The organism is Dolomitihabitans soli, assembly GCF_022213955.1.
GTDB lineage: Bacteria > Actinomycetota > Actinomycetes > Streptosporangiales > Streptosporangiaceae > Streptosporangium_A > Streptosporangium_A soli.
The window spans coordinates 229,186-344,528 of record NZ_JAKNTW010000007.1 but is presented as its reverse complement, the minus strand read 5'-3'; the positions used below and the strand labels follow the sequence as shown (position 1 = coordinate 344,528).

The following is a 115,343-nucleotide window of genomic DNA, read 5'->3' as shown; positions in this document are numbered from 1 at the left end:
GCGGGCCGGCCGACCTGGCGCGCTGGGAGTCCGTGCTCGACGAGCTGCCGGGCCTGACGAAGGTCATCATGCTCGACGGGACGCCCACCGGCGACCGCTTCATGAGCTGGGACGACTTCCTCACCCTCGGCAGCGACACGCTCGCCGCCGATCCCGCCGCGATCGACGCCCGCTGGCAGGCCGTCACCCCCGGCGACGTGCTGACCGTGCTCTACACCTCGGGCACCACCGGCAACCCCAAGGGCGTGCCGCTCACCCACGCCAACGTGCTCTACGAGGTGGCCGCCACCGACCGGATGATCACGCTGCCGATCCGGGGCACCCAGATCTCCTACCTCACCTACGCCCACATCGCCGAGCGGGTGCTCAGCCTCTACCTGCCGGTGTTCAAGGTGTCCCACGTCCACTTCTGCACCGATCTCACCCAGCTCGGCGCCACGCTGGGCCAGGTCAAGCCGGTGCTCTTCTTCGGCGTCCCCCGGGTGTGGGAGAAGATGATGGCCCGCCTGCAGGCGTTGCTGGCCACCCAGCCGGAGGAGCAGCAGCAGAACGTCCGCGCCGCCATGGCCGCCGGACTCGCCTACATCGAGGGGTTACAGTACGGCCGGACCGTGTCTCCCGAGGTCAAGGCCGCCTACGACCAGGCCGACGCGGCCCTGCTGTCGATCATCCGCTCGATGATCGGCTTCGACAACGCGGAATGGCTGGCCACCGCCGCCGCACCCATGCCGCTGGAGGTCCAGCGCTTCTTCGCGGGCCTCGGCCTCAAGGTCATCGACGTGTACGGCATGACCGAGACGACCGGGGCGTTCACCGCGAACAGCCCCGCGAAGTTCAAGCTCGGCACCGTCGGCCCCGCCGAGCCGGGCGTCGAGGTCCGGGTCGCCGACGACGGCGAGATCCTCACCCGCAGCCCCCTCAACACCCGCGGCTACCTCAACCGCCCCGAGGCCGCCGCCGAACTCCTCGACGACGACGGCTGGCTGCACACGGGCGACGTGGGCGCCATCGACGAGGACGGATTCGTCAGCGTCGTCGACCGCAAGAAGGAGCTCATCATCACCGCGGGCGGCGAGAACATCTCACCCGCCAACCTGGAGAACCACCTCAAGGAGCACCCGCTCGTCGGCCAGGCCCTCGCCTACGGGGACAGGAGACCCTACGCCGTGGCGATCCTCACCCTCGACGGCGAGGTCGCGCCCGGCTGGGCCGAGGCGCGGGGGATCGGCTACACCACCCTCGCCGAGTTGGCCGAGCACCCCGAGGTGCTCAAGGAGATCGAGGCGGCGGTCGGTCTCGCCAACGACAAGCTCGCCAGGGTGCAGCAGATCAAACGCTGGCGGCTGCTCCCGGCGGAGTGGACCGCCGAGACCACGGAGCTCACCCCCAGCCTCAAGCTCAAGCGCCGGATCATCCACGCGAAGTACGCCGACGTCATCGACTCCATGTACCGGGCCTGAGGGTCGCGACTCTCCCTCGCTGCAGTCTCGGGGGGATTCTGGTCGGATTTCGTCGAGCTCGATCCCGACGACGATCAAACGTCGCGGGTGGTTGGGACCGAGCTCGGCGGGTGCGGCGGCGCGTGGCAGGTTACGGCGCTGTAGGCGGCGGGCGGTTCGGTGGCCACGTGCGCCTCGCGCGGGCGGCTTCGGATCAAACGTCGAGAACGGCCCCGCCGTTGAGGTAGCGCCCGGGTGAGGTGCCGACGGTTCGGCGGAACGCCGCGAGGAAAGCGCTCGGTGTCGCGTATCCCACGGCGTGCGCGGCCTGCGACACCGGCCGGCCTTCGGCGAGGAGGGGCAGGGCGGCCCGCAACCGCATGTGGGTGCGCCAGCGGTCGAAGCTCAACCCCGTGTCGTGGACGAACAGCCGGGTCAGGGTGCGTCGGCTCACTCCGATGGAGCGTGCGTGGGCGTCAAGACTGCGGGAGTCCGCGGGGTCCGCGAGCAGGGCGTCGGCCACCGCGCGTACGCGTTCGTCCACAGGGAGCGGAACATCGATGGGCAGGGCCGGCAAGGGGTGCAACAGGTCCAGCACCACCGCCTCGGCCCGCAGCCGCGCGTCATCGGCGAGGTCCTCACGGGCGAGGTAGGCGATCAGCTGGGCCAGCAGTCCGTCGACGCCGACCGCGGTGGGCTCCGCCCAGTCCAGGGCGCACCGCTCTGGATTGAGGTAGAGGCTGCACAGCACCGCGTCGCGGGTCGCGCCGGTCCGGTGGACGACTCCGGCCGGCAACCACAGGGCCCGCGTGGGCGGCAGGACCCAGTACGAGTCCGCGACGGCGACGCTGAGCACCCCGCTCCGCGTCCAGGCCAACTGGTGGTGCGTGTGGCTGTGCGGGGAGATCCACTGCCCGGATGCCAGCGGGAAGTGCCCGACGACGATCACCCCTACCGCGGTGGGGACGGTGGTGTCGACGGCCTCGATCATGCATCCCAGGGTATGTCCTCGAGGCGATACGGTCTGGCCTCATCGCGGATTGTGGCCATCTCGGCCGGCGCATAGCGACGACCCGGCCGTGATCGCGAACGCGGTCGAGGAACTGCTGCGCTATCTCACGATCGTGCAGAGCCTGGCCGTGCGTGTCGCCGTCGAGGACGTCACCATCGGCGGGCAGTTCGTCCGCGCCGGCGAAGGCCTGATCATGAGTCTGCCCGCGGGCAACCGGGACGCGGCTTTCATCAGCGATCCGGACATCCTCGACCTCGATCGCAACGCGCGCGGGCATCTGGCCTTCGGTTACGGCGTCCACCAGTGTCTCGGCCAGGCTCTGGCGCGCGCGGAACTGGAGATCGCGCTGCCCACTCTGCTGCGCCGGCTCCCCGAGCTGCGGCTGGCGGTGCCGATCGAGCAGGTGAGGTTCCGGCACGACATGGGTACCTACGGCGTCCACGAACTGCCCGTCAGCTGGTGACCCGCTGCATGATGTCGGCGACCCTGAGCGGGGCCCGGCGGGGCGGGTTTTGCCTTGTCGGGCGTGTGTCGGGGGCGTAGGCATTGCCTGGTGATTCCTACCCTCCTGACCATGACTCACGGATTTCTTCTCACCTCGGTGGCGGCCGGCGTGCTCGCCGCGCCGATCCTGGTCCAGGCTCTGCCCGCCGCGGCGTCGAACCTGGAGATCCGGTCCATCACCGTACGGCCGGCGGCTCCAGTGGTACGGCCGGACGGGGAGGTACGGCTGGTGATCGACGTGGAGGCAAGGGGAGTGTTGGGACGCGAGGGCGTGTCCGTCAAGGTCGAGCCCGGCCCGCCCTCCGCGCCGGGTCCCCGCCCGCAGGCGCCCTCCCCCGGGCCCATGCCGCCCGCCCAACTGCCGGAGGCCATACCGGCGGCGCCCGCACCCGAGCGCCCCGCCCTCCAGGCTCCCGGTCCTGAGGCACCCGGCCCGGTGGCACCTGGTCCTGAGGCACCCGGTCCTGAGGCACCTGGTCCTGAGGCACCTGGTCCTCAGGCACCCGGCCCGGTGGTGCCTGGTCCGCAGGCGCCAGGCCCCGATGCGCCGGCGTTTCAGGCGCCCGGCCCCGTGGCGCCCGCCCCCTCGGCTCTCCCCGTCGGACCCATGGGGCCGTCGATGGTCATCGCGCCCGCGGCCCCGGCGGGGCAGCCGCCCGCGCAGGTGCAGCACGCACGCGCGATCCCCACGCCCTTCGTACGGCCCGCGGAGCCGGGCGGGGAGTGGCAGGTGTGGCGTTTCCTGCCGAAGAAGCCGCTCGACCGGCGCTACCCGGCCGGCCGCTGGACGGTGACGGCCACCGCGAAGGACGCGTCGGGGGCGCGGGTGACGCGGTACGCCTCGTTCTGGCTGAAGCGGGAGACCCGGTTCGCGAGCTTCAGTGTGGAGCGGGTGGGACGCGGGGACGCGGTGCGGGTACGCGGGATCCTCAACCGCGTCGACCCGAAGGGGGTCATCGACTTCGCGCCCTTCCCCGGGAAAGAGGTGGAGATCCTGCACCGGGGGTCCGACGGGGTCCAGTGGACCCGGATGGCCACCACGACCACCGACAAGTACGGGCAGTTCACGCGGAAAATCAAGGGCATGCCCGCCGGTGACTGGCGTGCGCGGTTCGCCGGTACCACCCACCACGCCCCCGAGTTGGGCCCGGTCAGCAGCATGACCCGCTAGCACGATCCGCCGCGGGGTCACCTCTCGCCGGCCCGGTTCGGCACCGGGGCCGCGCTCGATGATCGGAACCCGATCGCGCCACCGGAATTCATCGTGATCCAAACGTGACGATCAATGACTCAACATTTCACGCCTTTTCCTCGTCTATGCGAATAGGCGCGCCATGTCTGGAGCGCGCCTCCTACGGGGAAGGACAATCTGAAATGTTGCGACGCACCGCGACCGCTCTGCTGACGGCGGCGGCCGTGGCCGGTATGGGACTGGTCACCGCCGCGCCCGCGATGGCGAGTCCCGATTACGACCGCGGCGACACCCAGTTGCGTTTCGACGCGGGCCCGGAGCCGATCCGCAAGGGTCACAAGCTGAGCCTCTCGGGCAAGCTCGACGTCGAGTGCAGTGAGGACTACATCGACGGGTTCGTCTCGGTGCACCACGCCGACTCGTGCGACGACCGGGAGCGGCGGCACGTCCTCGGCTGGAAGGAGATCGACATCTTCTTCCAGCCGAGCGGCCAGTACGGCTGGCGGCACGTCGAATCGGTGCGGACCGGGCGCGACGGGTCCTTCTACACCAGGGTTTCCGCCTACCGGTCGGGAACCTGGCGGGCCGTGTTCGACGGTGCTCGCGGCCTGGCCTCGGCCGAGGCCAGCGACTACGTGAGGGTCATCCGCGATCATCACCACTGGCGCTGACGTCGCTCCGGCGGGACGCCCGATTCCGGGCGTCCCGCCGTTTCAACTCCCGCCGTCGCCTCAGCCGCAGGCCGTGCCGTTCAGGGTGAAGCCGATGGGGGTCGGGTTACTCCCGCTGAACGAGCCGTTGTAGCCGAGGGTGAGCGTGCCGCCGGCCGGCAGGTTGCCGTTCCACGCGGCGTTGCGGACCGTGATGGTCGAGCCGTTCTGGCTCCATTCGCCGTTCCAGCCGTTGACGAGCTTCACATTCGCGCCGACGGTGAAGGACACCGTCCACGACGACATCGCCGCGCCGTTGTTCTTCACCGAGATCTCCGCGGTGAAGCCGTTGCTCCATTCGTTCTGCTTGCGATAGGTCGCCGCGCACCCGGATCCCGGCCCGCTCGTCGGCGTGACCGTCGGCGTGACCGTCGGGGAGGGCGGTGGGGTGGTGACGGGGGGAGCCGCCTGCGCCAGCTCGTAGGCCCGCTGGGGCACGAACTGGCCCGCCCCCGCGATGCAGCCGTCGGCCTCACCGGGCAGCTTGATCCAGAGGAAGGCGTCGATCATCGAGTCGCCGGTCGAGGTGGTGCTCGTCGTGCCGATCGCGCGGCCGGGCGGGTCGCACCACTCCGAACCCTGCGGCCCGTTTCCGTTCCTGCTGGTGTCCACCACCCCGCGCAGCCGGGAGACGCCGGTCGCCGCGATGACGGCTTTGGCGTAGTTCACCTCGTCGGAGGTCGACCGGTAGTTCGAGACGTTGGTGGAGATGCCGTCGGCGCTGTTGGCGATGTCGGCCCCGACCAGGCGGGAGGCCATCTCCGCGGGTGACAGCCAGGCCGAGTGCGCGGCGTCGAAGTAGACCTTGACCTGCGAGGAGGCGGCCCTGAGCTTCTTGCCGGCATAGGCCATCGAGGACTTGACCTCGGTCTGCTGGGACTGGCTCATGCAGTTCGTCATGAGCGCGAGCACGTCCGGCTCCAGCACGATCGTCGCCGGACGCCCCGCGAGCCCGGCGGCGACCTGGTCGATCCACTGCCGGTAGGCGGTGTGGCTGGGCGCGCCGCCGCCGCTGGCGCCGCTGCAGTCGCGGTTCGGGATGTTGTAGACGACCATGATCGGGATCTTCCCCGCCGAGGCGGCCGCTCCGGTGAACGACTCCACCTGGGCGCGTACCGTGCTGGTGTTGTTGGCGGTGAACCAGCGGGCCTGTGGCACGCTCGCGATCCGATCACGGATCACCGCCATGCGGGAGTCGCCCGGGTTCTGCGCCACCCACTTGGCGGCCCCGGTTTCCGGATCGACGTAGAACGGGGAGTCGGCCGCCAATGCGGTCGTCTGCAGGACGGCGGCGACGGCCAGCGTGACCGCCCCCGCCGCGGCTACGGCGGCGATGGATCGCAACGACATCTGGGGTCCTCTCTCACATGTGGGAGCGCTCCCACCCGGCGACGCGGACTCTATGCCGCCGCCGCGTAACGCGGAAGCCGTACGGCCGCGCCCGCGCCGGGCGATGGGGGTGGCGTCCCAGGCCGGAGGGGCAAACCCGGGCGCCGGACCACTCCGGCGCAGGTGAAAGTTTCAGCCGGTCATACCTGACGCGGGCTGTCAGGCATGGCGGGCAGGATGGCCGTCGTCAAGGCAACGAGCAGGGAGTATGTGATGATCCGAGTGAACGGCACCTTCGACATCGACGGCTGGGACGACGAGCCGCCCTACGACGAGCGCGAGGGTGCGAAGCTGGCGAAGGTACGCGTGACGAAGAGCTTCCATGGCGGCCTTGAGGGGACGAGCCGGACCGACATCATCACGGTCGTGTCCCACGGCGACGAGCCGATGGCCTACTCCGGTTTCGAGCGTTTCTCGGGTCGGGCCGACGGGCGGCAGGGCACCTTCGTCCTGATGCACGTGGCCACCTCGGTGGCGGGGGAGCCGAAGCTGAGCTGGCGGATCGTTCCCGGGTCCGGGACGGGTGAGCTCGCCGGAATCGCCGGCGAGGGACAGATCGCCATCGGCCCCGATGGGTCGCACTCCTATGCTATCGATTATGAACTGGCATGAGATTGCCGATTTGTTAGAGTTTATGCGGATAAAAGCCGAAATATCCGTCAGAATGAGCCGGTCATGCTTGTTCTGTAACGCACGGGCGGACACCGGGCAGCGATGCTAATGTCTTTCTCGCTTGAGAACTGCTTTTCGACCCTCAGTGAGACAAGGCCCGTGGGATGCCTGCAAGATCTGTCTCCGGCCACACCCGGACAGAGCCCCCTACCTCGCGTGCCGACCTCTTCGCCGGATCCGGCGAGACGGTCCGGCACCTGCGGGAATTCGACTGGTCAGGCACCCGGCTCGGCGAGCCGGAGACCTGGCCCGGCACGCTGAGGACCACCCTGCGGACCGTGCTGGAATCCCCGTCGCCGATGCTCTTCGTCTGGGGAACGGAGCTTTATCCGTTCAGTAACGACGCCTGTCGTGCGATCTTAGGAGAAGATCGCGAAACGGGGTCGTCGCCGCAATTCCTGGCGACGGTCTGGAATGTCATCGGCCCCGTCTGTGAGCGCGTCCTGGCCACCGGCGAGGCCGAGCGGATCGAGAACCAGATCGTTTGGCTGGAGCGCGGCGGAATCGTCGAAGAGACGTTCTTCACCTTCTCCTGCGGTCCCGTGACCGGTGACGACGGCGCCACCGCCGGGGTGCTCTGCGCCTTCTCGGAGACCACCGGGGAGGTGCGCGCCAGGCGCAGGATGGCCCTGGTGCGCGCCGCCGCGGAGAACCCGGCGGTCGCCGGGCCCGACCTGCCCTTCGCGCTGTGGTGGCTGGTGCCCGGCGACCGCGCCGCCGAGCCCGAGTTCCTCGTCGGCTCCGAGGTGCCGCCCGCGCTGCGCGATCCCCTGGTGTGGCCGCTGCGCGAGGTCGCCGCCGACGGGCGCGCCCGGCAGGTCGGCGGGCTGGCCGTACGGGCCGCGGGCTGGGTGGCGCCGGGCACCGCGGGCCCCGCCGACCGGGCGCACGTCCTGCCGGTGCCGGCGAGCCACGGGGACACGCTCGTGCTCACCGCCGGCCTGAGCCCGAACACCGCCTTCGACGAGGATCACCTCGGCTTCCTCGAAATGCTCGCCACGGCGGCGTTCAAGGCGGTGCTCAGGGCGGCGCTCAAGGCGGTGCCGAAGGAGAGCGCGGTGGCCCACGGTTCCGAGACCCCCTCGACGGACACGATCCTTTCACCCGGCCTCACCGGCACCCAGGACGAGCGGATCCTCGTCGTCGACGACAACGCCGACATCCGCGCCTACCTTCAGCGGCTGCTCGGGGAGCACTGGGAGACCAGCGCCGTCGCGAGCGGCAGGGAGGCGCTCGACCTGGCCAGGTCCGGAGGCTTCGGGCTGATGCTCGCGGACGCGATGATGCCGGAGGCGGAGGGGCTGGAGCTCGTCAGGGAGATGCGGGCCGACCCCGGCGCCGAGTCGCTGCCCGTGGTGCTGCTGTCGGCCGGCGCCGGGGGAGCGGTGGTGCAGGGGCTGACCACCGGCGTAGACGACTACCTGGTCAAGCCGTTCTCCAGCCGCGACCTGCTCGCCAGGGTCGGCGCTCACCTGGTCATGGCTCGGCTGCGGCGCACCACGGAGATCCGCCTCGACGCGAGCGAGCAACGCTTCCGCCTGCTGTGCGACGAGGCTCCCGCGCTCATCTGGTCGGCCGGGCCGGCTGGCGGCTGGGACTTCGTCAACCGCGCCTGGCTCGCCCACACCGGCCGCACCCCGTCGCAGGAACTCGGCGAGGGCTGGGCCGAGGGCGTGCACCCCGACGACGGCCACCTCATGCCCGCCGCCTACCACGACGCGCTCGCCAGGCGCAGGGCGTTCGAGGTGGAATATCGCCACCGCCGCGCCGACGGCTCCTACGGCTGGCTGATCGCCAGAGGGGTTCCCCGGCTCGACTCCGAGGGTGCCTTCGCCGGTTTCATCGGCGCCTGCACCGACGTGACCGGGCGCAAACGACACGAGGAACGGCACCGCATCCTCGCCGCGGTGACCGCGGGCCTCGACGCGGGAGGAGCGCTCGCCGAGCGGCTGGGCCGGATAGGCGCGATCCTGGTGCCCGCGTTCGCCGCCCGGTGCACACTTGACGTGAGCGCCGCCGACGGCGGCCTCTCCCGGTTGCTGCACGCCTGCACCGGCGAGGGGGAGACCGAGGTCAGAGTGCCCACCGAGGTGCTTGACCGCTGGCTGGAGGCCGGCATCCAGACGAAGTCCGGTACGGCCGGGCCGCCGGGCGCGGGCGAACTGCCCGGCGCTATGGTCAGCCCGATCACCGTTCAAGGGCGGGTGCTCGGCGCCCTCACCCTGATCGGCGACGGCGGCCGCCCCGACTACGAGGGCGAAGACCGAGCCGTCGCCGCCGAGCTGGCCAGGCGCCTGGCCCTGCACCTCGACTACGCCAGGCTGCTGCACGTCGAGCGGACGGCACGCAAGGCGGTCGAGCGGGCCGCGGCGAGGAGCGCGCGGCTGCAGGAGATCACCGCGAGCCTGTCGCGGGCGCTGACCGTCGAACAGGTCGCCGACATCGTCGCCGCGCACGCCCGGACCGTGATGGACGCGGCCGCCGTGGTCGTCATGCCGGGCGCGGGTCACGTCCTCACGGCGGTGGCCACGGCCGGCGCGGGGCCGGGCGGCGAGGAGACGTGGGTGCGGCAGCTCACCGGGACGGCCGACCATCCGCTGGCCTCGGTCATGCGCGACCGCACGCCGCGCTGGCAGACGAGTTCCCCGCGGGCCCTGGCGCTGCTGCCGCTGGCCGTCGGGGTCGACGTCGTCGGCGGGCTGGCCGTGCGCCTGCCGGAGGATCGCAGGTTCACGCCCGGCGAGCAGGACGAGCTGGTGGCGATCGCCGGCCTCGGCGCGTGCGCGCTCCAGCGGGCCGGCCGTTTCGACGTCGAGCATCAGATGGCGGCCACGCTTCAGCGCAGTCTCCTGCCCGACCGGCTGCCCGCCGTCCCCGGGATCAGCACCTGGGCGAAATACCTCACCGCGACCTCGGAGGTGACGATCGGTGGCGACTGGTACGACGTGGTTCCCCTCGACGACGACCGGGTCGCCGTCGTGATCGGTGACGTGTCGGGGCACGGTATCGGCGCGGCGGCGGTGATGGGCCAGATCCGCAGCAGCCTGTCCGCCTATCTGCTCGAAGGGCACGACCCCGATCAGGCACTGGCCAGGACCGCCAGGATGGCCGAGACCCTCGAACCCGACCTGATGGTGACGACCTGCTGCGGAGTGCTGCACCTGGAGACCGGCCTGTTCGAGTACGCCAACGCCGGCCATCCGCCGCCGCTCGTGCGCTATCCCGACGGCAGCGTCGGCCACCTGCGCAGCGCGGTCTCACCGCCGCTCGGCATCGGCGGGCCGAAGGACTACCGCGCGTTCGAGGAACGGCTGCCGCCGGGCTCCACGATCGTGCTCTACACCGACGGGCTCGTCGAGCGCAGAGGAGAGCCGATCGACGCGGGGCTGCGACGGCTCGCCCGCCGCCTGCGCCAGGAGCCCGACCCGCCGGGCCAGCCCCTCGACCAGCTCGGCGAGCGGCTCCTCACGCTCATCGGGTCCGAGGGCAACGACGACACCGCGCTGCTGCTCGTGCGCACCAGCGGCTCGCCGCTCACCCTGGAGACCGACTTCCCCGCCGGTCCCGACAGCCTGGCGGAGCTGCGGCGGCGGCTGTCCGACTGGCTGCGGATCGCGCACCTGTCCAAGCTGGAGGAGTTCGAGTTCCTGCTGGCCTGCGGCGAGGCCGTGTCCAACGCGGCGGAACACGCCTACGCCTTCACCGAGGGCATCATCCGGGTCAGAGGGCGGATCACCGCCAGCCAGATCACCCTGCGCGTCAGCGACGAAGGCTCCTGGCGCGAGCCGTACGAGGCCGATCGGGGGCGGGGCATCCCGCTGATGCGCGCCGTGATGGACTCGGTCACCATCGACGCCACCCCCACGGGGACCACGGTCGAGATGAGCCGCAGGCTGCGCCGTATGGAGCTGTCGTGACGACGTCGGCGAGATTCCACACCCGCGACGTGTCCGGTCGCGCCGAGCTGATCGTCGACGGCGAGATCGACGCCTCGAACACCGAGCAGCTGTACGAGGCCGTCAGCCGGGCGGGCTCGGGCCACAGCACCTGCGTAGTCGACCTCACCAAGGCCGACTACCTGGACAGCGCCGGGATCAACACGCTCTTCCGGGTCCATCGTGACCTCGCCCGGCTCGGCATCCGCCTCCACCTGGTCGCCCCCCTGGGCTCCTGCCCCCGCTATGCGCTGAACCTGGTCTGCGCGCACGACGTCATCCCGGTGCACGACGCCATCGCCGGCGCGCGCGCCGCCATCGCCGCCGAAGGCCTCTGAGACGCCGGCGGTCCCCGCGGTCAGGCAGGCAGGTTGACCACGCCTCCGAGGACGTGGGCAGGTCGGGTCTGTGGTCGGTCGGCAAGGTTGACCATGGCTTCGAGGACGTGGGCAGGTCGGGTTGGCGGCGGCCGGTCGGCAGGTTGACCACGCCTCCGAAGACGTGGGCAGGCGGGCTCTGCCGTCAGGCCAGCAGGTTGACCACGCCGCCGAAGACCGCGGGCAGGCGGTTCGCGGCGGGCACGATCAGCCGCGCCGTGCCCCGGTGGCGGCGGGCGGTCAGCAGCGCGTCGGTGAGCAACCGGTGGCGTACCGACAACCTGTGCCACGCCGCCTCGTACGCCTGCGGCCGTCCCGCCCGCAGGCAGCGCACCAGCACCCGGGCCGACTGCAACGCCAGCGAGATCCCCTCGCCGGTGAGCGCGTCGACATACCCCGCGGCGTCGCCGACCAGCAGCACCCTGCCCGCCACCCGGGCCCGGACCCGCTGGCGCAGTGGCCCAGCGCCGCGGACCCGGCTCGCCACCGGGCCGTCCCGCAGCCGCTCCAGCAGGGCGGGGAAACGTCCAAGGTGCTCGTGATAGCCGTGCCGCTCGGAACTCAGCACGGCCACGCCGACCAGGTTCGCGCCCACGGGAGTCACATACGCCTCGCCGCCCGCCGCCCAGTGGACCTCGACGAAATCGGTCCACGGCGCCAGCCCGTAGTGCCGCCGCAGGCCGTACCTCCGCGGCAGATGGTCGGGCAACTCCAGTCCGAGGGCGGCCCGCAGCGGGGAGTGCAGTCCGTCGGCGGCGACCAGCCAGCGCGCCCGCAGCCCCGCGGCGCTGACCCCCATGGAGTCCTGCCGCACCTCGCCGACACGGCCCTGGAGGACCCGCACGCCGGCCTCCCGGGCCCGCAGCGACAGCCCGGCGTGCAGCGTGGTGCGCCGCACCCCCAGCCCGTCGCCGTCCCGGAACCCCGCCTGTACGGCATGCCGCCCGTCGAGGTAGCGGATGCCGCGCAACGGGCTGCCGTCCACCTCGACCCCGAGCGCGCGCAGGGCGGCCACCCCGGTCGGCATCAGACCCTCGCCGCACGCCTTGTCCACCGGGCCCGGCCGCGGCTCGACCACGACGGCCTCCATGCCCGCCTGCGCCGCGTGGATGGCGGTGGCCAGCCCGGCGGGACCACCGCCCGCGACCAGGACGTCGATCACGCCGGGACGGGGGGAAGCGTGGCGAGGGCCCTGTTCTCGCAGCGGATGCGCACCACCATCAGCGCCGCGTTCAGCACGGTGAAGGCCAGGGCGGTGATCCACGCGCTGTGCACCAGCGGCAGCGCGGCGCCCTCGACGGCCACCGCGACGTAGTTGGGATGGCGCAGCCAGGCGAACCGGTACGGCCCGCGGGTGACGGGCGGCAGGCCGGGCACCACGATCACCTCGGTGTTCCACCGGGAGCCGAGGGCGGTGATGCACCACCAGCGCAGCCCTTGGGAGGCGATCACCAGGGCGAGCATCGGCCAGCCGAGGGCGGGCACGAACGGCCGGTCGGTAAGGCCCACCTCCACCAGGCAGCTCACCAGCAGGCCCGTGTGCAGGACGACCATCCACGGATAGTGGCCGCGCCCGGAGATCACTCCGCCGCGTTCCATGCTCCAGCGCATGTTGCGGCGGGCCACGACGAGCTCGGCGAGGCGTTCCGCCCCGACGAGGAGGACGAGAAGGAGATACCCGATCGGCATGTGCCCGACCCTATGCCCGTGATCGCCTGGGTAGGGGCCGACTCGGCGTGCCGGTCGCCGGTGGCGCAGGACGAGGGGTGACGCCCGTCGGCAGGTGGCGTTCTCGTGGTCTGCGGTGGGGTGGGGCCGGCGCGCCGGTCATCGGCAGACGCCGTCTTCGTCCGGCCGGGGTGGGGCGGTACGTGCGGGTCGTCTGCCGTGCCGGATGTCGCTTGGGTGCGTGCGGTCGGTGGGGTGTGGCGTGCCGGATGGCGTTGAGGTGCGTGCGATCGGTAGGGCGCGGCGTGCGGGGGTGGCGTTCGGGTGCCTGCGGTCGGTGGGGTGCGGCGTGCGGGGTGGTGTTGGGGTGCGTGCGGTCGGCGGCGTGCGGGATGTCGTTGTGGCGTGCCGGATGGCGTTGGGATGCCTGCGGTCGGTGGGGTGCGGCATGGGGGTGGCGTTCGGGTGCCTGTGGTCGGTGGGGTGGGGGGTGACCGGCGTGCCGGTCACCAGCGGAGCAGGACGAGTTCGGCGCAGAAGCCGGGCCCCATGGCGATGAGCAGCCCCGGCGTGCCCGGCGGCGGACGGCGCTGGGTCAGCGTGTCACGCAGCACGTGCAGGACCGAGGAGGACGACAGGTTGCCGTGGGCGGCCAGGGATCGCCACGTCAGCTCCAGGGCGTCGTCGGCCAGGTCCATGGCCTCGGCGACGGATTCGAGGACCTTCGGCCCGCCGGGATGGCACACCCAAGCCGTGACCTCGGACGGGGTCAGGCCGTGCTCGGCGAGGAACCCCGCGACGTCGTCGGCGAGGTAGGTGCGGACCACCTCGGGGACACGCTGGTCGAGCACGACGCGGAAACCGCGGTCGCCCACGGCCCAGCCCATCACGTTCTCGGTGTCGGGGTAGAGGCGGCTGCGGGTGGCGACCACGGTGGGCCCCGGACCCGTGCGGTCCGCGCCGCAGACCACCACGGCGGCGGCCCCGTCGCCGAACAGCGCGCTCGCCACCAGATTGGCGGTGGAGGTGTCGGCCGGCTGCAGGGTGAGGGAGCACAACTCGACCGAGAGCAGCACCGCCACGTGTTCCGGCCAGCCGCGCAGGTAGTCGTACACCCGGGCGATGCCCGCCGCGCCGGCCACGCAGCCCAGGCCGAACACCGGTATCCGCTTGACGTCGGGCCGCAGTCCGAGCCGCGCGACGAGTCTGGCGTCCACCGACGGCGCGGCGATCCCGGTCACCGACGTGAACATGATCATGTCCACGTCACGCGGTTCGAGCCCCGCCTCCGCCAGTGCTCCGCCGACCGCCTCGGCGCCCAGGTCGGCGGACGCCTGGATGAACACATCGTTGGCCGCGCCGAAGCCGTCGAGCTTGGCGTAGTCGTCGAGCGGCAGGACCAGGTTGCGGTGATCGACGCGCGCGCCGGCGTGGAACCGGTCGAGCAGTCGCCGGCTGGCGCCCTCGGGCAGGCACAACCGGGCGAACGCATCGGTTATCTCCGCTTGCGGGTATCGATGGGGAGGAAGGACACCTCGGACAGCGGCAATTCGGGCCATCTGGTAACTTCCGGCTCGCGGACATTAGCGTCAGCCTACGTCGCGGATCTCCCGTCCACGAGCCTTGTGGACCTTCCCGGCGTGCCGCCCCGGTGCCCCCCGGTGTCCCGGCTTTCCGGCGCGAGGCCGAACCGGAGAAGTACGCCGGCGGCCGGGGTGTCACGGCGGCCGGCCACCCGCGCCTGAGCACCATGGGCCCGCGGACCTTGCCGCCTACGGCGCGTGGCGCCGGCCTGGCATGCCGTACGGACGCTCGGTCGTCCCCCGTGCCGCACTAGCATCGGCTGCGTGATGTCCAGCCCTTCGCCGGTCGGCGGCCGCTCGCTTCCGAAGACGCGTGGGTGGACCGTGGTGCGGGGGCTGGCGGGTGCCTGTCACCCGGGGCCCACCGTGGCGGTCTCCGTGCTGGTGAGTGTGCTCGCCGTGGCGAGCGGGCGGGATCCGCTGGGATGCGTGGCGGTCGGCGCGGCGGTGCTGGCGGGGCAGTTGTCGATCGGGTGGAGCAACGACGCGGTGGACGCGGGGCGGGACGCCGCGGCGGGGCGTGCCGGGAAGCCCGTGGTCGGCGGGCTGGTCGGCGCGCGGGTGCCGGCCGTGGCGGCGGTGATCGCCCTGGTGCTGTGCGTGCCGCTGTCGCTGGCGTCCGGGGTCGCTGCGGGGGTCGTGCACCTGGTGGGGGTCGCGGCGGCCTGGGCGTACAACCTGGGGCTGAAGGCGACGGTGATCTCGTGGGCGCCGTACGCGATCGGGTTCGGCTCGCTGCCCGCGTTCGTCACGCTCGGATTGCCGGGGGAGCCGTGGCCCGCCTGGTGGGCGGTCGTCGCGGCGGCGTCCCTGGGCATCGGCGCGCACCTGGCCAACGTGCTGCCCGACATCGACGGCGACCTGGCCACCGGGGTGCGCGGGTGGCCGCAGCGGCTCGGTGCCGAGCGGGTCCGCCTGCTGGTCCCGGTGCCGCTGCTGGCGGCCTCCGCGTTGCTCGTCTTCGGGCCGGAGGGGCCGGTCGCCCCGGCGCGCTGGGCGGCGCTGGCCGCCGCGGTGCTGTTGTCGGGAGCGGGCCTGCTGCTGGGCCGCCGTCGGCCGCGGGCGCCGTTCGCGGCGGCGGTCGCGGTGGCGGCGGTCGACGTGGTCCTGCTCGTCGCCGGTGGCACCCGGATCGGCGGCGGTTGACGGCGCGTCGCCACGTGTACGACGCCTGGATCCTCGGCCGGTTGATGGCGGGTTCCCGACATGTCGTGACCTGGACAGATTCACCTCATGGACACCCGAAGATCGCCTCACCCAGAATTCGGTAGCTTGCCTTACCGAATTCTGGAGGTTTGTCCATGCCTGAGGCTGGGCGACGAAGAAGGCGCTGGACGGTGGCGGCACTCGCGGCCACCCTGGCCACCACGACGGTCACCGCCCTCGGGCCGGTCCCGGGCGCCGCGGCACAGGGCTCCGGGTTCGAACCTGAGCCGACCGGCCACGACATCACCTTGATCACCGGTGACCAGGTCCACCTCACCGAACTGGGCGGCGGCAGGACGACGGCCACGGTCACTCCCGCGCCCCGGGCGGACGGCTCGGTGCCGTCCTTCCAGTTGCTGGAGGGCGACGGCAGGCTGACCGTCATCCCCGACGACGTGGCGGCCCTGGTCCCCGAACGGCTCGACACCGCGCTGTTCGACGTGCAGGCGCTTGCCGAGCAGGGCGAGACGGGTTCGATCCCGCTCATCCTGACGTACGAGGGGCCGGTGGCGAAGGCCGCGATCCCCGCGGTGAGGCAGCTCCGCTCGCTGGAGAGCATCGGCGGCGCGGGCGTCTCGGTGGACACCGCCCAGGCGGCCACGTTCGGCGCCGAGCTGGTCAGGCTCGCCGGCCCGGCCGGCCGTACGGCGGGGCCGCTCGCCGGGGTCCGGAAGATCTGGCTGGACCGCAAGGTCGAGCCGGTGCTGGAGCACAGCGTCCCGCAGATCAACGCGCCGGCGGCGTGGGCGGCCGGCCATGACGGCACCGGCAGTACGGTGGCCGTGCTGGACACCGGTGTCGACACCGCGCACCCCGACCTCGCCGGGAAGGTCGCCGACGAGCGCGACTTCACCGGCGAGAACAGCCCGCGCGACCCGCACGGGCACGGCACCCACGTCGCGAGCACCATCGCGGGCAGCGGCGCCGCCGAAGCCGGCAAGGGCAAGGGCGTGGCCCCCGGGGCGAAGCTGCTCAACGGCCGGGTCCTCGGCGGCGACGGCTCGGGCAACCTGTCGTGGATCATCGACGGCATGGAGTGGGCGGCGGGCGAGAAGCACGCCGAGATCGTCAACATGAGCCTGGGCAGCCCCGAGGCGGGCGGCCCGCTCACCGAGGCCGTGTCCGAGCTGACGAAGGAGTACGGCACGCTGTTCGTGGTCGCGGCCGGCAACGACGGCTGCGACGCCTGCGTCGGCAGCCCCGGTGACTCGCCCGCGGCGCTGACCGTCGGCGCCGTGGACGCGGACGACAAGCTCGCCCCGTTCTCCAGTCGCGGCCCGATCGCGGCCGACTCCGCGGTCAAGCCCGACGTCACCGCGCCCGGCGTGGCGATCGAGGCGGCCAAGACGGGCGGCGGCCACATCGCGATGTCCGGCACCTCGATGGCCACCCCGCACGTCGCGGGCGCCGCCGCGCTGCTGCGCCAGGCCAGGAAGGGCATCACCGGCGCGGAGCTCAAGGGCCTGCTGATGGGCACGGCCGAGCACCAGGAGGGCGACCCCGTCGACGGGCAGGGCGCCGGCCGGATCGACGTCGCCGCGGCGCTCGCGGGCCCGGTCCTCGCCTCCCACGGCTCGGTCAACTTCGGCGTCCTCACCGAGGACGACCCCGACGCCGCGACGACCCGGACCGTCACCTACCGCAACCCGGGCGCCTCGCCGGTCGAGCTGGAGCTGACGACCGGTGACCACTTCACCGTCTCACCCACCAGGCTGACCGTGCCCGCCGGCGGTCAGGCCGGAGCCGAGGTCACCATCGCCCCGGCGAAGCCCGGCCGGGTCCGCGCGGAGCTGACGGCCAAGGCGACCGGCGGCCCGGCCGTGCGGACCCTGCTCACCGCGGACGTCGCGGCCCAACGCGTCGAGCTGCGCGTGAGCGGCGTCGCCAGGGACGGCCGCACCGCCCGCGGCGGATTCACCGTGCTCAACCTGGACGAGGGGACCCTCGTCGGACGGGTGCTGCCCGGTGACCCCGCCGTGCCGTGCACCGACCAGAAGTACGGCAAGGGCACCTGCCTGATGGTGGTCCCCGGCACCTACTCCGTGGTCGGCCACATCTTCACCATGCCCGCCTCGCAGAGCAGCACCGAGAGCGGCAAGGTGCTCAACGAGAGCCTCGTCGGCGACCCCGAGATGGAGATCACCGAGAACACCGAGCTCGTGCTCGACGCCCGCAAGGCCGTAGAGGTGAAGGTCGAGACCCCCGACCACAAGACCAAGCGGAACGTCGGGGCCGCGTCGCAGCTCATGTGGCACCGCGCGCCGATCAAGGGCACCTCCCTGCGCGGCGGCACCACCATCTCCCTCGGTGCCCAGCTGGAGGAGCGGCTGTTCGTCCAGCCGACCGAGCGGGTCACCAAGGGCACCTTCACCGTCGCCACCCGCTGGCGGCTCGAAGCGCCCGCGATCACCATGAAGACGCCGGGCGTCGAGCTGAACCCCGACTACTACGACCCGGTGTGGTTCAGCGACCTGTCGACCGAGCACCCCAAGCTGGACGGCTCCGCGCTGCTGCCGGCCGTGGACGCCGGGCGCGGCACCCCTGAGGAGATCAAGAGCAGGAACCTGCGCGGCAGACTGGCCCTCATCCGCAGGACCGAGGGCGTCTCGGTGGCGACCCAGTCGAACGCCGCCGCGGCCGCCGGAGCCAAGATGGTCGCCGTCTACAGCGACCGGCCAGGTGTCGACGCCATGCCCGCCGGCCGGGGCACCAGGCTGTCGGTGCCCACCGTACGGCTGACGCACGAGGAGGGGCTGAAGCTGGCCGACCGGCTGCGCCGCCTCCCGGTGCCCATCGTGGCCCACGGGATCGTCGCCAGCCCCTACGTCTACGAGCTGTACCTGCGCGAGCAGGGCAAGGTCAGGGACGAGCTGAAGTACGTGGTGCGGGCCAAGTCGCTGGCCAAGGTGACCGCCGGCTACCACACCCAGGTCGCCGACGACGTCGCGGTGAACGAGGCGAGGTTCGCCTTCGAGCCGTGGGACACCGCCTCGATCACCACGAACCGGCCGATGGCACGCGCCCCCCGCGAGCGGGTGGAGTACGTCACGCCCGATCCCGAGGTGATGTGGACCACCTCGTCCGGCACACCGGAACGGCCCTACAACAACGTGTGGCCGCACCCCGAAACGCCGCGCATCGCGCTCTCCCAGCCCGAGACGCGCTCCTACAAGGCGGGTGAGCGGGTCGAACGCGGCTGGTTCAAGCAGCCGCTGCTGCCCGGTGCCAACCCGCGCAACCCGCTGCGCAGGGAAGGCGACCTGCTGCGCGTCGACATGAAGGGATTCGTCGACGGTGACGGCAACTTCGGCGACGCCTACACCAGCATGTTCGAGAACGGCCTGAAGACCGACTTCCGTCTCTTCAGGAACGACACCCTGATCAGCCAGACCAACTACCGGCCGGCCGGTAGCGTCGACCTGCCCGCGGAGAAGTCGTCCTACCGGCTGGAGTACGACGTCGAGAACCACGCGTCCTGGGCTGAGTTGAGCACCGCCGCCAAGGCGGTGTGGACGTTCGGCTCCGAGCACGCCGGTGGCACGGAGGCCGCGGTGATCCCGCTGCTGCTCGCCCGCTTCGACGCGCCGGTCGATCTGAGGAACAGGGCACGCTCGGCCAAGCTCGGGCTTTCCCTGCACAGCCAGCCGGGCGCCGCCGACCCGGAGGTGAAGGAGGTCACGCTGGAGGTGTCGTACGACGACGGCGCCACCTGGCGTGCCACCCGCCTGAAGCACAGGGGAGACGCGTACGAGGCGACGATCGGACGCTCCGGCGCCTTCGTCTCGCTCCGGCTCCGGGCCTCCGACACCCGGGGGAACACCCTTTCCCAGGAGGTGATCCGGGCCTACGCTCTCCGCTGACCTGGTGATTCCCCGCCTCGCGCCGTGCGGGGCGGGGAATCGGAGTGATCGGGACCATCGCGGCCAAAGATACGACTTTGCCTGTCTAGTCCGATTTGGTAGGCGTGGCCTCGGAGCGGTCAAGGGCGAGCCCAAGGCGAGCTACCCAGCCCGGCCGTACCCTTTGCTTTCTCAGGGTGACCGTTCGGGTGCTCTCCGGTTAGCTTCAGATCACGCGCCGTCCGGCGCCGACTTCGGGAGCCCGATACGTCGCCCCTCCGGTCATCGGTCACCCGATCACACGGACAGGGAGTGATCTCTGATGCTCAAACAACTCGTGGCAGCCGGTTCGCTGGCGGCCCTCGTGCTCGCGGCACCGGGCGGGATGCCCGCGAACGCCGCGACCGCCGCCGGCACGGCCGCGACGGTGGCCGTGAGCACGGCCGGCGACACCATGAAGACAAGCAGCAGCGCGCGATGCCGGTGGCGTCACTGGCACGGCAGGCGATGCAAGTTCTGCAAGAGGCACGGGCACTGGCGCAGGGTCTCCTGCAAGCGCATGAGGGGTCATGACCGCCACGACCGTCACCGCGACCGTCACCTTAAGGGGTCGCCGGCGCCCCCGCCCGGCGTGCCACCCCGGGGGGGGGGCGCCACGTCGGTTCAACCCTTGTAATTGAAGATCTGGCGGAGGGTGTGCTGGACCTCGACCAGGTCCTGCTGGTCCCGCATGACACGATCGATGGACTTGTAGGCCTTCGGGTGCTCGTCCACCAGCGCCGCGGCCCGGTCCGCGTTCCAGGTACGGCCCTCCATCGCGGTGGTCAGCGACTCGGCGGTCAGCGCCCGCCGTGCCTGGCCGCGCGACATGCGGCGGCCCGCCCCGTGTGAGCAGGACGCGTACGACGACGGGTTCCCCAGGCCGCGGACGATGTAGGACCGGGTCCCCATCGAGCCGGGGATCACGCCCTCGTCGCCGGTGTCGGCCTTGATGGCCCCCTTCCGGGTGATCCACAGATCTTTCCCGTGGTGGGTCTCCTGCTGGGTGAAGTTGTGATGGCAATTGATGGTCCGCAGCCGGGAGCCCTTGCCCACGACGCCGAACAGCGCGGTGCTGAGGGCCTGGTCCATCCGCGCGCGAGAGGCCATGGCGTAGCGCTGCGACCAGAGCATGTCGCGGATGTACGCGGTGAACTCCGGCGTCCCCTGCACCAGGTAGGCCAGGTCGGGGTCCTCCAGCTCGATGAAGTAGCGGCGCATCAGCGTCTTCGCCTCGGCGATGTGCTTGGTGGCGAGCTGGTTGCCGATGCCGCGCGAACCCGAGTGCAGCACGGTCCACACCTGGTCGCGCTCGTCGAGGCAGACCTCGACGAAGTGGTTCCCGGAGCCGAGGGTGCCGAACTGGCGCGCGACCGTCGTCACCTGCTTGGCGGACAGGCCGGTGTGCGGACGCCCGAGATCGCCGAGTGCCTCATCCGCCGCGTCGTCGTCGTGGCCCTGGCCGACGCCGGCCGGGATCCGGGCCTCCACCAGCGGCATCAGCGCGGCGAGGGTGTCGGGTAGGTCGGCGGCGGTGAGCGTCGTCTCGGTCGCGATCATGCCGCAGCCGATGTCGACGCCCACGGCGGCCGGGATGATCGCGCCCTTGGTGGGGATCACCGATCCGACGGTGGCCCCGATCCCGACGTGGGCGTCCGGCATGAGGGCGACGTGACCGGAAACGAACGGCAGCCGGGCGGCTCGGGCGGCCTGCGCGATCGCGTCCGCCTCGACGTCGCTCGCCCATGACAGAAGGTTGGGTGCGGCCTGGTTCGGCATCGGTGTGTCTCCTTCGATTCGAGATCCAGTCTGCCGCTATCGGGCGTGAAGGCCCACCCATTATTCGGGGGCCCCTCGGCCCGGGGCCCCGGACAGAGGCCATCAGATGGCGAAATATGCGGATTTAGTGATGTTTGTCGACTGAATACTAGAATCACATTCTAGTGGTCGCCGCTAATCGCTCCTCGTGGCATTTGAATTTCGTCCGAATCGCTTCCAGGCGGCGAAATTGACTTATGCCGATAGCGGGTCGGATGGAAATGGTGATGGGTTCGGATGTCGTACATGGTCGCTGATCACAAAGCACATGCGGGCTCTCTGCCGTCTCGACCTGCGCGTGGGTGGAATGACGGGAGATGGGAATGCGGATTCATCACTCCGGTGTCGCGCCGTGGAAACCGCAGGGGCCGGCCCTCTCCTCGAATCAAAGGCCGGACTCGTTCACGGCGACGGCGGCGCAAACCGGACGAAGGAGCGGATCCACGCCGTTCGCGGACTTCCCCGAAACCGGTCGAATCCGCATCCGGAGGCCGCCCACGCGTGGCACCGCGAATCCCGCACCCCTCCCCGGCCGCGGTACGACGGCCGCGGCCGATGCCCGGTTAAGCCGTCGCCCCCGCCTCCTCGCCGGTGGAACACCCCCGGCCGTTACGGCACGCCTCGCCCTTGGACCCTCTCTGACCTGGTCACTAGACTGCGCACCCCTGGGGTGGCCAGGAGAGGGAGGGACGTCGTGACCGAGACGGAGAACCAGCCGCGCACGGCCGGGGAGAGCGTGGCGGCGAGCAGCGTCCGGGCGAGCGGCGAGCGGGAGTTCGGCGAGTTCGCGGAGCGCCACCGGCACGAGCTCCAGGTGCACTGCTATCGGATGCTCGGCTCGTTCACCGACGCCGAGGACATGGTTCAGGAGACGATGCTGCGGGCGTGGCGCAAGCGGGCGACCTTCGAGGGCCGCTCGACGTTCCGCGCCTGGTTGTACCGCATCGCGACGAACGTGTGCCTGGACGCTCTCGCGGGCCCGGCCCGGGCCCGCGAGGTCGCGCTGCCGGCGGCCGGCGACGGGCCGCGGTCGCCGCTGGCGGAGGTGTCCTGGCTCCAGCCCTACCCTGACGACCTGCTGGATCTGACCGCGCCGAGGGACGGCGAGCCGGACGCCGTGGCGGTCGCGAGGGAGACGATCGAGCTGGCGTTCCTGGCGGCCATCCAGCACCTGCCGCCCAGACAGCGCGCGGTGCTGATCCTGCGTGACGTGCTGGGCTGGCCGGCGCCCGCCACCGCGGAGGCGCTGGAGTTGAGCGTCGCCGCCGTCAAGAGCGCGTTGCAGCGGGCCCGCGCGACGATCCGCGCCGAGCTGCCCGAGCAGCGTTCGGACTGGGGTTCCTCCATACGGCCGACCGACGAGGAGCGCGCGGTCCTCCAGCGCTACATGCAGGCGTCGCAGGATGCCGATCTCCCGGCGCTGACCGCGATGCTGCGTGCGGACGCGCGGCAGACGATGCCGCCGGTGTCGCTCGTCTTCGACGGGCGCAAGGCGATCATCGACATGTGGCGGCCGGTCACCGTCGGCGCCGAGGCGTGGGGCGACTGGCGGTCGTTGCCCACGGCCGCGAACCGGCAGCCGGCGGTCGCCAACTACGTCCGCCGGCCGGGCGAGCAGAGCCACACCGCGGTCAACCTCGACGTCCTGCGGATCGAGGGCGGCAGGATCGCCGAGATCACCACGTTCGGCCCTGAGCTGTTCCCGGCGTTCGGGCTGCCCCTCGCCCTGTGACCGGCGCGCCGATTCCTTTTCGCCCGCCCGCCCGTCATACGGACGAGAGCCACGAGCGAGAGGAACGATCATGACGCAGGACATCGGCATGAAGGCCCTGGACCGCCTCACCGGCACCTGGCGGGTGACGGGCGGCACGGAGGGCACGGTCACCTACCGGTGGCTGGAGGGTGGTTTCTTCCTCGTCCAGGACGTCGACATGGAGCAGGCCGGCGAGCGGATCAAGGGCGTCGAGATGATCGGCCGCCTGCGCCCCTTCGGTGGCGAGCCGGGCGCGGACATCATGTCCCGCTTCTACGACAGCCTCGGCAACACGTTCGACTACGTGTACGAGCTCGCTGACGACACGCTGACCATCTGGGGTGGCGAGAAGGGGTCCCCCGCCTACTACAGGGGCACCTTCAGCCAGGACGGGAACACCGTCACCGGCGCCTGGGTCTACCCCGGCGGCGGCGGTTACGACTCGTCCATGACCAGGATCGTCTGAGGCCCCCTCACCCCTACGTGGACGGCCCGCCGTACACGTAGGGGTGGTCAGTGGGAATCTTGGTGTCGGAAGTGACGTTCGACAATGGAAGGCTGGGGTCACGTGATGGACTGCGACGTCGTAGGCTGCACGTAATCTGGCAGTATGTCTGGAGGTGGGGCCCGGTGCTGAAGGACTCGTTCGGCCGGGTGGCGACCGATCTGCGGGTGTCGCTGACCGACAGGTGCAACCTTCGATGCACGTACTGCATGCCCCCGGAGGGGCTCGACTGGCTGCCCAAGCCGGAGCTGCTGACGGCCGAGGAGATCGCGCGCCTGGTCGGGATCGGTGTCGAGCGCCTGGGCATCACCGAAGTCCGTTACACCGGGGGCGAGCCGCTGCTCCGCCGTGAGCTGATCGAGATCGTCGGCCACACCGCCGCGCTGAGCCCTCGTCCACAGGTGTCCCTGACGACCAACGGCATCGGCCTGGCCAGACTCGCCGAGCCCCTCGCCGCGGCGGGGCTCGACCGGGTCAACGTCTCCCTCGACACCATCGACCGCGAGATCTTCAAACGGCTGGCGCACCGCGACCGGCTGCCCGACGTGCTGAAAGGCCTGGAGGGGGCGGCCGCGGCCGGCATGCTGCCGGTCAAGGTCAACGCGGTGCTGATGCGCGGCGTCAACGAGCACGAGGCCATCCCCCTCCTGGAGTTCTGCCTGGAACGGGGCTACGAACTGCGCTTCATCGAGCAGATGCCGCTCGACGCCCAGCACGGCTGGCGCAGGGAGAACATGGTCACGGCCGACGAGATCCTCGCGATGCTCAACGCCCACGTCGAGCTGACCCCCGACGACCCGGTCGAGCGCGGCAGCGCGCCCGCCGAACTGTTCCTCATCGACGGCGGGCCCGCGCGGGTCGGCGTCATCGGCTCGGTGACCCGGCCGTTCTGCGGGGCGTGTGACCGCGTCCGGCTCACCGCCGACGGGCAGATCCGCAACTGCCTGTTCGCGACCGAGGAGTCCGACCTGCGCGCCGCGATGCGCTCGGGCGCGTCCGACGAGGAACTGGCCGAGCGCTGGCTGGCGGCGGTCCGGGGCAAGCGCCCCGGGCACGGCATCGACGATCCCACGTTCCTGCAGCCGGCCCGTCCGATGTCGGCCATCGGCGGCTGACCGGGAGGCCGCGGTGTACGACGCGGTGATCTTGGCCGGCGGCCGTGCGGAACGGCTCGGCGGCCAGGACAAGCCGGGTATGACGGTCGGCGACCGGGCGCTGGTGGAGCACGTCGCGGCAGCCGTACCCGATGCGGGCAGGCTCGTCGTCGTCGGCCCGTCACGTCCCGGCCTGCCACGGGCCGAGTTCACCAGGGAGGAGCCGCCCGGCGGCGGCCCCGTGCCCGCTCTCCGCGCCGGGCTGGCACTCGTGCGGGCACCCTGGTTCGCGCTGCTCGCCGGAGATCTGCCGTTCCTGCGCCCCGCTCACGTCGCCGCGCTCGGCGAGGCCGCCGCCGCGGGCGCCGGCGCGGTGCTGGCCGACGACGACGGCCGGGCGCAGTGGCTGGTGGGGGTCTGGCACACCGCGCGCCTCTCCGCGGCCCTGGAGGCGTACGGCGGGCGCTCCCTGCACGGCCTGCTCGCCCCGCTGCGACCGGTGCTGCTGCGCGCGGAGCCCGGCGACGCCGCCCCGTGGTTTGATTGCGACACCATTGACGATCTACGCCGCGCGAGAGGCGTGGCGGCGAGGAGACGCGATGAACGTGCTGGCTGAGTGGACCGCGCTGGCCTGCGAGGAGCTCGGGATCGACCCGGCGAGAGTGGACAGGGACGCGCTGCTCGACCTGACCAAGGAGGTCGCGCACGGGGTGACCCGCCCCGCCGCGCCGCTCACCGCGTACCTGCTGGGGCTGGCCGAGGGCTCGGGGACGGCGTCGCCCGACGCGATCGAGCGGCTCACCCGCCTGGCGCAGAACTGGGAGCGACCGACCGGCGAATGAACCCTGTGAAGGGCGACGCCGGGTGGTTACGGGGGCAAACCACCCGGCGTCGCTTCATCGGCGTTCCGACGGGGGCCCGGAACGCCGGCACCAGCGCCCTGACGGGGGACCAGAGCGCTTGGCTAAAGCGTACACCTACTACCCATAGGATGCGTCAAGAGTTAGTCACGACCCGATCTCGCGTCGGTGCCTTGGTATCTCGTTTTGGTTAGCTTCGGCGGTCTCGAAGCTCGATGGCGAGTCTTTTTCCCGCTCGTTGGCCCCGATCACGGCAACGTACGGCAAAAAGATCGCTCCGGCGATGAACAGCCCGCGGATCGGCCAAGGGGCGGGCAACACGACGGCCAGGACGAGGCAGAGCGTCCTGATACCCATCTGAATGAGGTAGCGCTTCTCCCGGCGGCCGATGTCCTCGCTCAGCGAGGGGCGCGCATCGGTCACCGCGTGCACGATCGACTGTCGGTGCCATGCCTTCACACCCTCCACGGTAGTCCTCGTGCCCGCCGGGTGTCATCGCGCCCCTGACCGGGCGTGAGGAGGGCGGAAACAGCATCGGCCGGCGGGGTGGCCGAAAGCCACGCCCCGCCGGCCGGTCCGCCGCCGTCAGCTCGCCTGGCTGACCGTGGACATGTTGAAATCGGGCACCCTGACGGCCGGCATGATCGTGCGGGTGAAGTAGTCGTTCCACTCGCGGGGGAGCGTCTGCCTGGCCGCGCCGATCTCGGTGATGCGGCCCAGCAGGTCGACCGGGCTCTCGTTGAAGCGGAAGTTGTTCACCTCGCCGATCACCTCGCCATGCTCGACCAGGTAGACCCCGTCGCGGGTCAGGCCGGTGAGCAGCAGGCTCTGCGGATCGACCTCACGGATGTACCACAGGCAGGTGAGGAGCAGGCCGCGCTCGGTCGAGGCGATCATCTCCTCCAGCGTGCGGCCGCCCGCGGGGCCCTGCATGACCAGGTTGTCGATGGCCGGGGTGATGGGCAGGCCGGTCGCCTCGGCGGAGTGGCGGGTCTGCAACAGACCGGCCAGCCGCCCGTCGGCGATCCAGTCGGTCGCGCCCAGCGGCAGCCCGTTGTCGAAGACGGAGCTCTGCCGGCTGGAGGCGTGCGCCACCACGAACGGCGCGCACTGGATGCCCTCCGCCGCCGGATCGCTGTACAGGCGCAGCGGAGAGCCGGAGAGCGTCTCGCCCACCCTGGTGCCGCCACCGGGCTTGGAGAACACCGTGCGGCCGTCGGCGGCGTCGTGCGCGCCCGCCGACCAGTACAGGTAGATCATCAGGTCGGCGACGGCGGTGGGCGGGATCAGCGTCTCGTAGCGGCCCGCGGGAAGGTCGATGCGGACCTTGGCCCAGTCGAGCCGCTGGGCGAGCGAGGAGTCGAGCGCCGCCACGTCGACGTCCGTGAAGTCGCGGGTGGCGACCCCCGTCCACGCCGAGCGCTTCATGTCGGCCGACTTCGCGTTCAGCTCCAGTCGCCCGGTGGGCTGGTCGTGGCGGAGCCGCAGCCCGCTGGAGGAGCCGACGAAGGTGCTGGTGACGGTGTGCTCCGCGAAGCCGTACAGGCGTCTGCCGCCGGCCTCCGCGGCGGCGAACGCCTCGCCGAGTGCGGGCGCGAACTCGCCGAACACGCCGATCGAGGTGCCGGCGGCGGGGTCGCCCCAGCCGGCCGACTCGGCGGGGCCGGTCAGCGGCCGGGCGTCCTCCGAGGGCTGGGCGTCCCTGGCCGCGCGGTCGGCGGCGGCCACCACGTCGGCGAGCTGCTCGGGCCTGACCGCCGCCCGGGACACCACGCCGACGCCCTGCCCGGTCACCGAGATCACGGTGAGCTGGGCGGACCTGGCCACGCCGTTGGTGGTCAGCGTGTTGCCGGCGAAGCGCAGGTTGGCGGTGGACCCCTCGTCCACGATCACTATCCGGTCGTCGGCGCCGGTCATCTCCAGCGCGCGCTCGACCATCTCCTGCGGGGTCATCACTTCCCACCCTCCTGCACGGTGTTGAGGACGCGCACGCCGCGGAACAGCGCCGACGGGCACCCGTGGCTGACCGGCGCGACCTGCCCCGGCTGCCCCTTGCCGCAGTTGAACGCCCCGCCGAGCACGTAGGTCTGCGGCCCGCCGACGGCCTCCATCGACCGCCAGAAGTCGGTCGTGGTCGCCTGGTAGGCGACGTCGCGGAGCTGCCCGTCGAGCCTGCCGTTCGTGATCCGGTAGAAACGCTGGCCGGTGAACTGGAAGTTGTACCGCTGCATGTCGATGGACCAGCTCTTGTCGCCCTGCACGTAGACGCCGCGCTCGACGCGCGAGATCAGCTCCTCGGTGGCGGGGCCGCTGGGCTCGGGCTGCAGCGAGACGTTGGCCATGCGCTGGATCGGCATGTGGCCGGGGGAGTCGCCGAAGGCGCAGCCGTTGGACCGGCCGAGGCCCTTCATCAGGGCCATCCGCCGGTCGAGCTGGTAGCCGACCAGGGTGCCGCCGGAGACGATGTCGAACCGCCTGGTCGCCACCCCCTCGTCGTCGTAGCCGATGGTGGCCAGCCCGTGCTCCGCCGTGCGGTCGCCCGTGACGTTCATCACCGGCGAGCCGTACACCAGCTCGTTCAGCTTGTCGAAGGTGGCGAAGCTGGTGCCCGCGTACGCCGCCTCGTAGCCGAGGGCCCGGTCCAGCTCGGTGGCGTGCCCGATCGACTCGTGGATGGTCAGCCACAGGTTGGAGGGGTCGATCACCAGGTCGTACTCGCCCGCCTCGACGGAGGGGGCGCGGAGCTTCTCGTCCAGGTGGCCGGGGAGGAGCGCCAGCTCGGCGGGGAAGTCCCATCCGGTGCCCGTGAGGTACTCGTAGCCGCGGCCGACGGGCGGCGCCAGCGTGCGCATCTCCTCGAAGCGCCCGTCGGCGGCCTTCATCGCGGTGAGCACCGGGTGCAGACGGACCCGCTGCTGCGTGGTGGAGGTGCCCGCGGTGTCGGCGTAGAACTTCTGCTCCTTCACCTGCATCAGCGACGCCTGCACGTGGTCGCTGTGCCGCAGCAGCGCACCCGACCAGTCGGCCAGCAGCCCCGTCTTGTCCTTCAACGGCACCTCGAACGGGTCGACCTCGTACTCGGAGACCCACGTCACGTCGGAGTGGACAGGCTCGGGAGCGAGCTCGATCGGCTCGCGGTTGACGGCGGCGGCGACCACGGCGACCTCCACCGCCTGCTCGGCCACCTTCTCGGCCGCGTCCGGGGTCAGTTCGATGCCCGCGGCGAAGCCCCACGTGCCGTTCTTGACCACGCGTACGGCGTAGCCCAGGTCGTCGGCGTCCATGGAGCCCTCAAGACGGGCGTCGTACAGCCGCAGCGTCTCGGAGCGCACGCGTTCCAGCCGGAAGTCGGCGTGCTCGACGCCGAGGTCGCGGGCCCGCTGTAGCGCGGCGTCCGCCAGCTGCCGTAGCGGCAGCGCGAGGAAATCGGAGTCGATCTGGCGCATGTCGACGATCCTAACCCTGTGATCTTGTCCCACCCGGACAACTGGCCTACCAACGGGTAGGCGATAGCGTCACTGGCATGAGTCGTTCTGTTCTCGTCACCGGCGGCAATCGCGGCATCGGCCTGGCGATCGCCAGGGAGCTCGCGGCGGCGGGCGACGCCGTCGCCGTGACCTATCGCTCTGGGGAGCCCCCAGAAGGCCTGTTCGGCGTCCGCTGCGACGTGACGAGCATGACCGACGTCGACGCGGCGTTCGGCAAGGCCGAGGCCGAGCACGGGCCGGTCGAGGTGGTCGTCGCCAACGCGGGGATCACCAAGGACACGCTGCTGCCGATGATGAAGGAGGAGACCTTCACCGACGTCATCGACACCAACCTGACCGGCGCCTACCGGGTCGCCAAACGAGCCTCGCGCGGCATGCTGAAGCTCAGGCGCGGCCGGGTGATCCTCGTCTCCTCGGTGGTGGCGATGCTCGGCTCGGCGGGGCAGACCAACTACGCCGCCTCCAAGGCGGGTCTGATCGGCTTCGGCCGCTCGCTGGCCCGCGAGCTCGGCTCACGCGGGATCACGGTCAACGTGGTGGCCCCCGGGTTCGTGGCGACGGAGATGACGGCCGCCCTGGCGGAGGAATACCAGGAGAAGATCAAGAAGAACATCCCGCTGGGGCGTTACGCGAGCGCCGAAGAGGTCGCGCGGGTGGTCAGGTTTCTCGCGAGCGACGACGCCGCCTACGTCACCGGGGCGGTCATCCCGGTCGACGGCGGCCTGGGAATGGGGCACTGAACGTGGGAATCCTCGAAGGAAAGCGCATCCTGGTCACCGGTGTCCTCACCGACGCCTCGATCGCCTTCTCCGTGGCCAAGCTGGCCCAGCTGGAGGGCGCCGAGGTCGTGCTGACCGGGTTCGGCCGGCTCAGCCTGGTGGAGCGCATCGCCAAGCGGCTGCCCGAGACTCCTCCGGTGGTCGAGCTGGACGTCCAGAACACCGAGCACCTCGGCTCGCTGGCCGACCGGGTGGGCGAGCACGTCGACGGGCTCGACGGGGTGGTCCACTCCATCGGGTTCGCCCCCCAGTCGGCCCTGGGCGGAAACTTCCTGAACACCTCGTGGGAGGACGTGGCGACGGCGATGCACGTCTCCACCTTCTCCTTCAAGTCGCTCGCCGTCGCGTGCCTGCCCCTGATGAAGGACGGCGGCGCGGTCGTCGGGCTCGACTTCGACGCGAGCAAGGCGTGGCCGGTCTACGACTGGATGGGCGTGGCCAAGGCCGGCCTGGAGTCGTGCTCCCGCTATCTGGCCCGTGATCTGGCCAAACACGGCATCCGGGTCAACCTCGTCGCGGCCGGCCCGTTGCGGACCATGGCGGCCAAGAGCATCCCGGGCTTCGCGGAGTTCGAGGAGAGCTGGCCGGCCAGGGCGCCGCTCGGCTGGGACCTGGCCGACACCATGCCCACCGCGAAGGCGTGCGTGGCGCTGATGTCCGACTGGTTCCCCGCCACGACCGGCGAGATCGTGCACGTCGACGGCGGCGCCCACGCGATAGGCGGCTGAGGGCGCGCGCCCGGGGGCGGTCAGGGCTCGGCGAGCCGCTGCCGGCCGCGCACCCGCAGCGGCTCGAAGGGAATCGTCTCGTCGTGCTCGTCCCCCGCTCGCCGCGCGTAGACCACGCGCGCGGCGAGGATCGCCGAGAGCAGCAGCGCGGCGGTCAGCGCGGTCCCCAGCGCGTCGGAGGGCCTCGCCGGCTTGACGACCGCCTTCCGGCCCTGCATCGGGCGCGGCATCCTGTCCAGGTACGGCCAGAGCAGATCGACGCGCGGCGACTCCGGGTCCACCGGCTCCGACTTCACCCGCTGGACGTTCTCGGTCGTCTCCGGGCGATGGTCGGTCGGACGGGGCGTCGGCGAGGGCCGGGGCGGCCCGACCGGGAGCCGTTCCGTCTCGTCTCGCTCGGACGCCTTGCGCCTGGTCTGGTCGGGCTTCGGCTGCCGCGAGGGCACGGTCTCGCAGTTGGCCGCCGTCGGCGGGCAGGTCGGGCCGAGCGTCTCCGGCAGCAGGTCGTGGACCTCCGGGGTGGTGGTCGGTGTGGCCGGCGTGGGGCTCGGCACCAGCACGGCCGGCGTGGAGGGCTCACCGGTGGGCTTGCGAAGGATCTTCTCACCCGTGCGGTCGACGAGGTCGGTCATCGGCGAGAGTTTGCCGCCGGTGAGCCCGTCGACGAGGTCGGTCACGCCGTCGGTCAGGCCGCACAGGCTCCCGGCCAGCCCTGAGATCAGCCCGCCGCCGATCTTGTCGCAGCCGGGCGACGACGACGAGGCCGCCGCCGCCGGCGCCGCGGGTATCCCCAGCGCGAGCGCCAGCGCTCCCGCGGAAAGAGCGGCTCTTCCTCGGCCCTTCCGCATGGAACGTCCCCTCCGCGTCATGCCATGACGAGCAGCGACCGCGCTCGCATCCCTTTGAGTGCGCCGCCTTCTTCTCACCACGACCGTCATCTGTGGGTTACCCCTCAGCCACCCAGTTGACAGTTTTGTGAAGTCGCCCGGGTTTTCCACGGAAAGTTGCGATTCGGTATCGATTAGTGATACGCGAGGAGGACTCTCATTTCTTTCTGGGGATCCGCCGCGATCATCTTAATGCCTGGCAGCAGCCGTATGTCGTCTTGGGTCCTGCTGTGTTGTCGGGTGGAACAGCGGAGTCAAGTGGCGAATTCGGGGGTGGCGTCCCAATGGGCCGCGGTGGACGCGTGAGGTATGGGCTGTGCGGTGCGGAAAGGACGCCGTCACCGGGTGCGCCGGGGTGCCGACGGCCTGCGGCTGGTTCGCGATCGAGAGGACCGGCCGCCGACATGTCCCGGCCCATGCCCGCCGGCGGAGACCCGGCCTCAGTCCGCCGACACGTCGTCGAGCGCCTCGCGGATCTCGCGTGGCAGCATCAGCTCCTCGGCCTGGAGGATCCCCGCGAGCTGTGCGTTCGTCCGGGCGCCGACGATCGCCGAGGAGACGCCCGGCTGGTCGCGCACCCACGACAGGGCGACCGACAGGGGCGAGACCGCCAGCCCTTCCGCCGCGGTGGTCACCGACTCCACCACCCGCCGTGACCGCTCGTCGAGGTAGGGGCGGACGAACTCCGCGAAGTGCGGCGTGGCGGCCCGCGAGTCGGCGGGGATGCCCGTGCGGTACTTCCCCGTCAGCACCCCCCGACCCAGCGGTGACCAGGCGAGCAGCCCGGCGCCGACGAACTCGGCGGCGGGCAGCAGCTCCCGCTCGGCGTCCCGGGCCAGCAGGGAGTACTCGGTCTGGACGGCGACCACCGGCGCGTGTCCCGGCGTCGCCCGCTGGGCCACGGCGGCGGCCGTGAGCTGCCAGCCCGCGTAGTTGCAGACCCCCGCGTAGGCGGCGCGCCCCGACGTCACGATCGTGTCGACGGCCGCCAGCGTCTCGTCCAGCGGCACCTCCGGGTCGAACGCGTGCAACTGCCACAGCTCGACGTCGTTCACCCCCAGACGGGCGAGCGAGGCGTCGGCCGCGGCGACGAGATGGCGGCGGGAGGCGTCGCAGGGCCGCCGCCCGTCCGGCGTGAGGACCGCCTTGGTGGCTATCACCAGCTCCGAGCGGGGGACGACGTCCCGGATCAGCCGGCCGAGCAGCCGCTCCGCGTCGCCGCCGGTGTAGACGTCCGCGGTGTCGATCAGCGTGCCCCCGGCCTCGGCGAACGTGCGGAGTTGCGCCGCCGCCTCGTCCGCGCCGGTGTCACGCCCCCACGTCATCGTGCCGAGCCCGAGGCGCGAGACCGACAGCCCGCTCCGCCCGACATAGCGCTGCTCCATGATCCGGCCAGATTACCGCTCCGAGCTGGCGAGCGCGGGAAAGGCTCATGTCACGGCTGTGTCGCCAGGGGTGTCGCCCGGGGGACTTACCCTTGGCGTGTGACGACGCTGCTGCTGGCCCGGCATGGGCTGACCGACCTGACGGGACCGGTCCTGGCCGGGTGGACTCCCGGCGTCCATCTGAGCGAGCCGGGGATCGCCCAGGCCAAGGCGCTCGCCGTACGGCTGGCGCCGCTGGAGCTGGACGCGATCGTCTCGAGCCCGCTGGACCGTTGCCAGGAGACCGCCCAGGCCGTGGCGGCGGGACGGGCGGGGGCCGAGGTGCGCACGGACGAGCGGTTCGGCGAGTGCCGTTACGGCGAGTGGACCGGCAGGCCGCTCAAGGAGCTGGCCAAGGACCCGCTGTGGCCCGTGGTGCAGGCCCATCCGAGCGCGGTGGTCTTCCCCGGGGGAGAAGCCCTCACCGCGGTTCAGCACCGCGCGCTGACGGCCGTGCGGGAGTGGAACGCGAAGCTCGGGCCCGACGCCGTCTACCTCGTGTGCAGCCACGGCGACGTGATCAAGGCGATCGTCGCCGACGCCCTCGGCCTGCACCTGGACCAGTTCCAGCGGATCACCGCCGATCCCGCCTCGCTCACCGCGATTCGCTACACCCCCTTGCGTCCCTTCGTGCTCAGGCTCAACGACCTGGGCGGAGATACGGCCTCTCTTCGGCCTCCAGAGGATTCAGAGCAAAAAGACGGGGGAGAAAACTCCACCGGGAGCGACGCCGCCGTCGGCGGCGGAGCCGGAAGCACGTAAGGTCGGGCTATGCCGGTCTTCGACTACGACCCACCTGACAGGTTCGTGGCGGGTGCCGTGGGGCAACCGGGCGCACGCGCCTTCTTCCTGCAGGCCCGCAGCGAAAGCAGGCTCACCACGGTATCGCTGGAGAAGTTCCAGGTGGCCGCGCTCGCCGATCGACTCGATGAGTTGCTCGACGAGGTGCTGCGCCGCAGCGGCGGCGAAACGCAGGTGCCCGCGATGGCGCCGGCCGATCTCGCCGACAACGCGCCGCTCGACATGCCCATCGACGAGGACTTCAAGGTGGGCACCATGGCGCTCGCCTGGGATCCCGACTCCGCCCAGGTGGTGATCGAGGCCCAGGAGATCACCGACGAGGAGGAGACCGAGCCTCCCGAGCCCGCGCTGTTGCGGGTCCGGGTCAGCCCGGGGGTCGCGCGGGCCTTCACCCAGCGCGCCCTGGCGCTCGTCTCGGCCGGTCGGCCGCCCTGCCCGCTCTGCGCGCAGCCGCTCGACGCCGACGGCCACATCTGCGTCCGCTTGAACGGATATCGAACCAGTAGCCAGGGGGGTGCGTGAGCGAGCGAGCCGGCACGTTCCGCGTGTGCACGACGCGATGCGAGGTGGGGGCATGACCGCCGAGGGTGAGCCCACGCTGAGCACGGATCCAGGGTCGGGGACCACGAACGGGATGGACGACGCGACCGCGCTCCGGCTGCTGCGCGAGGGGAGGCTGGAGGTGGCCGGGAGGTTGGTCGAGGCCAGCAACATGACTCTCTACTGCACCGTCGTCCTGGGGCCGCTCAACGCCGCCTGCGTCTACAAACCGGTGCGCGGCGAGCGCCCGCTCTGGGACTTCCCCGACGGCACCCTCGCCGCCAGGGAGGTGGCGGCCTTCGAGGTGTCGGCCGTGACCGGGTGGCGCATCGTGCCGCCGACCGTCTACCGCGACGGCCCCTTCGGCCCCGGCATGTGCCAGCTGTGGATCGACACCGACGACGAGGTCGACCTGATGGGCCTGATCCGCAGCCGTCACCCCGCGCTGCGCCGGATGGCCGTCTACGACGCCGTCGTCAACAACGCCGACCGCAAGGGCGGGCACCTCCTGCCACTGCCCGACGGGCACGTGTTCGGCGTCGACCACGGCGTGTGCTTCTCGGCGGAGGACAAACTTCGCACCGTGCTGTGGCAGTGGCGGGGCAAGCGGCTGGCCCGCGAGGCGGTCAACGTACTGGCCAGGCTCGACCGCGAGCTGGAGAACGGCAGGCTCGGCCGCCGGCTGCGCGAGCTGCTCACCCTCGCCGAGGTGGCCGCCACCCAGACCAGGGTCCGCCGGCTCGTCGACAGCGGGCTGCACCCCTATCCCTCGGAAGACTGGCCCGCGATCCCCTGGCCCCCCATCTGATCGATGGCCCCGGCGGCGCGTGGCATGCTGAGAGGCACGCGTGAGGAAGGCGGGCCGCCGCAGATGTGCACGGTGATCGTGAGTTTCGACCCTGACGCCGACGTACCGCTGGTGCTGGCCGGCGTGCGCGACGAGTTCACCGACCGGCCGTGGGAGCCGCCCGCGGCGTACTGGCCCGGTCTGCTCGGCGGGCGTGACCTGCGAGCGGGAGGCACCTGGCTGGCGGTCGACCCGGCGAACCGGCGGGTGGCGGCGCTGCTGAACGGGCGTGGCGTGCTCGCGCACGAGAACACCCGCCGCTCGCGTGGCGACCTTCCACTGCGCGCCGTCGCCGCCGACGATCTGCCGGCCGTGGAACTCGACCGCTACGACCCCTTCCATCTGGTGCTCGCCGGCCTGGGCGGGGTCCGCCTGTGGCATTGGGACGGCACCCGGCTCACCACCGACAAGCCCGCGCCGGGCACCCACATGATCGTCAACAGCGGCTGGGCCCAGGGCGGCGAGAACGCGCGCGTCGCCCACTTCCGCCCGCGTTTCGACAGTGCCGTACGGCCGGCGGGCCGGCTCGGCGAGGAGCCGTACTGGGGGGAGTGGGCGACGCTGGCCGCCGGCTGCGGGCTCGGGTTCGACGACCCGCGCGCCCTCGTCGTACGGCAGGCGCTGCCCGACGGCCGGACCTGGGGGACCTCCTCGGTGACCCTGCTCGCCCTGTCGGCGGAGGGCGTCCGCTACGACTTCTCCGCAGTGCCCGCCGATCCCGGGGCGTTCACCAGAATCCTCCCGAATGGTTAGGTATGACCCGGGTTGATCGGAGCAGTCCGGCGCCTGGATAGGCTCTGACCATGCGATCGTGGTCTGCTCCCAAGGTCCCCAGGCTGCCCGGTAAGGCGCGTGCGCCGCGGCTCTACGACACCGGCGCCCGGGAGCTCCGCCAGACGGAGCCCGGCTCCACCGCCCGGATGTACGTGTGCGGTATCACCCCCTACGACGCGACCCATCTGGGCCACGCGAACACCTACCTCGCCTTCGACCTGCTCAACCGGGCCTGGCGGGACGCCGGTCACGACGTCCACTACACCCAGAACGCCACCGACGTGGACGACCCGCTGCTGGAGCGGGCGGAGCAGACCGGTGTCGACTGGCAGGGGCTGGCGGCGGAGCAGATCGAGCTGTTCCGCACCGACATGGAGGCGCTCCGCATCCTGCCGCCACGCGAGTACGTCGGGGTCACCGAGGTGGTCGGCGACGTCGCCGCGCTGATCGAACGGCTGCGGGAGAAGGGCGCCACCTACGAGCTCGACGGCGACGTCTACTTCAACGTCGCGGCCGCGCCCAAGTTCGGCGCCGTGTCGGGCTACTCCGAGGAGGAGATGCTGGCCCTGTTCGGAGAGCGCGGCGGCGACCCCGAGCGGCCGGGCAAGCAGCATCCGCTCGACTGGCTGCTGTGGCGGGCCGAACGGCCGGGCGAGCCCGCGTGGGACTCGGCGTTCGGCCGCGGCCGCCCCGGCTGGCACGTCGAGTGCACCGCCATCGCCCTGGCCAACCTGGGCAGCGGCTTCGACGTCGCGGGCGGCGGCTCCGACCTGATCTTCCCGCACCACGAGATGGGCGCCTGCGAGGGCCACGTCGCGACCGGTGAATGGCCGTTCGCCAAGGCGTACGTGCACGCGGGCATGGTCGCCCTCGACGGCGAGAAGATGTCGAAGTCGAAGGGCAACCTGATCTTCGTCTCCAAGCTCCGGCAGGAGATCGACCCGATGGCCGTCCGCCTGGCGCTGCTCGCCCACCACTACCGTGACGACTGGGAATGGACGCCCGGCCAGCGGGACGCCGCCGAGGCGCGCCTGGCCCGCTGGCGCCAGGCCACCGCCCTGCCCGGCGGCCCCGACGGTGTGGCGCTGCTGGCCCTGGTCCGCGACCGGGTGTCGGATGACCTGGACACCCCCTGGGCGCTGGCCGCGGTCGACGCCTGGGCCGAGGCGGCCCTCGCCGGCGACACCTCCGACCCCGATGCGCCCGCCCTGGTCCGGGCCACCGTCGACGCGCTGCTCGGCGTGGAACTCTAGCTCCGGGGCCGTTCAGGCGCTGGTGGTCAGGAACCGCTTTCGGTCCTCGGCGGGAAGATGGTCGATGAACAGGACGCCGTCGAGATGGTCGGCCTCGTGCTGGAGGACCCGGGCCAGGGTGCCGAGGGCACGGACGGTGACGGGTTTGCCGAACATGTCACGGCCCCGGGCGGTGACGGCGTAGGAGCGCTCCAGCGGCCACCACTGACCGGGGGCCGACAGGCACGCCTCGTCGGCGACGATCTTGCGCTCGGCGAGTTCGAGGCGCGGGTTCACCAGGTGGCCGGACTTGCCTTCGAAGTCGAAGGCGAGCACGCGGAGCGGCACGCCGATCTGCGGGGCGGCGATCCCGGCCCGGCCGGTGCCCGCCCGCATGGTGGCCTGGAGGTCCTTCACCAGGCTCCGGAGCTCACGGTCGAAGGCGGTGACGGGCTCGGCCACGCTGCGTAGCACCGGTTCGCCGAAGAGGCGGATTTGCTGGACGGTCAACTCGTACTCCCCGCGGCGACGACTGACGCGTGTACCGATTCCCATTCTCGCCCGGCTTCAATCGGCAGGCACGTCACCGCACCGCCGTACCAGTGTGACCTTCGCCGCTCTCGTGTTAACCGCGGGTTGCCGCGGTGAAACGTGTGCATTGCGTGTTACGCCGGTGAGTCACATGTAACCGCGCACCGTCACCGACCGTCAATGTGCGTAACGCGTCCCCCCTAGTTTCGGGACGTCACCACCCCCCGGAACACTGCAGGAGGAATGATGAGGGGACGCTGGATCGCCGATTGGCGGCCGGACGACCAGGGCTTCTGGAACGGCGGCGGGAAGCGGGTCGCCAGGCGGAACTTGATCTGGTCCATCTTCGCCGAGCATCTCGGATTCACCCTCTGGACCGTGTGGAGCATCGTCGCGGTCAATCTCGGGTCCTTCGAGTTCTCCACGGACCAGCTCTTCTGGATCGTCTCCCTGCCCAACCTGGTCGGCTCGACGCTGCGCATCCCCTACACCTTCGCCCCGGGACGGTTCGGCGGGCGGAACTGGACGGTGGTCAGCGCGTTGCTGCTGCTGGTGCCGGCCGTCCTGTTGGCGTACGCGGTGAACGACCCGGCCACGCCGTACTGGGTCTTCCTGGTGATCGCGGCGACGGCCGGCCTGGGCGGGGGAAACTTCGCCTCCAGCATGGCCAACATCACCTACTTCTACCCGCAGGCCAAGCAGGGGTCGGCGCTCGGGCTGAACGCGGCGGGCGGCAACATCGGGGTCAGCTCGGTTCAGCTCGTCATGCCGCTGGTGATCGCCGGGTTCGGGCTGGCCGCGGCGGGGCTGTTCTGGGTGCCGTTCATCCTGGCGGCGGCGATCGGCTCCTACTTCTTCATGGACAACCTGACCTCCGCGAAGGCCAAGCCGAGAGAACAGCTCAAGATCGCGGGCCGGGCGCAGACGTGGATCATGTCCCTGCTCTACATCGGGACCTTCGGCTCCTTCATCGGCTACTCCACGGCGTTCCCGCTGCTGATCAAGAGCCAGTTCCCGGAGAACTCCTCGCTGGTGGCGCTGGCGTTCCTCGGGCCGCTGGTCGGCTCGCTGGTCCGCCCGGTGGGCGGCTGGCTGGCGGACCGGGTGGGCGGCGCGCGGGTGACCCTGTGGAACTTCGTGGCGATGGCCGGCGCCGTGCTCCTGGTCGGGGTGGGGCTGAACGGGCACAGCTTCCCGTTGTTCTTCGCCGCGTACATGCTGCTGGTCGCCACGACGGGCGTCGGCAACGGCTCGACCTACCGCATGATCCCGGCCATCTTCCGGGCGAAGGCCGTCGTGGGACTCACCCCGGGGACCCCGGCCCACGAGGCGGCACTGATCACCGGCCGCCGGGACTCCTCCGCGGCCGTCGGGATCATCTCCGCGATCGGCGCGTACGGCGGTTTCCTGATCAACCGCGGGTTCGGCAGCTCGATCGCGGCGACCGGGGGAGCGGGCGCGGCGCTGGCCGCGTTCGGCGTCTTCTACGCCGTCTGCTTCGCCATCACCTGGGCCTGCTATCTGCGGACCGTCGGCGCCAAGGCGGTGCCCAGCCTCGCCACCGCCCGGATCTGACGGCCGCCTCACAGCGGGGTGACACCTCAAGTGAACGCGGTTAGTGGCTTGTAGCACAGCGGTAACAGAAGGGACCCCGTGGTGAAACCCCTCGAAAGCACCATCGGTTCCATGCCGACGACCTCACCGCCCGTCCTTGAGTCTGTGAAGACGGAAACGGCGACACATTGTCCCTACTGCGCCCTGCAGTGCGGCATGATCGTCGCCGCCGGCGAGGGCCGCGAAGTGACGATCACCCCGCGCACCGACATCCCGGCGAACGCGGGCGGCCTGTGCCAGAAGGGCTGGACCGCCGGGGAACTGCTGACCAACGGCACCCGCCTGACCACCCCCCTCCTGTACGGCGAGCCCGCACGCTGGGACGACGCGCTCGACCACGTCGCCACCCGGATCAGGGAGATCCAGGACGAGCACGGCCCCGACGCCGTGGCCGTGTTCGGCGGCGGCGGGCTCACCAACGAGAAGGCGTACCTCCTCGGCAAGTTCGCCAGGGTCGCGCTGCGGACCAGCCAGATCGACTACAACGGCAGGTTCTGCATGTCCTCGGCCGCCGCGGCGTCGATCCGGGCCTTCGGGATGGACCGCGGCATGCCGTTCCCGATCACCGATCTGGCCGCCGCCGACGCGATCCTGCTCGCGGGCGGGAACATGGCGGAGACCATGCCCCCGTTCGTCCGGCACCTGTCCGGGATGCGCGAGCGCGGCGGCGCGCTGATCGTCGCCGATCCGCGGCTGACCCCGACCGCCAAGATGGCGGACCTGCACCTGCAGCTCACCCCGGGCACCGACCTGGCGCTCGCGCTGGGCCTGCTGCACGTCGCCCTCGCCGAGGGATACGCCGACGACGACTACATCGCGACGCGCACCGCCGGGTTCGACGCGGTCGCGACGTCGATCGCCGCCTGGTGGCCGGAACGGGTCGAGCGCATCACCGGTGTGCCCGTCGCCCAGCTGCGGCAGGCCGTCCACCTGCTCGGCAACGCCCGCCGGGCGATGGTGCTCACCGGGCGCGGCGCCGAGCAGCACGCCAAGGGCACCGACACGGTGACCGCCTTCGTCAACCTCGCCCTCGCCCTCGGGCTGCCCGGCCGCGAGGGCTCCGGCTACGCCTGCGTCACCGGCCAGGGCAACGGCCAGGGCGGGCGCGAGCACGGTCAGAAGGCCGACCAGCTCCCCGGCTACCGGAAGATCGACGACCCCGCCGCCCGGGCGCACGTCGCCTCCGTCTGGGGCGTCGACCCGGCCGACCTGCCCGGCGCCGGCCGGTCCGCCTACGAACTCCTCGACGCGCTCGGCACCCCGGGCGGGCCGCGCGCGCTGCTGTTGTTCGGCTCCAACCCGCTGGTGTCGGCGCCGGAAGCCGGGCGCGTCGCCGACCGCCTGGCCGCGCTGGACCTCCTCGTCGTCTCCGACTTCGTGCTGTCGGAGACGGCCGCCGCCGCCGACGTGGTGCTGCCCACCACCCAGTGGGCCGAGGAGAGCGGCACGATGACCAACCTGGAAGGCCGGGTGCTGCTGCGCCGCGAAGCCGTCGCTCCGCCCTCGGGGGTACGGAGCGACCTGTCCATCCTGTCCGGCCTCGCCGTACGGCTGGGCCACGACGCGGGGTTCCCGGCCGATCCCCGCGCGGTCTTCGAGGAGCTCCGCCTGGCCTCGGCGGGCGGAGCCGCGGACTACGCGGGGATCACCTACGAGCGGATCGCCGCCGAGACCGGCGTCTTCTGGCCCTGCCCCGCGGAGGACCACCCCGGTACCCCGCGGCCCTTTCTCGACCGGTTCGCCACCCCTGACGGGCTGGCCAGGTTCACCGCCGTGGAGCACCGCCCGCCGGAAGAGGACCTCGACGTGGAATACCCCCTGTACCTGACCACCGGGCGAGTGCTCGCCCACTACCAGAGCGGCGCGCAGACCCGGCGGATCGCCGCGCTCACCGCGGCCTCGCCCGAGGTGTTCGTGGAGCTCCACCCCGACCTGGCGGAGTCCGTCGGGGTCACCCACGGGGAGCCGCTGCGCGTGGTGAGCCGGCGCGGCGCCACCGAGGGCATCGCGCGCGTCACCGGCGCGATCCGGCCCGACACGGTGTTCATGCCGTTCCACTGGCCCGGCGTCAACCTGCTCACCAATCCCGCTCTGGATCCCCTGTCGAGGATGCCGGAGTTCAAGGTCTGCGCGGTCAAGCTGGAGAGGGTCGCATGACGAGGCTCGTGGTGGTGGGCAACGGGATGGCCGGCGCCCGGCTGGTCTCCGAGGTGCGAGCCAGGGACAGCCGGATGGACGTCACCGTGCTGGGCGCGGAGACGTGGCAGCCCTACAACCGGGTGCTGCTGTCCAACGTGCTGGCCGGCACCTCCGCCCCCGAGCAGGTCCGCCTGCTCGACCCGGTCTGGTACACCGACCACCGGGTGACGGCGCTGCTGGGCACCGAGGTCACGGCCATCGACCGGGACACCCAGGCCGTGGTCGCCGCGAACGGGCTCCGCGTGCCGTACGACGTGCTCGTGCTCGCGACGGGCAGCGAGCCCGTCGTGCCGCCGATCCCCGGCGCGGAGCACGCCGTCTCCTTCCGCACCATGGACGACTGCCACACGATCAGCGAGGCGGCGGACGCGGCGACCGGGGCGGTGGTGGTCGGCGGCGGGCTGCTCGGCATCGAGGCGGCCCGCGGGCTCGCCGGTCGCGGCCTGCCCGTCACCCTCCTCCACCTCGCCGGCCACCTGATGGAACGCCAGCTCGACCCGGAGGCCGGCCTGGTGCTGGGCGAGACCCTCACCGACCTCGGCGTCCAGATCAGGACCGGCGTCCAGGTGGCCGAGGTTCTCGGCGCCGGGCGTCCGGAGGGCGTACGGCTGGCGGACGGCGAGGTCGTCCCCGGCGACCTGGTCGTGCTCGCCTGCGGGGTACGGCCGGTCACCGGGCTGGCCGCCGACGCCGGGCTGGAGGTCGGGCGGGGCATCGTCGTCGACGACGAACTGCGGACCGACGACCCGTCGATCTTCGCGATCGGCGAGTGCGCGCAGCACGACGGCAACGTCTACGGCCTGGTCGCCCCCGCCTGGGAGCAGGCGGCCGTGGTCGCCGACCTGATCACCGGCGAGGACAAGAACGCGCGCTACCGCGGATCCCGCGTGGTCACCCGGCTGAAGGCGCGAAGCGTCGAGCTGGCCGCGATGGGCGAGACCCACGTCGACGAGACCAGCGACCGGAGCACCGAGGTGGTGCGCTTCAGCCACCGGGCCAAGGGCACCTACCGCAAGCTGGTGATCCGCGACGGGCGGCTCATCGGGGCGATCCTGCTCGGCGAGACCCCGGCGGTCGGCACCCTCACCCAGCTCTTCGACCGCGGCGGGCCGCTCCCCGGAGACCGCGCGGGCCTGCTGTTCCCCGGCCTGCCGGGTGCGGTCGTGGCCGACAGCCCGGTCAGGATGCCGGACGCCGCGAAGATCTGCCAGTGCAACAACGTGACCAAGGGCCAGATCCGGGCGTGCTGGGAATCCGGCGCCCGCGACACCGAGGCCGTGGCAGCCGCCACGCGGGCCACCACGGGCTGCGGCACCTGCCGCGAGGCCGTGGCGGGCATCCTCGGCTGGCTCTGCGAGCAGGAAGGGGTGCCCGCATGACGCGGGTCGTGGTGGTGGGGTACGGGCCGACGGCTCACCGGTTTGTCGAGACGCTGCGCGGCAAGGGGTTCGAGGGATCGATCACGGTATTGGGGGAGGAGCCGCGACCCGCCTACGACAGGGTGGCGCTGACCTCCTATCTGGACGGCAAGAGCCTGGCCGACCTGACCTACCCGGAGCCCGGCGACGTGACGGTGCGGCTGAGCGCGCGGGTCGCCGGGATCGACAGGCAGGCCCGCGTCGTGACCACGGAGGACGGGCACTCGGAGCCGTACGACGTGCTGGTGCTGGCCACCGGCTCCAGCCCGTTCGTGCCGCCGGTGCCCGGCCATGACCTGCCGGGGTGCTTCGTCTACCGGACGATCGACGACCTGGACGCGATCAGGCTGGCCGCGCAGGACGCCACGTCCGGCATCGTGATCGGCGGCGGGCTGCTCGGGCTGGAGGCGGCCGACGCGCTGCGCGGGCTCGGGCTGGCGACCCACGTCGTGGAGATGGGCCCCTGGCTGATGCCGCGCCAGATCGACGAGGGCGGCGGCGTGGTGCTGCGGAACCACGTCGAGGCGCTCGGCCTGACCGTGCACACCAAGGCGGGCGTCGACGCGATCGAGGCCGGTCCTGACGGCTCCGTGGCCCGGCTGGTGAAGCCCGGCGGCGAGGCGGTCGAGGCGCAGATCGTGGTCTTCTCCGCCGGCATCAGGCCGCGCGACGAGCTGGCCCGCCAGGCGGGGCTGGCCGTGGGCGAGCGCGGCGGGATCCTGGTGGACGAGGGCATGCGCACCGACGACCCGGCGATCTACGCGGTGGGGGAGTGCGCCCTGGCGGGCGGCATGGTCTACGGCCTGGCCGGGCCCTGCTTCACCCAGGCCGAGGTCGCCGTGGACCGGATACTCGGCGGGACCGCCGCCTTCACCGGCGCCGACCTGTCCACCAAGCTCAAACTGCTCGGCGTCGACGTCGCCAGCTTCGGCACCCTCGACGGCGCCCTCGACGTCACGTTCATGGACCCGGTGGGGGGCGTCTACAAGAAGCTGTTCGTCAGCGACGACGCCCGGACACTGCTCGGCGGCATCTGCGTCGGCGACGCCGGGCCGTACACCTCGCTGCGTCCCCTCGTCGGGCGCGAGCTGCCGGCGAGCCCCACCGAGCTGCTTTTCGCTGGCACCGGCGGGGTGAACGTGGATCTGCCGGACGACGCGCAGGTCTGCTCGTGCAACAACGTCACCAAGGGCCAGATCTGCGAGGCCATCGCCGAGCACAGTCTGACCGACGTGCCGGGGATCAAGGCGTGCACCCGGGCGGGCGCCACCTGCGGGAGCTGCGTGCCGCTGCTCAAGCAGATCCTGGTCTCCTCGGGCGTCGAGGTGAGCAAGGCCATGTGCGAGCACTTCCCGCACACCCGGGCCGAGCTGTTCGACATCGTGCGGGTGCGCGGCATCACCACCTTCTCCCAGCTCATCGCCGAGCACGGGACCGGCCGGGGCTGCGACGTCTGCAAGCCCACCGTCGCCTCGATCCTCGCCTCGCTGATGGGCGGGCACGTCCTGGAGGGCGAGCGGGCCGCGCTGCAGGACACCAACGACCACTTCCTGGCCAACATCCAGAAGAACGGCACCTACTCCGTGGTGCCCCGGGTCCCCGGCGGTGAGATCACCCCGGAGAAGCTGATCGTGATCGGCGAGGTGGCCCGCGACTTCGGCCTCTACACCAAGATCACCGGCGGCCAGCGGATCGACCTGTTCGGCGCCCGCGTCGAGCAACTGCCGCTGATCTGGCGGCGGCTGGTCGACGCCGGGTTCGAGTCGGGCCACGCCTACGGCAAGGCGCTGCGCACGGTGAAGTCCTGCGTGGGCTCGACCTGGTGCAGGTACGGCGTGCAGGACGCGGTGGGCCTGGCGATCGCGCTCGAACTGCGTTACCGGGGGCTGCGTTCTCCGCACAAGCTCAAGTCGGCCGTGTCCGGATGCGCCCGCGAGTGCGCGGAGGCCCGCTCGAAGGACTTCGGGATCATCGCGACCGAGCAGGGCTGGAACCTCTACGTCGCCGGCAACGGCGGCTTCACCCCCCGCCACGCCGACCTGCTCGCCGGCGACCTGCCGACCGACGAGCTGATCCGGGTCATCGACCGGTTCCTGATGTTCTACGTCCGCACGGCCGACCGGTTGCAGCGGACCTCGGTGTGGCTGGAGAACCTCGACGGCGGCCTCGACTATCTGCGCGAAGTGGTCATCGAGGACTCCCTGGGGATCTGCGGCGACCTGGAGGCGCAGATGGACCGGCACGTCGCCGGTTACTTCGACGAGTGGCGGGCCACCATCGAGGACCCGGACAAGCTGAGCCGGTTCGTCAGCTTCGTCAACGCGCCCGGCACACCCGACCCGTCGATCTCCTTCGCCACCGAACGTGACCAGATCAAGCCCGTGCTCATCCCCCTGGAGGTGGTCCGATCATGACACTCGACCTGCGGCCCGCACCGCTCTCGCTCTCCTGGACCCCGGTCTGCGCCTACACCGCCCTGTTGCCGGAGAGGGGCGCCTGCGTCCTGGTAGCCGACCAGCAGATCGCGATATTTCGTGACTTCGAGGGGCGGTTGTACGCCCTGGGCAACCTCGACCCGTTCAGCGGGGCCTACGTCCTCTCCCGCGGCATCGTGGGCACCAGAGAGGGCGAGCCGATGGTCGCGTCGCCGATGCACAAGCAGGCGTTCTCCCTCGTCACTGGCCGGTGCCTGGACGACCCCGCCGCGGCCGTGCCCACCTACCCGATCCGGGTGGCGGACGGACAGGTGGAGGTCAGCGTCACTTGAGCACGCGACGAAGCCGAACGACTACGCTGGGAGGACCGCGATGAGCATCGCGCTGGAGGACGATTCCGTGCGATCTCCTGAGACGGCGCCAGACGCCCTGGCCGGGTTCACCATCGGCGTCACCGCGACCCGGCGGCGTGAGGAGTTCTGCGCCCTGCTTCAGCGCCGCGGCGCCCGCGTCGTGAGCGCCCCGGCGATCAGGCTCGTCCCGCTCGCCGAGGACTCCGATCTGCTGGCCGCGACCAGGGAGACCCTGGCGAGCCCGGTGGACGACGTGGTGGTGACCACGGGAGTGGGATTCCGCGGCTGGATGGCGGCGGCCGAGGGCTGGGGGCTGTCGGTGCAACTGGCCGAGCGGCTGACCGGCGCCCGGCTGCTCACCAGGGGCCCCAAGGCACGCGGAGCCGTACGGGCCGCGGGCCTGAACGACCACTGGACGCCGCCGACCGAGGGCTGCGAGGAGGTCAAGCAGTACCTCCTCGCCCAGGACCTGCGCGGCCGCCGGATCGCGGTCCAGCTGCACGGCGAGCCGCTGACCGAGTTCGTCGCCGCGTTGCGGGAGGCGGGCGCTCAGGTCATCGAGGTGCCGGTCTACCGGTGGCTGCCCTACCGCGACGCCTCGCCGCTGCGCCGGCTGATCACCCAGGTGGCCTCGGGCAGCGTCGACGCGGTGGCCTTCACCAGTGCGCCCGCCGTGCACGCCATGCTGAACGCGGCGCGTGCCGACGGCCTGGAGGAGGCACTGCTGGCCGCGTTCAGCGGGCCGGTGGTCGCGGCGTGCGTGGGGCCGGTCACCGCCGAGCCGCTGGTCACGCGCGGGGTGCCGGTGATCCAGCCGGAGCGGTCCCGGCTCGGCGGGCTGGCCCGCCTGCTCGCCAGGCACCTGCCCGAGCACAGCGTCACCAGGCTGGTCGCGGGCGGTCACGACATGGAGATCCGGGGTCACGCGGTGGTGGTCGACGGCGACCTCAAGCCGCTGCCGCCCGCCCCCATGGCGGTGCTCAAGCGGCTGGCCGACAAACCCGGTCACGTGGTGGCGCGCTCGGAACTGCGCATGGTCCTCCCCGGCGGACCCACGCGCGACTCCGCCGAGCACGCCGTGGAGATGGCGGTCACCCGCCTGCGCCGCGCACTCGGCCCGGCCGGCATCGTCGAGACCGTGGTCAAGCGCGGCTACCGCCTGGGCTGCGACCGTGGAGCGACGCTGTGACCCCAGCCCGCGTCCTGACCCCAGCCCGCGTCCTGACGTCGGCCCGCGTCCTGACGTCGGCCCGCCCGGTCTCGACCTCGGCCCGCACGGTTTCGGCACGCGTCCTGACCTCGACCCTGGTCTCGGTCCGCCCGGCCCCGGCCCCGGCCCCGGCCCCGGCCTGCTCGGCTTCGGTCCGACCTACTTCGGTCCGACCGGCTTCGGTTCGCCTCCCGGCCACGACCCCGGGCATGCCGGCGCCCGGCGTCCGCGACCTGTGAGCGCCGTGCCCGCCCTGGTGATGGCCGCGCACGGCACGCGGTCCGCGCGGGGCGAGCGGGTGCTGGCCGACCTGCGCGACCTGGTGCGCCGGGCCCGGCCAGGACACCGGGTGGAGCTGGCGTACCTGGAGATCAGCTCGCCCCGGCTCGCCGACGTGCTGCCCGCGATCCGCGGCCCCGTGGTGGTCGTGCCGATGCTGCTGGCCGGGGGCTACCACGTGCACATCGACCTGCCGGCCGTGATCGCCGCGTCCGGGGCGGAGGCGGTGACCGGACGCCCCCTCGGGCCGCACGCCCTGCTGACGGGCCTGCTGGCCAGACGGCTCGCCGCGGCGGGCCTGCGCCCGGCCGACGCCGTCGTCCTCGGTGCGGCCGGCTCGTCCGACCCGGCCGCGCTCGACGACGTGCGCGCGGCCGCCCGCCTGCTCTCGGTACGGCTCTCGCGTCCCGTCACCACGGCCTTCGCGTCGGCGGGCACCCCCACGGTGGGAGACGCGCTGGCACGACTCCGCCGTGGGCCCGCGACCCGCGTGGCGCTGGCGTCCTACCTGCTCGCTCCCGGCTTCTTCCACGACCGGCTGCGCGGGAGCGGGGCCGACGTGGTCGCCGACGCGCTCGGCGCCGACCCGGACCTGGCCGCACTCGTGTGGGAACGTTTCGACGAGGCGGCACGCGTCGGATCGGCCGGCACGACCCCGAGCATCACCAGGCGGCCCGTGCTGGGTCAGGTGTGACCCGGACCTGCCACGGAGCAGGTGCCCGGGTTCGACGTGGCCTGAGCTGAGGCCGCCGGGAGGTTTCGGTGAGCTGATGGGGCGGCAGACCACGGCGGGTCATGCCGGGTGCGGTGGGGCCTCCAGACGGAGCTCCTTGACGATCTCCTCGGCGGCGTCGTCGCGCGAGGGCCCGTAGCCGGTCCCCACGAGCATCTCGTAGTAGGCGTGCTGGAAGCAGCCGGCCAGGAACAGGCGCGCGCTCGCCACCGGATCGACCTCGGCGCTCACCCGCCCGATCTGCCGCTCGGCGGCGATGTACGCGGACAGCGGCTCGATCTCGGGCATCGGTCCCAGCCCGCTCACGCGCACCGCCTCACGGTAGCGGAGCGTGACCCGCGCGGAGGTGAACGCGGGCAGCGCCACCGACTGAACCTCCACGTAGTAGTCGATGCCCGCCAGCGCGATCGGCAGCAGGTTGTCGTTGACGCGGCCCTTGCCGACGAGGTAGTCGAGATCGTTGAGGATCCGCAGCCAGACGGGCAGCCGATCCTGAAGCAGGGCGAGGAAGGCGCCGACCGCTCGCCCGCCTGTGGTGTCACGCAGCAGCCCGTCGTCTCGCTTCATGGAGGCGGCCATGTGCAGGACACGCAGCCTGGTGTCCTGTGATCGCTGGTGCGGGTCTCTCGGGTACGGGTCGAGGGACGGAGTCGCCATGATTGCCCTAAACGTGCGCAGTCACATGTGTGGTGGTGTGCGAAAGTGGTGGCGAAGGCCGGAGAGGGTGTCTGACCTCAACTATCGCTGTCGTGGTCCCGGCGCCGCAAGTAGCGCTCGAACTCGGCCGCGATCGCGTCGCCGCTCGCCTCGGGCAGCTCCGCCGCGTCCTTGCGTTCCTCCAGCTCCCGGACGTATTCCGCGACCTCGCTGTCCTGGGAGGCGAGCTCGTCGACGCCGTGCTCCCACGCCCGCGCCTCCTCGGGCAGGTCGCCGAGCGGCATCGGGATCTCCAGCAGGTCCTCCGCGCGGCGCAGCAGCGCCAGCGTGGCCTTGGGATTGGGGGGCTGAGCGACGTAGTGCGGCACGGACGCCCAGAGCGAGATCGCCTGCATGCCCGCCGTGCCCAGGGCCTGCTGGAGCACGCCGACGATGCCCGTCGGGCCCTCGTAGCGGGTCATCTCCAGGTGGATGGACCTGGCGAGGCCGTCGTCGGTGGTCGCGCCGACGATGGGCACCGGCCGGGTGTGCGGCGAGTCGTTGAGCAGCGCGCCGAGCAGCACGGCCAGCTCCACTCCCAGCTCGCGGCAGACCAGCACGATCTCCTCGCAGAAGGTGCGCCAGCGCATGTTCGGCTCGATGCCGCGCAGCAGCACGACGTCACGCTCGACGCCTGGCGGCCTGGTCACGAACAACCGGGTGGTGGGCCAGATGATGGAACGGGTGAGTCCGTCACCGAGTTCGATGACGGGGCGCGTGACCTGGAAGTCGTAGTAGTCCTCCGGGTCCAGCGCGATGAGCGGCGTGGCCTTCCACTCGGTCTCCAGGTGGCTGAGCGCGCCGCTCGACGCCTCTCCCGCGTCGTTCCACCCTTCGAACGCGGCGATCAGCACCGGGTCGACGAGCTCGGGGAGCCCTTCGAGCTCGATCACGCGCTGCCTCCTCTCCGCTGTTTGGGCTAAGCCTATGCGGTAGGAGGGCCTTTGGCGCCACGGGACGGGTGGTACAGGGCGGCCTGCCGCGGCCATTGTTCGGCCGCCGCCCGCGCCGGGGCGACGGAATGAAGAAGGGACGCGATCCGTTCCGGAAGGACGGAGCGGCAGGAGGAACGGGGACACCTCACTGCGACGGCGGTGACCACATCCGGCGGCTGGTTGCGCAACTCCGAACATTAGCGTCCCCGGAGATCCCGATAGGCTGGTGGGCATGACTAGCGGACCGTCCTTGCGAGAAGTCCTGGCCGAGCGCGTCGTAGTCGCCGACGGGGCGATGGGGACGATGCTGCAGGCCCACGACGTCACGCTCGACGACTTCGAGGGCCAAGAAGGCTGTAACGAGGTGCTCAACGTCTCGCGGCCCGACATCGTCAGGGCCGTGCACGACGCCTACTTCGAGGTCGGCGTCGACTGCGTCGAGACCAACACCTTCGGCGCCAACCTGGCCGCCCTGGCCGAGTACGGCATCGCCGACAAGGTCTACGAATACTCCGAGGCGGGCGCGAGGATCGCCAGGGAACAGGCCGACCGCTGGTCCACTCCCGGCCATCCCCGTTTCGTGCTGGGTTCCATGGGGCCGGGCACCAAGCTCCCCACACTCGGGCATCTGCCGTTCGCGACCCTGCGCGACGCCTACCGCGACAACGCCGCGGGGCTGGTCGCCGGCGGGGCCGACGCGCTGATCATCGAGACCTGCCAGGACCTGCTCCAGGTCAAGGCGGCCATCATCGGCGCCAAGCGGGCGATCGAGGCCGCGGGCCGCGATGTGCCGATCATCACCCAGGTCACCATCGAGACCAACGGCGCGATGCTGCTCGGCTCCGAGATCGGCGCGGCGCTGACCGCGATCGAGCCGCTCGGCGTCGACCTGATCGGCCTCAACTGCGCCACCGGGCCGGCCGAGATGAGCGAGCACCTGCGCTACCTGGCCAGGCACTCCCGGCTGGCGCTGTCCGCGATGCCCAACGCGGGCCTGCCCCAGCTCACCTCCGACGGCGCCTACTACCCGCTGTCCCCGAGCGAGCTCGCCGACGCGCACGAGGGGTTCACCGGCGACTACGGCCTCTCCCTCGTCGGCGGCTGCTGCGGCACCACCCCCGAGCACCTGCGCCAGGTGGTCGAACGGGTCAGAGGCCGCGAGGTCGCCCCTCGCCGGCCGCGCCCCGAGGCGGGTGCGGCCTCTCTCTACCAGCACGTGCCGTTCCGGCAGGACACCTCCTACCTGGCCATCGGCGAGCGCACCAACGCCAACGGCTCCAAGGCGTTCCGCGAGGCCATGCTCGCCGAGGACTGGGAGGAGTGCGTCGACATCGCGCGCAACCAGGCCCGCGACGGCGCGCACATGCTCGATCTGTGCATCGACTACGTCGGCCGTGACGGCGTCGCCGACATGAAGCAGCTGGCGTTCCGCTTCGCGACCGCCTCCACCCTGCCGGTCATGCTCGACTCGACCGAGCCCGCGGTGCTGGAGGCCGGGCTGGAGATGCTCGGCGGTCGCGCGATGATCAACTCGGTCAACTACGAGGACGGCGACGGTCCCGACTCGCGGTTCCAGAAGACCATGCGCCTGGTCCGCGAGCACGGCGCCGCCGTCGTGGCGCTCACCATCGACGAGGAGGGCCAGGCCCGCACCGCCGACTGGAAGGTCAGGGTCGCCACCCGGCTGATCGAGGACCTGACCGCCAACTGGGGCATGCAGGTCTCCGACATCATCATCGACTGCCTCACCTTCCCCATCGCCACCGGTCAGGAGGAGACGAGGAAGGACGGCCTGGCGACCATCGAGGCCATCAAGGAGCTGAAGCGGCGCTACCCCGACGTGCAGACCACGCTCGGCCTGTCGAACATCTCCTTCGGTCTCAACCCGGCCGGCCGCATGGTGCTCAACAGCGTCTTCCTCAACGAGTGCGTCAACGCCGGGCTCGACTCGGCCATCGTGCACGCCTCGAAGATCCTGCCGATGGCCCGCATCCCCGACGAGCAGCGCCAGGTCGCCCTCGACATGGTCTACGACCGCCGCCGCGAGGGGTACGACCCGCTGCAGCGGTACCTGGACCTGTTCGCCGGGGTCGACGCCGCCGCGATGAGGGAGAGCAAGGCCGCCGAGCTGGCCGGCCTGCCGCTGTGGGAGCGGCTCAAGCGGCGCATCGTCGACGGCGAGCGCAAGGGCCTGGAGGTCGACCTGGACGAGGCGCTCGCCCAGCGCCCCGCCCTGGAGATCGTCAACGACGTGCTGCTCGACGGCATGAAGACCGTCGGCGAGCTGTTCGGCTCCGGCCAGATGCAGCTCCCGTTCGTGCTCCAGTCGGCCGAGGTGATGAAGACCTCCGTGGCCTACCTGGAGCCGCACATGGACCGGGTCGAGGGCGAGACCAAGGGCCGCATCGTGCTGGCCACCGTCAAGGGCGACGTCCACGACATCGGCAAGAACCTGGTCGACATCATCCTGTCCAACAACGGCTACGAGGTGGTCAACCTCGGCATCAAGCAGCCGGTGTCGGCGATCCTGGAGACCGCCGAGGACAAGGCCGCCGACGTGATCGGCATGTCCGGGCTGCTGGTGAAGTCGACGGTCATCATGAAGGAGAACCTGGAGGAGATGAACTCCCGGGGCATCTCCAAGAAGTACCCCGTGCTCCTCGGCGGCGCCGCGCTGACCCGCGCGTACGTCGAGCAGGACCTCGCCGAGCTGTTCCAGGGCGACGTGCGCTACGCCCGCGACGCCTTCGAGGGCCTGCGGCTGATGGACGCCTACATGGCCGTCAAGCGCGGAGTCGCGGGCGCCCAGCTGCCGCCGCTGCGCGCGCGCCGGGTCAAGAGCGGCGCCGTGCTGGACCGCACGCCGGTCGCGGAGCTGCCCGCCCGCTCCGACGTCGCGGCCGACAACCCGGTGCCCGTGGCGCCGTTCACCGGCGACCGTGTGGTCAAGGGCATCCCGCTGGCCGACTACGCGGCCTTCCTCGACGAGCGCGCCACCTTCATGGGCCAGTGGGGCCTGAAGGGCACCCGGGGCGGCGGCGGGCCGAGCTACGAGGAACTGGTCGAGACCGAGGGCCGTCCGCGCCTGCGGATGTGGCTGGAGCGCATGCAGACGGAGGGTCTGCTGGAGGCGGCCGTCGCCTACGGCTACTTCCCGTGCGTGAGCTCGGGCGACGACCTGATCATCCTCGACGACGCGGGTAACGAGCGCACCCGGTTCACCTTCCCGCGCCAGCGCCGCGACCGGCACCTGTGCCTGTCCGACTTCTTCCGCTCCCGCGACTCCGGCGAGGTCGACGTGGTCTCCTTCCAGGTGGCCACGATGGGCAACAAGATCTCTGAGGCGACCGCCGAGCTGTTCGCCAAGGACGCCTACCGCGACTACCTGGAGCTGCACGGCCTCTCGGTCCAGCTCACCGAGGCCCTGGCGGAATACTGGCACGCCAGGACCCGCGCGGAGCTCGGCATCGGCGGTGACGAGGCACTGGAGGACATGCTCAAGGTCAACATCCGGGGCTGCCGCTACTCCTTCGGTTACCCGGCCTGCCCCAATCTGGAGGACCAGGTGCAGGTGATGGAGCTGCTCGATCCCTCGCGGATCGGGGTGACCCTCTCGGAGGAGTTCCAGCTCCACCCCGAGCAGGCGACCTCCGCCCTCGTCGTCCATCACCCCGAGGCCAAATACTTCAATGTCTGACCCCGATGCCGTCTTCTTCGACATGGACGGGCTGCTCGTCGACACCGAGAAGGTGTGGTTCGAGGTCGAGGCCGAGGTCATGAAACGCCTCGGCGGAAGCTGGGGCCCGGAGGACCAGGAGCATCTGGTCGGCGGCTCGATGCCGGCCACCGTCGCCTACATGCTCGGCGCTGCCGAGTCCGAGGCCGACCCGGCCGACGTGGCGGCCTGGATGCTCCAGGGCATGACCGACCGGCTGGAGGACGGCGCCGAGCTCATGCCAGGCGCCGCCGACCTCCTCACGGCCGTACGGCAGGCGGGCTGGCCCACCGCCCTGGTCACCTCCTCGGTCAGGCCGATCGCCGACGCGTGCCTGAGGACCATCGGCCGCCACCACTTCGACCACGTGGTGACCGGCGACGACGTCACCAGGACCAAGCCGGACCCTGAGCCCTACCTGACCGCCGCGCGGCTGGTGGGCGCCGACCCGGGGCGCTGCGTCGTGCTGGAGGACTCCCCGAACGGTGTGACGGCGGCCACCGCGGCCGGGTGCCGGGTGGTGGCGGTGCCGAGCGTGCTGCCGATTCCGGTCGCGCCCGGCCGTATGATCGTCGGCTCGCTGCGGCAGGTGGATCTCGCCCTGCTGCGTCGGTTTTTCGAATGACCCCTAGGGGATTTCTCCGCCCCTGGTAGGAGAGGACGGCGCCCTCCCGCGTGACAGGATGGAGTGGGTGAAGCCGAGATGAGGGGCGGCCGTTATGCCGTTTGAACAGATCGCGTGGTTGCCGCTGTGCGCCGGGGTGACCGGTGTGGGGCTGGTGTTGAGCTTCCTGCTGCTGCGGCGCAAGGGCGCGGCGGCGGGCCTGCGGGGGGCGGCGTGGTCGCTGATCCCCATGGCGGCCTATCTGACGGGCGCGTTGTCCACCCTGTGGGCGATGGGCACCGCCGCCGTCCGCTTCGTGACCGGGCTGGTGTTCTCGCCGTCCGTGTGGATCGGCGTGGGGCTGACCGGCCTCGCCGTGGTGCTCTACCTCGTCTCCGGGGTGCTGAGGGGCCGGGCGGGTGCCAAGGCCGAGCCCGCCGCCGCCCCGTCGGCGCCGCGCCGCGCCGGCCTGCCCGCCACGGCGGCCCAGGCGCCTGCCACCGAGCCAGCGCGCGCCAAGCAGGCCGCGCCGAAGAAGGCCGCCGACGATGACTTCGGCGACATCGAGGATCTTCTCAAGCGTCGTGGCATCAGCTGACTCCACTAGCGGTATCCTCACGTTGGGTGACGCCCCCGAAGGAATGTCACGAAACCAAGACAGAACTAGAACGTGTTGCAGACAAACCGCTCAAGATCGATACGAATGAATTTCGCGTGAATCACAGTTGAGCCACATAGGTGGCCAAGGGGCTAGTCAGCGCAGCTCAGGCCATACATTCTGCCTCCGGGGGCCGTACCAAGCGGTTTCCACCTTGAGGGTGCATACCCGCACCTATCGGACGACGTCGTCTGCGACCCAGGGGGCCAAGCATGACCGCACCGCTTGACGTCTCCGGCTCGGCCACGGAGGCTCAGCCGGAGTCAGTGCTCGCCGGGTCGGGCAAGGTGATCGAGGGACGCTCGCTCAGCCGTATCGCCTGGACCCGGTTGAAGCGTGACAAGGTCGCCATGGGCGGCGGGATCACAGTGATCTTCCTGATCCTGGTCGCCGTCTTCTCCTCGGTCATCGTCTCGGCGTTCGGCCATCCGCCGCTGGAGTTCCACCCCGACCAGATCGACTCCGCCACCCTGAGCCCGAAGGGCACCTTCGGCGGCGTCAGCTGGGACTTCCTGTTCGGTGTCGAGCCGGTGAACGGGCGTGACATCTTCAGCCGGATCGTGGCGGGGGCCTGGATCTCGCTCCTGATCGGCTTTCTCGCCACCCTCGTGTCCGTGGTGATCGGCACCGTCATGGGCGTGGTCGCGGGCTACTTCGGCGGCTGGGTCGACAACGTGATCGGCCGGATCATGGACGTCTTCCTCGCCTTCCCGCTCCTGGTCTTCGCGATCGCGCTGGCCGGGGTCATCCCGGACGAGGGATTCGGCCTCTCCGGCAACGGGCTGCGCATCGCCCTCCTCGTCTTCATCATCGGCTTCTTCAGCTGGCCGTACATCGGGCGCATCATCCGCGGTCAGACGCTGTCGCTTCGTGAGCGGGAGTTCGTCGACGCCTCGCGCAGCCTCGGCGCGCGCCACACGTACATCATCTTCCGCGAGATCCTGCCCAACCTGATGGCGCCTATCCTGGTGTACGCGACCCTGCTGATCCCGACGAACATCCTGTTCGAGGCGGCCCTCTCGTTCCTCGGCGTCGGCATCAACCCGCCGACCCCGACGTGGGGCGGCATGCTTTCGGAAGCGGTGCGTTTCTACACGCTTCCGCACTTCGTCCTGTTCCCGGGATTGGCGATCTTCATCACCGTCCTGGCGTTCAACCTGTTCGGCGATGGACTGCGGGACGCCTTCGACCCGCGCGCCCGCTGACCGGCTTCGACATTCCGGCCCCCACCTCCAATTAACCAAGGGGAGCAAAGTAGATGAGAAGGAAAACGGCATCGGCAGCGGCCGCGGGAGCGGTCCTTGCCCTGGTGCTCTCTGCCTGCGGCGGAGGCGGTGGAACCCCCCAAGAGCCCGGTGCGAAGGGGGCAGATGCCGTCAAACAGGAGTTCAACGCCGGGCTGACAAAGGTGTTCAACCCTTCCACGAAGAAGGGCGGGACACTCAAGTACGCCCACTCCGGCAACTGGGACAGCCTGGACCCGGGTGACACCTACTACGGTTACTCCTTCAACTTCGGCCGTTACTACTGGCGGACGCTGACCACGTACAAGCCGGTTCCCGGGCCCGAGGGCAACCAGGTGGTCCCCGACCTCGCCGAGGCCCTCGGCGTGCCGGGTGACGAAGGCAAGACCTGGACCTACAAGCTCAAGTCCGGCCTGAAGTTCGAGGACGGCACGCCGATCACCTCCAAGGACGTCGCCTACGCGGTGGCCAGGTCCTTCGACAAGGAGGTGTTCGCGCACGGCCCCTCGTACCTGAACGAGCTGCTCGACTGGCCCAAGGACTACAAGGGCGCCATCAAGGACAAGGACGCCGACATCAAGTCGGCGATCGAGACCCCTGATGACCAGACGATCGTCTTCAAGCTGAAGAAGCCGTTCGCGTCCTTCGACTACATCGTGCAGATGCCGATGACGGCCCCCGTGCCGCAGGCCAAGGACACCGGTGCGAAGTACCAGGAGCACGTGATCTCCTCTGGTCCGTACATGTTCGAGACCAACGAGATCGACAAGCGCTTCACCCTGGTCCGCAACCCGAACTGGGACCCGGCGACCGACCCGAACCGCCCGGCGCTGCCGGACAAGATCGAGGTCCAGCTCCAGGTCAACGCCGACGACCTGGACAACCGGCTGATCGCCGGCGACATCCACGTGGACATCCCGGGCACCGGCATGCAGCCCGCCGCGCTGGGCAAGGTCCTGCCCGACCCCGCGCTCAAGGGCCGCACCGACAACCCGACGATCCCCAGGCTCTGGTTCATCTCGGTCATCCCGGACGTCGCCCCGCTGAACGACGTGCACTGCCGTCGCGCCGTGCAGTACGCCGCGGACAAGGTCTCCAACCAGACCGCGTACGGAGGCGAGTTCTCCGGCGGCGAGATCGCCACGAACGTGATGCCCCCCGGCATCTCCGGCCAGGAGAAGTTCGACCCCTACCCCTCCGCCGGCTTCAAGGGCGACGTGGCCAAGGCCAAGGAGGAGCTCGCCGCCTGCGGCAAGCCTGACGGGTTCGAGACGATCATGTCCTTCCGGGCCGACAGGCCGCGCGAGAAGGCGCTCGCCGAGGCGATGGAGCAGTCGCTCGCCAAGGTCGGCATCAAGCTGACCCTGAAGGGCTTCCCGGCGTCCGACTACTTCTCCAACTACGCGGGCAACCCGGAGTACGTCAAGAAGAACGGCATCGGCCTCGCCGCCCACGGGTGGGGTTCCGACTGGCCTGACGGATACGGCTTCCTGCAGGCCATCATCGACAGCCGGACCATTCGTGACGCGGGTAACTACAACCTCAGCGTGAAGAACACCGACGTCGACAAGCTGGTCGACCAGGCGTCCGCGGAGCTCGACCAGACCGCGCGCGAGAAGCTCTGGGTCGACGCGGACAAGAAGGTCATGGAGGACGCGTCCATCCTGCCGGTGCTGTGGGCGAAGTCGCTGCTCATGCGCGGCCAGGGTGTGACGAACCAGTTCTACAACGAAGGCCAGTCGATGTACGACTACTCGATGCTCGGCGTCCAGTAGTCACCACGGATCGCCCGAGAACCAGCGAAGGCAGGTGGAGGCAGAAGGTGGCCGGCCGGATACGGTGCTCACATATGTCATCAGACGCCTGATCGGCGCGGTAGCCATGCTCGTGGTCGTCAGCATGGTCACCTTCGCGATCTTCTTCGTCGTCCCCCAGCTCGCGGGGGCGACCCCGGAGGCGTTCGCCTCAAGGTACGTCGGCCGGGCGGCCACTCCGGAGACCGTCCAGCTGATCGCCGAGCGGCTGGGATTCAACGATCCGGTCGTGGTGCAGTACGCCCGCTTCGCGAAGGGCATCGTGGTGGGGGCCGAGTACGACTACGGGACCGGGGTCGAACACTGCCCGGTGCCGTGCCTGGGCTACTCCTTCCTCAACCAGCAACCGGTCTGGCCGGACCTGCTCGACCGGATGCCCGTGACCTTCTCCCTGGCGCTCGGCGCCGCGATCATCTGGTTGATCGCCGGCGTGTCCACGGGAGTGGTGTCCGCGCTGCGCCGCGGCAGCTTCTTCGACCGGCTGGCGATGGGCACGGCACTGGCGGGCGTCTCACTGCCGATCTTCTTCACCGGCATGGTCACCCTGGTGGTCTTCAGTTACGGGCTGAACCTGACGGCGCCCGGCGGTTCGTGGACCGACTTCGGGGAGAATCCCGGCGAGTGGGCCTACAACCTGATCCTGCCGTGGATCACCCTGGCCTTCCTGTTCGCCGCGACGTATGCCCGGCTGACCAGGGCGGGCATGCTGGAGACCATGGGGGAAGACTACATACGCACGGCCCGCGCGAAGGGCCTGCGAGAACGTGAGGTGGTGGTCAAACACGGCCTGCGCGCCGCGCTGACCCCGATCCTGACCCTCTTCGGCCTCGACTTCGGCCTGCTGATCGGCGGCGCGGTGCTGACCGAGAGCACCTACAGCCTCCCCGGGCTGGGCAAGTACGCCATCGACGCCATCGCCAACAACGACCTGCCCAAGGTGATGGGGGTCACGCTGCTGACCGCTTGTTTCGTCGTCCTGGCGAGCCTGATCGTCGACCTCCTCTACGCCGTGGTCGACCCGAGGGTGAGACTGTCATGAGCTTCCTTGAACTGAAGGACCTGCGCGTCCACTTCCCGACCGACGACGGCTTGGTCAGGTCCGTCGACGGGCTGTCGTTCTCGCTGGAGCGCGGCAAGACGCTCGGCATCGTGGGCGAGTCCGGCTCCGGCAAGAGCGTCACCAGCCTCGGCATCCTGGGGCTGCACAAGGGCGGGCCGGCGAAGATCTCCGGTGAGATCTGGCTCGACGGCGAGGAACTGGTCAGCGCCACTCCCGAGCACGTGCGACAGCTGCGCGGCAAGAAGATGGCGATGATCTTCCAGGATCCGCTGTCGGCGATGCATCCCTTCTACACCGTGGGCGCCCAGATCATCGAGGCGTACCGGGTGCACCACGACGTTTCCAAGAGCGTCGCGCGCAAGCACGCGATCAACATGCTCGGCCGGGTGGGCATCCCCGAGCCGAGCAGACGGGTCGACGACTACCCGCACCACTTCTCCGGCGGCATGCGGCAGCGAGCGATGATCGCCATGGCGCTGTCGTGCGACCCGGAGCTGCTCATCGCCGACGAGCCGACCACCGCGCTCGACGTGACGGTACAGGCGCAGATCCTCGACCTCATGCGCGACCTGCAGAGCGAGTTCGACTCCGCGCTGATCATCATCACCCACGACCTGGGCGTCGTGGCGGAGCTCGCCGACGACATCCTGGTGATGTACGGCGGCAAGTGCATCGAGTACGGCAACGCGGAGGACATCTTCTACCGCCCCGAGCACCCCTACACCTGGGGACTCCTCGGCTCCATGCCCAGGCTCGACCGGGAGGCGAGCGAGCGGCTGCTGCCGATCAAGGGCAGCCCGCCGTCGCTGATCAACGTGCCGTCCGGGTGCTCGTTCCATCCCCGCTGCCCGTACGCCGAGCGGACCGAGGGGAAGTCGGTCTCGCAGGTGCCGGAGCTGACGGAGACCGACGGCGGCCACCTGGTGCGCTGCCATCTGCCCCGTGCCGAGCGGCGGAGCCTCTGGGAGAACGACGTCAAGCCGATGATGGAGACCACGTGAGCACGCCACCGAACGAGCCGCTGCTGTCGGTCCAAGGGCTGGAGAAGCACTTCCCGGTGACGAAGGGGCTGCTCAAGCGTCAGGTGGGAGCGGTCAAGGCGGTCGACGGCATCTCCTTCGACGTCTACAAGGGGGAGACCCTCGGCCTGGTCGGGGAGTCCGGCTGCGGCAAGTCGACGACGGGCCGGCTGATCACCCGGCTGCTGGAGCCGACGGGGGGCACGGTCACCTTCGAAGGGCAGGACATCTCGCACATGTCGCAGGGACGGCTCAGGCCGTTGCGGCGCGACATGCAGATGATCTTCCAGGACCCGTACTCGTCGCTGAACCCGCGGCACACCGTGGGATCGATCGTGGGGGCGCCGTTCCGGATCCAGGGCATCAAGACGGAACACGGCACCAAGAAGGCGGTCCAGGAGATCCTGGAGCTCGTCGGTCTCAACCCCGAGCACTACAACCGCTACCCGCACGAGTTCTCCGGCGGCCAGCGGCAGCGCATCGGCATCGCGCGGACCCTCGCGCTGAAACCCAAGCTGATCATCGCCGACGAGCCGGTCTCCGCCCTCGACGTGTCCATCCAGGCCCAGGTCGTCAACCTGCTGGAGGACCTGCAGAACGAGCTGGACCTGACCTATGTGGTGATCGCGCACGACCTGTCGGTGGTCCGGCACATCTCCGACCGGGTCGCGGTGATGTACCTCGGGAAGATCGTCGAGGTGGCGGACCGTAAGAGTCTCTACAGCTCGCCGATGCATCCGTACACCAACGCGCTGATGTCGGCGGTGCCGATTCCGGACCCGAAGCGGCGCACCGACCGCGAGCGGATCAGGCTCACCGGCGACGTGCCCTCGCCGCTGAACCCGCCGCCCGCCTGCCGGTTCCACACGCGGTGCTGGAAGGCTCAGGAGGTGTGCAGGACGGTCGAGCCCCCGCTGGAGGAGCTGGCGAGCGGTCACCGGGTGGCCTGTCACTTCCCGGAGAACAGCCCGGCCGACGCGGAGCCCGCCGCCCCGAGGGACGGCCTGGCCGAGCCGGCGGCCCAGCAGAACGGCCCGGCCGTCGCGTGAGGATCAGGGGATGGCGCCAGGGGTGATCAGCCCGGTCTCGTAGGCGAGCACCACGGCCTGGACCCGGTCGCGCAGCGCCAGTTTGGTCAGCACGTTGCCGACGTGGGTCTTCACCGTGGTCTCGCTCACCACCAGCTTGGCGGCGATCTCCGCGTTCGACATGCCGCGGGCGATCAGCTGGAGGACCTCCAGTTCCCGCTCGGTGAGCCGGTCCAGCCGGGCGGGCGTGGACTGCTGGTACGCCGAGGGCAGGCGGCTGGCGAACCTGTCGAGCAGACGGCGGGTCACACTCGGCGCCACGATCGCGTCCCCCGCGGCGACGACCCGGATGGCCTGCACCAACTCCTCCGGCGGCACGTCCTTCAGCAGGAAACCGCTGGCCCCGGCCCGCAGCGCCTCGACGATGTACTCGTCGAGGTCGAAGGTGGTCAGCACCAGCACCTTGGGCACGTGCGATCCCGAGGCGGCCTCCCGCACGATCCTGCGGGTGGCCTCGATGCCGTCGACCCCCGGCATCCGGACGTCCATCAGCACCACGTCGGGCATCAGCGCCCTCGACTGCTCCTGGGCGGCCTTCCCGTCTCCGGCCTCACCCACCACCGTGACCTCCGGCTCCGCCTCCAGGATCAACCGGAAGCCGGTGCGGAGCAGCGGCTGGTCGTCCACCAGCAAAACCCTGATCGTCATAGTCAGTCCTTGAGCGGGAAACGGGCCTTTACCTCAAAACCGCCCCCGGGGCGCGGGCCGATCCTCAAGATTCCACCATAGAGAGCCACCCGCTCGCGAATCCCCACCAGACCGTGACCCGATCGCCGTGTGTCCGCCCGCTCGGGATGGCCGCCCGTGCCCAGCCCGTCGTCCTCGATGTGCACCGTGAACTCACCCGGCTCCTGCCGTACGGTCACCCAGGCCCGTGCGGCCGGCCCCGCGTGGCGGAGCGTGTTGGTCAGCGCCTCCTGGATCAGCCGATAGGCGGCCAGGTCGATCCCCGGCGGCAGCACCGCCCGGCGGCCCTCCATCCACAGCTGGGTGGACAGCCCGGCCTCGCGCATCTGCTCCACCAGCGACGGCAGTTCCTGCAGGCCGGGCTGGGGCCCCCGCTCGGCGGGCCCGTTGCCGTCCATCCGCAGCACGCCCACGATGTCGCGCATCTCCGACATCGCGGTGCGTCCCATCGCCTCGATCGCCGACAGCGCCTCCGCCGCCCCCTCGGGGTTGGTGGTGAGCACCCGCCTGGCCGCGGCGGCCTGCACGGTCATCACGCTCACGTGGTGGGCCACCACGTCGTGCAGTTCGCGGGCGATCCTCGACCGTTCCTCGGCCCTGGCCGCCCGGGTGTCGGACTCCCTGGCCCGCTCCAGCCGTTCGGCCCGGTCACGCAGTTCGGCCAGGTAGGCGCGGCGCAGCCGTACGCTCCGCCCGATCACCCACACCGTCACGGTGAACACCGCGGTGAGCACCTGGCCCATGCGCGCGTCCTCGGACACGCCCATCGCGACCGACACCAGGTAGACGAACAGGTCGATGGACAGCGCGGCCAGGCTCAGCGCCAGCCCCCGGTGCGCGGCGATCGTGTAGATGAGGATCATCAGCGCGAGCCCGAGCAGGGAACTGTTGTGATCCAGCAGCACCAGCACCGCCCGGACCACCTCCAGCACGCACAACAGCAGAAAAGGGCGCAGCCGGCGCAGGACGAGGCTCAGGCAGCCCAGTGAGATCAGCGTGACGCTGAGCGCGTCGGGAGGCTGCGGCTGCCAGTCGCCGGGGAGGGAGAGATGGGCCACGGGGATCGCACCGGCGGTCAGCAGCACCGCGAGGACCGAGTCGGGGACCAGCGGATGCTCGCGAAGCCAGGTCAGAGTGGTGCGCACGCCTTAAATGTAGAACTTCACTCCGGACGGCCACCCTGCCGTGGGTGGAGAACCGTCTCCTCCTCGGGGAGGAGCACAACGCCTCAAAGTTCGTCTGTGGCGGCCCTGCGGCGTCTGCTGCCGGCCATCGTGTCGCCGGGCCGCCGCTCCGGCAGCGGCGGGGGAGTGCCCCCGAACTCGGGGCACAGGGCCTGGTGGTCGCACCAGTCGCACAGCCGGCTCGGCCTGGCCCGCCACTCGCCGGTGGTCAGCGACCGCTCGATCGCCTGCCACAGGGCGCCGACCTTGCGCTCGGTGGCCCGCAGGTCGGCCTCGTCGGGCTCGTAGCGCACGACCTCGCCGTTGCCCAGGTAGATGAGCTGCAACAGGCGCGGCACGGTGCCGTTCAGCCGCCACAGCACCAGGGCGTAGAACTTCATCTGGAACAACGCCTTGGCCTCGAAGTCACGCCTGGGAGCGGTGCCCGTCTTGTAGTCGACCACGCGGACGTCGCCGGTGGGCGCCACGTCGACCCGGTCGATGTAGCCGCGCAGCAGCAGCCCGCTGTCGAGCACCGCCTCCACGTACAGTTCGCGCTCCGCGGGCTCCAGGCGGCTGGGGTCCTCCAGTGTGAAGTAGCGCTCCAGCATGGTGCGCGCCTCGCCGAGCCACCGGGCCCGCTCCTCGTCGTCGGCGAACATCTCCGCGTAGTCGGGCTCACCCTCCAGCAGGCGCAGCCACTGCGGCTCCAGCAGCCCCAGCGCGGCCTGGACGGTGCGGTCGGCCGCCGGGAGGTCGTAGAGCCGCTCCAGCACCGAGTGCACCACCGTGCCGCGCACGGCCGCCTGGGAGGGCCGCTCCGGCAGCCGGTCGATCACCCGGAACCGGTAGAGCAACGGGCACGTCATGAAATCGCCGGCCCGGGACGGCGACAGCGCCCCTATGATCACTTGCTCGGTCGCCGTGCTCTCCGCCATGCCACGAAACTGTAGGCCACGGCACCGACACTTCGTGCGCCGCTCCGGCCGAACCGGAGCCCGCGGCGCGTAGCATCGAGATCGACGATGCGGACGCGGCAGAAGGCGGAGCGAGGCAAGTGAGCACCGAGAGCCCACAGCAGAAATCCCCGGGGCTGCGGATGGGACGGCCATTCGGCATCCCCGTCTACGTCTCCCCGACCTGGTTCATCGTCGCGGCGTTCATCACGATCACCTACAAGGAGAACGTCCAGATCAGCCTGCCCGGGCTGAACGAGGTGGCGAGTTACGGCGTGGCCTTCGCCTTCGCGGTGCTCCTCTACCTCTCGGTCCTGCTGCACGAGCTCGCCCACTGCGTGATGGCCAAGTGGTACGGCCTGCCGGTCCGCAGGATCACCCTCTACCTCCTCGGCGGGGTGTCGGAGATCGAGCGCGAGCCCGAGACCCCCGGCAAGGAGTTCATGGTCGCCTTCGTCGGGCCGCTGCTCTCGCTCGGGCTGGCCGCGGCCGGGTTCCTGCTCGACGTGTTCGTCGTGCCCGAGGGCGGCATCCTGGGCGTGCTCACCTGGCAGCTCTGGGTGGCCAACCTGATCGTCGGCGTGTTCAACCTGCTGCCCGGCCTGCCGCTCGACGGCGGCCGGATGCTGCGCGCCGGAGTGTGGAAGGCGTCCGGCAGTTCCGGCTCGGGCACCGTGGCCGCCGCGTGGGGCGGCAGAGGGCTGGCCATCGTGCTGGTGGCGGTGCCGTTCGCGCTGGCGCTGATGAGCGGCCAGGCGCCGGCCACCCCGTTCGTGCTGTGGTCGGTGCTGCTGGCCGGGTTCATCTGGTTCGGCGCCACCCAGGCGCTGCGCTCCGCGCGGGTCCGCGCCCGCATCCCCCAGGTGAACGCGCGCTCACTGGCCAGGAGGGCGATCCCGGTGACCCCCGACGTCCCGCTCGCCGAGGCGCTGCGCCGGGCGTCGGAGGCCAAGGCGGGCGCCATGGTGGTCGTCGACCACGACGGCCGCCCCATCGCGCTCGTCAACGAGGCCGCGGTCGAGGCGACGCCCGAGCAGCGCAGGCCGTGGGTCACGGCGGGGTCGCTGGCCCGCAGCCTGGAGCCGTCGCTGGTGCTGCCCGCCGACCTGACGGGCGAGGAGCTGATCGACGCGATGCGCGACACCCCCGCGGGGGAGTATCTCCTCGTCGAACGGGGTGGCGAGGTGTACGGCGTGCTCACCACCGCCGACGTCAACCGGGTCTTCAGCGGGGTGTGAGGCGAACCTATTCACCTTCCCGGGCGTCAGACGGAGTAGCGTACGAAGACCAGGAAGCGGTGCGGGGGGAAGATCGCACCGGTTTGTCCTACTCGTTTTCGGCGCGTGCCGCGACTAATGTCTTGGCCAGCTGATCAGGTTGGCCGAGCTACCTGTAGGGACTCATCAATTGGCAACCCCCCATCGACCGGCTCAGCCCGGTGATCTCACACCGGAGCTGCTCTCCGCTCCCGAGTGGACCGACCAGATGGTCGCCGCGGCGGGCATTCCCATGAACGACATCCCCTTTCTCACGATCGGGGGTGGCATGGGGTCCTTCGTCACCGTCGACTACCTGCGGATCTACGGAGTTCCCACCTCCCAGATGCGGGTGATCTCGAACATCGACCACCCGTGGCAGACGTACGAGTTCCTCACACGGTGCTCGCAGATCCCCCGGCCCGAGCGGATCCGCTCCGACTCGTCGTCACGGCCGGACAACCTGTGGGGCTTTCCCTCCTACGCCCTGGAAGAGGCGTGGAAGGAGAAGAAGGTCGGCTACCTCTGGCACATCCTGACCGAGCCGATCATCAACGACTACTGGACGCCCAGGGCGGGCACCGTGTTCCAGTGCCTGGAGCGCGAGGCCAAGCGCATCAACTACTGGGACATGCTGGTCAAGGGCCAGGTCCGGATGGTCCGCCGGCGCGTCGGCGGCGGCTACTTCACCGTCGTCACCCCGCCCGAGGGCGCCTCGCCGACCAAGCGGGTCGTCTTCCGCTCCAGGTTCGTGCACCTCGCCGTCGGCTACCCCGGCCTGAAGTTCCTGCCCGATCTGCAGGAGTTCCGCCAGCGGCACGGCGACTACCAGCACGTGGTCAACGCCTACGAGCCGCACGAGCAGGTCTACGAGTTCCTCAAGACCCGGCCCGGCACCGTGGTGATCCGCGGCGGCGGCATCGTCGCCTCCCGGGTGCTCCAGCGCCTGTTCGACGACCGCGAGCGGCTCAACCTGCAGACGCAGATCGTGCACATCTTCCGCACCTTCGTCTCCGGCTCACACGGCCCCAACGCCTGGTCACGCCGTAAGGGCGGCGACGGCTGGGCCTACCAGGGCTTCAACTACCCCAAGTCGGTGTGGGGCGGCCAGCTCAAGGCCGAGATGCGCAAGCTCGACGGCGAGGCCCGCGCGAAGAAGTACAAGGCGATGGGCGGCACCAACACGCCCTACCGCCGCCGGTGGCAGGAGCAGATGCAGGCCGGCCGCGAGGGCGGCTACTACCACGCGGTGCAGGGCACGGTCGAGCGGGTCGAGCCCAGCCCCGACGGCCGGATGACCAGCTACGTGCGCAGCAAGGACGGGACCATCCGGCAACCCGTCTCCGACTACATCATCGACTGCACCGGCCTGGAGGCCGACATCGCCGAGCACCGGGTCTTCGCCGACCTCCTGGAGTACGGCGGGGCGTTCCGCAACCCGATCGGCCGGCTGGAGGTCGAGCGGCACTTCGAGGTGAAGGGCACCGCCAGCGGCGACGGCGCGCTCTACGCCTCCGGCTCGGCCACCCTGGGCGGCTACTTCCCCGGCGTCGACACCTTCCTCGGGCTGCAGGTCGCCGCCCAGGAGATCGCCGACGACCTCGCGCGACGGGGCTTCTGCCGCAAGATGGGGCCGCTGCGCTCGACGAGCCAGTGGTTCAAGTGGGCCCGTAACTCGACGGTGTAAAGGAGATCTCCCGTGGTACCCACGCTGTTCGGACGCCTCCAGACGCGGCTGTTCCTCCTGGCCACCGTCGGGCTGATCGTCACCCTGCTCATCGTCCCCATCCTGCCCGGCACCGAAGGCCCGCTCGGCGACCTGTACCTCAGCGCCATCCTGGTGCTGGCCATGGTCGCCGTCCTCGGGCTCGTCTGGGAGCTCCTCTACCACTTCCTCATGCAGTTCCGCTGGGAGAAGGACTGGCCGACGCTGTTCGGTTTGTTAACACTCATCCCCGAAGGACTACTACTGTTCTTTTTGCTACGGTCCGGTGCAGTGGGCTTCATCGATCCGGCTCCGCCCGCCGCCGCGTTCTGGACGCACTTCCTGGTGGTATGGATGTGTGTGTGGCTGGTGGCCAACGGTCCGATGCGGGTGCCGTTCATCAGGTGGCGTTTCCGGGGAGGGAGAGTTCTGTGACCGACCAGGGCTTCGGAGTGGTTCGCCCACTTCCGGGCAACGGGCTGGTCGCCCATGTGGGTGGCCTGCTCCTGGTGTGCGACGCGGCCGACGCCGTCGTCTCCGAGCTGCTGGGGGCGCTCCGCGAGACCGCGGCCTCCGGCGGCGACGGCAGGGCGCTGGCCCGCCGGGCCGCCCAGGTGCTCGCCCGTGACATGTCGGCCGCGCCCACCGCGTGCGCCGTGGCCGGGCCCACCGCGGGCGGCGTCGCCGTGCTCGTCAGCGGCGAGGCCGCGGCGACGGTGGCGGCCGCGACCGGCGAGGTCCGCCTCGCCGGCACCGACTCGCTGACCTGGACCGACCGGCTCGTGCCCGGCCCGGTCAGCCAGGTCGAGCTGCGCCTCCCGGGAGCCGGCACCGCCCATCCCCAGGTACGGCTGGACGACGGTGTCGTCGTCGGCGGCGGCGTGAGCTGCGACTGCGCCGACGGTGGCGCCGCGCCCGCCCGCCCGCTCGCCGCGGCCCCGGCCACGTCGAGTCACGAGTCCTTCCCGGCCATGCCGGCGCCCGTGATGGAGGAGGCGCCTTCTCCGGGCGGCCAGAGCGCCATGCCCGCCCGCTCCGAGACGGCCGCCGAGCACTCCGCACCGGCCGCCGAACCCCCAGGGCCGGGATTCGACCCTCCGGGCTCCACCGGCGACCACCCGGGACCGGGCGCAGGCCGCTCAGGGCAGAGCGGGGATCGTCCGGCGCCGTTCTTCGAGCCGGAGGCGCCGCCACCGCCCCCGATGCCGCCGATGGGGCAGCAGCCCCCGTATCCGCTCGGCGCCGACCCCATGCCGCCGTCCCCCATGCCCCCGCCCCCGATGCCGCCGAACCCCACCGGCCCGATGGGCCCCGGCCTGGGCGGCCCGCCTCACGGCCACGGCCACGGGCCTGGACCCGGTCCTGGGCCCGCGTACGGCCACGGCCAGCCGTCCGACCCCTACCTGATGCCGCCCCCGCCCGCCGATCCGATGTCCCACGGCATGCCGCCGGCCGACGACGGAGATCACGACAGGAACAACGGCGTCCCCGGCGAGCCCTTCGAGGCCGTCCTGCTCGTCCCGGACCACGGTCAGGGTCAGGGGCAGGGGGGTCAGGGGGAGCCCGAGCCCCCCGCCGACTACTCCGAGCCGGAGGCGCGCCCGCTCGTCTACGGCGTCGACTGCAAGAACGACCACTTCAACGACCCCCGGGTCCCCTACTGCGCCGTGTGCGGCATCGCCCTCGTCCAGCGCACCCTCGTCCCCTACAAGGGCCCCCGCCCGCCGCTCGGCGTGCTCCTGCTCGACGACGGCATGACCCTCCGCCTCGACACCGACTACCTGGTCGGCCGCGATCCCGAACGGGCGGCCGAGGTCGCCTCGGGCACCGCCAGGCCCGCCAAGGTCACCAGCCCCGACGGCTCGGTCTCCCGCCGCCACCTGCGGGTGGCCCTCGACGGCTGGGATGTCAACCTGGTCGATCTGGGCTCCGTCAACGGCACCCAGATCCAGCCGCCCGGCGACCCCAACTTCTACGACATCCCCCCTAACGAGGCGGTCTCCATCGCCCCGGGCACCACCGTCCGGATCGGCGTGTCCCGCACCATGCGTTACGAGTCCCACCGCAACCGCTGACCTCCGCTTCGCCGGACCGCGGGCGGCACCGGATCAGCACGCGGAGGCGCCCTGTCGCGTTCAGGGCGTCAGGTCTTCCCGGGCCCGGAGCTCGGTGGATCAGGCGGGGGCGGGGGTCGGACGCAGCTCCGAGACGGCGGCCGGCCAGTCGACCGGGTCGGGGTCCCGCTCAGGGCGGACCAGCAGGTGCACGCCCTCGGGGACGGAATCCCCCTCGTCCAGGGCGATCACCAGGGCGTCCGCAGGCGGTTCGCCCGCCGTCGTCGCCTGGACTCCCAGCTTGGCCAGCCGCCCGGCCAGACCCGCCGCCCGGCTGCCGCCCACGACGACCAGGGGCCGCCCCCCGGTCAGGGCCAGGATCAGCGCCACGTGCGCGGCGGCGTCCGCGGCGGAGGAGTGATGGACCGCGATCGGCGACGCGCCGCCGTAGGGAGGGGAACCGGGCTCGGAGACGGCGGAACCCGCCACGGGCGCGCCCGTCGACGGGGCGTCCGGCAGGGGGACGGAGGACAGGTCGGCGAGGGCGGGGACGCGCAGGACGGTGATCACGCGGCAGCCGGCCGTGGCGTGGATCTCGGCGTGCCCGGGGACGTCCGCGGGGAGCACCACCAGGTCGGGCTGGGCGGAGGAGACGAGGCCGGGGGTCTCGGCCGCGACGTCGGCGGAGAAGCGGCTGACGACGCGGACCTCGGCCCCGCGGGCGCGGGCGTGCGTGGCCAGGTTCTCCAGGTCCTGCATGGTCTGCGCCATGTCGGCGAGCTCGAAGGACAGGCCCGTGCCGACCTCCAGCCGCCCGGGCGGGTAGGGCTGGAGATGGCCGATGATCACCTCGGCGGGTGATTTGGCCCGGGCGAGCGCGGCGGTCAGGTCGACGAGCGGGGCGCCCTCGGTGGCGGTGGCCGGCAGCACCGTCAGCGCGCGGTGGGCGGCGGTGATGCCGAGCGCGGCCCGTTCGGCCTCGGCGATGTCGCGGGCCACCCGCGTCTCGGGGTAGATGCGGCGCAGCATCGGCCCGGTCATCGCGGTCGTCACCAGCGCCATGACCACCATCAAGGAGTACAGCTCGTTGTCGAGCACGCCCTTCTGGAGGCCGACGGTGAGGATGACGATCTCGGTCAGGCCGCGCGTGTTGAGCAGCGTCGCCAGCGCCCACGACTGGCGGTTGGGCAGCCGCCGGCTCCTGGCCGCGGCGTAGGAGCCGAGCAGCTTGCCGCCGATCGCGACGGCCAGGATCGCCGCCAGGGTGCCGATACTGGAGACGTCGAGCTCGCGCAGGTTGACGTTGAGCCCGGCGACCACGAAGAACACGGGCAGCAGCAACAGCACGGCGAGTTGTTCGAGGCGCTCCAGGATCTGGTGGTTGAGCCGCTCGGCCCCCGTACGCGGCATCACCACCCCGAAGAGGAACGCGCCGAAGATGAAGTGCACGTGCATCCACTCGGTGGCCCAGGCGGAGCCGATCAGTCCGATGAGCACCACCGCCAGCAGCCCCGGCGTCAGCCGCCCCGCCCGCTCGAACTCGGGCACCAGCCGCGCCAGCAGCGGCCGCACAACGAAGAACATCACCAGCGCGTACGGCAACGCCAGCAGGACCTTCCACTGCCCCTCGGCCTCGCCCGCCCCCGCGATGCCGACGACGACCGCCAGCACGGTCCAGGCGAGGACGTCGATGACGGCGGCGGAGGCCAGCGACAGGCCGCCGATCGTGGTGCGGTGCATGCCCCGGTCGGTGAGGATGCGGGCCAGCACGGGGAAGGCGGTGGCGGCCATGGCCGCGCCCAGGAACAGCACGAACGGCAGGGTCTTGCCCTCGTCGACGTGATCGCCGGCCAGGCCGTACGCGAGGATGACGCCCAGCACGAAGGGCAGCACGGTCGAGCCGGCGGCCACCGTCACGGCGAGCCGGCCCTTGCCCTTGACCAGCTTCTGGTCCAGTTCCAGGCCCACTACGAACATGAACAGCAGCAGGCCTACGTTGGCGAGCGCCTGCAGCGGCGGGAGCATCTCCGGCCCGAACAGCTCATCGCCGATGAACGGGCCGAGCAGCGTCGGGCCCAGCAGGATGCCGGCGACGATCTCGCCGATCACCGGCGGCTGCCCGAGACGCCTGGCGAGGGCGCCCAGCAGCCGAGCCGCAGCGAGGATGATCATAAGATCCAGCAGCAGCACGTCGACCCGAAGCATCGGCGTCCTTCCCTGAAAGGAAAGAAAAGACCAAGAATGACCACGGCGACGTTACCGTGTGGGGAACGCCCGTAGCGACAGAACGCGGGCAGGGGAGGGAGAGGCGTCAGTGGAAGGCATCGCTGACTACGTGTTCGTCCGTTCGCTGGGCGCGGGCAACCACGGGGAGTTCTACCTGGCGAAACGGCCGGAACGGCTGCCGGTCGACGCGGAGCACGTCGCGGTGAAGGTGGTGGGCGGCACCGGGCAGGACGCGTTCAGGCGCGCCACCAGGGAGCTGAAGGCGTTCGCCGCGGTGCGCTCGCCGTTCCTCGTCACGCTCTACGACGCGGGGCAGCAGGGCGGGGTGTTCTACTACTCGATGGAATACCTCCCCGGCGGCTCGCTGGCCAGGCCGTCCGAGCCGCCCGAGCGCGGAACGACGCTGCGGGCGATCGCGTGCGCGGCCAGGGCGGCCCAGGCGCTGCACGAGGAGGGCATCGTGCACCGTGACATCCGCCCGGGGAACGTCCTGCTGACCGGCGACGGCGGCAAGCTGTCCGACCTCGGTCTGTCACAGGTCCTGATGCCCGGCGCGACCGTCACCGGGATGGGCGGCATCGGCTCCGTGGAGTTCACCGACCCCGCGTTGCTCCAGGGGGACACGCCGACTCCGGCGGGCGACGTGTGGTCGCTGGGCGCCACCCTGCACTGGGCGGCGACCGGCGCGGGACTGTACGGCGAGCTGCCCACCCACGACGCGCTGCTCACCCTGCGCAAGGTCTACAGCAGCCGGCCGGCGGTGAACCCCGGCCTGGAGCCCGAGGTCGCCGACCTGGTCCACGCCTGCATCGGCGACGAGTCCGACCGGCTCACCGCCGCCGGGCTGGCCGACCGGCTCTACGCCCTCGCCATGTGACCGCCGCCGAGCGTGACGGGGCCCGCGGCCCCGTCACCGGCACGCCGTCACGGAACGGCCCGCTCCGCGGCTGAGAAGGCGTGTACGGCCCGCAGCATCCGGGTCGCGGCCTCGAACCCGCACGCCGCCTCCAGGGCCCGTCCGGCCGCCACCGCGAACCTGGTCAGCAGTTCCTCGTCGTGCCCGTCGAACCGGCGGCCCGCCACCCACAGGTACGCCTGCCTGCGCGTGCTCAGCGGGATCGGCGCCGCGAGGAATCCCGGGTCGCCCATCCCGGCGTCACGCGGCAGCCGTACCGGGTCGGAGTTCGTCGCGAGGATCTTCAGCACCCCGCTCTCCTGAACCCAGCGGCTCACCTGGAGCGGGTCGCCGGGCGGGATGCGCGACCGCATCGGGAAGGCGAGCTCGTCGGCGGGTTCCACCTCCACCAGGCCCGAGCAGCGGACCGCGCAGAGCGCCGCGGCGGCCTCCACGAGTCGGTCGATCAGGTCGCCGGGGTCATGACCGGCGAAGGACGCGATCAGCATCCGTAGCGAATCCTCGGCCTCGGAAGCCGGCCACATGCGCTCTGACGTGCCCATCCGGTTCCCTCTCCTCGGTGAGTGGGGGACGCTCGACAGCAACGGCGGTGAAGGGGCGGTGATCGGAGTATCACCGCCGAATCGGGACTTGACCACCCCCTACACCCGACGAACACCGCCGCCGGGTGTATCAAGCGGGCCGCCGGCGGCTCTGTCCGGGTATAGGGGGCCCGGAATGTGGAAGAGCGGGAGCCGATGAGCACGATGCGGGTTGAGCCGTCGACCACCACGGCGCCACCGTCCTGGGAAGTGTGGATGCGGGGGCGGGGCGCTGAGGTGATCGTGATGATGCGGATCGGGCACCAGGTCTCGGAACTGAGCCTCACCGGCGACCGGGACGTACTGGCGGCGCTGGGCGAGATCCTCGGCGCGATCCGGTGAGGGGGTCAGGGACGCAGGCGTGCCCATTCCACGTTGTCGCGGCGGGTGCCGTCGGGGCCGGGCAGCAGGGCGCGCTGCACGGACTCCCGGGTGAAGCCCGCTCGTTCGAGCACCCGTTGGGAGGCCGTGTTGTCCGGGTCGGTGCCCGCCACGATCCGGTGCAGCGCCGTGTGCTCGAAGGCCCAGCCGGCCAGCAGGTTCACCGCTCGCGTGACGAAACCCCTGCCCCGGTGCCCGGCCAGCAGCGAGTAACCGACCATGGCCTGGCCGAGCGGCGGCATGATCTGCATGAGCTGGATGTGACCGGCGAACTCGCCCGTCACCGCGTCCTTGACGGCCAGCTCGGCCCGCTCGCCGGCGAGCCACCACATGCCGGTCTTCCGGCACCGCTCGGCGATCTCCTCGAACGGGGGCGGGTCCGGCGGCACGTGGTACCTCAGCACCAGCGGGTCCGTCATCATCCGGTGGAAGCCGGGCGCGTCCGCCACCGTGATCGGCTCAAGCCGCACCACCCCGTCGGTGAGCGATCCGCCGGGCGGGAACGGCAGGTAGGGGCGCACCGGGTCGCCGGGGTCGCCGGCGAGCCTGGCGAAGGACACCATGTCGTGCCGCAGCCCGTCACGCCGGGGCTCGCACCCTCGCTGGACCCCCTCGGCCAGGAACCCGGCGGCGTACGCCACCCGCTGGCTCGCCACGTTCTCCACGTCGGCCAGCAGTTCCACGCGCGCCACGCCCCGGGCGAACGCCCAGGCCGTCAGGGCCCGCGTCGCGGCGGTCGCGGAGCCCTTGCCGCGCGCCCACGGCGCCATCAGGTAGCCGATCTCGGCGTTGCCGCGCACGTCCGGCGGCTTGAGCCCGATGTTGCCCAGCCACTCGCCGCTCACCGGATCGGCGACGGCGAACTGGGCCGCGCCCGCGACCCAGGCCGCCGCCGCGGCCTGCAGGAAGGAGACGGCGTCGTCACGCGTGTACGGCGTGGGCACCGAGGGGATGAACTCGGCGATCAGGGGATCGGCGCAGGCACGGGCGATCGCGTCGGCGTCGGTCTCCTCGTGTGGCCGCAGCTGCACGCGGCCCGCGGAAATGACCTCAGGGGTGAACACCCCCTCTTGCTACCAGGATCCCCCCATCCCGGGCGAATCATCAGGCGACGGCTCTGCGCCCGTCCGGCGGACACTACGCTTTCCGGCATGGGTTTCCGCAGGCACGGGCCGTTCCAGCCCGGCGATCAGGTTCAGCTCACCGATCCGAAGGACAAGCGGCATACGGTGACGCTGCGTGAGGGCGCGTCCTTCCACACGCACAAGGGAGCGATCCCGCACGACGAGCTGATCGGGCAGCCGGAGGGCTCCGTCGTGCGGTCCTCCGGCGGCACGCCGTACGTGGCCTTCCGGCACCTCCTGCAGGACTACGCGGTCTCGATGCCGCGCGGCGCGGCGGTGGTCTACCCGAAGGACGCGGCGATGATCGTCGGGATGGCCGACGTGTTCCCGGGCGCGCGGGTGGTCGAGGCGGGCGTCGGCTCGGGGGCGCTGAGCTGCTTCCTGCTGCGTGCGGTGGGGGAGAGCGGCCATCTCACCTCCTACGAGCGCCGCGAGGAGTTCGCCGACGTGGCGCGCAAGAACGTGGAGCGGTTCTACGGCGGGCCGGTGGAGCAGTGGCGGCTGGTCGTGGGCGATTTCGTGGCGGCGCTCGACGAGACCGACGTCGACCGGGTGATCCTCGACATGCTCGCTCCGTGGGAGTGCGTGGACGCCGCGGCGAAGGCGCTGACGCCCGGTGGCGTGATCTGCTGCTACGTCGCCACGACGACGCAGATGTCGCGCACCGTCGAAACCATCAGGGAGCACGGGAGTTTCACGGAGCCGCATTCGTGGGAGACCCTCATCCGCGACTGGCATGTCGAAGGGCTCGCTGTCCGTCCCGGCCATCGGATGGTCGGGCACACCGGGTTTCTCGTCTCCGCCCGTCGCATGGCGGACGGGGTCACACCCCCGCCGCGCCGCAGACGCCCGGCGAAGGGGGCCTATGGGGACGACAGTGGTGCTCAGTGAAGGTGACGATTCAGCCACAGCGGTGAAACAGGCATGACACGGGAACAGATTGTCGTGTTCATATGCTGCCAGTAGTAAACGCACCATTGGGGATTAATCACCGAACACCGGTTGTAACTAGACGAACACTGCCCGGCCAGGTTACGGAAAGCCTTGAGATAGGTAGGGTCATTAGTAGTCGCCCTCGACTGGGAAGGAGGTGACGGGGCGTGGCAGCTCGCGACGACGCAGAGGCTCGAGCCGCGCAGCGCGAACGGGAGGTCGCAGATCTCACAACACAGGTCTCCTTCCTCCAGGAGGAGATCACAGCGCTGCGCAGGAAGCTGGCGGAGTCTCCCCGTCAGGCCAGGGTTCTCGAAGAACGGCTCCACGAGGCACAGGCCAATCTGGCGGCGGTCACCAGCCAGAACGAACGCCTGGTGGCCACCCTCAAGGAGGCCAGGGACCAGATAGTCGCGCTCAAGGAGGAGGTCGACCGGCTGGCACAACCGCCGTCCGGCTTCGGCGTCTTCCTTGAGACCCGAGAAGACGGCACGGTGGAGATCTTCACCGGTGGCCGCAAACTACGCGTCAACGTCAGCCCGGCGGTGGACGTCGAAGCCCTCAGGCGTGGCCAGGAGGTCATGCTCAACGAGGCGCTCAACGTCGTCGAAGCGCTCGGCTACGAGTCCGTTGGCGAGATCGTCATGCTCAAGGAACTCCTTGAGGACAACGAGCGGGCACTGGTGATCTCACACGCCGACGAGGAGCGTGTGGTCCGCCTCGCCGAATCGCTGGTCGACCAGCCGATAAGGGCAGGCGACTCGCTGTTGCTGGAGCCCCGCTCCGGCTACGTCTACGAGCGCATCCCCAAGTCCGAGGTCGAAGAGCTCGTGCTGGAGGAGGTCCCCGACATCTCCTACGAGGAGATCGGCGGGCTGTCCCGGCAGATCGAGCAGATCAGGGACGCCATCGAGCTGCCCTACCTGCACGCCGACCTGTTCCGCGAGCACGAGCTGCGCCCGCCCAAGGGCGTGCTTCTCTACGGCCCGCCCGGCTGCGGCAAGACGCTCATCGCCAAGGCCGTCGCCAACTCCCTGGCCAAGCAGGTCGCGGAGAAGACCGGCCAGTCCGGCAAGAGCTTCTTCCTCAACATCAAGGGCCCCGAGCTTCTCAACAAGTACGTCGGCGAGACCGAGCGGCACATCCGCCTGGTCTTCCAGCGTGCCCGGGAGAAGGCGTCGGAAGGCACCCCCGTCATCGTGTTCTTCGACGAGATGGACTCCATCTTCCGCACCCGCGGCTCGGGAGTCTCCTCCGACGTCGAGAACACGATCGTCCCCCAGTTGCTGTCGGAGATCGACGGAGTGGAGGGGCTGGAGAACGTCATCGTCATCGGCGCCTCCAACCGCGAGGACATGATCGACCCGGCGATCCTGCGGCCCGGCCGCCTGGACGTCAAGATCAAGATCGAGCGGCCCGACGCCGAAGCGGCCAAGGACATCTTCTCGAAGTACATCACCACCGGGCTCCCACTCGGTGCCGACGACCTGTCCGAGCACGACGACTCGCGCGCGGCCACGGTTCAGGCGATGATCCAGCGGGTCGTCGAACGGATGTACACCGAGACCGAGGAGAACCGCTTCCTCGAGGTGACCTACGCCAACGGCGACAAGGAAGTCCTCTACTTCAAGGACTTCAACTCCGGCGCCATGATCCAGAACATCGTCGACCGCGGCAAGAAAATGGCGATCAAGGAGTTCCTGGAGACCGGCCGCAAGGGCCTGCGGGTGGCGCACCTGCTGGCGGCCTGCGTGGACGAGTTCTCCGAGAACGAAGACCTGCCCAACACCACCAACCCCGACGACTGGGCCCGCATCTCCGGCAAGAAGGGCGAGCGGATCGTCTACATCCGCACCCTCGTCTCCGGAAAGCAGGGCACCGAGGCCGGCCGGTCCATCGACACGGTGGCCAACACCGGCCAGTACCTCTGATCACAGGCTGAACGGCGCGGCCCGTCCCCGAATGGGGGGCGGGCCGCACTCATGTTTCGGACGTGACGGATGTGACAGATGTGACCAGTGTGAAATCAGGGGGAACCGGGACGAGACCTAGATCGTCAAAGGTCCGTGCGTGAACGATACGGCCGGGACGCGTGACCGGCACAGGTGCTCGGGGCCGACTCGCCGAGCTGGACCTCCTGCGCTTCCTCGCGGCCCTGGCGGTGGTCGCCTTCCACTACCTGGTGGCCTTCGCCTCCATCTGGGGAGAACGGCCCAGCGACCTGTTCCCCGGCGTCGCCCCTCTGGCCGGGCTCGGCATCCTCGGCGTCGAACTCTTCTTCGTCATCAGCGGATTCGTGATCCTGATGACCGTGTGGGGGCGGGGCATCGGCGGGTTCGCCCGATCCAGGCTGGTCCGGCTCTACCCCGCGTACTGGCTCAGCATCCTGGCCGTCGCCGGCGTCTACGGGCTGACCCGGGCCACCGCCCTGGACCCCAAGCTGACCGCCGGCGAGTACGCCGTCAACCTCTCCATGCTCCAGCGCGCCTTCGGCGTCACCGACGCCAACGGCGTCTACTGGTCGCTCTGGGTCGAGCTCAGGTTCTACGTGCTCATCGCCGTGCTGGTCCTCGCCGGAGTCACCATGGGCCGCTGCCTCGCCTTCATGGGCACCTGGCTGGCCGCCACGCTCGCCGCGACCTTCCTCGTTCCCCTCCTGCAGCCGGGCGACCTCCCCGAGTACCTCGTGGACCTCGTGGTGATGCCGAAGTACGCGCCCTACTTCATCGCCGGGATGGCGCTGTTCCTGATCCACCGCTTCGGCTCCACGTTCGTTCTGTGGGGGTTTGTCGCCGCCGGGTACTGCCTGGCCCTCAAATCGGCCGTCGAGCGCGTGGCGGGCCGTGTGGAGGCCGCGGGAGCCAAGGCGATGCCCGTCGAGGAGTGGATGGTCTTCGCCGCGATCACCGTGATGTTCCTCGTGATGGCCGCCGTCGCCCTCGGCGCGTTGTCCCGCCTCACCTGGAGCGGCCTCACCACCCTCGGCGGCATCACCTATCCCCTCTACCTCTTCCACACCCCCGTCGCCGTCCTCCTCATCCCCGCCATGCGCGACACGCTCCCCGCCTGGGCGACGGCCATCACGACCACGCTCGCCGGCATCGCGATCTCCTTCGTCGTGTACCGATTCGCCGAACGTCCGGTCCAGCGGCTGTTCCGTCCCCGGTCACGGCGTGCGGGGACGCGCCGCGCCGTACCGCGGAATCCCGAGCGGGCCGATGAAAAGACATCTGTCCCGTAACCGTCTGGCCGCACCCGATGGTGAAGGGTCTAGGCTCGGGGATATATACGGCGGAAGCACAGCCCTAGACGGATAGAGGGTGCGCATGACGGTACGGCGGGTGATGGGCGTCGAGACCGAGTACGGCATCTCCGTGCCCGGGCAGCCGGGGGCCAACGCGATGGTGACCTCCTCACAGGTCGTCAACGCCTACCTGGCCGCCTCAGCTGCACGGGCACGCCGCGCGCGGTGGGATTTCGAGGAGGAGAACCCGCTGCGCGACGCCCGCGGGTTCGACCTGGCTCGCGAGGTCGCCGACCCCAGCCAGCTCACCGACGAGGACCTCGGGCTCGCCAACGTGATCCTCACGAACGGCGCCCGGCTCTACGTCGACCACGCCCACCCCGAATACTCCACGCCCGAGTGCACCAACCCTCGTGCGGCGGTCATCTGGGACAAGGCGGGCGAACGGGTGATGCACGACGCCGCGGTCCGCGCGTCGGCGATCCCCACCAACGCGCCCATCCAGCTGTACAAGAACAACACCGACAACAAGGGTGCCTCGTACGGCTGTCATGAGAACTACCTCATGCGGCGCGCCACCCCCTTCGCCGACATCGTCCGGCACCTCACCCCGTTCTTCGTCTCCCGCCAGGTCGTCACCGGGGCGGGCCGGATCGGCATCGGGCAGGACTCGCGCGGCGACGGCTTCCAGATCAGCCAGCGCGCCGACTTCTTCGAGGTCGAGGTCGGCCTGGAGACCACGCTCAAGCGGCCCATCATCAACACGCGCGACGAGCCGCACGCGGACCCGGAGAAGTACCGGCGCCTGCACGTCATCATCGGCGACGCCAACATGTCGGAAATATCGACATATCTCAAGCTGGGCTCCACCGCGCTCGTGCTCGCGATGATCGAAGACGGCTTCCTCACCCGTGACTTCGCGGTGGACAACCCGGTCGCCGCCCTCCGCGCCGTCTCCCACGACCCCTCCTGCAAGTACGAGATCCAGCTCCGCGACGGCCGCAAGCTCACCGCCGTCCAGCTCCAGATGGAATACCTGGAGCAGGCGCGCAAGTACGCCGAGGAGCGCAGCGGCCACGGCGTCGACGAGGTCACCAAGGACGTCCTCGACCGCTGGGAGTCCGTGCTCACCCGGCTCGCGGAAGACCCCATGCAGCTCTCCCGCGAGCTCGACTGGGTCGCCAAGCTCGAACTCCTGGAGGGCTACCGCAGCCGCGACGGCCTCGCCTGGTCCCACCCCAGGCTCCAGCTCGTCGACCTGCAGTACTCCGACATCCGCCCCGACCGCGGCCTCTACAACCGCCTCGTAGCCCGCGGGCGCATGCAACGCCTCGTCAGCGAGGAAGAGGTCGACCGCGCCGTGGAGCAGCCGCCCAACGACACCCGCGCCTACTTCCGAGGCCGTTGCCTGCGCCAGTACAGCGAGTCCGTCGCCGCCGCCTCGTGGGACTCCGTCATCTTCGACATCCCGGGCCGCGACTCCCTCCAGCGCGTCCCCACCCTCGAACCCCTTCGGGGCACCAAAGCCCACGTCGGCGAGCTCTTCGACCGCTGCCGCACCGCCGCCGACCTCGTGGCGGCGCTCACCGGGGACAGCTGACGGATCAGCCGCCGGGCGGCCGCAGCGCGGCCGGCCGGTACGGCGCCACCCCGACGCCCTCCAGCCGCAGCGTCTCGGTCAGCAGCCCCGAGGCACGGCTCGCCGTGATCCGGCGGGCCGGATCACGTTCGAGCAGGCCCTCCAGCAGCGCCGGCAACGGTCCCGTCCGGCCCGGTGTCACCACCGCCTCCGCCTCCGGCGACGGCGGCCGTCCCTCCGCGGCGAAGTACAGACACGCGCCGAACGACCAAAGATCCGCCGCCGGTGAGACCGGCTGCCCGCGCAGCCGCTCCGGAGCCGTGTAGGCCGGCGAGTATCTCAGCGGCACCGTCGAGGACATCGCCGCCGCCGGATCCTCCCGCACCGCGGCGATCCCGAAGTCCGAGAGCACCACCCGATCGCCCGTCAGCAGGATGTTCCCCGGATGGATGTCCCGGTGCAGCACGCCCGCCCCGTGCGCGTGCCGGAGCCCTGAGAGCAACTGGAAGCCGATCCACGCCGCCCAGTGCACGGGGAGCGGCCCGACGTGCGCGACCGTCTCCTTCAGCGTCAGGCCCTCCAGCAGCTCCATCACGATCCACAGCCTGCCCTGCTCCTCCAGCAGATCGTGCACCGTGACCACCGCGGGATGGTTCAGCCGCCCGGCCGACCGCGCCTCGCGCAGCGCTCTACGCCGCGCGTCGGGCAGGTCGACGGTGTTCGCCCGATAGCGGGGCTGCACCTCCTTGATCGCCACATCCCGGCGCAGCCGGGCATCGTGGCCACGCCACATGATCCCTGTACGGCCACGCCTGATGGGCGACAGCAGGTGATAACGATCTCCGAGCAGTAGTTGCCCGTCCACGTGCCGTGAACCACCCGTTTCACTGTGCGCTGGAACGAATCATGTCTAACGGGCGACCAGCCGCAAATGTGGGACACTCTCCGTAAGAAGAATAACGATTCGGTAGCGGGTCAGACCAGGCCGACACCCAACAGTAGCGTCCCCAGGCCCAGTCCCACTCCGCCCGCCACCGTCAGCCAGATCAACGCGTTCGGCTTCGTGTCGCCCGGCCGTACCACCGACAGGAAGAAGCCCAGCGGCATCAGGATCGGCGCGGCGACGATCAGGACGCGGACCAGGCTCTTCAGCCCGTCCGACAGGTCGGCCTGATCGATGTAGAGCATCGCCACCAGTGCGAAGAGGACGAGCACCCCGGCATGCGCGTGCCCGGCGCGCCACAGCCCCCGCCTGGTCGGATTGTCCTTGTAGCCGGGGATGTCGCGGGTCAGGTGCGCGAGGAGCGCCATGCCGCCGAAGGAGACGGCGGGGACGGTGATCAGGAGCACGCCGGCGGTGCTCAGCGATGCGGAGGTCATGGTGGACTCCTTGTTGGGTAGCTATGCTATCCAATTATTGGACAGTAGAGCTATCCGGTCAAATCGGGCTTTCGGAAAGATCGCTGGGCTCTGGGCGCGCAATGTCGGTCCGTTCGGGGAAGATAAGGGGGAGAGGTTCCCCCTACCGGGAGGTACGACATGGCGACGAAGGACACCGGCGGCCAGAAGCAGACGGGCCGCCGAGAGAGCGACGTCGAGGAGACCGAGACCCAGGAGGCGACCGACGTCCAGGAGCGTCAGGAGAAGCTCACTGACGATGTCGACTCAATTCTTGACGAAATCGACGAAGTTCTCGAAGAGAACGCAGAGGAATTCGTCCGCAGTTATGTGCAAAAAGGCGGACAATAGGGCAAATCGGACATAATTTTAGGGCAAATCGGGTGGAATCTTCGGCGGAGGTTAAGGAGTGCCCGGACTGCGGTGAGGTTTGGGCCTTTCCGCGTTCGGGTCTAATAAGCGGATGCCTAGGGCTCGCTCCTGTAAGGGGTGCTTTCGGCAGAGGTCCGCTGTCAGCTATCGGACGCGCATGGCTGAGCGGGGCAAGGTGGTGCGGGCTGCCCGGATCTGCCGGACGGGGAGAAGTGGTGCCCGCAGTGTGAAACGGCCAAGCCACTGCCTTCGGACTGAACCGCGCCAAGAAGTCAGGGCTCACCAGCTACCGCAAGTCGTGTCAGACGCTGGTGATGCGGGAGAACAACCAAGAACCACGGTAGCGAGCGGCATTGCCACCTGAAGCATCGTTATGGCATCACCGAGACTGATATCGATCGCATGTTCGCTGAATAGCGTGGCGTGTGCGAGGAGGAACAGGAGTGGGACCGCTACCTCGACTCACTCGCCGGCAGCAGATGAATCGTCGCGATCTCGAAAGGACGCAAGGGGAGGCGTAGCGGGGAGTCGGGGGCCACGCTCAGCGCTTCACCGCGGTTGCCCAGGGTGTCGGCCCGGTGGGCCGCGCCGAATGTGCCTCGCACGACCGCCTCGGTCGGGCGCGGGTGCTCGGCCACGAGCCGCACCTCCAGCGCGCCGTCCCGCTCCCTGAACGCGACCATGACCACCCCTGGTCCCGTCACCTCCACCGCCCCGGCCCCCGCGGCCGCGACTCCGGTCTCCCCGGACACGTCCCGCACGGCTTCCAGACCCGCCCCGGCGGCCTCCGCCGAGCCCGCCGGCAGGCTGTCGCCGGCTGCTTCCGTCGACCGGGAGGCGGCGGAGCCGGGTACGGCGAGCAGGTCGTGGCGGAATTCCTCGGCGAGCCGGGTCAGTCCGGCCTCGGGCCAGGCGTCCTCGTGCAGGTGTACGGCGAAGCGGGTGGTGAGGGTGCCGGGACACTGGGCTTCGGGCGTGGGGAGTTGCGGGCCGGCGGGTTCGTCGCGGTAGGCGTTGCGGTTGCGTGAGAGGTGACCGACCGAGCGGACCAGCGTGATCGCGAGCTCCGCGGGCGCACCGGGGACCTCAGCGGACGAGCCGGGAGGTACGGCGGGTGTGCCGGAGTGCTCGGCGGCGGAGTTGGAAGGTACAGCGAGGAAGTCGGCGTGCTCGGTGGGTGAGCCGGGAGGTACGGCGGGCGGGGGGAGGAGTTCGTACTCGGTGACCTGGTCGAGGAGGATCGCCAGGCCGCCCGCGGTGACGAAGCCCTCGGCGGGGAAGGTCGGGATGGGGTGCTCGCCGCCGCCGCCCTCGGCGGTCAGGCCGCGCCGTACGACGGCGAGCTGGCCCTCGGCGAAGGACTCCGCGGCGGGGTTCGGCAGCGGGGCGTGCCAGCGGACGCGGTGGTCGCGGGCGGGGTTGTCGAAGGTGGTCTCCACACGGAGGAAGGGCTCGCCGGCGCGGAGTTCCACGCGGGTGGCGACGGTGACCGCGGCGGTGGTGGACGAGCGGGCCTCGGCGGTGGAGGTGGCCGGCCAGGCGTAGCCGCGGGTGATCTCGATGGCGGAGACCAGGGGGCCGGTGCAGATCTCCTCCGTCCGCACCCAGGTGGGGGTGTCGAGAAGGCGGTCGGCGGCGGGCGGGGCGTGGTTGTAGGTGTCCCCGGCGTCGCCGCCGTCGACGATCCGGCCCACGCCGTCGGCCTGGAGGCCGGTGGGGGTGCGCAGGGAGAGCGTGCCGTCGGGGGCGACGGTGACGCGCAGCAGGCCGTTGTCCAGCACACCCGGACCAGGTGAGGAGACCGGGGCCGCGGACCCGGGGGCGGCGCTGGAGGATGACGGGTCGCACGCGGCGGCCGACGAGGCCGGGGTGAGGGTGGTGCGGCCGAGCGGCGGGACGGTGACGAGGGCGGCGACGGTGACCACGGGTTCGGCGAGGGTGCGCACGGTCCACGGGCCGGGGCGGCCGGCGGCGTCGAGTACGGCGGCGCGCAGGTCGGCGTGGTCGTATCCGGGGGCGGCGTGCCTGCCGACCGTGATGCTGAAGACGCGGCCGGCTGCCTGACCGTCTGCCTTGTGCCCGCCTGCTTCCTGGTCGTGCTGGGCGTCCCGGGCGTCTGCTTGCTGGTCGCGCTGGTCGCGCTGGTCGCGCTGGTCGCCCTGGTCGCGCTGGTCGCCCTGGTCGCTCTGGTCGCTCTGGGCGTCTGCTGCCTGGTCGCTCACCTCCCAGGAGAGGATCTCGAAGCCGTACAGCTCGCTCTCGTGGACCCGGCCGAGCAGCAGGGTCAGGTCGTCCATGACGGTCTCGTCGAGGAGGGTCGGGGCGAGTTCGAGGCGCTGGACGGGGACGCCGAGGCGGGCGTGGTCCGCGGGGAGGTCGGCGAGGACGAGCCCGGTGCGCGCGTGCGGCGAGGGGTTGACGATGACGAGGTCGCCGCGGGGGGCGGTGGCGGCGAGTTCCGCGGCGACCATGTCGACCACGGCCTGCCCGATCTGCCCGGCCTCGGCGATGCGGGCGGCGACCTGCTGGGCGGTCTCGTCGGCGCCGCAGCCGGTGATGGAGTCGTGGCCGCTGCACGCGATGAGGCGGCGCCAGGCCATGTCGAGGAGGCGGGCGCCCGCGGTGTCGCCGGGGAGCCAGATGGCCGCCAGGGGTTCGGCGTAGCGGGTGACGGTGCGTTCGGCCGCGGCCATGGCGCGTTTGGCGGGGATCCTGGCCGAGATGACGCCGGGCAGGATGTTGGCGCGGGCGTGGGAGCGCAGTTCGCCGTGGACCTCGGGGAGGCCGGTCTCCGCCTGGTCGGCGGTGACGTAGTCGTCGAGGGTGGCGAGGCGGAGTCCGGCGGCGGTGATGTCGGCGGCGGGGGCGCTGTGGTCCGCTCCGTACATGGCCAGCAGGGGGCCGGCGGGGTGCCAGGGGCGCATCGCGTCGTGGAAGGCGGTGAGGCGGTCGTGCCGGGCGTCCGGGGTGCCGCTGAACACGGCGACGGCGTTGCCGTAGCCGGTGGGGAGGTAGCGGGTGTGCACAGCGGTGCCGTCGGCGCCGGTCCAGGTGAAGGCGTCGCGGTCGACGTGGGCGGGGACGCCGCGCCAGAGGCAGGCGCGGGTGAGGCCGGCCTGGGCGAGGATCTGCGGCATCTGGGCGCAGTGGCCGAACTGGTCGGGCAGGTAGCCGACGGGCATGACGCGGCCGAGGGCGCGGGCTCCGCGCATGCCGTACTCGAGGTTGCGGATGAGGGTCTCGCCGGCGCAGAGGAACTCGTCGGCGAGGATCTGCCAGGGGCCGGCGGCGAGGCGGCCCTCGGTGACGAGGGCGGTCAGCAGCGGGCGGCGTTCCGGGCGGATCTCGAGGTAGTCCTCCAGGGCGGCGAGCTGGCCGTCCATGGTGAACCGGTAGGCCGGGTCGGCGGCCATGGTGTCGAGGACCTCGTCGAGCATCCGGACCAGGCCGAGACGGAACCGCTGGAAGGGGAGGTACCACTCGCGGTCCCAGTGGGTGTGCGGGACGACCACGATGTCGTAGGCGGGGTTCACGGGCTGGGCCTCCGATGGGTCAGGTGCACAGTGCCATCACCTCGTTGCGGGCGGTTTCCAGGCGGTGGGGTCCGGGACGTGCGGGCAGGGTGACGTCGTCGCCGGTGACGACGGTGCGGTGGTCGGGCCCCCACAGGATGAGGCCGTCGCCGTCGCGGATGAGGAACTCGTCGCCGTGGCGGAGCAGGAGCGGCCCGTCCGGGGTGGCGGAGACGGAGGTGCGGCGGGCGCGGACGCCGTCGAGGGCGGCGGCGGGTTCGCCGGCGAGGATCCACGTGGTGGGCGCGCCCGGCGGGTGGCCTTCGCCGGGGCGGTGGTAGTCGCTGCCGCCGAGCATGACGACGTCGTCGGCCCAGGCGGCGGCCCAGGCGAGCGGCGCGCCCCAGGTGCGGTCCCACCAGCTCCAGTGCCAGATCTCGGCGGCGGGGATACGGGTGGTGGTGGGCTGCCGCCAGGCGCAGTCGGCGGCGACCGGGTGGTTGACGGACAGTACGCCGCCGCGCCGTCGTACGGTGTCGGCCCAGTGCTGGGCGGGGCGGCGGAAGTCGATCCAGCCGATGTCGCCGAAGGCGTTGGCGTGGCCGAGGTCGGTGGTGACCTCCTGGCCGGGGAGGAGGGCGACGCCGGCGGCGGCGCCCGCGGCGGGGAGTTCGGTGTGGTGGCTGACGGTGTTGTGGTCGGTGACGGCGAGGTAGTCGAGGCCCTGGTCGCGGGCGAGGGCGGCCAGTTCGGGCACGGTGAGGCCGCCGTCGGAGTGGACGGTGTGGGCGTGCAGGTCTCCGGCGACCCAGGTGAGGCCGTCGAGCTGCGGGAGTCCGCGCCGCCGGGCGGCGGGCGGCGGCCGTTCGCCCGGCGGGACGACGGTGGGCGGTGGCGGCGCGGGGGGTGTGCGGTGCGGGGTGACGACGATCTCGTACGGCAGGCCGCCGGGCGGCAGGCGGTGCAGGCCGAGCAGGACGTGCCAGGTGCCGGGTTCGAGGTCGCCCGGCAGGTAGCCGGGGGTGGCCCAGCCGGGGGCGATCGTGTACTGCTCGCGGGCGCCGCCGGACCAGCCCCGGTACCCGGCGGGGCCGTGGCAGCCGAGGTCGAGGACGCCGGCGGCGCGGTCGTAGTCGAGGTGGACGGTGAGGGCGCGGGCCCAGGGTGGCGGCTGGAAGGGGATCTCGTGGACGGTGGCGGCGGCGCGGTCGTCGAGGGTGGGGCGGCCGGTGAGCCGGAGGACGCCGGTCATGCCGGGATGGGGGCGTGGAGGCGGTCGCCGGTGTAGACGAGGGCGCGGGCCTGGCGGGGTACGGCCCAGGCGGCGGTGCCCAGGGCGGGTTCGTCTCCTTCGGGGACGACGGCCTGGATGAGGGTGTCGCCGGCTTCGATGGTGACGAGGTTGGCGGTCCCGAGGTTCTCCATGACGGCGACGGTGCCGGGGAAGGCGTCGTCGCGGGGGGAGGCGGAGAGGTCGGTGTATTCGGGGCGCACGCCGTACGTGATGTGGTCGCCGTCGGTGAGGCCGGGCGGGGCGGGGAGGGCGGCGCCGGCCACGTGCAGGACGTCGCCGCGGACGTCGCCGGGCAGGAGGTTCATGGGGGTGGCGCCGATGAAGGAGGCGACGAAGGGGGTGGCGGGCCGCTGGAAGATCTCGGTGGGGGTGCCGACCTGCATGAGCCGGCCGCCGGACATCACGGCGATGCGGTCGGCGAGTGCGAGGGCCTCTCCCTGGTCGTGGGTGACGAAGACGGTGGTGACGGCGAGTTCGCGCTGGAGGCGTTTGAGGAAGGTGCGGGCTTCGAGACGGAGCCGGGCGTCGAGGTTGGACAGGGGCTCGTCGAAGAGGAAGACCTTGGGGTGGCAGGCGATGGCGCGGGCCAGGGCGACGCGTTGCTGCTGGCCGCCGGAGAGCTGGCCGGGGCGTCTGGTGAGCATGTCGGACAGGCTCAGGCGGGCGGCGGTGGCGGCGGCCTTGGCGTGCCGTTCCGTTTTGGGGGTCTTCTTGACGCGCAGGGGGTAGGCGATGTTGTCGGTGACGTCCATGTGGGGGAACAGGGCGTAGTCCTGGAAGACCATGGCGACGTCGCGGCGTCCGGGCGGGGTGGTGGTGACGTCGGCGCCGCCGATGCCGACGGTGCCGGAGGTGGGGGTCTCCAGGCCGGCGATGGTGCGCAGCAGGGTCGTCTTGCCGCAGCCGGAAGGGCCGAGCAGGGCGAAGAACTCGCCGTCGGCGATCTCCAGGTCGAGTTCGTCCACGGCGCACACCCCACCGGGGTACACCTTGGTCAGGCCGTGCAGGGAGATCACCGTTTGATCCCTCCGTGGAAGCGGAAGCCGTACTTCGTGCTGACGAAGAGGTACATCACGACGACGGGCAGCGAGTAGAGCAGGGAGAAGGCGGCGATGAGTGAGAGGTTGGGCTGGCCGCCCTCGGTGTAGAGGGTGTAGAGGATGACCGAGCCGGGTGCGCGTTCGGGGTCGCGGATGAGGATGAACTGGAGCAGGAAGCCGCCCCACACGCCTGCGACGGCCCAGACGGCGATGGTGGCGAGCCCGGGGCGGACCAGCGGCACGACGATGTGCCACAGGATCTGGAGCGGGCCGGCGCCGAAGACCCTGGCCGACTCCTCGTAGGAGGTCGGGGTGCCGTCCATGAAGTCCTTGAGGATGAAGATGGCGGCGGGGAGCAGGCCGCCCGAGGTGACCAGGATCACGCCGAGGTGGGTGTCGATGAGGTTGAGGCGGTTGGCGAGCTCGAAGATCGGGACCATCGCGGCGGTGCCGGTGACGATCGAGGACATCAGCAGCAGGAGGTAGAGCAGGGCGTCGCGGCCGGGCACCCGGACGCGGGACAGCGCGTACGCGGCCAGTGCGGAGAGCACGACCACCAGGGCCGCGGCGCCGCCGGCCTGGATGACGGAGTTGGCGAGGGAGCCGAGGGCGTAGGGGTTGTCGAGGATGGCGCCGAAGTTGGCGAGGGTGAACTCGGGGAGCGACACGTGGATGCCGGGGGTCGCGTCGAACGGCGCGGTGGCGAGCCACAGCATGGGCAGCGCGAAGAAGGCGAGCACGACGGCGAGGAGGGCGGTCAGGGCCAGGCGGCTGAGCAGGTGGCCGACGTACCGGCGTCCGGTGGGTGCCATCGGGCCGTTCACCCCCCGCCCCGGCCGGAGGGTGCCTGGAGCGGCGCTTCGGCGCGGTTCCTGCCGCGGATCAGGCGCAGGTAGGCGAGGGCGAAGACGAGGTTGATGGCGAGGATGAGGAAGGACACGGCGGCGCCGACGCCCAGTTGGCCGTCGCCGATGGCCACGTTGTAGACGTAGACGGGGAGGATCTCCGAGCGTCCCTCCGGCCCTCCCGCGGTGAGCAGGAACGGGGTGAAGTCGTTGAAGGTCCACAGGCTGATCAGCAGCAGGTTGGTGAGCACGTGGCCCTTGATCCGGGGCAGCACGACGTCTCTGAGCTGCTGGAAGGTGGAGGCGCCGGCGAGGCGTGCGGTCTCCAGGTGGGAGGGTGGCACGTTCTCCAGGGCCGCGGCGTAGAGCATCATCGAGAAGGCTGTACCCCGCCACGTGTTGAACACGATGATCGAGAGCATCGGGTTGTCCAGGAGCCAGGCGTTCTCCGGGGTGCCGAGCAGTGTGTTGAGGGTGCCGCCGTCGCGGTCGAGCAGTGCGATCCAGAGGAACGCGACGACGGAGCCGGGCAGGATCCAGGACAGCAGGACGAGCCCTTCGACGACGCGCCGCACCGGGCCCCGCCGGTCGCGCATCGTCCAGGCGATGGCGAACCCGAGCCCCGCCTGCCCGATGATCGCCGAGCCGATGACGAACTGCACGGTCAGCCACAGCGAGCCTTGGAACCGTTCGTCGCCGATCGCCGTCGTGTAGTTGTCGAGGCCCACGACCTGCGGGTCGGCGGCGGCCAGCCCGGTGAGGCGGTAGTCGGTGAGCCCGAGGTAGATGGTCCACAGTGCGGGGAACACGAGGAACACGCCGATCAGCACCAGTGCGGGCAGCACGAACGCCGCCGCCCTGCCCCGTCCGAGCCCTGCCGCGTCGCCGCTCACGTCATTCCCCCGTACGGCGTGCGCCGCGGGCCTCAGCCGGCGGTGTTGCCGGCGCCACCGACGAGTCCCTCCAGTTTCCGCTGGTAGGTGGCGGCCGCCTCGTCGGGGGAGGTGCCGGAGACGATGGCGGCGGTGGCCTCCTGCAGGGCGGTGGAGACCTGGGGGTAGACGGCGAGCGGGGGACGGTAGGCGGTGAGGGGGAGGACCTTCTCGGAGATGAAGCCGAGCATCGGGTCGTCCGCGAGGACCTTGTCGTTGACGTCGGTCCTGGCGGTGATGCGGGCCTCGTCCGCCATGGCGAGCTCGGCCTCGGTGGCCTCGGCGGAGTGCATGAAGGCGAGCAGTTCCCAGGCGGCCGCGGCGTTCTCGGAGAAGGGGTTGAGGACCCGGGCGGAGCCGCCCGACATGCTGACGAAGTCCTGGCCGCGGATGCCGCCGCCGGGCTGCCTGGCGGGGATCATGGCGTAGCCGACGACGTCGTCGCGGTCGGCCATCGGGGCCACCCCGATGTCGGGGGCGATCACCGAGCGCCAGAAGTAGTCGCCTTCGGCGAGGATGCCGATCTTGTTCTCGGAGAACTCCAGGAAGGACTTGTCGCGGCCCTTGGCCTCCTGCTGCAGCTGGGGATCGCCGAGGCCGGAGCCGTAGATCTGCTGGTAGAAGCCGAGCACGGCCTTGACGGCCTGGCCGCCGCCGGTCCATTTGCCGCCGGTGTGGACCTCGGCTCCGGCTCCGGCGAGCAGCGGCAGCGCGCCCTGCATGGTGGTGGCCTCGCCCATGGCGGTGCCCGCGTTGATCTGGATGGGGGTGACGCCGGGGAGTTTCTTCAGCGCGTTGCCCGCGTCGATGATCTCCTGCCAGCTCTTGGGCTGCCATTCGGCGGGCAGGCCGGCCTTCTTGAACAGGGCCTTGTTGTAGTAGAGGACCCGGCCGTCGGTGCCGACGGGCAGCGCGTACTTCTTGCCCTCGAAGATGCCGAGCCCCTGGACGGCCTGCGGGATCTGGGTCCAGCCCTCCCAGGAGTCGACGGCGGCTCCGGCCGTTTCGCTGAGCGGCTTGATGTAGCCGGCCTGGGCGAATTCGCCGATCCAGATGCCGTCCATGTCTATGATGTCGGCGCCGCGTTTCGACTTGAGGTCGAGCGCCATCTTGGTCTTGTACTGCTCGTCGTCGACGCCGTTGGGCTGGAAGAGCACGTGGACCTGGCGGCCCGCGGCCTTCTGCGCGGCCTCGAAGCGGGGGATCACCCAGGTTTTGATCCAGTCGGCGCCGTTGGCGTTCTTGCCGCCGGAGATCGCGTTGGCGGTGATGGTCAGGGTGACGCTGCCGTCATCCGAGCCGCCGCCGCTCCCGCACGCTGCGAGAACGAGGGTGGAAGCGGCCAGGGCGGCGAGTGTCTTCGCAGGTCGGCGAGTGAGTCTCACAGTGACCTCCTAGGGGAGGTGTAGTGGCATAGACATTCAGGAGGTGCAGACATACCGACAATCGCACGGCCGTAACCCCGCGTAAAGATTCATGTCGGGAGAACGTGGGGTGGGCTGGGCGGTTCGCGCTGAGCTGATCGTGGGAAGTGCAAGCAGGAGACCAAGATGAGTAAGGTCGGCCTATCGGATCGTCTGTTTGGGAGGGAGTCGCGTGGCATCGCACAGGGACCTGCCCGCCGGCTTTGCGGACAACATGTTCTTGAACACGGGTAGCTCGTCGTTCATCGAGTTCGTCGGGTCGTACGCGCCTGATCTGTTGCCTGGGCGCAGGCCGGCCCTGGCCAGGGCGGTCGGTGACGAGGTTCCGCACGCGACCACCATCGTGGCGGCCACCTGCGCCGGCGGCGTGGTGATGGCCGGTGACCGGCGTTCGACCTCGGGCAACATGATCTCTCAGCGGGATATCGAGAAGGTGTTCCGCACCGACGACTACTCCTGCATGGGCATCGCCGGCACCGCGAGCACCGGTCTGGAGATGGCCAAGCTCTATCGGGTGGAGCTTGAGCACTACGAGAAGCGTGAGGGCCGCACGCTCTCCGTGGAGGGCAAGGCCAACCGGCTCGCCACGATGATCCGCGACAACCTGCCGATGGCGATGCAGGGGCTGGCGGTGGTGCCGCTGTTCGCCGCCTACGATCCCGACGCCGCCCACGGCCGCATCTTCGGCTACGACGTCGCGGGCGGACCCTACGAACATCACGGCTACAACGCGATCGGGTCTGGTTCGATCTTCGCGAAGGGCTCGCTGAAGAAGCTCTACCGTCCCGACGCCTCTCCGGAGGACATGGCCCTCACCTGCATCCAGGCGCTCTACGACGCGGCTGACGACGACTCGGCCACCGGTGGCCCCGACGTCGCCAGGCGGATCTGGCCGGTGGTCGCGGTGATCACCGCCGACGGGTTCCACCGCCTGCCCGACGAGGAGGTCGAGGGTCATGTCCGGACGATGCTCGATGCCAGGATGACCGCGCCCGACGGTCCGACCGCCCCGCTGCGCTAGCCGTACCGGCCGTAACAAGGAGAGGAAAGCCACCGGTGTCCATGCCCTTTGGATATGTGCCTGCCGAACAGCAGATGCGGGACAAGGCCGACTACGCGCGGAAGGGCATCGCGCGTGGCCGCAGCTCGGTCGTGCTGCAGTACGAAGACGGCATCGTGTTCGTCGCGCACAACGCCTCGCGGGCCCTGCACAAGATCAGCGAGATCTATGACCGCATCGGATTCGCCGCGGTCGGTCGTTACAACGAGTTCGAGGCGCTGCGGCTGGGCGGCATCCGCTACGCCGACATCAACGGCTACACGTACGGCCGGGGCGATGTGACGGCCCGCGGCCTGGCCAATCTCTACGCGCAGAACCTCGGCATGATCTTCACGGAGTCGATCAAGCCGTACGAGGTGGAGATCGTCGTCGCCGAGGTGGGCGATTCGGCGGAGGAGGACCAGATCTACCGGCTCACCTTCGACGGGTCGGTGCAGGACGAGCACGGCATGGTGGCCATGGGCGGGCAGGCGGACGCGGTCGCCACCCGGCTGAAGGAGGGCTACCGCGAGGGGATGGCCCTCACCGAGGCGCTGCGGGTGGGCGTGACCGCGTTGACCGAGCCGGGCGGGGAGGCGCCGCCGACCTCGCAGCTGGAGGTCGCGGTCCTCGACCGGAACCGGCCGCATCGCAGATTCCTGCGCCTGACCGGGGCCAGGCTCGAAGGTCTGCTCGCCGAAAGCGCCCCGGCGGCCCCGGCGGAGAAGCCGGCCGAGGGCGGTAAGACGCCGCCGCTGGAGTCTCCCGGTCCCGATGCGCCGACCGCCCCCGACGGCGACATCGACACCGGGCAGGGAGACTGACGTCATGAGGTTCCCGCGGTCCGCCCCGCCGTGTCCGGCGGCGGGCGGGCCGCACGACCGAAACAGCGGCGGAGATCCGACCCGCGGCACGTTCGAGGGGAATAGTGTTAGGTGATGGATCGTCGCATCTTCGGGCTGGAGAACGAGTACGGCGTCACCTGCACGTTCAGGGGGCAGCGACGGCTGTCCCCCGACGAGGTGGCCAGATACCTCTTCCGCCGGGTCGTGTCCTGGGGTCGATCGAGCAACGTCTTCCTGCGCAACGGCGCGCGTCTCTACCTTGACGTCGGAAGCCATCCTGAATACGCCACACCCGAGTGTGACAACGTCGTGGAACTCGTCACCCACGACAAGGCGGGTGAGCGAATCCTCGAGGGGCTCCTCGTCGACGCCGAGAAACGGCTGCGGGAGGAGGGGATCGCCGGCGACATCTACCTGTTCAAGAACAACACCGACTCGGCGGGCAACTCCTACGGCTGCCACGAGAACTACCTGGTCGGCCGGCACGGCGAGTTCGGCCGGCTGGCCGACGTGCTGATCCCGTTCCTGGTGACCCGGCAGATCATCTGCGGCGCCGGCAAGGTGCTGCAGACCCCGCGCGGAGCCGTCTACTGCGTCTCGCAGCGGGCCGAGCACATCTGGGAGGGCGTCTCCTCCGCGACGACCCGGTCCAGGCCCATCATCAACACCCGGGACGAGCCGCACGCCGACGCCGAGCGGTTCCGCCGGCTGCACGTGATCGTCGGCGACTCCAACATGAGCGAGACCACGATGCTGCTCAAGGTCGGCGCCACCGACCTGGTGCTGCGCATGATCGAGGCGGGCACGGTGATGCGTGACCTGTCGCTGGAGAACCCGATCAGGGCGATCCGGGAGGTCTCGCACGACATGACGGGCCGCCGCAGGGTGCGCCTGGCCAACGGGCGGGAGGCGTCCTCGCTGGAGATCCAGCAGGAATACCTCTCGAAGGCGAAGGACTTCGTCGACCGGCGAGGCGGCGACGAGATCGCGCACCGGGTGCTGGAGCTGTGGGAGCGCACTCTGCACGCGGTCGACTCGGGCAATCTCGACCTGGTCGCCCGTGAGATCGACTGGGTGACGAAGTACCAGCTCATCGAGCGTTACCGCAACAAGTACGACCTGCCGCTGTCCTCGCCGCGGGTCGCGCAACTCGATCTCGCCTACCACGACGTGCACCGCAGGCGTGGCCTGTTCTACCTGTTGCAGCGTCGCGGCTCGGTGGAGCGGGTCGCCTCCGATCTCAAGATCTTCGAAGCCAAGTCGGTGCCGCCGCAGACCACCAGGGCCCGGCTGCGCGGCGAGTTCATCCGCAAGGCGCAGGAGAAGCGCCGCGATTTCACGGTCGACTGGGTGCATCTGAAACTGAACGACCAGGCTCAGCGCACGGTGCTGTGCAAGGATCCGTTCCGCAGCGTGGACGAGCGGGTGGAAAAGCTGATCGCAGGCATGTAGCCAAGATCGTCTTTTGTTTACTCCCTCTGTATGAGCGCTCGGGTAGGGTTGCGAAACCTGATGTCTGTGCGAGGGATACTTATGCGACGCCGTCTGGCCGTTCTAGCTGCAGTGCCACTGCTTTTCGCCGTTGGCTGCGGCACTGACGTGGAGGAGAAGGGCACCTCGGCCACCACCTCGGCCAGTCTGTCGGTCGATGGCCAGGTGGGCACCAAGCCGACCGTCAAGTTCCCGGCGGGCAAGCCCGCCACCACCTCGACCTCCAAGGTCCTCAAGGAGGGGACGGGCACCCCGGTCAAGGACGGCGACTCCGTCGTGGCCAACCTGACCGTCTACACCTGGGACGGCAAGAAGAACGCGTCCGGCGGGTCCACCTACGACAACGGCGCGCCCGAGCTGGTGCCGGTCAGCGACCAACTGCCCAAGGTCGTCAAGCAGGGCTTCGTCGGCGCCAAGCCCGGCGGCCGTTTCTACGCCGTCGTCGCCGCCGACAGCTACACCAAGGAGCAGCTCGACCAGGCCAAGGCCCAGGGCGCCGACACTACGGCCGCCCAGGTCTTCGTCGTCGACGTGCTCGACAGCCCCACGGTGAAGTCCGCCGTCGGGAAGGCCTCCGACCCCGGGGTCAAGGGCGTCAAGCTGGAGAACCCCGAGGGGAAGGCTCCCAAGCTGACCACCAAGACCGACGAGAAGCCGTCCAAGAAGCTCGTCCAGGAGATGGTGATCAAGGGCACCGGCCCCGAGGTCAAGAAGGGCCAGTCCATCATGGTCCAGTACGTCGGGAAGATCTGGGGCACCGACAGCGAGTTCGACAGCAGCTGGACCAACGGCCAGCCGGTCATGTTCCAGATCGGCACCGGCAAGGTCATCAAGGGCTGGGACGAGGGCCTGGTCGGCGTCCCGATCGGCAGCCGCGTGCTGCTGACCATCCCGCCGGACCTCGGTTACGGCAAGGAGGGCCAGGGCGAAAAGATCAAGGGCACCGACACCCTGGTCTTCGCGGTCGACGTGCTGGCCGCCTACTGACGTTCCACCCCAGGGCCCGATCCGGTTACGCCGGGTCGGGCCCTGCTGTGTGCACCGCGTGGGGAGCCGGGCCGAGCCGCCCCCGCGTGTTCAGCGGAGCCAGGCGAGCGCGGCGGTCACGAGCGCCTCGACGCCGGTGGACAGGGTGGGTTCGACGACGGGCGCGAAGAACGGCGAGTGGTTGCCCGGCACGTCCTCGGCCAGTCGTCCCGCCTGCTCGGCGCGGGCGTACACGTCCGGGTCGGCGCCGCCGACCCCCCAGAACACCGAGGGCGCCCCGGCCCGCGTGCCGAACAGCCCGAAGTCCTCGCTGCCCATCATCGGCTCCATCTCCCGCACCCGGTCCGCGCCGAACCTGGCGGTGAAGGCCGCCGCGACCCGCTCCGTCGCGGCGGGATCGTTGACCGTCAGCGGAAACTCGCTCAGCGTGCGGAACTCCGGGTCACGCGGCGCCCCCGACACCCTGGCCTCGCCCTCCACCACCCGCCTGATCGCGGACAGCACGTCGTCACGCACCTTTGCGGAGAAGGTCCGCACGTTCAGCGTGATCGACGCCTCGTCGGGGATGACGTTCTCCTTGTGCCCGGCGCGCAGCCTGGCCACGGTGAGCACCGCGCGTTCCAGCGGCGACACCTCACGCGAGATGATCGTCTGCAGCCGCATCACCGTCGCCGCGGCCAGCACGACCGGATCGACGCCGCGCTCGGGCTGCGACCCGTGCGAGCCTCTCCCGTGCAGCCGGATCTCGATGCTGTCGGCCGTCGCCATCACCTCGCCCGCGCGGTGCAGCAGCGTGCCCGCGGGGTGCGGGAACAGATGCTGGCCGAGCACGACGCCGGGCACGGGGAACCGCTCCAGCAGCCCGTCGTCCAGCATCGCCAGCGCGCCCGCCCCCAGCTCCTCCGCCGGTTGGAACAGCGCCAGCACCGTGCCGCGCCAGTGTTCCCGCCCCGAAGCCAGCAGGTCCGCCGCGCCGCACAACCACGTCACGTGCATGTCGTGCCCGCAGGCGTGCATCAGCGGGATCCGCTCACCGTCCGCGTCACGGCCGGTCGCGGTGCTCGCGTACGGCAGGCCGGTGCGTTCCCGCACCGGCAGCGCGTCCATGTCGGCGCGCAGCGCGACGGTCGGCCCCTCGCCGTTGCGCAGCACCCCCACCACCCCGGTACGGCCGACGCCGGTGGTGACCTCGAATCCGGCGTCCCGCAGCCGTGCCGCGGCGATGCCCGCCGTACGTTCCTCCTGGAAGGCGGGCTCCGGGTGGCGGTGCAGGTCCTCGTACAGGGCCGTCAAGCCGGCGCGTGCCCGGTCGTCGAAGGCCGCCAGCACGTCGTTCATCGGTTCGTCTCCCGGTCACTCGCCGTGTTCGAGCTTCAGGATCTCATCGGTCAGCGCCTGGCGGGAGATCCGCACCCGGTCGGGTGCGGCGGGGGTCCGGGGGAAGTCGTCCGGCAGGTGCCGCAGGGCCGCCGCGTAGACGGCGGTCCTGCGCGGTGAGCGGTCCGCGTGCGGCAGCGCGAACAGGCCCGCGACGAGCCGGTCGACCGACTCCACGTCGAACACCGACTCCCAGGCCACCCTCTCGGGCCCGAACTCCGATCCCGGCCCGCCACCCTCCGGTGTGACGGGCCGGGCGGGGGCGCCGAGCGTGAGGACGCCGGCCGACTCCTCGATGATCACGCCGTAGTCGGATGCGGCGGCTTTGATGGAGACCACGCCCCGCTCGACGTCGCGCAGCACGGCGGCGGGGTCGCGCAGCAGGGGATCGCCGTACCCGCCCGCGCCCGAGGTGAGGAGGGTCACCACGGAGCCGCGTTCCAGGGGGAGCACGTCGATCTTGAGGTGGCGGCGTTCCCGGGGCGTTCCCGGGTCGACGATCAGCTCGGTCGGCGCGCCCGGCCGTCCGCCCACCGCCCCCCAGGGACGGAAACAGAGCCGTTCCAGGCCGCGGGCCAGCAGCCGGGAGTTGTCGCCGAGCACCCGGAAGGTGAGCTCCAGCCCGCAGCCGCCGCGCCAGCGGCCCGCGCCGCCGGAGTCGCGGCGCAGGCCGTAACGGAGGATCTCGACCCCGATCTCCGTCTCGACGGTCTCCACCGGGTTGTTGGACAGGTTGGAGATGCCGCTGTCCCTGCCGTCCACGCCGTCGGAGCCGAGCCGCGCGCCGGTGCCGCCCACCATGGGTTCCAGGACCTGCACGTTCTGGCCCGCGTGGGTGTGCTCGGCGACCACCACCGGGACCACCAGGCCACTGGAGGCGGCGGGCAGGACGTCCGGCGCGGCCAGGCCGAGGGCGCCTCCCACCGCGTCGTTCACCCGGGACGCGGCGGCGTGCCGGACGCCGACCGCGGCGGGCCGTACCGGATTGACCAGGGAGCCCTCGGGGACCGTCACGGAGATGGGCCGCATCAGGCCGGCGTTGAGCGCGATGTCCGGGTCGAGGGTGCAGATGAGCGCCAGCACCCTGGTGGTGATCCAGGCGTGCGCGGTGCCCAGGGTGGCGATGTTGAAGGCCGCGGCGACCTGCGGGTCGGTGCCGGTGAAGTCGAGGTGCAGGCGTCCGGCGGCGAGCGTCGCGGTGACCGACAGGCGTACGGGGACGCGGGAGACGGCGTCGTCGTCGAGGTAGTCGACGAAGCGGTGGGTGCCCTCGCCGAGCCGGGACAGGGCCGCGCTCGCCTTGCGCGCCGTGTAGTCGATCAGGTCGTCCTGGGCGGTGAGCAGGGTCCGCACGCCGTGTTGCGCGATGACGCCGGCGAGCCGTTCGCGGCCGGTGCGCAGCGCGGCGAGCATCGCCCGGATGTCACCGAGGTTCGCCTCGGGGGTGCGGCTGTTCGCGCTGAGGAGCAGTTCGACGTCGTGGTTGGGGCGACCGGCGCGGACCAGTTTCACCGGCGGGATCTGCAGCCCTTCCTGGTAGATCTCGTCGTTGGTCGGGGACAGGCTGCTCGGCACCCGGCCGCCGATGTCGGAGCAGTGGATGAACGCCCATCCGTAGCCCACGATCTCGCCGTCGTGGAAGTAGGGCTCGATGAGCTGGATGTCGGTCAGGTGGGTGGCGAGCCCGCCCGACCGGTAAGGGTCGTTGGTGATGATCACGTCGCCGGGTTCGAGGGGGCCGGCGGCGCGTACGGCGGTGAGGCAGTTCAGCCCGACGAACCCGGACACGCCGATGCCGCGCGGGTAGGCGGCGAAGCCGCCGTCCACTCCGGCCAGGGCGCAGCAGAAGTCGGCGGTCTCCTTGACGTATAGCGATCTGCTGGTGCGCTGCAGGGTCAGGCACATCTCCTCGGTGAGCGCGCCGAGCCGGTTGCCGACGATCTCCAGGGTGACGGGGTCGAGCCGCACGGTCAGTTCCTCCCACGCAGGTGCAGGTGCAGGTTGCCGGCGGCGTCCACCGACACGGACCAGCCGGGCGGCACCAGCACCGTGGTGTCGTCCTGTTCGACGATCGCGGGCCCGTCGAACGCGTCGCCCGCGCCGAGCAGGACACGGGAGTGCACGTCCGCCGTGTGCCAGGTGTCGCCGAGCAGGATGTCGCGCCGCCTGCCCGGTCGCGGGGCGCCGGCCCCGGGAGGTACGGCGACGGCCGGCATGGGACCCGCCGCGCCGGTGACGGCCAGCCGTGCCGTGCCCAGCTCGATCGGCGCCGTCGCGTCGCGGAAGCCGTACAGCCGCTCGTGCTCGGTGTGGAAGGCCTCGGCGATCACCGCGGCGTCGAGGCCGTCTCCGCCGTCGAGCCATTCCGAGGGGAGCGCGACACGCAACTCGTAGGCCTGGCCGGAGTACCGCATGTCGGCCGAGCAGGAGAGCGTCACCGTCCCCGTCTCCGCCGCTGGTTCCTCGGTCGGGCCGCCGTCGCGGTTCTGGGCGGTCAGCCAGGTCCTGGCCTCGGTGGCGAGGCCGGACAGGACCTCGCGGAGCCGGACGGCGCCCGCGTCGTCGAGGCGGCGGCGGAGGCTGCGCGCGAGGTCCCTGCGCAGGTCGGCGCCCGCCGCGCCGAGCGCGCAGAACGTCGCCGCGTCCGGCGGCACCACGATGTGCCCGATGCCGACCTCGGCGGCCAGCAGCGCGGCGTGCGTCGGCCCCGCGCCGCCGAAGGGGACCAGGGTGAACTCCCTGGGATCCAGCCCGCGCTGTGCCATGATCTTCTGCAGTTCGGTGGCCATGCCCGCGGTGGCCACCCGCAACGCCCCGGCGGCCACCGCGTGCGCACCCTCCAGGGCCCCGTCCGGGGTGTTGTCCAGCGTGCGATGCGCGGGGGGTTCGCTGTCCGTGCGCCGTCCGGCGTGCGCGAGGGTGTCTCGCGTGACGCTCGCGCGGGCGGGGGTGCCGCCTTGTTCGCTGGGTGCGCCGGGGGTGCCGTCGTCGATGCGGTGGGGGACGCTCGCGCGGGTGGGGGAGTCGGCGTGCGCGCGGGCGGGGCCGTCGTCTTGCGTGCGGGGTACGGCGAGCGTGGTGGAGAGGTCGTCGAGGGCCTTGGCGGAGGCGGCGGCGTCGAGGGGCATCCGGCCGCCGAGGAAGGTGGCGGGGTCGATCACGCCGGTCACCAGGTAGCAGTCGGTGACGGTGGGGCGGGTGCCGCCGCGGCCGTAGGCGACGGGGCCGGGGTCGGCCCCCGCGCTGTCGGGCCCGGCCTTCAGCACCCCGTGCTCGTCGGCCCAGATCACCGAGCCGCCGCCCGCGCCGATCGCGTTGACCGCGATCACGGGCACGATCAGCGGCAGACCGCCGACGGTGGTGTGGGTGGCGAACTCGGGGGAGCCGCCGACGGTCACCGCGATGTCGCTGCTGGTGCCGCCCATGTCGAAGGTGACGATGTTGCCGACGCCCGCGGCCGTGGCCAGCCGTACCGCCGCGGTGACGCCCGAGGCGGGGCCGGACAGGACCGTCTCGATCGGCCGTTCGGCGGCCGAGCGCAGGCTCAGCGAGCCGCCGTTGGAGGCGCTGATGAAGATCGGCGCGGTCACGCCCAGCCCGGTCAGCCCGCTCTCCAGACGCGCGAAGTACTCCCGCATCAACGGCTGGATGTAGGCGTTCAGGCAGGCGACGAGGGCACGTTCGTACTCGCGTACCTCGGGCCAGATGGTCGCGGCGGCCATCAGCGGCAACCCGGGGAGCCGGTCGCGGAGACGCTCGGCGATACCTTCCTCGAAGGACGGGTCGGCGTAGCCGTGGAGCACGATGAGCGCCGCCGCGTCGGCTCCCGAGGCGGCGACCCGGGCGGCGACGCGGTCGAGTTCGCCCTCATCGGGCACCGTCGCGGGCGCGCCGCCGGGAGCCAGCCGGGCGGCGATCTCCACGATCCGCTCGCGGGGGACCAGCGGCTCCTCCTTGCCCGCGTACAGGTCGAAGGAGGAGGGCATCCGGCTGCGGCCGATCTCCAGGACGTCGCGGTACCCCTCGGTGACGATCAGCGCGATGCGTGCGCCGCGCCGCTGGATGATGGCGTTCAGGCCGATGGTGGTGCCGTGGGTGACACCGGTGACCTGGTCGGCGCCGAGATCGGCACGGGACAGCAGGGTCGCCATCCCGGTGACGACGGCCAGCGACGGGTCGCCGGGCGTGCTCGGCTCCTTGTGGTGCAGGACCTGGCCGCGATCGGGCAGGGCGGCGACCAGGTCCGTGAAGGTGCCGCCGACATCAATGCCGATCTTGACTGTCACAGGGCCTCCGAGATGCGGGCGAACCGGTCGGCGACCACCATCACCACGACGCTCGCGGTCATGAGCAGGGTCGAGACGACCGCCATCGACGGGTCGAGCTGGAACTGGACGGCGGAGAAGATGCGCAGCGGCACCGTCGTGGTGTTGGCGCCGGCGACGAGCGCGCTGACGGCGACCTCGCCGAGCGAGGTGACCGCCGCGAGGACCGCGCCGGCGATGATGCCGGGCCGCAGCAGCGGCAGGGTGACGGTCAGGAAGACGCGTAGCCGGGACGCGCCCAGGCTGGTGGCGGCCCGCTCCGGGGTGGGATCCAGCCCGGCGGCGCTGACCATGACGGCGCGCACCACGAAGGGCAACGCGACGAGGGAGTGCGCGAGCCACAGGCCGGGAATGGTGTTGATCAGCCCGACGCCGTGGAAGTAGTAGAGGAGCCCGAGCGCCGTGATGATCTCCGGGACCATCAGCGGCGACAGGGCCAGCGCCTGGATGAGCTTGCGGCCGGGGAAGTCGCCCTGGGTGAGCCCGTAGGCGGCCAGGGTGCCGATGACGACCGTGGTGGGCACCACGTAGAGCACGAGCAACCCGCTGAGCTGGAAGGAGACCAGCCAGTCGGGTGAGCTGAGCACTTCGCCGTACCATCTCAGCGACGCGCCCGACGGCGGGAACGCCATCGAGGTGGTCGGGCTGAAGGAGCTGATGACCAGTACGGCCAGCGGCGCGAGCAGGAACAGGAACACGCCGCACGCGAGGAGTCCGCCGAGGAGCCGGATCCCCCGGTCGTACCTGAGGACCTTAGCCATAGAGCCGCCGTTCCCAGATGCGGAAGGCGCCGCCGAGCAGCGTCGTGGACAACAGAGTGATCACCAGCAGGGCGAAGCTCAGCGCGGCGGCCACCGGATAGTCGAACACGGTCGTGACCTGGTCGTAGACGCGGATGCCTGCCAGCGGTTCGGTGACCCCGCCGACCAGCAGCGGCGTGATGTAGATGCCCATGGCCAGCGCGAAGACGATGAGCGCGCCGGTGACCACGCCGGGCAGGCTGAGCGGCACCGTGACCCGCAGGAAGGTGCGGACCGGGCCCGCGCCGAGCGTCTGGGAGGCCCGGTGCAGGTTGTGGTCCAGGCCGCCGAGGGCGGTGGTGAGCGGGATGATCGCGAAGGGCAGCAGCACGTGCGTGACGGACACCACCACGGCCGGGTAGCTGGTGAGCAGCTGGGCGGGCTGGTCGATCAGCCCGCTGCCGACCAGGACCCGGTTGACCACCCCGTTGCCCGACAGCAGCACCACCCAGCCGTAGGTGCGGACCACCACGCTGGTCAGCAGCGGCGAGATCACGATCACGAACAGCACGGTGCGGAGCGTCCCCGGTCGCCGCCCGGCCAGCAGGTAGGCCGCCGGGTAGGCGAGCAGCACGCACAGGACGGCCACCAGCACGGCGGTCAGCAGGGTGTGCAGCAGCGCGCCGTAGAAGTAGGGCTCGGTGAGCACCCTGCCGTAGTGGGACAGGGTGAAACCGGGCAGCGCCGCGTTGTAGGCGTCAACCGGGTTGAAGCTGAGCCGCAGCAGCTGCACGAGCGGCACCAGGAACAACGCCGTCAGGAAGACCACCAGCGGCAGCACGTACCCGGCGCCGCGCCACCGGCGGGTCGCCCGCGTCACGGCCCCCCGCCGTCCGGGTCGCGGTCCGCCGCGCGATGCGCGGCCTGGGCCGGGTCGCCGCCCCGATCGCCGTCCGGGTCGCGGGCGTCGCGGTCGAGGATGATGACGTCCGAGGGGTCCCAGCGCAGGGTCACCGCCGTGCCCGCGCCCGGCGGGTCGGCCACGCCGCCGCCGGTGTCGGCGACCTGGACGGTGATCGTGCGCCCGCTCGCCGTATGGACCTCCACGTGCCAGGCGTCGCCCGCGAAGGCGCGGTAACCGACGGTCCCCCCGGCTCCGGTGCCGTCGGCGGCGGGGGCGGCCGCATCGTCGAGGCGGATGCGTTCCGGGCGGATCGCGACCACGGCGCGGCTGCCCGGACGCAGGGTCCCGGCGCCGACCAGGATGCCGCCGGCGTCCAGCAGGCCCGCGGCGGTGACGGTGCCCTCCAGCACGTTGGCGGCGCCGATGAACTGTGCCACGAAGCGGGTCGCGGGCCGCCGGTAGACCTCGTCGGGGGTGCCGAGCTGCTCGATCCGGCCCGCGTTCATGACCGCGACCCGGTCGGACAGCGACAACGCCTCCTCCTGGTCGTGCGTGACGAAGACCATGGTGGTGCCGATCCGCCGCTGGATGGTGCGCAACTCGACGCGCATCTCCCTGCGCAGCTTGGCGTCCAGGTTGGACAGCGGCTCGTCGAGCAGCAGTACGGCGGGCCTGATCGCGAGGGCGCGGGCGATGGCCACCCGCTGCTGCTGCCCGCCCGACAACTGCCGGGGCCGCCGCCCGGCGAAGTCCTCCAGGTTGACCAGGCGCAGCGCCTCGCCGACCCGCTCGGCGACCTCGGCCTTGCCCAGGCGGCGGACCTTCAGCCCGTAGGCGACGTTGTCGGCGACCGTCATGTGCGGGAACAGGGCGTAGTTCTGGAACACCAGGCCGAGCCCGCGCCGGTAGGGCGGCAGGGCGGTCACGTCGTCGCCGTCGATCACGATCCGGCCGCCCGTCGGCTCGACGAATCCCGCCACGCAGTTGAGCAGGGTCGTCTTCCCGCAGCCGCTGGGCCCCAGGATGGACAGGAACTCGCCCCGGTGGATGGACAGGTGGTCGAGGTCGAGGATCCTGGCGCCGTCGTACCCGGCGGTCAGGTCGTCGATCTCGACGTGTCCGGCGCCGCTCACCCGAAGATCTGGTTCCACCGCTGCTGCCATTCGTTGAGCTTGGGCGTGGCCACGGTGTAGTCGACCCAGTTGAACTTCTCGAAGACCTGGGGGCCGTGCTCGATCCGGTCCTCGAACGCCTTGTCGTAGGAGATGGAGTCGTTGCCCGCGGCGTACCAGGTGCCCTGGGCGAACGGCTTCTGGTTCTGCGCGGCGGTCAGGTAGTCGAGGAACTTGGTCGCCAGCTCGCTGTTCTGGCTGCCCGAGGTGACGAAGTAGGAGGTGAGCGCGCCCACCGGGCCGGACTTGGGGTAGACGAACCCGGCCGGGGTGCCCGCCTGCTCCATGGCGAAGGCGCGGCCATCCCAGAACGGGATGATCCACGCGTCGCCGTTCTCGATGGCGGTGGAGACGTTGCCCGCGTTGGCCGGGAAGGAGGACACGCAGCCCTTGAGCTTCTCCAGCTCCTTGAACGCCCGGTCGACCGCGGCCGGGTCGGACATCTTGCCGCCGTCCTGCGCGACCAGGGCGGAGAAGAACTCCAGGCCCGGGTTGTAGGTCAGCGGGGGCAGCGCGACGTGACCGCAGTACTCCTTGCTGAAGATGTCCCGCCAGTCCGACGGCGCTTTCTTGATCTTGTCCGTGCGGTACAGGAGGCCGAGGGAGCCGGTGGTGAGCGGCACGCCGTACTGCTTGCCCTCATAGCTCGACTTGCTGAGCAGGACCGGGTCGAGCTGCTTGTAGTGCGTCAGCTTGGCGGAGTCCAGCGGTGCCAGCAGGCCGGCGGCGACGGCGGGGCGGGAGGCGTCGGGGGTGAAGGCGATCACGTCGAAGGGCGGGTTCTTGCCGCCTGAGGCGCGCAGCTTGGTGAGCCACTCGGCGTTGGCCCCGTAGACGAGGTTCACCTTGGTGCCGGTGTCGCGCTCGAAGGGCTCGACGAACGACTTCTTGAACAGTTCTCCCCATGGGCCGGCGAAGGCCGTCACGGTGAGTTCACGCGCGTCGCTGGAGGACTGCCCGCCGGTGCCGCCGGTGTCCACGCCGCAGGCCGCGAGCGCGAGCGCCGCAACCGTGCCAGCCGCCGCCAGGCGGATGCCCTTCATGTCTCTCCTCCGACTCTGCCGGGGCCATGGCGGCGCGAGGCAGACCGAAGTCTCCGCGCTTGCCGCCGGAAAGCCCTTCGGCTCGACGACCACGTCTTCACCCGGGGCACCCCGCCGCGGTGGGAGGGTTGCCGTCCAGCAAGCCGGGGCTGTGCGCTGGAACTCGTGACAAATCCGACTATACCAGTCGGGAGACGTGCAAATCCTTAACTGCCATTAATTAGGATTTAGGCTATCAAGATGGGATTCGGAAGCCGCTAGCGGACCTTCCGGCCCCCCTACCGTGGAGGCAACAGGTGGACCGTCCCGCCGTGTGCGTCGTCGGCGCGGGCCCGCGCGGAGTCTCCGTGCTGGAACGACTCGCCGCCGGCGCCCCCGCCCTGCTGTACGGCAGGCCGTTCGACGTCCACCTGGTCGACCCGGCCGAGCCCGGCGGCGGCCACGTGTGGCGGCCGGACCAGCCGGGCCACCTCCTGATGAACACGGTCGCCGCGCACGCGACCCTGTTCACCGACGACACGGTCCGCTGCGAGGGCCCCATCGTGCCGGGCCCGACCCTGCACGAGTGGGCGGCCGCCCAGACCGGGCACCCCGACCCGGAGATCGCCGCCGAGGCCGTCGCGCTGCGCCCCTGGTCGCACCCCAGCCGCCGGTTCCACGGCCACTACCTGCGCTGGGCCTTCCAGCGGGCGATGGACCGGCTGCCCGGCGGGATGCGGGTCCACCTGCACCGCACCCGGGCCGTCTCCCTCACCGAACGCGCGGACGGCCGCCAGCTCGTCGGGCTGGAGAACGGCGCCCCGCCGCTGGTCGCCGACGCCGTCGTGATCGCCAGCGGCCACACCGGGCTGGAACCCACGCCGGAACAGGAACGCCTGGCCCGGCACGCCGCCGCGTACGGCCTGCCGTACGCGGGACCGGCCAATCCGCTCGACCTCGACCTGGACCCGATCACGCCGGGGACCCGCGTCCTGCTGCGCGGGCTCGGCATGAACTTCTTCGACGTCGTCTCGCTGCTGACCACCGGCCGCGGCGGCGTCTTCGCCAGGGACGCGGACGGGCGGCTCCGCTACCGTCCCTCGGGACGCGAGCCGATCCTGTGCCCGGGCTCGCGGCGCGGCGTGCCGTACCTGGCGCGGGGCGACTACGGCGCGATGCCGCCCGTGCTCCGGCCGCGTTTCTTCGGCGACGAGGCCGTGGCGCGGCTGCTCGGCCGGGCCGGCGACCTGGACTTCCGGCGTGACCTGTGGCCGCTGGCCGCCAAGGAGGCCGCCTGGGTCTACTACGACACCCTGATGCGCGAGCGGCCGGAGTCGTTCGCCGCCGGCCAGGAGGAGTTCCGCGCTGAGTTCGCCGCCCTCGAATGGGATTCGGCGGCGATGCGGGAGCTGATCGCGCGGGCCGTTCCCGACCCGGCCGCCCGACTCGACTTCGCCGCGCTCGACGACCCGCTCGGCGGCGAGCGCTTCGGGGGCCGGGACGAGCTGAACCGCCGGTTGCTCGCCCACCTGGCGGCCGACGTGCGGGAGGCGAAGAACGCCGTGCGCAGCCCGTTGAAGCGGGCCATGACCGCCCTGGGGGCGACCAGGGCGCGGGTGCGGGCCGTGGTGGAGCACGGCGGGCTGCGCGGCGGATCCCATCGAGCCGACCTGGACGGCTGGTTCCGCGGCTTCGCCGCGTCGCTGGCCAGCGGCCCGCCGGTCGTCAGGATCGAGGAACTGCTCGCCCTGGCCGAGGCCGGGCTGCTGGAGTTCGCCGGGCCGGGGCTGCGGATCGGCCGTGCGGCGGGACGGTTCACCGGCGGCTCTCCCCAGGTGGACGGCGAGCCGATCCCGGCCGGGGCGCTCGTCGAGGCGTATCTGCCCGAGGCGGATCTGCGCCGGACGGCCGACCCGCTGCTGCGCCAGCTGCGCGAGAGCGGCGCGGCCCGGCCGTACGCGATCCCGGACGGGGGCGAAAGCGTGGAACTGGGCGGTGTGGAGATCACCAGGAGCCCGCACCATGTCGTCACGGCCGACGGCACGCCGCATCCGGCCAGGTTCGCCATCGGCATCCCGGTGGAGTCCGTGCACTGGGGGACCGCGCTCGGCGCGATGGCCCGTGCCGACGCCGACCTGCTGCGCCAGGCCGACGCCGTCGCCCGCGCCGCCCTCACCCTGCTCACGCAGCGCTAGGGCTCACGCAGCGCTAGGGCTCACGCAGCGCCGGGGTTCGCGCAGCGCCGGGGTTCGCGCAGCGCCGCGGACACCCGGAGCAGGACCCGCCGCGGGCGGAGCGTACGGTTCGCCGGCCGGACCCCGGTCAGACCGAGGCCCCGCGGGCCGGTTCATCGGCGGGAGAGCCGGGATCTCACCGGAGACGGCAGCGTGGCCAGGCCGGCGGCCAACGCCGTCAGGGCGGCGGCCAGGCTGGACACGGCGGATGAGGGGTCGACCGGCCACGCCCACCACGAGTCGCCGCCGGCCAGCGCCACCGCGAACAGATAGGCCGAGGGCAGCACCGAGGCGGCGTCGTGCCGCCACACGGCGCCGCCGAGCAACGCCAGCCCGGTGAACCCCGCGAGGTTGCGGGCCGCGGCGAATCCGTGCGACTCCACCCCGGCGACCGTGAGACCCAGCGCCGCCGACGCCGACACGGCACAGGTGGCGATCACCAAGCCGGTGAGGTAGGCGCCGGCGGGCCGTACCGCCGTCGCCTCCACATCCGGGAGGCCGGCCTGGACACCGTGCGTCAGGACGGCCGCCGCCAGCAGCGGCAGCACCAGGGCGATGGGCACGCCAGCGGGGTCGGCGCCCGCCAGGTTCGGGAGCGGCACGGTTCTGTCACCCACCACGACCACCAGCGCCATCGTCACGACGAGCACGACCGACACGCGCGCGGCGCGGTGTGCGCGCAACCAGAGCCTCATGGCGAGGTCACCTCCCGCCACGGCACGTCGCAACGGCTGAGCGCGGCCAGGTTGTCGCGGAGCCAGCGGACCTGGCCGGCAGGAGGCCGGATCAGCACCGCCTCGGCGATCCGGACGTTCTCCTCTCCGGCCCTGCGGGAGACCACCGCACGCGGCGCCCCCGCAGTGAGGGCCAGCCACGCGCTCACCGGCTCGTAGGCGCCGGCGCCCGGCCACCCGCCCGGGCACGCCGGCGGCGCGGCCGGAAGCAGGTTCGTGGCGAGCCCGAAGACGATCTCGCCGCCGTCCGCCCCCGGCGGCGCCGAGAAGCCCCAGGCTCCGCCGCCGGCCGGGCCTTCGGTGACGCGGCCCGGCATCGGCACCTTCGCGCCGGCGGACAACCGGCGAGCCGCCGGTACGGCGACGCGGGCCGCGTCCGCCAGCCGGCTCTCCCGTTCGCGCCACACACAGACCTCGGTTCCCTCCCACGGGGCGCAGACCAGGCCATCGGTCCGGGGAATCTGCGCCTCCGGCCCCATGTCGCGGACGAGTGGGAACGCCACGCCCGCCGCCACCACGGGCACACAGACGACCGCCCACCACGCGGTCCGCCCGCGCGCCCACATCAGGAACGCGGCGACCGCCAGCGCGATGGCCAGCGCCGCCTGGGCGAGGAGGGCGTGCCCCGGGAACACGCTGTCGGTCTCGCAGCAGAAGCCCAGGTTGTTCCCGGTCAGATGGCGGAGCCAGAACGGCTCGATCGCGACCGGGTAGGCCAGCCACAGCCAGGTGCCGACCAGGAGCAGCGGGACTCCGATCACCGGATGCAGGAAGCGCCCGGCGGAGAACCCGGCGAGGGTCCAGGCGACGATCACGATCATGCCTGCCGCGAGCACCAGCGGGTCGGGGAACCCGGGGACGCCGGCCATCACGAAGGCGCCCAGCACGAGAGCGGCGAGCAGGCTCACCGCGGCGCCGCCCAGCACCGGCAGCAGCGACCACCCGAGGATCGCCACCGGCCGCCGTACCTCCGCTCCGGCCCCGACGCCGCCGCGCGCCAGCCGCGCCCCCTCCCAGGCGCCCGCCGCGGCGCAGGCCGGGCCGATCGCCAGGACGCCCGCCGAGGAGATCAGCACCGTGGCCGACAGCCAGTTGTCCTCCAGAACCTCCATCCCGTCGCCCAGCACATAGAACATGAAAACGGTCATGAGGGGAAAGGCGTATCTCCCGGCGGAGCCGCGCAGCCAGCGCTGTATCGGCATCTCCTACACCTCCTGCGCCACATGCCGCCGGTAGGCGTCCTCGACCGACTCGGGCCCGCGGTCGCCGGTGGCCGCGGTGAAGCCCGCCAGCGGTCCCGCGTAGGCGACCCGGCCCTCGTCGAGGAGGACGACCGAGTCGTACGTCTCCGTCACGTTGTCGATCTGATGGGTGGAGACGATCACATGGCGGTCCTCGCCGGCCCGCGTGACGATCTCGTCGAACCGGTGCCGCTGATTGGGGTCCAGCCCGGCGGTGGGCTCGTCCAGCAGGATCACCGCGGCGTCGTGCACCAGGGTCTGCGCGAGCCCGAGCCGCCGGAGCTGGCCGCCGGAGAGCCGGGCGCAGCTCCGGTCCGCGAGCGAGCCGAGCTCCACCGTCTCCAGAGCCGCGAGCGACCCCCGCCAGGCCGCCCGGCGTGACATGCCCTTGAGCCAGCCCGCGTAGCCGACCTGCTCACGCACGGTCAGGCCGGGCAGCGGCCGGACACACTGGGGCATCCACCCCACGAGCGCCCGATAGCGCGCCCGGTCCCGCCGTCGCGCGGGATCGAGGCCCTGACATGACACCCGCCCGCGATCCGGCCTGAACAGCGAGGCGGCCAGGCCGAGCAACGTCGATTTCCCCGCCCCGTTCGGGCCGAGCAGCACCGTGCGCCCCTCGGGAAAGGAGAGGTCGAGATCCGTGAAGACGATGGAGTCGCGGCGATAACCGAATCCGCACCCCTGAAGAGATATCGGCACCTTGTTCTCCGCTGGCTGAGATGAATGGCAGAAGAATGCGGCCGGTCGAGGCGCGGAGCCCCGACCGGCCGGCCCCCGATCAGTAATAGACCTGGACCTTGCGGGCCGAAACCCGGTAGAAGTCCGCCCCCATGTTCTTCACCGTGAAGTGATACTTGCCGGAGCGGACGTCACCCCAGTCGCCGCGGACCTTGCGGGAATTGCATCCCCAGTAGCCCTTGGTCCCGTAGTGGGAGTCGGGGCCGACTCGTTCCCGGTAAAGTCCCAGCCTGGGCGCGGCCTGCGGGGAGTTCGACGAGCACCTGGACAGCTCTACGGCCGTCCTCCAGTGGTCGCTGTTGCGGTCCTTCCAGGTACGCGACTCGAAACCGGCCGCGACGTTGCTCATGCTGGTGCTGAAGGCGCCCTCGGCGTACGCGAACGTGGCGCCGGCCACGCTCAGCGTGCCGATCACGGCCACCATGACGGTGCCTTTGCTGAGAGCGCGTCTCACTGATCCGGCCATCTGGCTTTCCTTCCGGTCGATCCTTTCTCCCCGCGAGCCGGGGAGCGGAATCTCACGACCAGAATGGGCGGGCGGCCGGGTCGCCCACATCTGCCTTGCCGCTGACTCCGCAATCCGCGGATCTACGTAGTCCGGAAAGGGTCAGCCGAGCCGGATGAGGCCGTTCTCGTAGGCGAAGACGACGGCCTGAACCCGATCGCGCAGATCGAGTTTGGCGAGGATCCTGCTGACATGCGTGCGGACGGTGCCCTCGGACACGTACATCCGGGTGGCGATCTCGGCGTTCGACAGACCGGTGGCGATCTCGGTGAGCACCTCGCGTTCGCGGGGGCTGAGCAGCGCGGCCCGCTTGTCGGGCGTCCTCCCGGAGTCGGGCAGGCGGGGGAGGAAGCGTGAGATGAGCCGCCGCGTCGTGGGCGGGGCGATGACGGAGTCGCCGCTGTGCACGATCCGTATCCCCTCGACGAGGAACCTGGGCCCGATGTCCTTCAGCAGGAAGCCGCTGGCTCCCGCCTTGATCGAGCTGAAGACGTACTCGTCCAGGTCGAAGGTGGTCAGGATGAGGACCTTGGGGCGTGCGCCGCGCGCGCAGATCCGCCGGGTCGCCTCGATCCCGTCCATGCCCGGCATCCGGACGTCCATGACCACCACGTCGACCTCGACCGTGTCCATCAGGTCGAGCGCCTCCTGGCCGTCGGCCGCCTCGCCGACGACGTCGATGCCGGGTTCGCGGCGCAGCACCAGCCGGAATCCGGTGCGGACCAGCTCCTGGTCGTCGACGAGCAGCACGCGAATCACGTCCACGGCAGTGTCGCCCTCACCTCGAAGCCATGCCGGGGCAGCGACGCCGCCTGAGCCGTGCCACCGAACATCGCGGCCCGTTCGCGGATGCCGACCAGGCCGTGGCCGGATCCCTTCAGCCGGGACACCCCCGGCGTACCTTGCGATTTGAAGGCGCCGTCGTCGGTGATCTGGATGTGCAGTCCGTCTTCGGCGTAGTGGAGGAGCACCTCAGCGTTGGCTTCCTTCCCAGCGTGCCGCAGTGTGTTGGTCAGAGCCTCTTGCACGATCCGGTAGGCGGCCAGCCCCAGTGCCGCGGGCATCTCGCGTACCTGGCCTTCGACTCGTAACCGTACCTCCAGGGGAAGCCGTTCGGCCAGGCTCTCGATGGCCTCGACACCGGGTTGCGGCCCGTCCGGCACGTCGCGCAGGACCGCCAGCAGCAGTCTGAGCTCACCGAGCGCGACCCTGCCCGACCGCCCGATCGCGTCGACCGCCTTGCCGACCTCGGCGACGTCGTCGTCGAGCAGCGCGGCGGCGGCGCCGTCCGACTGGATGACCATGGCGCTGACGTTGTGCGCGACGATGTCGTGGAGTTCGCGGGCGATGCGCACCCGCTCCTCGGCCAGTACGGCCTGCGCCCGGCTCTCCTCGGCGAGCGCGACGGCCTCCACGTCGGAACGGCGCACCCGCCCGAGCGCCCACGCCCCGGCGCAGAGGACGGGCGACATGAGGAAGAGGGCGTCGGCGGGCGCGGGCACCCAGGACGGCAGGAGCCCCGGCCGGGTCAGCTGGACGATCGACAGCGCGCAGGGAAGCAGGGTGCCGGCGAGGAGGAGGCCGACCCGTCTCGACGGGCTCCAGCGGCCCGCGGTGTAGAACATGAGCATCAGCGCGGTGGGGGTGCCCAGTTCCGCCCAAGAGGCGTTCCACTCCGTCCAGATGTCCCATCGGCCGCCGGCCAGCCACAGCGCCCACACCAGGGTGAGGACGACCAGGGGAGATCTGCGCCGCCACGCCAGCGCGGCGTAGGCCGTCAGATCGCCCCAGAACATGAGGGGAATGTCACCCGGCGTGAGGATGGTCCGGTCGCTGTAGGGGACCTCGATCAGCAGGAAGGCGCAGGCGACCACGGCCAGAAGCGCGTCCGCGACCTGATGATGACCACTCCACCACAGCAAGAAGCGTCGCGCCATGGTTCGACGGTACGGCCCGCGCGAGTGACCCGCGTCACCCTTGTCGCGCACAGCGGATACGCGCCGGGGCAGACCCGGAGAATCAGCCTCCAGGCGGACGCGCGCGGATCCGCACGTGTGCCCTTGGCGCGGCACCCCCGTACCCGCCCGGCGAAACGGCGTTGGCTAGCATCCAAGGGTGTCAGAACGGAGCGACGCCGGTGGATCTCGTCCGAGCCCCGGCGGGGGACATGAGCCGATGAGGCCCGGTACGACCGCCACCGCGCCGGGGCTGGAGATCCGGCCGATGCGCGACGGCGACGCCGAGCGGGTGCTGGCCATCTACGAGGCGGGGCTGGAGACCGGGCAGGCCACCTTCGAGACCGTGGTCCCCTCCTGGGCGGAGTTCATCGCCGCCAAGCTTCCCCGGCTGAGCCACGTCGCCACCGACCTCGGGACCGGCGAGGTCGTCGGCTGGGTCGCCGCCTCCCGGGTGTCCGCCCGGCCGGTCTACGCCGGAGTCGTCGAGCACAGCGTCTACGTCCACCCCGGCCACATGTCGCGTGGCGTCGGGCGCGCGCTGCTCGTCGCGTTCATCGCCGCCTCAGAGGACGCCGGCGTCTGGACGATCCAGTCCGCGATCTTCCCCGAGAACACCGCCAGCCTCTCCCTGCACCGGTCCCTCGGCTTCCGCGTCGTCGGCACCCGGGAACGCCTCGGCCGCCACCACGGCGTCTGGCGCGACGTGGTGATGCTGGAGCGCCGCAGCGCCGGCTGAGCCGGCCGCTCCGAACCGCCGGCAAGAGAAGGGCCCCGACGGCGAACGAATCGCCTGCCTTCGTCATCCAATCTCCTGAACAGCGGTTACGGAAGGAAGACTTGGATGGCTTCGGTACGTGTGACCAGAGGATGGCCCGGTTCGAGCAGGCGGATCGCCGCGGCGTCGGCCGCCATGGTCGTCGGCACGACACTGGCCGGTGTCGGCGGGCCCGCCCGTGCGTCGGCCGCCGGCCCGCGCGTCCCCGGCGGGTTCCTGCTGTACGAGAGCGAGACGACCAGGGGGAAGGCCGGGAAGTAGGGCACCTGCGCCCGGGTCCTAGACTCGCAGCTGTGGACGATCTCCAGGCGGTCGCGACCCTCCAGGACCCGGTGCGGCGGGCGCTGTACGACTTCGTGGCGGCCCAGGGGCGCGAGGTCGGGCGCAACGAGGCCGCCGAGGCGGCGGGCGTGCAGCGCACCCTGGCCGCGTTCCACCTGGACAAGCTGGTCGAGGCGGAGCTGCTGGAGGCGGGCTTCAAACGGCTGGGCGGGCGGAGCGGGCCCGGCGGCGGCCGGCCCGCCAAGGTCTACCGGCGGGCCCGGGCGGAGCGGGTGGTCAGCGTGCCGCCGCGCGACTACAACACGCTCGCCCTGGTGCTGGCCGCGGTCGTGGAGGCGGTGGGCGGCGAGGAGCGGGCGGAGGCCGCCGCCCGCGAGGTGGGCGCCCGCACCGCGGGCGGCGGCTCGCTGGAGGACGCCCTCCGCGAGCGCGGCTACGAGCCCTACCGCGATGAGGCGGGCGTGCTCAGACTGCGTAACTGCCCGTTCCACGTGCTCTCCGAGGAGCACCCGCTGCTCGTGTGCTCGATGAACCTGGCCCTGTGCGAGGGCCTGCTGGCGGGCCTGGGCGAGCAGGGCACGGTGGCCCGCACGGACCCGATCCCGGGGGAGTGCTGCGTGGCGTTCTCCGAGTGAGCGGCCGACAGCGCTTCTAAAACTAATGAAAGTTGACATAGAAGCGGAGGGCGTGGTGTGCTGACCGTCATGCATCTCGCCCAGCTCAACATCGGTCACATGCGCGCCCCCAAGGAGTCACCCGAGCTCAAGGAGTTCGTCGAGGCCCTTGCGCCGATCAACGCCCTGGCCGACGCCGCGCCCGGATTCGTCTGGCGGCTCAAGGGAGGGGAGGAGCCCGACGCCACCGTCAAGCACGAGTACGGCGACCACCTGCTGATCAACTTCTCCGTGTGGGAGAGCCGCGAGCCGTTGTGGAACTACATGTACCGCACGGAGCACCTGGCGGTCCTCCAGCGGCGCAGGGAGTGGTTCGTACGCAGCGCGGAGGCGACCAGCGTGATGTGGTGGATCCCCGAGGGCGTCATCCCGACGCTGGAGGAGGGCATGGCGCGGCTCGCCCTGCTGCGCGCCGAGGGTCCCGGGCCGCGGGCGTTCACCTTCAAGGAGTTCTACGAGAGCAGCGAGGCGGCCAGCCTGCCCGCCGCCGCGGAGCCCAGGAAGTAGGACAGGTCCTCGTCCAGCGACCTGCCCATGGTCGACAGCTTCACCGGCGACTCCGCCAGCGCCGCGTACAGGTCCTCGACCGGGACGGTGACCAGCTCGTGCCGGCCCTCCAGCTCCGCCGCCTGCCCGGCGACCCGCTCGCCGAACTCGCCGGCCAGCGCGGGCACCGCCACCTGGGCGCGGGCCAGCGCGACCCGGCCGTAGGCGGTCAGCGAGTGGTGGGAGACCCCGAGGTGGCGTTCTCTCTTGTCGCCCTCGCTGATCCGCAGCGCCGCCACCGGCCGCCCGCCCAGCACCGCCGCGGCGTTGATCGCCTCGCCCGCCGAGACCCCGGAGAACCCCCAGCGGGTCCCGGTGCCGAGGTTCCCCGGCCCCTGGGCGACGATCGCGACGTCGGCGCCCAGCACGTGGCGGGCGGCCAGCAGCCCGGTGTGGGTGGTCACCGTCTCCACGTCGCCGCCGAACGCCTGCCCGACCGTGACGACCCCGCACAACCAGTCCAGCTCGCGCAGCCGGGCGCACGCCATGGAGAACCAGGCGGGCAGCGCGCCGCCGTCGAGCATCACGTAGGCGACCTTCGGCCGGTTCCCCGGGCGGGAGCCGTACAGGCCGCACAGGATCGCCGGCAGCGCCGAGTGCAGATCGGCCACCACCACGGGCATGCCGTCCACCGAGTCGGCCTCGCACAGGACGTCGTGGTGCGGGGAGTCCTGCTCGTCGGCGCCGAGCACCGTGGCCTGGAGCGGCGTGTAACGGGCCTTCACCAGGTGCCCGGGCCCCACCGGATCGGGCGGCAGCCGGTCCGGGATGGCGACCACCATCGCGTAGCCGCCGGTGCCCAGCCCCATGGCCAGGGCCGTGGTGTTGAGCAGGACCACGTCGCCCGGCTCCGGCCGTCCCACCAGTGCCGGATAGGCGAGCGCGCGCGCCACTTCGCCCGATAGGCTCACCTCGAGTTCGATGGCGCCGGTCCACTCGCGCCGGATCCTCACGACCTCGCCCTTACGCCATCTGATCACGCGGGAAGGCTAGTGGACTCCGGCCGGTCGCGGGTCGGATCGGCACCGATCCGATGATGCACACTGAGCTCTTCGAGCGAGATTCGAACAGGAGGGAGGCCCGATGTCGCGGCGCAAGACCGAGCGGCTGCTCAATCTCGTGATCTGCCTGCTGAGCACACGCCGGCCACTGTCGGCCGAGCAGATCAGGCACGCCGTGCCCGGATACGACCGTGACGGCGACGAGGCCTTCCAGCGGATGTTCGAGCGCGACAAGAACGAGCTGCGCGAGATCGGCGTGCCCATCGAGGTGCACAAGGACCCCTGGGAGGACGAGCCCGGTTACCGGATCGTCCGCCAGTCCTACGAGCTTCCCGAGATCACGCTGGAGGCCGACGAGGCCGCGGTGCTGGGCCTGGCCGCCCAGGTGTGGCAGCGGGCCAGCCTGGCGGAGGCGGCGGGCGGCGCGC

99 protein-coding genes and 1 riboswitch (2 of these 100 only partly in view) are annotated in these 115,343 nt (G+C 71.1%); of the genes, 57 read left to right on the top strand and 42 right to left on the bottom strand.

Going from position 1 to position 115,343, the window contains the following annotated elements; translation table 11 throughout:
• Positions 1 to 1,460, top strand: partial view of an AMP-dependent synthetase/ligase gene (locus tag MBA17_RS17070; RefSeq protein WP_238497457.1) — the 3' portion only. 382 nt of this gene lie to the left of the window's left edge; only the last 1,460 of its 1,842 coding nucleotides appear in the window; its start codon lies beyond the left edge, outside the window; its stop codon occupies positions 1,458 to 1,460.
• Between the two features lie 193 nt (positions 1,461 to 1,653).
• Here the strand turns inward: MBA17_RS17070 and MBA17_RS17065 are convergent, their stop codons facing one another.
• Complete coding sequence (locus MBA17_RS17065; protein WP_238497456.1) at positions 1,654 to 2,430, bottom strand: AraC family transcriptional regulator; 777 nt, start codon at positions 2,428 to 2,430, stop codon at positions 1,654 to 1,656.
• An 88-nt stretch (positions 2,431 to 2,518) separates the two neighbouring features.
• On the opposite strand from MBA17_RS17065, the gene MBA17_RS17060 reads away from it, so the two are divergent.
• The 3 genes from MBA17_RS17060 to MBA17_RS17050 all read left to right on the top strand — a co-directional run bounded on the left by MBA17_RS17060 (position 2,519) and on the right by MBA17_RS17050 (position 4,818).
• Entirely contained in the window at positions 2,519 to 2,914 is a 396-nt protein-coding gene (locus MBA17_RS17060) for a cytochrome P450 (RefSeq protein ID WP_238497455.1), read from the top strand.
• 111 nt (positions 2,915 to 3,025) lie between these two features.
• Positions 3,026 to 4,126 carry a hypothetical protein gene (locus tag MBA17_RS17055; RefSeq protein ID WP_238497454.1) on the top strand — a complete coding sequence of 367 codons (1,101 nt, stop codon included), beginning with the start codon at positions 3,026 to 3,028 and terminating at the stop codon, positions 4,124 to 4,126.
• A gap of 203 nt (positions 4,127 to 4,329) precedes the next feature.
• Positions 4,330 to 4,818: a hypothetical protein gene (locus MBA17_RS17050; protein WP_238497453.1), complete on the top strand. Its 489-nt coding sequence runs from the start codon at positions 4,330 to 4,332 to the stop codon at positions 4,816 to 4,818.
• A 60-nt stretch (positions 4,819 to 4,878) separates the two neighbouring features.
• Here MBA17_RS17050 and MBA17_RS17045 read toward each other — a convergent pair whose 3' ends face one another.
• Complete coding sequence (locus tag MBA17_RS17045) at positions 4,879 to 6,207, bottom strand: glycoside hydrolase family 6 protein (protein WP_238497452.1); 1,329 nt, start codon at positions 6,205 to 6,207, stop codon at positions 4,879 to 4,881.
• Between the two features lie 252 nt (positions 6,208 to 6,459).
• On the opposite strand from MBA17_RS17045, the gene MBA17_RS17040 reads away from it, so the two are divergent.
• The 3 genes from MBA17_RS17040 (at position 6,460) to MBA17_RS17030 (ending at position 11,191) form a co-directional block, all read left to right on the top strand.
• Positions 6,460 to 6,858: a DUF3224 domain-containing protein gene (locus tag MBA17_RS17040; RefSeq protein ID WP_238497451.1), complete on the top strand. Its 399-nt coding sequence runs from the start codon at positions 6,460 to 6,462 to the stop codon at positions 6,856 to 6,858.
• A gap of 164 nt (positions 6,859 to 7,022) precedes the next feature.
• Positions 7,023 to 10,835 (top strand): SpoIIE family protein phosphatase, encoded by a 3,813-nt coding sequence (locus tag MBA17_RS17035; RefSeq protein ID WP_238497450.1) that lies wholly within the window; start codon positions 7,023 to 7,025, stop codon positions 10,833 to 10,835.
• Complete coding sequence (locus MBA17_RS17030; RefSeq protein WP_238497449.1) at positions 10,832 to 11,191, top strand: STAS domain-containing protein; 360 nt, start codon at positions 10,832 to 10,834, stop codon at positions 11,189 to 11,191. Before MBA17_RS17035 ends, MBA17_RS17030 begins: the two co-directional genes overlap by 4 nt.
• A 184-nt stretch (positions 11,192 to 11,375) precedes the next feature.
• Here MBA17_RS17030 and MBA17_RS17025 read toward each other — a convergent pair whose 3' ends face one another.
• From MBA17_RS17025 to MBA17_RS17015, 3 genes are all read right to left on the bottom strand, one after another.
• Positions 11,376 to 12,392 (bottom strand): NAD(P)/FAD-dependent oxidoreductase, encoded by a 1,017-nt coding sequence (locus tag MBA17_RS17025; RefSeq protein WP_238497448.1) that lies wholly within the window; start codon positions 12,390 to 12,392, stop codon positions 11,376 to 11,378.
• Entirely contained in the window at positions 12,389 to 12,919 is a 531-nt protein-coding gene (locus MBA17_RS17020) for an isoprenylcysteine carboxyl methyltransferase family protein (RefSeq protein WP_238497447.1), read from the bottom strand. Before MBA17_RS17020 ends, MBA17_RS17025 begins: the two co-directional genes overlap by 4 nt.
• Positions 12,920 to 13,404: 485 nt before the next feature.
• Positions 13,405 to 14,457, bottom strand: coding sequence for a type III polyketide synthase (locus tag MBA17_RS17015; protein ID WP_238497446.1), 1,053 nt, complete (start codon positions 14,455 to 14,457; stop codon positions 13,405 to 13,407).
• A gap of 291 nt (positions 14,458 to 14,748) precedes the next feature.
• Between MBA17_RS17015 and MBA17_RS17010 the strand changes: the two genes are divergently transcribed.
• Entirely contained in the window at positions 14,749 to 15,627 is an 879-nt protein-coding gene (locus MBA17_RS17010) for a UbiA family prenyltransferase (protein WP_238497583.1), read from the top strand.
• Between the two features lie 191 nt (positions 15,628 to 15,818).
• Positions 15,819 to 19,547 (top strand): S8 family peptidase, encoded by a 3,729-nt coding sequence (locus MBA17_RS17005; protein ID WP_238497445.1) that lies wholly within the window; start codon positions 15,819 to 15,821, stop codon positions 19,545 to 19,547.
• Positions 19,548 to 20,189: 642 nt separating this feature from the next.
• Here the strand turns inward: MBA17_RS17005 and MBA17_RS17000 are convergent.
• Positions 20,190 to 21,344 (bottom strand): RtcB family protein, encoded by a 1,155-nt coding sequence (locus tag MBA17_RS17000; protein WP_238497444.1) that lies wholly within the window; start codon positions 21,342 to 21,344, stop codon positions 20,190 to 20,192.
• Between the two features lie 733 nt (positions 21,345 to 22,077).
• On the opposite strand from MBA17_RS17000, the gene MBA17_RS16995 reads away from it, so the two are divergent.
• The 5 genes from MBA17_RS16995 to MBA17_RS16975 all read left to right on the top strand — a co-directional run bounded on the left by MBA17_RS16995 (position 22,078) and on the right by MBA17_RS16975 (position 25,577).
• A complete protein-coding gene (locus MBA17_RS16995) occupies positions 22,078 to 23,115 on the top strand; it encodes an RNA polymerase subunit sigma-70 (RefSeq protein ID WP_238497443.1) in 1,038 nt (345 codons plus the stop codon).
• Between the two features lie 70 nt (positions 23,116 to 23,185).
• Entirely contained in the window at positions 23,186 to 23,602 is a 417-nt protein-coding gene (locus MBA17_RS16990; RefSeq protein WP_238497442.1) for a hypothetical protein, read from the top strand.
• Positions 23,603 to 23,766: 164 nt separating this feature from the next.
• On the top strand, positions 23,767 to 24,756 hold the full coding sequence (gene moaA / locus MBA17_RS16985) for a GTP 3',8-cyclase MoaA (RefSeq protein ID WP_238497441.1): 990 nt from the start codon (positions 23,767 to 23,769) through the stop codon (positions 24,754 to 24,756).
• A gap of 13 nt (positions 24,757 to 24,769) precedes the next feature.
• Positions 24,770 to 25,351 (top strand): molybdenum cofactor guanylyltransferase, encoded by a 582-nt coding sequence (gene mobA / locus MBA17_RS16980; protein WP_238497440.1) that lies wholly within the window; start codon positions 24,770 to 24,772, stop codon positions 25,349 to 25,351.
• Complete coding sequence (locus MBA17_RS16975) at positions 25,335 to 25,577, top strand: DUF6457 domain-containing protein (RefSeq protein ID WP_238497439.1); 243 nt, start codon at positions 25,335 to 25,337, stop codon at positions 25,575 to 25,577. Before mobA ends, MBA17_RS16975 begins: the two co-directional genes overlap by 17 nt.
• Before the next feature lie 165 nt (positions 25,578 to 25,742).
• On the opposite strand, the gene MBA17_RS16970 is transcribed toward MBA17_RS16975, so the two are convergent.
• From MBA17_RS16970 to MBA17_RS16960, 3 genes are all read right to left on the bottom strand, one after another.
• Positions 25,743 to 26,054, bottom strand: a complete 312-nt coding sequence (locus tag MBA17_RS16970; protein WP_238497438.1) for a DUF3099 domain-containing protein — start codon at positions 26,052 to 26,054, stop codon at positions 25,743 to 25,745.
• 126 nt (positions 26,055 to 26,180) lie between these two features.
• A complete protein-coding gene (locus MBA17_RS16965; RefSeq protein WP_238497437.1) occupies positions 26,181 to 27,548 on the bottom strand; it encodes a metallopeptidase TldD-related protein in 1,368 nt (455 codons plus the stop codon).
• Positions 27,548 to 29,041: a TldD/PmbA family protein gene (locus MBA17_RS16960; RefSeq protein WP_238497436.1), complete on the bottom strand. Its 1,494-nt coding sequence runs from the start codon at positions 29,039 to 29,041 to the stop codon at positions 27,548 to 27,550. Before MBA17_RS16960 ends, MBA17_RS16965 begins: the two co-directional genes overlap by 1 nt.
• 77 nt (positions 29,042 to 29,118) lie before the next feature.
• Between MBA17_RS16960 and MBA17_RS16955 the strand changes: the two genes are divergently transcribed.
• Positions 29,119 to 29,823: a beta-ketoacyl-ACP reductase gene (locus MBA17_RS16955; RefSeq protein ID WP_238497435.1), complete on the top strand. Its 705-nt coding sequence runs from the start codon at positions 29,119 to 29,121 to the stop codon at positions 29,821 to 29,823.
• A 2-nt stretch (positions 29,824 to 29,825) separates the two neighbouring features.
• A complete protein-coding gene (gene fabI, locus MBA17_RS16950) occupies positions 29,826 to 30,590 on the top strand; it encodes an enoyl-ACP reductase FabI (RefSeq protein WP_238497434.1) in 765 nt (254 codons plus the stop codon).
• Positions 30,591 to 30,610: 20 nt separating this feature from the next.
• On the opposite strand, the gene MBA17_RS16945 is transcribed toward fabI, so the two are convergent.
• Both MBA17_RS16945 and MBA17_RS16940 read right to left on the bottom strand, forming a co-directional pair.
• Positions 30,611 to 31,438, bottom strand: a complete 828-nt coding sequence (locus MBA17_RS16945) for a hypothetical protein (RefSeq protein ID WP_238497433.1) — start codon at positions 31,436 to 31,438, stop codon at positions 30,611 to 30,613.
• 479 nt (positions 31,439 to 31,917) lie between these two features.
• A complete protein-coding gene (locus tag MBA17_RS16940; RefSeq protein ID WP_238497432.1) occupies positions 31,918 to 32,862 on the bottom strand; it encodes an aldo/keto reductase in 945 nt (314 codons plus the stop codon).
• Between the two features lie 99 nt (positions 32,863 to 32,961).
• Between MBA17_RS16940 and MBA17_RS16935 the strand changes: the two genes are divergently transcribed.
• The 5 genes from MBA17_RS16935 to mshC are packed head-to-tail and all read left to right on the top strand — an operon-like array spanning position 32,962 to position 37,116.
• On the top strand, positions 32,962 to 33,663 hold the full coding sequence (locus tag MBA17_RS16935) for a histidine phosphatase family protein (RefSeq protein ID WP_238497431.1): 702 nt from the start codon (positions 32,962 to 32,964) through the stop codon (positions 33,661 to 33,663).
• A 9-nt stretch (positions 33,664 to 33,672) separates the two neighbouring features.
• Complete coding sequence (locus MBA17_RS16930) at positions 33,673 to 34,224, top strand: DUF3090 domain-containing protein (protein ID WP_238497430.1); 552 nt, start codon at positions 33,673 to 33,675, stop codon at positions 34,222 to 34,224.
• 52 nt (positions 34,225 to 34,276) lie between these two features.
• Positions 34,277 to 35,050 (top strand): SCO1664 family protein, encoded by a 774-nt coding sequence (locus MBA17_RS16925; RefSeq protein ID WP_238497429.1) that lies wholly within the window; start codon positions 34,277 to 34,279, stop codon positions 35,048 to 35,050.
• A 24-nt stretch (positions 35,051 to 35,074) separates the two neighbouring features.
• A complete protein-coding gene (locus MBA17_RS16920) occupies positions 35,075 to 35,842 on the top strand; it encodes an NRDE family protein (protein WP_455432775.1) in 768 nt (255 codons plus the stop codon).
• Between the two features lie 44 nt (positions 35,843 to 35,886).
• Positions 35,887 to 37,116, top strand: coding sequence for a cysteine--1-D-myo-inosityl 2-amino-2-deoxy-alpha-D-glucopyranoside ligase (mshC, locus tag MBA17_RS16915; protein ID WP_238497581.1), 1,230 nt, complete (start codon positions 35,887 to 35,889; stop codon positions 37,114 to 37,116).
• A 12-nt stretch (positions 37,117 to 37,128) separates the two neighbouring features.
• Here mshC and def read toward each other — a convergent pair whose 3' ends face one another.
• Positions 37,129 to 37,605 (bottom strand): peptide deformylase, encoded by a 477-nt coding sequence (gene def / locus MBA17_RS16910; RefSeq protein ID WP_238497428.1) that lies wholly within the window; start codon positions 37,603 to 37,605, stop codon positions 37,129 to 37,131.
• 267 nt (positions 37,606 to 37,872) lie between these two features.
• Between def and MBA17_RS16905 the strand changes: the two genes are divergently transcribed.
• From MBA17_RS16905 to MBA17_RS16875, 7 genes are all read left to right on the top strand, one after another.
• The gene (locus MBA17_RS16905) at positions 37,873 to 39,201 is read left to right on the top strand and encodes an MFS transporter (protein WP_238497427.1); all 1,329 of its coding nucleotides are present in this window, start codon (positions 37,873 to 37,875) and stop codon (positions 39,199 to 39,201) included.
• 111 nt (positions 39,202 to 39,312) lie between these two features.
• Positions 39,313 to 41,397: a molybdopterin oxidoreductase family protein gene (locus MBA17_RS16900; RefSeq protein ID WP_455432774.1), complete on the top strand. Its 2,085-nt coding sequence runs from the start codon at positions 39,313 to 39,315 to the stop codon at positions 41,395 to 41,397.
• Positions 41,394 to 42,818 (top strand): FAD-dependent oxidoreductase, encoded by a 1,425-nt coding sequence (locus tag MBA17_RS16895; protein WP_238497426.1) that lies wholly within the window; start codon positions 41,394 to 41,396, stop codon positions 42,816 to 42,818. The genes MBA17_RS16900 and MBA17_RS16895 overlap by 4 nt, the downstream gene beginning before the upstream one ends.
• A complete protein-coding gene (gene nirB, locus MBA17_RS16890) occupies positions 42,815 to 45,271 on the top strand; it encodes a nitrite reductase large subunit NirB (RefSeq protein WP_238497425.1) in 2,457 nt (818 codons plus the stop codon). The genes MBA17_RS16895 and nirB overlap by 4 nt, the downstream gene beginning before the upstream one ends.
• Positions 45,268 to 45,624 carry a nitrite reductase small subunit NirD gene (gene nirD / locus MBA17_RS16885; RefSeq protein ID WP_238497424.1) on the top strand — a complete coding sequence of 119 codons (357 nt, stop codon included), beginning with the start codon at positions 45,268 to 45,270 and terminating at the stop codon, positions 45,622 to 45,624. Before nirB ends, nirD begins: the two co-directional genes overlap by 4 nt.
• A 40-nt stretch (positions 45,625 to 45,664) precedes the next feature.
• The gene (locus tag MBA17_RS16880; protein ID WP_238497423.1) at positions 45,665 to 46,834 is read left to right on the top strand and encodes a uroporphyrinogen-III synthase; all 1,170 of its coding nucleotides are present in this window, start codon (positions 45,665 to 45,667) and stop codon (positions 46,832 to 46,834) included.
• On the top strand, positions 46,818 to 47,828 hold the full coding sequence (locus tag MBA17_RS16875) for a sirohydrochlorin chelatase (protein WP_238497422.1): 1,011 nt from the start codon (positions 46,818 to 46,820) through the stop codon (positions 47,826 to 47,828). The genes MBA17_RS16880 and MBA17_RS16875 overlap by 17 nt, the downstream gene beginning before the upstream one ends.
• Before the next feature lie 99 nt (positions 47,829 to 47,927).
• Here MBA17_RS16875 and MBA17_RS16870 read toward each other — a convergent pair whose 3' ends face one another.
• Both MBA17_RS16870 and MBA17_RS16865 read right to left on the bottom strand, forming a co-directional pair.
• Complete coding sequence (locus MBA17_RS16870; RefSeq protein WP_238497421.1) at positions 47,928 to 48,524, bottom strand: hypothetical protein; 597 nt, start codon at positions 48,522 to 48,524, stop codon at positions 47,928 to 47,930.
• 77 nt (positions 48,525 to 48,601) lie between these two features.
• A complete protein-coding gene (locus MBA17_RS16865; RefSeq protein WP_238497420.1) occupies positions 48,602 to 49,456 on the bottom strand; it encodes a PAC2 family protein in 855 nt (284 codons plus the stop codon).
• 274 nt (positions 49,457 to 49,730) lie between these two features.
• Here MBA17_RS16865 and metH point away from each other — a divergent pair, with 274 nt between their 5' ends.
• The 8 genes from metH to MBA17_RS16825 all read left to right on the top strand — a co-directional run bounded on the left by metH (position 49,731) and on the right by MBA17_RS16825 (position 60,661).
• On the top strand, positions 49,731 to 53,195 hold the full coding sequence (gene metH / locus MBA17_RS16860) for a methionine synthase (RefSeq protein WP_238497419.1): 3,465 nt from the start codon (positions 49,731 to 49,733) through the stop codon (positions 53,193 to 53,195).
• Positions 53,188 to 53,838 (top strand): HAD family hydrolase, encoded by a 651-nt coding sequence (locus MBA17_RS16855; protein WP_238497418.1) that lies wholly within the window; start codon positions 53,188 to 53,190, stop codon positions 53,836 to 53,838. Before metH ends, MBA17_RS16855 begins: the two co-directional genes overlap by 8 nt.
• A 94-nt stretch (positions 53,839 to 53,932) precedes the next feature.
• Positions 53,933 to 54,415, top strand: a complete 483-nt coding sequence (locus MBA17_RS16850; RefSeq protein ID WP_238497417.1) for a cellulose synthase — start codon at positions 53,933 to 53,935, stop codon at positions 54,413 to 54,415.
• A 272-nt stretch (positions 54,416 to 54,687) separates the two neighbouring features.
• Positions 54,688 to 55,680: an ABC transporter permease gene (locus MBA17_RS16845; RefSeq protein WP_238497416.1), complete on the top strand. Its 993-nt coding sequence runs from the start codon at positions 54,688 to 54,690 to the stop codon at positions 55,678 to 55,680.
• Between the two features lie 53 nt (positions 55,681 to 55,733).
• The gene (locus MBA17_RS16840; protein ID WP_238497415.1) at positions 55,734 to 57,494 is read left to right on the top strand and encodes an ABC transporter substrate-binding protein; all 1,761 of its coding nucleotides are present in this window, start codon (positions 55,734 to 55,736) and stop codon (positions 57,492 to 57,494) included.
• Between the two features lie 64 nt (positions 57,495 to 57,558).
• Positions 57,559 to 58,572: an ABC transporter permease gene (locus tag MBA17_RS16835; RefSeq protein WP_238497414.1), complete on the top strand. Its 1,014-nt coding sequence runs from the start codon at positions 57,559 to 57,561 to the stop codon at positions 58,570 to 58,572.
• Positions 58,569 to 59,594 (top strand): ABC transporter ATP-binding protein, encoded by a 1,026-nt coding sequence (locus tag MBA17_RS16830; RefSeq protein WP_238497413.1) that lies wholly within the window; start codon positions 58,569 to 58,571, stop codon positions 59,592 to 59,594. Before MBA17_RS16835 ends, MBA17_RS16830 begins: the two co-directional genes overlap by 4 nt.
• Positions 59,591 to 60,661, top strand: coding sequence for an ABC transporter ATP-binding protein (locus MBA17_RS16825; protein ID WP_455432773.1), 1,071 nt, complete (start codon positions 59,591 to 59,593; stop codon positions 60,659 to 60,661). The genes MBA17_RS16830 and MBA17_RS16825 overlap by 4 nt, the downstream gene beginning before the upstream one ends.
• A gap of 3 nt (positions 60,662 to 60,664) precedes the next feature.
• On the opposite strand, the gene MBA17_RS16820 is transcribed toward MBA17_RS16825, so the two are convergent.
• The 3 genes from MBA17_RS16820 to MBA17_RS16810 form a co-directional block, all read right to left on the bottom strand.
• Positions 60,665 to 61,348 (bottom strand): response regulator, encoded by a 684-nt coding sequence (locus MBA17_RS16820; protein ID WP_238497412.1) that lies wholly within the window; start codon positions 61,346 to 61,348, stop codon positions 60,665 to 60,667.
• A 2-nt stretch (positions 61,349 to 61,350) separates the two neighbouring features.
• Positions 61,351 to 62,532 (bottom strand): sensor histidine kinase, encoded by a 1,182-nt coding sequence (locus tag MBA17_RS16815; RefSeq protein WP_238497411.1) that lies wholly within the window; start codon positions 62,530 to 62,532, stop codon positions 61,351 to 61,353.
• 83 nt (positions 62,533 to 62,615) lie between these two features.
• Entirely contained in the window at positions 62,616 to 63,488 is an 873-nt protein-coding gene (locus MBA17_RS16810; protein WP_238497410.1) for a RecB family exonuclease, read from the bottom strand.
• A gap of 161 nt (positions 63,489 to 63,649) precedes the next feature.
• Between MBA17_RS16810 and MBA17_RS16805 the strand changes: the two genes are divergently transcribed.
• The 4 genes from MBA17_RS16805 to MBA17_RS16790 all read left to right on the top strand — a co-directional run bounded on the left by MBA17_RS16805 (position 63,650) and on the right by MBA17_RS16790 (position 68,542).
• Positions 63,650 to 64,744 (top strand): site-2 protease family protein, encoded by a 1,095-nt coding sequence (locus MBA17_RS16805; protein WP_238497578.1) that lies wholly within the window; start codon positions 63,650 to 63,652, stop codon positions 64,742 to 64,744.
• Between the two features lie 169 nt (positions 64,745 to 64,913).
• Positions 64,914 to 66,449, top strand: coding sequence for a hypothetical protein (locus MBA17_RS16800; protein WP_238497409.1), 1,536 nt, complete (start codon positions 64,914 to 64,916; stop codon positions 66,447 to 66,449).
• Positions 66,450 to 66,461: 12 nt separating this feature from the next.
• A complete protein-coding gene (locus MBA17_RS16795; protein ID WP_238497408.1) occupies positions 66,462 to 66,902 on the top strand; it encodes a hypothetical protein in 441 nt (146 codons plus the stop codon).
• Complete coding sequence (locus MBA17_RS16790) at positions 66,899 to 68,542, top strand: FHA domain-containing protein (protein WP_238497407.1); 1,644 nt, start codon at positions 66,899 to 66,901, stop codon at positions 68,540 to 68,542. The genes MBA17_RS16795 and MBA17_RS16790 overlap by 4 nt, the downstream gene beginning before the upstream one ends.
• 99 nt (positions 68,543 to 68,641) lie before the next feature.
• Here MBA17_RS16790 and MBA17_RS16785 read toward each other — a convergent pair whose 3' ends face one another.
• A complete protein-coding gene (locus MBA17_RS16785) occupies positions 68,642 to 70,726 on the bottom strand; it encodes a cation:proton antiporter (protein WP_238497406.1) in 2,085 nt (694 codons plus the stop codon).
• Between the two features lie 109 nt (positions 70,727 to 70,835).
• Here MBA17_RS16785 and MBA17_RS16780 point away from each other — a divergent pair, with 109 nt between their 5' ends.
• A complete protein-coding gene (locus tag MBA17_RS16780) occupies positions 70,836 to 71,624 on the top strand; it encodes a serine/threonine-protein kinase (RefSeq protein ID WP_238497405.1) in 789 nt (262 codons plus the stop codon).
• A gap of 47 nt (positions 71,625 to 71,671) precedes the next feature.
• Here the strand turns inward: MBA17_RS16780 and MBA17_RS16775 are convergent, their stop codons facing one another.
• On the bottom strand, positions 71,672 to 72,151 hold the full coding sequence (locus MBA17_RS16775) for a GAF domain-containing protein (protein WP_238497404.1): 480 nt from the start codon (positions 72,149 to 72,151) through the stop codon (positions 71,672 to 71,674).
• A gap of 249 nt (positions 72,152 to 72,400) precedes the next feature.
• Between MBA17_RS16775 and MBA17_RS16770 the strand changes: the two genes are divergently transcribed.
• Complete coding sequence (locus MBA17_RS16770; protein ID WP_238497403.1) at positions 72,401 to 72,586, top strand: hypothetical protein; 186 nt, start codon at positions 72,401 to 72,403, stop codon at positions 72,584 to 72,586.
• Between the two features lie 5 nt (positions 72,587 to 72,591).
• Here MBA17_RS16770 and MBA17_RS16765 read toward each other — a convergent pair whose 3' ends face one another.
• On the bottom strand, positions 72,592 to 73,689 hold the full coding sequence (locus MBA17_RS16765; protein ID WP_238497402.1) for a GNAT family N-acetyltransferase: 1,098 nt from the start codon (positions 73,687 to 73,689) through the stop codon (positions 72,592 to 72,594).
• Between the two features lie 87 nt (positions 73,690 to 73,776).
• Here MBA17_RS16765 and MBA17_RS16760 point away from each other — a divergent pair, with 87 nt between their 5' ends.
• The 4 genes from MBA17_RS16760 to dop all read left to right on the top strand — a co-directional run bounded on the left by MBA17_RS16760 (position 73,777) and on the right by dop (position 79,526).
• Complete coding sequence (locus MBA17_RS16760) at positions 73,777 to 74,640, top strand: tRNA (adenine-N1)-methyltransferase (RefSeq protein WP_238497401.1); 864 nt, start codon at positions 73,777 to 73,779, stop codon at positions 74,638 to 74,640.
• Between the two features lie 209 nt (positions 74,641 to 74,849).
• Entirely contained in the window at positions 74,850 to 76,613 is a 1,764-nt protein-coding gene (gene arc, locus MBA17_RS16755) for a proteasome ATPase (RefSeq protein WP_238497400.1), read from the top strand.
• Between the two features lie 161 nt (positions 76,614 to 76,774).
• Entirely contained in the window at positions 76,775 to 77,923 is a 1,149-nt protein-coding gene (locus MBA17_RS16750; RefSeq protein ID WP_238497399.1) for an acyltransferase family protein, read from the top strand.
• Positions 77,924 to 78,008: 85 nt separating this feature from the next.
• Positions 78,009 to 79,526 carry a depupylase/deamidase Dop gene (dop, locus tag MBA17_RS16745; RefSeq protein WP_238497398.1) on the top strand — a complete coding sequence of 506 codons (1,518 nt, stop codon included), beginning with the start codon at positions 78,009 to 78,011 and terminating at the stop codon, positions 79,524 to 79,526.
• A gap of 4 nt (positions 79,527 to 79,530) precedes the next feature.
• On the opposite strand, the gene MBA17_RS16740 is transcribed toward dop, so the two are convergent.
• Positions 79,531 to 80,370 carry a serine/threonine-protein kinase gene (locus MBA17_RS16740; protein ID WP_238497397.1) on the bottom strand — a complete coding sequence of 280 codons (840 nt, stop codon included), beginning with the start codon at positions 80,368 to 80,370 and terminating at the stop codon, positions 79,531 to 79,533.
• A gap of 110 nt (positions 80,371 to 80,480) precedes the next feature.
• A complete protein-coding gene (locus MBA17_RS16735) occupies positions 80,481 to 80,885 on the bottom strand; it encodes a hypothetical protein (protein ID WP_238497396.1) in 405 nt (134 codons plus the stop codon).
• Positions 80,886 to 81,044: 159 nt separating this feature from the next.
• Here MBA17_RS16735 and MBA17_RS16730 point away from each other — a divergent pair, with 159 nt between their 5' ends.
• Positions 81,045 to 81,254: a ubiquitin-like protein Pup gene (locus tag MBA17_RS16730; RefSeq protein ID WP_238497395.1), complete on the top strand. Its 210-nt coding sequence runs from the start codon at positions 81,045 to 81,047 to the stop codon at positions 81,252 to 81,254.
• A 473-nt stretch (positions 81,255 to 81,727) separates the two neighbouring features.
• Here the strand turns inward: MBA17_RS16730 and MBA17_RS49495 are convergent, their stop codons facing one another.
• Genes MBA17_RS49495 through MBA17_RS16700 form a run of 6 tightly spaced genes read right to left on the bottom strand, consistent with a single transcriptional unit; the run spans position 81,728 to position 90,283 of the window.
• Positions 81,728 to 84,808 carry a glycoside hydrolase family 38 N-terminal domain-containing protein gene (locus MBA17_RS49495; protein WP_455432772.1) on the bottom strand — a complete coding sequence of 1,027 codons (3,081 nt, stop codon included), beginning with the start codon at positions 84,806 to 84,808 and terminating at the stop codon, positions 81,728 to 81,730.
• Between the two features lie 19 nt (positions 84,809 to 84,827).
• Positions 84,828 to 86,039, bottom strand: a complete 1,212-nt coding sequence (locus tag MBA17_RS16720) for a CehA/McbA family metallohydrolase (RefSeq protein ID WP_238497394.1) — start codon at positions 86,037 to 86,039, stop codon at positions 84,828 to 84,830.
• The gene (locus tag MBA17_RS16715; protein ID WP_238497393.1) at positions 86,036 to 87,097 is read right to left on the bottom strand and encodes an ABC transporter ATP-binding protein; all 1,062 of its coding nucleotides are present in this window, start codon (positions 87,095 to 87,097) and stop codon (positions 86,036 to 86,038) included. The genes MBA17_RS16720 and MBA17_RS16715 overlap by 4 nt, the downstream gene beginning before the upstream one ends.
• A complete protein-coding gene (locus MBA17_RS16710; protein WP_238497392.1) occupies positions 87,094 to 87,933 on the bottom strand; it encodes a carbohydrate ABC transporter permease in 840 nt (279 codons plus the stop codon). The genes MBA17_RS16715 and MBA17_RS16710 overlap by 4 nt, the downstream gene beginning before the upstream one ends.
• Before the next feature lie 8 nt (positions 87,934 to 87,941).
• Entirely contained in the window at positions 87,942 to 88,859 is a 918-nt protein-coding gene (locus MBA17_RS16705; protein ID WP_238497391.1) for a carbohydrate ABC transporter permease, read from the bottom strand.
• Between the two features lie 32 nt (positions 88,860 to 88,891).
• Positions 88,892 to 90,283: an extracellular solute-binding protein gene (locus MBA17_RS16700; RefSeq protein ID WP_238497390.1), complete on the bottom strand. Its 1,392-nt coding sequence runs from the start codon at positions 90,281 to 90,283 to the stop codon at positions 88,892 to 88,894.
• A 253-nt stretch (positions 90,284 to 90,536) separates the two neighbouring features.
• Between MBA17_RS16700 and prcB the strand changes: the two genes are divergently transcribed.
• The 4 genes from prcB to MBA17_RS16680 all read left to right on the top strand — a co-directional run bounded on the left by prcB (position 90,537) and on the right by MBA17_RS16680 (position 94,684).
• A complete protein-coding gene (gene prcB / locus MBA17_RS16695; protein WP_238497577.1) occupies positions 90,537 to 91,343 on the top strand; it encodes a proteasome subunit beta in 807 nt (268 codons plus the stop codon).
• 41 nt (positions 91,344 to 91,384) lie between these two features.
• Positions 91,385 to 92,185, top strand: a complete 801-nt coding sequence (gene prcA / locus MBA17_RS16690; RefSeq protein ID WP_238497576.1) for a proteasome subunit alpha — start codon at positions 91,385 to 91,387, stop codon at positions 92,183 to 92,185.
• A gap of 114 nt (positions 92,186 to 92,299) precedes the next feature.
• Positions 92,300 to 93,658 (top strand): Pup--protein ligase, encoded by a 1,359-nt coding sequence (gene pafA / locus MBA17_RS16685; protein ID WP_238497389.1) that lies wholly within the window; start codon positions 92,300 to 92,302, stop codon positions 93,656 to 93,658.
• 111 nt (positions 93,659 to 93,769) lie between these two features.
• Positions 93,770 to 94,684, top strand: coding sequence for an FKBP-type peptidyl-prolyl cis-trans isomerase (locus MBA17_RS16680; RefSeq protein ID WP_238497388.1), 915 nt, complete (start codon positions 93,770 to 93,772; stop codon positions 94,682 to 94,684).
• Positions 94,685 to 94,774: 90 nt separating this feature from the next.
• Here MBA17_RS16680 and MBA17_RS16675 read toward each other — a convergent pair whose 3' ends face one another.
• The 7 genes from MBA17_RS16675 to MBA17_RS16645 are packed head-to-tail and all read right to left on the bottom strand — an operon-like array spanning position 94,775 to position 104,245.
• Complete coding sequence (locus MBA17_RS16675; protein ID WP_238497387.1) at positions 94,775 to 96,022, bottom strand: amidohydrolase; 1,248 nt, start codon at positions 96,020 to 96,022, stop codon at positions 94,775 to 94,777.
• Between the two features lie 15 nt (positions 96,023 to 96,037).
• Positions 96,038 to 98,029: a hydantoinase B/oxoprolinase family protein gene (locus MBA17_RS16670; RefSeq protein WP_238497386.1), complete on the bottom strand. Its 1,992-nt coding sequence runs from the start codon at positions 98,027 to 98,029 to the stop codon at positions 96,038 to 96,040.
• A 2-nt stretch (positions 98,030 to 98,031) separates the two neighbouring features.
• Positions 98,032 to 100,347 carry a hydantoinase/oxoprolinase family protein gene (locus MBA17_RS16665; protein WP_238497385.1) on the bottom strand — a complete coding sequence of 772 codons (2,316 nt, stop codon included), beginning with the start codon at positions 100,345 to 100,347 and terminating at the stop codon, positions 98,032 to 98,034.
• Positions 100,344 to 101,147: an ABC transporter permease gene (locus MBA17_RS16660; RefSeq protein WP_238497384.1), complete on the bottom strand. Its 804-nt coding sequence runs from the start codon at positions 101,145 to 101,147 to the stop codon at positions 100,344 to 100,346. Before MBA17_RS16660 ends, MBA17_RS16665 begins: the two co-directional genes overlap by 4 nt.
• Positions 101,140 to 102,006, bottom strand: a complete 867-nt coding sequence (locus tag MBA17_RS16655; RefSeq protein ID WP_238497383.1) for an ABC transporter permease — start codon at positions 102,004 to 102,006, stop codon at positions 101,140 to 101,142. Before MBA17_RS16655 ends, MBA17_RS16660 begins: the two co-directional genes overlap by 8 nt.
• Complete coding sequence (locus MBA17_RS16650; RefSeq protein ID WP_238497382.1) at positions 102,003 to 103,193, bottom strand: ABC transporter ATP-binding protein; 1,191 nt, start codon at positions 103,191 to 103,193, stop codon at positions 102,003 to 102,005. The genes MBA17_RS16655 and MBA17_RS16650 overlap by 4 nt, the downstream gene beginning before the upstream one ends.
• Complete coding sequence (locus tag MBA17_RS16645; protein WP_238497381.1) at positions 103,160 to 104,245, bottom strand: ABC transporter substrate-binding protein; 1,086 nt, start codon at positions 104,243 to 104,245, stop codon at positions 103,160 to 103,162. Before MBA17_RS16645 ends, MBA17_RS16650 begins: the two co-directional genes overlap by 34 nt.
• Before the next feature lie 50 nt (positions 104,246 to 104,295).
• A riboswitch (SAM riboswitch) is annotated at positions 104,296 to 104,416 on the bottom strand.
• 125 nt (positions 104,417 to 104,541) lie between these two features.
• On the opposite strand from MBA17_RS16645, the gene MBA17_RS16640 reads away from it, so the two are divergent.
• Positions 104,542 to 106,419: an FAD/NAD(P)-binding protein gene (locus MBA17_RS16640; protein WP_238497380.1), complete on the top strand. Its 1,878-nt coding sequence runs from the start codon at positions 104,542 to 104,544 to the stop codon at positions 106,417 to 106,419.
• Between the two features lie 152 nt (positions 106,420 to 106,571).
• Here MBA17_RS16640 and MBA17_RS16635 read toward each other — a convergent pair whose 3' ends face one another.
• The 6 genes from MBA17_RS16635 to MBA17_RS16610 form a co-directional block, all read right to left on the bottom strand.
• Positions 106,572 to 107,153 (bottom strand): hypothetical protein, encoded by a 582-nt coding sequence (locus MBA17_RS16635; protein ID WP_238497379.1) that lies wholly within the window; start codon positions 107,151 to 107,153, stop codon positions 106,572 to 106,574.
• On the bottom strand, positions 107,150 to 108,394 hold the full coding sequence (locus MBA17_RS16630; RefSeq protein WP_238497378.1) for a DUF7224 domain-containing protein: 1,245 nt from the start codon (positions 108,392 to 108,394) through the stop codon (positions 107,150 to 107,152). Before MBA17_RS16630 ends, MBA17_RS16635 begins: the two co-directional genes overlap by 4 nt.
• A 3-nt stretch (positions 108,395 to 108,397) precedes the next feature.
• Positions 108,398 to 109,135 (bottom strand): ATP-binding cassette domain-containing protein, encoded by a 738-nt coding sequence (locus tag MBA17_RS16625; protein WP_238497377.1) that lies wholly within the window; start codon positions 109,133 to 109,135, stop codon positions 108,398 to 108,400.
• A gap of 79 nt (positions 109,136 to 109,214) precedes the next feature.
• Entirely contained in the window at positions 109,215 to 109,640 is a 426-nt protein-coding gene (locus tag MBA17_RS16620; RefSeq protein WP_238497376.1) for a hypothetical protein, read from the bottom strand.
• A 141-nt stretch (positions 109,641 to 109,781) separates the two neighbouring features.
• Positions 109,782 to 110,438, bottom strand: a complete 657-nt coding sequence (locus MBA17_RS16615; protein WP_238497575.1) for a response regulator — start codon at positions 110,436 to 110,438, stop codon at positions 109,782 to 109,784.
• A complete protein-coding gene (locus MBA17_RS16610; RefSeq protein ID WP_238497375.1) occupies positions 110,435 to 111,616 on the bottom strand; it encodes a sensor histidine kinase in 1,182 nt (393 codons plus the stop codon). Before MBA17_RS16610 ends, MBA17_RS16615 begins: the two co-directional genes overlap by 4 nt.
• 238 nt (positions 111,617 to 111,854) lie before the next feature.
• On the opposite strand from MBA17_RS16610, the gene MBA17_RS16605 reads away from it, so the two are divergent.
• The 4 genes from MBA17_RS16605 to MBA17_RS16590 all read left to right on the top strand — a co-directional run bounded on the left by MBA17_RS16605 (position 111,855) and on the right by MBA17_RS16590 (position 113,875).
• The gene (locus MBA17_RS16605) at positions 111,855 to 112,373 is read left to right on the top strand and encodes a GNAT family N-acetyltransferase (RefSeq protein ID WP_238497374.1); all 519 of its coding nucleotides are present in this window, start codon (positions 111,855 to 111,857) and stop codon (positions 112,371 to 112,373) included.
• A 105-nt stretch (positions 112,374 to 112,478) separates the two neighbouring features.
• Positions 112,479 to 112,673, top strand: coding sequence for a hypothetical protein (locus MBA17_RS16600; protein WP_238497373.1), 195 nt, complete (start codon positions 112,479 to 112,481; stop codon positions 112,671 to 112,673).
• A gap of 32 nt (positions 112,674 to 112,705) precedes the next feature.
• On the top strand, positions 112,706 to 113,329 hold the full coding sequence (locus MBA17_RS16595; RefSeq protein ID WP_238497372.1) for a helix-turn-helix transcriptional regulator: 624 nt from the start codon (positions 112,706 to 112,708) through the stop codon (positions 113,327 to 113,329).
• Positions 113,330 to 113,389: 60 nt separating this feature from the next.
• Positions 113,390 to 113,875: a DUF3291 domain-containing protein gene (locus MBA17_RS16590; protein ID WP_238497574.1), complete on the top strand. Its 486-nt coding sequence runs from the start codon at positions 113,390 to 113,392 to the stop codon at positions 113,873 to 113,875.
• Here the strand turns inward: MBA17_RS16590 and MBA17_RS16585 are convergent.
• On the bottom strand, positions 113,821 to 114,894 hold the full coding sequence (locus tag MBA17_RS16585; RefSeq protein WP_238497371.1) for a DUF3866 family protein: 1,074 nt from the start codon (positions 114,892 to 114,894) through the stop codon (positions 113,821 to 113,823). The two genes, MBA17_RS16590 and MBA17_RS16585, sit on opposite strands and share 55 nt — an antisense overlap.
• 103 nt (positions 114,895 to 114,997) lie before the next feature.
• Here MBA17_RS16585 and MBA17_RS16580 point away from each other — a divergent pair, with 103 nt between their 5' ends.
• Positions 114,998 to 115,343 carry the start of a helix-turn-helix transcriptional regulator gene (locus MBA17_RS16580; protein WP_238497370.1) on the top strand. 605 nt of this gene lie beyond the right edge of the window, so the window shows 346 of its 951 coding nt (coding positions 1-346); the start codon lies at positions 114,998 to 115,000; its stop codon lies off the right edge, out of view.

Coding starts and splice junctions, on each gene's coding strand:
- MBA17_RS16785 (WP_238497406.1), bottom strand. CDS start 70,726: ATGCTTCGGGTCGACGTGCTGCTGCTGGATCTTATGATCATCCTCGCT.
- MBA17_RS16830 (WP_238497413.1), top strand. CDS start 58,569: ATGAGCTTCCTTGAACTGAAGGACCTGCGCGTCCACTTCCCGACCGAC.
- MBA17_RS16735 (WP_238497396.1), bottom strand. CDS start 80,885: ATGACCTCCGCATCGCTGAGCACCGCCGGCGTGCTCCTGATCACCGTC.
- MBA17_RS16960 (WP_238497436.1), bottom strand. CDS start 29,041: ATGCGCCAGATCGACTCCGATTTCCTCGCGCTGCCGCTACGGCAGCTG.
- MBA17_RS16805 (WP_238497578.1), top strand. CDS start 63,650: ATGGGACGGCCATTCGGCATCCCCGTCTACGTCTCCCCGACCTGGTTC.
- MBA17_RS16600 (WP_238497373.1), top strand. CDS start 112,479: ATGGCTTCGGTACGTGTGACCAGAGGATGGCCCGGTTCGAGCAGGCGG.
- MBA17_RS16850 (WP_238497417.1), top strand. CDS start 53,933: ATGCCGTTTGAACAGATCGCGTGGTTGCCGCTGTGCGCCGGGGTGACC.
- MBA17_RS16720 (WP_238497394.1), bottom strand. CDS start 86,039: ATGACCGGCGTCCTCCGGCTCACCGGCCGCCCCACCCTCGACGACCGC.
- MBA17_RS16610 (WP_238497375.1), bottom strand. CDS start 111,616: ATGGCGCGACGCTTCTTGCTGTGGTGGAGTGGTCATCATCAGGTCGCG.
- MBA17_RS16965 (WP_238497437.1), bottom strand. CDS start 27,548: ATGACCCCGCAGGAGATGGTCGAGCGCGCGCTGGAGATGACCGGCGCC.
- MBA17_RS16635 (WP_238497379.1), bottom strand. CDS start 107,153: ATGAGGCTCTGGTTGCGCGCACACCGCGCCGCGCGCGTGTCGGTCGTG.
- prcA (WP_238497576.1), top strand. CDS start 91,385: ATGCCCTTTGGATATGTGCCTGCCGAACAGCAGATGCGGGACAAGGCC.
- MBA17_RS17010 (WP_238497583.1), top strand. CDS start 14,749: ATGTCCAGCCCTTCGCCGGTCGGCGGCCGCTCGCTTCCGAAGACGCGT.
- MBA17_RS17055 (WP_238497454.1), top strand. CDS start 3,026: ATGACTCACGGATTTCTTCTCACCTCGGTGGCGGCCGGCGTGCTCGCC.
- MBA17_RS17020 (WP_238497447.1), bottom strand. CDS start 12,919: ATGCCGATCGGGTATCTCCTTCTCGTCCTCCTCGTCGGGGCGGAACGC.
- MBA17_RS16650 (WP_238497382.1), bottom strand. CDS start 103,193: ATGGCAGCAGCGGTGGAACCAGATCTTCGGGTGAGCGGCGCCGGACAC.
- MBA17_RS16945 (WP_238497433.1), bottom strand. CDS start 31,438: ATGCGGAAGGGCCGAGGAAGAGCCGCTCTTTCCGCGGGAGCGCTGGCG.
- MBA17_RS16630 (WP_238497378.1), bottom strand. CDS start 108,394: ATGCCGATACAGCGCTGGCTGCGCGGCTCCGCCGGGAGATACGCCTTT.
- MBA17_RS16760 (WP_238497401.1), top strand. CDS start 73,777: ATGGGTTTCCGCAGGCACGGGCCGTTCCAGCCCGGCGATCAGGTTCAG.
- MBA17_RS16855 (WP_238497418.1), top strand. CDS start 53,188: ATGTCTGACCCCGATGCCGTCTTCTTCGACATGGACGGGCTGCTCGTC.
- MBA17_RS16845 (WP_238497416.1), top strand. CDS start 54,688: ATGACCGCACCGCTTGACGTCTCCGGCTCGGCCACGGAGGCTCAGCCG.
- pafA (WP_238497389.1), top strand. CDS start 92,300: ATGGATCGTCGCATCTTCGGGCTGGAGAACGAGTACGGCGTCACCTGC.
- MBA17_RS17000 (WP_238497444.1), bottom strand. CDS start 21,344: ATGCCGAACCAGGCCGCACCCAACCTTCTGTCATGGGCGAGCGACGTC.
- MBA17_RS16930 (WP_238497430.1), top strand. CDS start 33,673: ATGCCGGTCTTCGACTACGACCCACCTGACAGGTTCGTGGCGGGTGCC.
- MBA17_RS16870 (WP_238497421.1), bottom strand. CDS start 48,524: ATGGCGACTCCGTCCCTCGACCCGTACCCGAGAGACCCGCACCAGCGA.
- MBA17_RS16810 (WP_238497410.1), bottom strand. CDS start 63,488: ATGGCGGAGAGCACGGCGACCGAGCAAGTGATCATAGGGGCGCTGTCG.
- dop (WP_238497398.1), top strand. CDS start 78,009: ATGACGGTACGGCGGGTGATGGGCGTCGAGACCGAGTACGGCATCTCC.
- MBA17_RS17015 (WP_238497446.1), bottom strand. CDS start 14,457: ATGGCCCGAATTGCCGCTGTCCGAGGTGTCCTTCCTCCCCATCGATAC.
- MBA17_RS16620 (WP_238497376.1), bottom strand. CDS start 109,640: ATGGCCGGATCAGTGAGACGCGCTCTCAGCAAAGGCACCGTCATGGTG.
- MBA17_RS16775 (WP_238497404.1), bottom strand. CDS start 72,151: ATGCTGATCGCGTCCTTCGCCGGTCATGACCCCGGCGACCTGATCGAC.
- MBA17_RS16770 (WP_238497403.1), top strand. CDS start 72,401: ATGAGCACGATGCGGGTTGAGCCGTCGACCACCACGGCGCCACCGTCC.
- MBA17_RS16900 (WP_455432774.1), top strand. CDS start 39,313: ATGCCGACGACCTCACCGCCCGTCCTTGAGTCTGTGAAGACGGAAACG.
- MBA17_RS16660 (WP_238497384.1), bottom strand. CDS start 101,147: ATGGCTAAGGTCCTCAGGTACGACCGGGGGATCCGGCTCCTCGGCGGA.
- MBA17_RS16975 (WP_238497439.1), top strand. CDS start 25,335: ATGAACGTGCTGGCTGAGTGGACCGCGCTGGCCTGCGAGGAGCTCGGG.
- MBA17_RS17045 (WP_238497452.1), bottom strand. CDS start 6,207: ATGTCGTTGCGATCCATCGCCGCCGTAGCCGCGGCGGGGGCGGTCACG.
- MBA17_RS16675 (WP_238497387.1), bottom strand. CDS start 96,022: ATGAACGACGTGCTGGCGGCCTTCGACGACCGGGCACGCGCCGGCTTG.
- MBA17_RS16840 (WP_238497415.1), top strand. CDS start 55,734: ATGAGAAGGAAAACGGCATCGGCAGCGGCCGCGGGAGCGGTCCTTGCC.
- MBA17_RS16925 (WP_238497429.1), top strand. CDS start 34,277: ATGACCGCCGAGGGTGAGCCCACGCTGAGCACGGATCCAGGGTCGGGG.
- MBA17_RS16920 (WP_455432775.1), top strand. CDS start 35,075: ATGCTGAGAGGCACGCGTGAGGAAGGCGGGCCGCCGCAGATGTGCACG.
- MBA17_RS16645 (WP_238497381.1), bottom strand. CDS start 104,245: ATGAAGGGCATCCGCCTGGCGGCGGCTGGCACGGTTGCGGCGCTCGCG.
- MBA17_RS16895 (WP_238497426.1), top strand. CDS start 41,394: ATGACGAGGCTCGTGGTGGTGGGCAACGGGATGGCCGGCGCCCGGCTG.
- MBA17_RS16990 (WP_238497442.1), top strand. CDS start 23,186: ATGACGCAGGACATCGGCATGAAGGCCCTGGACCGCCTCACCGGCACC.
- MBA17_RS17040 (WP_238497451.1), top strand. CDS start 6,460: ATGATCCGAGTGAACGGCACCTTCGACATCGACGGCTGGGACGACGAG.
- MBA17_RS17065 (WP_238497456.1), bottom strand. CDS start 2,430: ATGATCGAGGCCGTCGACACCACCGTCCCCACCGCGGTAGGGGTGATC.
- nirD (WP_238497424.1), top strand. CDS start 45,268: ATGACACTCGACCTGCGGCCCGCACCGCTCTCGCTCTCCTGGACCCCG.
- MBA17_RS16940 (WP_238497432.1), bottom strand. CDS start 32,862: ATGGAGCAGCGCTATGTCGGGCGGAGCGGGCTGTCGGTCTCGCGCCTC.
- MBA17_RS17050 (WP_238497453.1), top strand. CDS start 4,330: ATGTTGCGACGCACCGCGACCGCTCTGCTGACGGCGGCGGCCGTGGCC.
- MBA17_RS16820 (WP_238497412.1), bottom strand. CDS start 61,348: ATGACGATCAGGGTTTTGCTGGTGGACGACCAGCCGCTGCTCCGCACC.
- MBA17_RS17035 (WP_238497450.1), top strand. CDS start 7,023: ATGCCTGCAAGATCTGTCTCCGGCCACACCCGGACAGAGCCCCCTACC.
- nirB (WP_238497425.1), top strand. CDS start 42,815: ATGACGCGGGTCGTGGTGGTGGGGTACGGGCCGACGGCTCACCGGTTT.
- MBA17_RS16880 (WP_238497423.1), top strand. CDS start 45,665: ATGAGCATCGCGCTGGAGGACGATTCCGTGCGATCTCCTGAGACGGCG.
- metH (WP_238497419.1), top strand. CDS start 49,731: ATGACTAGCGGACCGTCCTTGCGAGAAGTCCTGGCCGAGCGCGTCGTA.
- MBA17_RS16955 (WP_238497435.1), top strand. CDS start 29,119: ATGAGTCGTTCTGTTCTCGTCACCGGCGGCAATCGCGGCATCGGCCTG.
- MBA17_RS16905 (WP_238497427.1), top strand. CDS start 37,873: ATGAGGGGACGCTGGATCGCCGATTGGCGGCCGGACGACCAGGGCTTC.
- prcB (WP_238497577.1), top strand. CDS start 90,537: ATGTTCTTGAACACGGGTAGCTCGTCGTTCATCGAGTTCGTCGGGTCG.
- MBA17_RS16730 (WP_238497395.1), top strand. CDS start 81,045: ATGGCGACGAAGGACACCGGCGGCCAGAAGCAGACGGGCCGCCGAGAG.
- MBA17_RS16710 (WP_238497392.1), bottom strand. CDS start 87,933: ATGGCACCCACCGGACGCCGGTACGTCGGCCACCTGCTCAGCCGCCTG.
- MBA17_RS16605 (WP_238497374.1), top strand. CDS start 111,855: ATGAGGCCCGGTACGACCGCCACCGCGCCGGGGCTGGAGATCCGGCCG.